Source organism: Halotalea alkalilenta (genome assembly GCF_001648175.1).
Lineage (GTDB): Bacteria > Pseudomonadota > Gammaproteobacteria > Pseudomonadales > Halomonadaceae > Halotalea > Halotalea alkalilenta_A.
Window position 1 is genome coordinate 1,595,801 of sequence record NZ_CP015243.1, and the last position, 112,437, is coordinate 1,708,237.

General features: G+C 63.1%; 105 protein-coding genes, 1 tRNA gene and 3 pseudogenes (1 of these 109 running past the window's edge). 53 read left to right on the top strand and 56 right to left on the bottom strand.

Translation table 11 applies throughout. The annotated features are described in order from the left end of the window. Positions 1–18: 18 nt before the first annotated feature. Both A5892_RS19775 and A5892_RS07000 read right to left on the bottom strand, forming a co-directional pair. Complete coding sequence (locus A5892_RS19775) at positions 19–1,062, bottom strand: restriction endonuclease (RefSeq protein WP_223302813.1); 1,044 nt, start codon at positions 1,060–1,062, stop codon at positions 19–21. Beyond that, positions 1,063–2,046, bottom strand: a complete 984-nt coding sequence (locus A5892_RS07000) for a DNA cytosine methyltransferase (RefSeq protein WP_064122197.1) — start codon at positions 2,044–2,046, stop codon at positions 1,063–1,065. A gap of 391 nt (positions 2,047–2,437) precedes the next feature. On the opposite strand from A5892_RS07000, the gene A5892_RS07005 reads away from it, so the two are divergent. The 5 genes from A5892_RS07005 to A5892_RS07025 all read left to right on the top strand — a co-directional run bounded on the left by A5892_RS07005 (position 2,438) and on the right by A5892_RS07025 (position 7,440). Continuing rightward, on the top strand, positions 2,438–2,755 hold the full coding sequence (locus tag A5892_RS07005) for a JAB domain-containing protein (protein WP_082890315.1): 318 nt from the start codon (positions 2,438–2,440) through the stop codon (positions 2,753–2,755). A 253-nt stretch (positions 2,756–3,008) separates the two neighbouring features. Beyond that, a complete protein-coding gene (locus A5892_RS07010) occupies positions 3,009–4,268 on the top strand; it encodes a tyrosine-type recombinase/integrase (RefSeq protein WP_064122198.1) in 1,260 nt (419 codons plus the stop codon). A 166-nt stretch (positions 4,269–4,434) separates the two neighbouring features. Beyond that, positions 4,435–5,553, top strand: coding sequence for a protein adenylyltransferase Fic (fic, locus tag A5892_RS07015; protein WP_064122199.1), 1,119 nt, complete (start codon positions 4,435–4,437; stop codon positions 5,551–5,553). Positions 5,554–5,618: 65 nt separating this feature from the next. Further along, complete coding sequence (locus A5892_RS07020) at positions 5,619–6,512, top strand: type IV toxin-antitoxin system AbiEi family antitoxin domain-containing protein (RefSeq protein ID WP_223302814.1); 894 nt, start codon at positions 5,619–5,621, stop codon at positions 6,510–6,512. Beyond that, complete coding sequence (locus tag A5892_RS07025) at positions 6,496–7,440, top strand: nucleotidyl transferase AbiEii/AbiGii toxin family protein (RefSeq protein WP_064122201.1); 945 nt, start codon at positions 6,496–6,498, stop codon at positions 7,438–7,440. Before A5892_RS07020 ends, A5892_RS07025 begins: the two co-directional genes overlap by 17 nt. 300 nt (positions 7,441–7,740) lie before the next feature. Here A5892_RS07025 and A5892_RS21060 read toward each other — a convergent pair whose 3' ends face one another. Further along, positions 7,741–8,103 (bottom strand): helix-turn-helix transcriptional regulator, encoded by a 363-nt coding sequence (locus A5892_RS21060; protein ID WP_064122202.1) that lies wholly within the window; start codon positions 8,101–8,103, stop codon positions 7,741–7,743. 412 nt (positions 8,104–8,515) lie between these two features. On the opposite strand from A5892_RS21060, the gene radC reads away from it, so the two are divergent. Beyond that, positions 8,516–9,025 carry a RadC family protein gene (radC, locus tag A5892_RS07040; RefSeq protein ID WP_064122203.1) on the top strand — a complete coding sequence of 170 codons (510 nt, stop codon included), beginning with the start codon at positions 8,516–8,518 and terminating at the stop codon, positions 9,023–9,025. Between the two features lie 213 nt (positions 9,026–9,238). Here the strand turns inward: radC and A5892_RS07045 are convergent, their stop codons facing one another. Genes A5892_RS07045 through A5892_RS07055 form a run of 3 tightly spaced genes read right to left on the bottom strand, consistent with a single transcriptional unit; the run spans position 9,239 to position 12,782 of the window. Then, positions 9,239–11,218, bottom strand: coding sequence for a DUF3732 domain-containing protein (locus tag A5892_RS07045; protein WP_064122204.1), 1,980 nt, complete (start codon positions 11,216–11,218; stop codon positions 9,239–9,241). After that, the gene (locus A5892_RS07050) at positions 11,218–11,727 is read right to left on the bottom strand and encodes a three component ABC system middle component (RefSeq protein WP_064122205.1); all 510 of its coding nucleotides are present in this window, start codon (positions 11,725–11,727) and stop codon (positions 11,218–11,220) included. Before A5892_RS07050 ends, A5892_RS07045 begins: the two co-directional genes overlap by 1 nt. Beyond that, positions 11,724–12,782: an ABC-three component system protein gene (locus A5892_RS07055; protein WP_064122206.1), complete on the bottom strand. Its 1,059-nt coding sequence runs from the start codon at positions 12,780–12,782 to the stop codon at positions 11,724–11,726. Before A5892_RS07055 ends, A5892_RS07050 begins: the two co-directional genes overlap by 4 nt. Before the next feature lie 795 nt (positions 12,783–13,577). Here A5892_RS07055 and A5892_RS07060 point away from each other — a divergent pair. Both A5892_RS07060 and A5892_RS07065 read left to right on the top strand, forming a co-directional pair. Beyond that, on the top strand, positions 13,578–14,405 hold the full coding sequence (locus A5892_RS07060) for a DUF932 domain-containing protein (RefSeq protein WP_064122207.1): 828 nt from the start codon (positions 13,578–13,580) through the stop codon (positions 14,403–14,405). 79 nt (positions 14,406–14,484) lie between these two features. After that, on the top strand, positions 14,485–15,381 hold the full coding sequence (locus tag A5892_RS07065; protein ID WP_441294768.1) for a ParB/RepB/Spo0J family partition protein: 897 nt from the start codon (positions 14,485–14,487) through the stop codon (positions 15,379–15,381). On the opposite strand, the gene A5892_RS21065 is transcribed toward A5892_RS07065, so the two are convergent. Continuing rightward, positions 15,270–15,578 carry a hypothetical protein gene (locus tag A5892_RS21065; protein WP_441294771.1) on the bottom strand — a complete coding sequence of 103 codons (309 nt, stop codon included), beginning with the start codon at positions 15,576–15,578 and terminating at the stop codon, positions 15,270–15,272. The two genes, A5892_RS07065 and A5892_RS21065, sit on opposite strands and share 112 nt — an antisense overlap. Here A5892_RS21065 and A5892_RS07070 point away from each other — a divergent pair. After that, positions 15,501–16,440, top strand: a pseudogene (locus A5892_RS07070) (DUF3363 domain-containing protein). The gene A5892_RS21065 and the pseudogene A5892_RS07070 sit on opposite strands and share 78 nt — an antisense overlap. 72 nt (positions 16,441–16,512) lie before the next feature. Here A5892_RS07070 and A5892_RS07075 read toward each other — a convergent pair. Then, complete coding sequence (locus A5892_RS07075) at positions 16,513–17,448, bottom strand: LysR family transcriptional regulator (RefSeq protein WP_064122208.1); 936 nt, start codon at positions 17,446–17,448, stop codon at positions 16,513–16,515. 98 nt (positions 17,449–17,546) lie between these two features. On the opposite strand from A5892_RS07075, the gene A5892_RS07080 reads away from it, so the two are divergent. Together A5892_RS07080 and A5892_RS07085 are read left to right on the top strand one after the other, a co-directional pair. Further along, the gene (locus A5892_RS07080) at positions 17,547–18,656 is read left to right on the top strand and encodes an alkene reductase (protein ID WP_064122209.1); all 1,110 of its coding nucleotides are present in this window, start codon (positions 17,547–17,549) and stop codon (positions 18,654–18,656) included. A 151-nt stretch (positions 18,657–18,807) separates the two neighbouring features. After that, positions 18,808–19,380 (top strand): LysR family transcriptional regulator, encoded by a 573-nt coding sequence (locus A5892_RS07085; RefSeq protein ID WP_441294769.1) that lies wholly within the window; start codon positions 18,808–18,810, stop codon positions 19,378–19,380. Positions 19,381–19,396: 16 nt separating this feature from the next. Here A5892_RS07085 and A5892_RS19780 read toward each other — a convergent pair whose 3' ends face one another. Further along, entirely contained in the window at positions 19,397–20,311 is a 915-nt protein-coding gene (locus A5892_RS19780; protein ID WP_082890317.1) for a LysR family transcriptional regulator, read from the bottom strand. A gap of 839 nt (positions 20,312–21,150) precedes the next feature. On the opposite strand from A5892_RS19780, the gene A5892_RS07090 reads away from it, so the two are divergent. The 8 genes and pseudogenes from A5892_RS07090 (at position 21,151) to A5892_RS07125 (ending at position 27,177) form a co-directional block, all read left to right on the top strand. Then, positions 21,151–22,326: an MFS transporter gene (locus tag A5892_RS07090; protein ID WP_064122210.1), complete on the top strand. Its 1,176-nt coding sequence runs from the start codon at positions 21,151–21,153 to the stop codon at positions 22,324–22,326. Positions 22,327–22,377: 51 nt separating this feature from the next. Next, the gene (locus A5892_RS07095) at positions 22,378–22,830 is read left to right on the top strand and encodes a universal stress protein (RefSeq protein ID WP_064122211.1); all 453 of its coding nucleotides are present in this window, start codon (positions 22,378–22,380) and stop codon (positions 22,828–22,830) included. A gap of 141 nt (positions 22,831–22,971) precedes the next feature. Then, a complete protein-coding gene (locus tag A5892_RS20995) occupies positions 22,972–23,688 on the top strand; it encodes a class I SAM-dependent methyltransferase (protein WP_411431761.1) in 717 nt (238 codons plus the stop codon). After that, positions 23,592–24,227, top strand: a pseudogene (locus tag A5892_RS20700) (LLM class flavin-dependent oxidoreductase); the annotation flags it as partial. The gene A5892_RS20995 and the pseudogene A5892_RS20700, both read left to right, overlap by 97 nt. A gap of 59 nt (positions 24,228–24,286) precedes the next feature. Then, a pseudogene (locus A5892_RS21070) lies at positions 24,287–24,409 on the top strand (LysR family transcriptional regulator); the annotation flags it as partial. Positions 24,410–24,421: 12 nt separating this feature from the next. Next, entirely contained in the window at positions 24,422–24,637 is a 216-nt protein-coding gene (locus tag A5892_RS21075; RefSeq protein ID WP_441294772.1) for a hypothetical protein, read from the top strand. Between the two features lie 433 nt (positions 24,638–25,070). After that, positions 25,071–26,681: a Fic family protein gene (locus tag A5892_RS07120; RefSeq protein WP_064122213.1), complete on the top strand. Its 1,611-nt coding sequence runs from the start codon at positions 25,071–25,073 to the stop codon at positions 26,679–26,681. A gap of 124 nt (positions 26,682–26,805) precedes the next feature. Beyond that, positions 26,806–27,177 carry a hypothetical protein gene (locus A5892_RS07125; protein WP_223302816.1) on the top strand — a complete coding sequence of 124 codons (372 nt, stop codon included), beginning with the start codon at positions 26,806–26,808 and terminating at the stop codon, positions 27,175–27,177. On the opposite strand, the gene A5892_RS19790 is transcribed toward A5892_RS07125, so the two are convergent. After that, positions 27,164–27,595 carry a DUF6119 family protein gene (locus tag A5892_RS19790; RefSeq protein ID WP_223302817.1) on the bottom strand — a complete coding sequence of 144 codons (432 nt, stop codon included), beginning with the start codon at positions 27,593–27,595 and terminating at the stop codon, positions 27,164–27,166. The genes A5892_RS07125 and A5892_RS19790 overlap by 14 nt on opposite strands. Positions 27,596–27,634: 39 nt before the next feature. After that, positions 27,635–28,534 (bottom strand): LysR family transcriptional regulator, encoded by a 900-nt coding sequence (locus tag A5892_RS19795; RefSeq protein WP_082890319.1) that lies wholly within the window; start codon positions 28,532–28,534, stop codon positions 27,635–27,637. Positions 28,535–28,699: 165 nt separating this feature from the next. Between A5892_RS19795 and A5892_RS07135 the strand changes: the two genes are divergently transcribed. The 3 genes from A5892_RS07135 (at position 28,700) to A5892_RS20955 (ending at position 32,240) form a co-directional block, all read left to right on the top strand. Beyond that, a complete protein-coding gene (locus A5892_RS07135) occupies positions 28,700–29,812 on the top strand; it encodes an asparaginase (RefSeq protein WP_064122215.1) in 1,113 nt (370 codons plus the stop codon). Between the two features lie 1,646 nt (positions 29,813–31,458). Further along, on the top strand, positions 31,459–31,620 hold the full coding sequence (locus tag A5892_RS21000) for a helix-turn-helix domain-containing protein (RefSeq protein WP_223302818.1): 162 nt from the start codon (positions 31,459–31,461) through the stop codon (positions 31,618–31,620). Positions 31,621–31,889: 269 nt separating this feature from the next. Then, positions 31,890–32,240, top strand: coding sequence for a HipA N-terminal domain-containing protein (locus A5892_RS20955; protein WP_223302869.1), 351 nt, complete (start codon positions 31,890–31,892; stop codon positions 32,238–32,240). On the opposite strand, the gene A5892_RS20460 is transcribed toward A5892_RS20955, so the two are convergent. Next, complete coding sequence (locus A5892_RS20460) at positions 32,129–32,446, bottom strand: hypothetical protein (protein WP_064122216.1); 318 nt, start codon at positions 32,444–32,446, stop codon at positions 32,129–32,131. The two genes, A5892_RS20955 and A5892_RS20460, sit on opposite strands and share 112 nt — an antisense overlap. Before the next feature lie 61 nt (positions 32,447–32,507). Then, positions 32,508–33,266 carry an SDR family NAD(P)-dependent oxidoreductase gene (locus A5892_RS07145; RefSeq protein WP_064124357.1) on the bottom strand — a complete coding sequence of 253 codons (759 nt, stop codon included), beginning with the start codon at positions 33,264–33,266 and terminating at the stop codon, positions 32,508–32,510. A gap of 145 nt (positions 33,267–33,411) precedes the next feature. Here A5892_RS07145 and A5892_RS07150 point away from each other — a divergent pair, with 145 nt between their 5' ends. Continuing rightward, the gene (locus A5892_RS07150; protein WP_064122217.1) at positions 33,412–34,284 is read left to right on the top strand and encodes a LysR family transcriptional regulator; all 873 of its coding nucleotides are present in this window, start codon (positions 33,412–33,414) and stop codon (positions 34,282–34,284) included. A gap of 182 nt (positions 34,285–34,466) precedes the next feature. Here the strand turns inward: A5892_RS07150 and A5892_RS07155 are convergent, their stop codons facing one another. Both A5892_RS07155 and A5892_RS07160 read right to left on the bottom strand, forming a co-directional pair. Continuing rightward, positions 34,467–34,880 (bottom strand): ester cyclase, encoded by a 414-nt coding sequence (locus tag A5892_RS07155; RefSeq protein ID WP_064122218.1) that lies wholly within the window; start codon positions 34,878–34,880, stop codon positions 34,467–34,469. 178 nt (positions 34,881–35,058) lie between these two features. Continuing rightward, positions 35,059–35,292, bottom strand: coding sequence for a hypothetical protein (locus A5892_RS07160; RefSeq protein WP_064122219.1), 234 nt, complete (start codon positions 35,290–35,292; stop codon positions 35,059–35,061). Between the two features lie 98 nt (positions 35,293–35,390). On the opposite strand from A5892_RS07160, the gene A5892_RS07165 reads away from it, so the two are divergent. After that, complete coding sequence (locus A5892_RS07165; RefSeq protein ID WP_190295666.1) at positions 35,391–35,999, top strand: TetR/AcrR family transcriptional regulator; 609 nt, start codon at positions 35,391–35,393, stop codon at positions 35,997–35,999. Between the two features lie 67 nt (positions 36,000–36,066). Here the strand turns inward: A5892_RS07165 and A5892_RS07170 are convergent, their stop codons facing one another. The 3 genes from A5892_RS07170 to A5892_RS07180 form a co-directional block, all read right to left on the bottom strand. Continuing rightward, on the bottom strand, positions 36,067–37,074 hold the full coding sequence (locus A5892_RS07170) for a zinc-dependent alcohol dehydrogenase family protein (RefSeq protein WP_064122220.1): 1,008 nt from the start codon (positions 37,072–37,074) through the stop codon (positions 36,067–36,069). Positions 37,075–37,247: 173 nt separating this feature from the next. Further along, a complete protein-coding gene (locus tag A5892_RS07175; RefSeq protein ID WP_064122221.1) occupies positions 37,248–38,231 on the bottom strand; it encodes an aldo/keto reductase in 984 nt (327 codons plus the stop codon). A gap of 178 nt (positions 38,232–38,409) precedes the next feature. Continuing rightward, positions 38,410–40,062: a methyl-accepting chemotaxis protein gene (locus A5892_RS07180; protein ID WP_064122222.1), complete on the bottom strand. Its 1,653-nt coding sequence runs from the start codon at positions 40,060–40,062 to the stop codon at positions 38,410–38,412. 443 nt (positions 40,063–40,505) lie between these two features. Here A5892_RS07180 and A5892_RS07185 point away from each other — a divergent pair, with 443 nt between their 5' ends. The 3 genes from A5892_RS07185 (at position 40,506) to A5892_RS07195 (ending at position 43,788) form a co-directional block, all read left to right on the top strand. After that, on the top strand, positions 40,506–41,432 hold the full coding sequence (locus A5892_RS07185) for a DUF6963 family protein (protein ID WP_064122223.1): 927 nt from the start codon (positions 40,506–40,508) through the stop codon (positions 41,430–41,432). Continuing rightward, positions 41,419–42,078 carry a TetR/AcrR family transcriptional regulator gene (locus A5892_RS07190; RefSeq protein ID WP_064122224.1) on the top strand — a complete coding sequence of 220 codons (660 nt, stop codon included), beginning with the start codon at positions 41,419–41,421 and terminating at the stop codon, positions 42,076–42,078. Before A5892_RS07185 ends, A5892_RS07190 begins: the two co-directional genes overlap by 14 nt. A gap of 114 nt (positions 42,079–42,192) precedes the next feature. Beyond that, positions 42,193–43,788, top strand: coding sequence for an ABC transporter substrate-binding protein (locus A5892_RS07195; protein ID WP_064122225.1), 1,596 nt, complete (start codon positions 42,193–42,195; stop codon positions 43,786–43,788). Between the two features lie 40 nt (positions 43,789–43,828). Here the strand turns inward: A5892_RS07195 and A5892_RS07200 are convergent, their stop codons facing one another. The 5 genes from A5892_RS07200 to A5892_RS07220 all read right to left on the bottom strand — a co-directional run bounded on the left by A5892_RS07200 (position 43,829) and on the right by A5892_RS07220 (position 49,926). After that, on the bottom strand, positions 43,829–45,400 hold the full coding sequence (locus A5892_RS07200) for an FGGY-family carbohydrate kinase (protein ID WP_064122226.1): 1,572 nt from the start codon (positions 45,398–45,400) through the stop codon (positions 43,829–43,831). Positions 45,401–45,411: 11 nt separating this feature from the next. Continuing rightward, positions 45,412–46,329, bottom strand: coding sequence for an ABC transporter permease (locus A5892_RS07205; protein WP_150123506.1), 918 nt, complete (start codon positions 46,327–46,329; stop codon positions 45,412–45,414). 62 nt (positions 46,330–46,391) lie between these two features. Further along, on the bottom strand, positions 46,392–47,381 hold the full coding sequence (locus A5892_RS07210; protein ID WP_064122228.1) for an ABC transporter permease: 990 nt from the start codon (positions 47,379–47,381) through the stop codon (positions 46,392–46,394). Continuing rightward, positions 47,374–48,882, bottom strand: coding sequence for a sugar ABC transporter ATP-binding protein (locus tag A5892_RS07215; RefSeq protein ID WP_064122229.1), 1,509 nt, complete (start codon positions 48,880–48,882; stop codon positions 47,374–47,376). Before A5892_RS07215 ends, A5892_RS07210 begins: the two co-directional genes overlap by 8 nt. A 66-nt stretch (positions 48,883–48,948) precedes the next feature. Further along, complete coding sequence (locus A5892_RS07220) at positions 48,949–49,926, bottom strand: substrate-binding domain-containing protein (RefSeq protein WP_064122230.1); 978 nt, start codon at positions 49,924–49,926, stop codon at positions 48,949–48,951. Between A5892_RS07220 and A5892_RS07225 the strand changes: the two genes are divergently transcribed. Beyond that, positions 49,867–51,084, top strand: a complete 1,218-nt coding sequence (locus tag A5892_RS07225) for a substrate-binding domain-containing protein (RefSeq protein WP_223302819.1) — start codon at positions 49,867–49,869, stop codon at positions 51,082–51,084. The genes A5892_RS07220 and A5892_RS07225 overlap by 60 nt on opposite strands. Before the next feature lie 299 nt (positions 51,085–51,383). Further along, on the top strand, positions 51,384–51,689 hold the full coding sequence (locus A5892_RS07230) for a putative quinol monooxygenase (protein WP_064122232.1): 306 nt from the start codon (positions 51,384–51,386) through the stop codon (positions 51,687–51,689). A 31-nt stretch (positions 51,690–51,720) separates the two neighbouring features. Here the strand turns inward: A5892_RS07230 and A5892_RS07235 are convergent, their stop codons facing one another. From A5892_RS07235 to A5892_RS07305, 15 genes are all read right to left on the bottom strand, one after another. Then, a complete protein-coding gene (locus A5892_RS07235) occupies positions 51,721–52,656 on the bottom strand; it encodes a carbon-nitrogen hydrolase family protein (RefSeq protein WP_064122233.1) in 936 nt (311 codons plus the stop codon). A 143-nt stretch (positions 52,657–52,799) separates the two neighbouring features. Continuing rightward, positions 52,800–53,573, bottom strand: coding sequence for a MetQ/NlpA family ABC transporter substrate-binding protein (locus A5892_RS07240; RefSeq protein WP_064122234.1), 774 nt, complete (start codon positions 53,571–53,573; stop codon positions 52,800–52,802). A 45-nt stretch (positions 53,574–53,618) separates the two neighbouring features. Continuing rightward, positions 53,619–54,956 (bottom strand): LLM class flavin-dependent oxidoreductase, encoded by a 1,338-nt coding sequence (locus A5892_RS07245; RefSeq protein ID WP_064122235.1) that lies wholly within the window; start codon positions 54,954–54,956, stop codon positions 53,619–53,621. Then, positions 54,956–56,164, bottom strand: a complete 1,209-nt coding sequence (locus tag A5892_RS07250) for an SfnB family sulfur acquisition oxidoreductase (RefSeq protein ID WP_064122236.1) — start codon at positions 56,162–56,164, stop codon at positions 54,956–54,958. The genes A5892_RS07245 and A5892_RS07250 overlap by 1 nt, the downstream gene beginning before the upstream one ends. 230 nt (positions 56,165–56,394) lie before the next feature. Next, positions 56,395–57,633, bottom strand: a complete 1,239-nt coding sequence (locus A5892_RS07255) for an SfnB family sulfur acquisition oxidoreductase (protein ID WP_064122237.1) — start codon at positions 57,631–57,633, stop codon at positions 56,395–56,397. A 273-nt stretch (positions 57,634–57,906) separates the two neighbouring features. Beyond that, positions 57,907–58,806: an NAD-dependent epimerase/dehydratase family protein gene (locus tag A5892_RS07260; protein ID WP_064122238.1), complete on the bottom strand. Its 900-nt coding sequence runs from the start codon at positions 58,804–58,806 to the stop codon at positions 57,907–57,909. 120 nt (positions 58,807–58,926) lie between these two features. Continuing rightward, on the bottom strand, positions 58,927–59,772 hold the full coding sequence (locus A5892_RS07265) for an aldo/keto reductase (RefSeq protein WP_064122239.1): 846 nt from the start codon (positions 59,770–59,772) through the stop codon (positions 58,927–58,929). Between the two features lie 121 nt (positions 59,773–59,893). After that, complete coding sequence (locus tag A5892_RS07270) at positions 59,894–60,328, bottom strand: MarR family winged helix-turn-helix transcriptional regulator (protein ID WP_150123507.1); 435 nt, start codon at positions 60,326–60,328, stop codon at positions 59,894–59,896. Positions 60,329–60,593: 265 nt separating this feature from the next. Beyond that, the gene (locus tag A5892_RS07275; RefSeq protein ID WP_064122241.1) at positions 60,594–60,974 is read right to left on the bottom strand and encodes a YbaN family protein; all 381 of its coding nucleotides are present in this window, start codon (positions 60,972–60,974) and stop codon (positions 60,594–60,596) included. Positions 60,975–61,038: 64 nt separating this feature from the next. Beyond that, complete coding sequence (locus tag A5892_RS07280) at positions 61,039–61,653, bottom strand: alpha/beta hydrolase (protein ID WP_064122242.1); 615 nt, start codon at positions 61,651–61,653, stop codon at positions 61,039–61,041. After that, the gene (locus A5892_RS07285) at positions 61,650–62,609 is read right to left on the bottom strand and encodes a glutathione S-transferase family protein (protein WP_082890321.1); all 960 of its coding nucleotides are present in this window, start codon (positions 62,607–62,609) and stop codon (positions 61,650–61,652) included. Before A5892_RS07285 ends, A5892_RS07280 begins: the two co-directional genes overlap by 4 nt. A gap of 41 nt (positions 62,610–62,650) precedes the next feature. Beyond that, positions 62,651–63,457 (bottom strand): VOC family protein, encoded by an 807-nt coding sequence (locus A5892_RS07290; RefSeq protein WP_064122244.1) that lies wholly within the window; start codon positions 63,455–63,457, stop codon positions 62,651–62,653. 31 nt (positions 63,458–63,488) lie between these two features. Then, a complete protein-coding gene (locus A5892_RS07295) occupies positions 63,489–63,902 on the bottom strand; it encodes a DoxX family protein (protein ID WP_064122245.1) in 414 nt (137 codons plus the stop codon). A 127-nt stretch (positions 63,903–64,029) separates the two neighbouring features. Continuing rightward, positions 64,030–64,938 carry a LysR family transcriptional regulator gene (locus tag A5892_RS07300; protein ID WP_064122246.1) on the bottom strand — a complete coding sequence of 303 codons (909 nt, stop codon included), beginning with the start codon at positions 64,936–64,938 and terminating at the stop codon, positions 64,030–64,032. A gap of 13 nt (positions 64,939–64,951) precedes the next feature. Continuing rightward, the gene (locus tag A5892_RS07305; protein ID WP_064122247.1) at positions 64,952–65,584 is read right to left on the bottom strand and encodes a LysE family translocator; all 633 of its coding nucleotides are present in this window, start codon (positions 65,582–65,584) and stop codon (positions 64,952–64,954) included. 196 nt (positions 65,585–65,780) lie between these two features. On the opposite strand from A5892_RS07305, the gene A5892_RS20465 reads away from it, so the two are divergent. Both A5892_RS20465 and A5892_RS07310 read left to right on the top strand, forming a co-directional pair. Continuing rightward, positions 65,781–65,930: a hypothetical protein gene (locus tag A5892_RS20465; protein ID WP_190295667.1), complete on the top strand. Its 150-nt coding sequence runs from the start codon at positions 65,781–65,783 to the stop codon at positions 65,928–65,930. A gap of 116 nt (positions 65,931–66,046) precedes the next feature. Next, positions 66,047–66,922, top strand: a complete 876-nt coding sequence (locus A5892_RS07310) for a DMT family transporter (protein ID WP_064122248.1) — start codon at positions 66,047–66,049, stop codon at positions 66,920–66,922. 128 nt (positions 66,923–67,050) lie between these two features. Here A5892_RS07310 and A5892_RS07315 read toward each other — a convergent pair whose 3' ends face one another. Continuing rightward, positions 67,051–67,767 (bottom strand): YebC/PmpR family DNA-binding transcriptional regulator, encoded by a 717-nt coding sequence (locus tag A5892_RS07315; RefSeq protein ID WP_027350688.1) that lies wholly within the window; start codon positions 67,765–67,767, stop codon positions 67,051–67,053. A 233-nt stretch (positions 67,768–68,000) separates the two neighbouring features. Here A5892_RS07315 and A5892_RS07320 point away from each other — a divergent pair, with 233 nt between their 5' ends. After that, positions 68,001–68,534, top strand: coding sequence for an ankyrin repeat domain-containing protein (locus A5892_RS07320; protein WP_064122249.1), 534 nt, complete (start codon positions 68,001–68,003; stop codon positions 68,532–68,534). Positions 68,535–68,568: 34 nt separating this feature from the next. Continuing rightward, entirely contained in the window at positions 68,569–69,123 is a 555-nt protein-coding gene (locus tag A5892_RS07325) for a DNA polymerase ligase N-terminal domain-containing protein (RefSeq protein ID WP_064122250.1), read from the top strand. 1,041 nt (positions 69,124–70,164) lie between these two features. On the opposite strand, the gene A5892_RS07330 is transcribed toward A5892_RS07325, so the two are convergent. After that, positions 70,165–71,022, bottom strand: a complete 858-nt coding sequence (locus A5892_RS07330) for a LysR family transcriptional regulator (protein WP_064122251.1) — start codon at positions 71,020–71,022, stop codon at positions 70,165–70,167. A gap of 97 nt (positions 71,023–71,119) precedes the next feature. Here A5892_RS07330 and A5892_RS07335 point away from each other — a divergent pair, with 97 nt between their 5' ends. Next, positions 71,120–72,046, top strand: a complete 927-nt coding sequence (locus tag A5892_RS07335) for a DMT family transporter (protein WP_064122252.1) — start codon at positions 71,120–71,122, stop codon at positions 72,044–72,046. A gap of 25 nt (positions 72,047–72,071) precedes the next feature. On the opposite strand, the gene A5892_RS07340 is transcribed toward A5892_RS07335, so the two are convergent. Beyond that, positions 72,072–73,295, bottom strand: a complete 1,224-nt coding sequence (locus A5892_RS07340; RefSeq protein ID WP_064122253.1) for an FAD-dependent oxidoreductase — start codon at positions 73,293–73,295, stop codon at positions 72,072–72,074. A gap of 236 nt (positions 73,296–73,531) precedes the next feature. On the opposite strand from A5892_RS07340, the gene A5892_RS07345 reads away from it, so the two are divergent. Then, a complete protein-coding gene (locus tag A5892_RS07345; protein WP_064122254.1) occupies positions 73,532–74,683 on the top strand; it encodes an MFS transporter in 1,152 nt (383 codons plus the stop codon). Between the two features lie 113 nt (positions 74,684–74,796). On the opposite strand, the gene A5892_RS07350 is transcribed toward A5892_RS07345, so the two are convergent. The 5 genes from A5892_RS07350 to A5892_RS07370 form a co-directional block, all read right to left on the bottom strand. Continuing rightward, positions 74,797–75,051 carry a hypothetical protein gene (locus A5892_RS07350; RefSeq protein ID WP_064122255.1) on the bottom strand — a complete coding sequence of 85 codons (255 nt, stop codon included), beginning with the start codon at positions 75,049–75,051 and terminating at the stop codon, positions 74,797–74,799. Between the two features lie 181 nt (positions 75,052–75,232). Continuing rightward, the gene (locus A5892_RS07355) at positions 75,233–75,463 is read right to left on the bottom strand and encodes a hypothetical protein (RefSeq protein ID WP_064122256.1); all 231 of its coding nucleotides are present in this window, start codon (positions 75,461–75,463) and stop codon (positions 75,233–75,235) included. 189 nt (positions 75,464–75,652) lie between these two features. Then, positions 75,653–75,982 (bottom strand): hypothetical protein, encoded by a 330-nt coding sequence (locus A5892_RS07360; RefSeq protein WP_064122257.1) that lies wholly within the window; start codon positions 75,980–75,982, stop codon positions 75,653–75,655. A gap of 562 nt (positions 75,983–76,544) precedes the next feature. Continuing rightward, a complete protein-coding gene (locus A5892_RS20210) occupies positions 76,545–76,748 on the bottom strand; it encodes a hypothetical protein (RefSeq protein ID WP_150123508.1) in 204 nt (67 codons plus the stop codon). A gap of 750 nt (positions 76,749–77,498) precedes the next feature. Continuing rightward, positions 77,499–77,575, bottom strand: a tRNA-Arg gene (locus A5892_RS07370). A gap of 132 nt (positions 77,576–77,707) precedes the next feature. Here A5892_RS07370 and A5892_RS07375 point away from each other — a divergent pair. From A5892_RS07375 to A5892_RS07385, 3 genes are all read left to right on the top strand, one after another. Further along, a complete protein-coding gene (locus tag A5892_RS07375; RefSeq protein ID WP_064122259.1) occupies positions 77,708–78,469 on the top strand; it encodes a methyltransferase domain-containing protein in 762 nt (253 codons plus the stop codon). 41 nt (positions 78,470–78,510) lie between these two features. Next, a complete protein-coding gene (locus A5892_RS07380) occupies positions 78,511–79,521 on the top strand; it encodes a class I SAM-dependent methyltransferase (RefSeq protein ID WP_064122260.1) in 1,011 nt (336 codons plus the stop codon). A gap of 231 nt (positions 79,522–79,752) precedes the next feature. Continuing rightward, positions 79,753–80,055: a hypothetical protein gene (locus tag A5892_RS07385; protein WP_082890322.1), complete on the top strand. Its 303-nt coding sequence runs from the start codon at positions 79,753–79,755 to the stop codon at positions 80,053–80,055. Positions 80,056–80,080: 25 nt separating this feature from the next. Here A5892_RS07385 and A5892_RS07390 read toward each other — a convergent pair whose 3' ends face one another. Both A5892_RS07390 and greB read right to left on the bottom strand, forming a co-directional pair. Continuing rightward, positions 80,081–80,710, bottom strand: coding sequence for a DUF4136 domain-containing protein (locus A5892_RS07390; RefSeq protein WP_082890323.1), 630 nt, complete (start codon positions 80,708–80,710; stop codon positions 80,081–80,083). 67 nt (positions 80,711–80,777) lie between these two features. Further along, entirely contained in the window at positions 80,778–81,305 is a 528-nt protein-coding gene (gene greB / locus A5892_RS07395; protein WP_082890324.1) for a transcription elongation factor GreB, read from the bottom strand. Between the two features lie 269 nt (positions 81,306–81,574). On the opposite strand from greB, the gene A5892_RS07400 reads away from it, so the two are divergent. The 5 genes from A5892_RS07400 to cysN all read left to right on the top strand — a co-directional run bounded on the left by A5892_RS07400 (position 81,575) and on the right by cysN (position 86,036). After that, positions 81,575–82,231 (top strand): NUDIX domain-containing protein, encoded by a 657-nt coding sequence (locus A5892_RS07400; RefSeq protein ID WP_064122261.1) that lies wholly within the window; start codon positions 81,575–81,577, stop codon positions 82,229–82,231. Further along, positions 82,228–82,689 carry a DUF1249 domain-containing protein gene (locus tag A5892_RS07405; protein WP_064122262.1) on the top strand — a complete coding sequence of 154 codons (462 nt, stop codon included), beginning with the start codon at positions 82,228–82,230 and terminating at the stop codon, positions 82,687–82,689. The genes A5892_RS07400 and A5892_RS07405 overlap by 4 nt, the downstream gene beginning before the upstream one ends. 30 nt (positions 82,690–82,719) lie before the next feature. After that, positions 82,720–83,454, top strand: a complete 735-nt coding sequence (locus tag A5892_RS07410) for a metallophosphoesterase family protein (RefSeq protein WP_064122263.1) — start codon at positions 82,720–82,722, stop codon at positions 83,452–83,454. Between the two features lie 145 nt (positions 83,455–83,599). Next, a complete protein-coding gene (gene cysD, locus A5892_RS07415) occupies positions 83,600–84,544 on the top strand; it encodes a sulfate adenylyltransferase subunit CysD (RefSeq protein WP_027351098.1) in 945 nt (314 codons plus the stop codon). Between the two features lie 55 nt (positions 84,545–84,599). After that, a complete protein-coding gene (cysN, locus tag A5892_RS07420; protein ID WP_064122264.1) occupies positions 84,600–86,036 on the top strand; it encodes a sulfate adenylyltransferase subunit CysN in 1,437 nt (478 codons plus the stop codon). A gap of 116 nt (positions 86,037–86,152) precedes the next feature. Here the strand turns inward: cysN and A5892_RS07425 are convergent, their stop codons facing one another. From A5892_RS07425 to cmoA, 3 genes are all read right to left on the bottom strand, one after another. After that, positions 86,153–87,127, bottom strand: a complete 975-nt coding sequence (locus A5892_RS07425) for a hypothetical protein (RefSeq protein ID WP_064122265.1) — start codon at positions 87,125–87,127, stop codon at positions 86,153–86,155. Between the two features lie 183 nt (positions 87,128–87,310). Continuing rightward, entirely contained in the window at positions 87,311–88,306 is a 996-nt protein-coding gene (cmoB, locus tag A5892_RS07430; protein ID WP_064122266.1) for a tRNA 5-methoxyuridine(34)/uridine 5-oxyacetic acid(34) synthase CmoB, read from the bottom strand. A 17-nt stretch (positions 88,307–88,323) separates the two neighbouring features. Then, positions 88,324–89,073: a carboxy-S-adenosyl-L-methionine synthase CmoA gene (gene cmoA, locus A5892_RS07435; protein WP_064122267.1), complete on the bottom strand. Its 750-nt coding sequence runs from the start codon at positions 89,071–89,073 to the stop codon at positions 88,324–88,326. A 247-nt stretch (positions 89,074–89,320) separates the two neighbouring features. Here cmoA and pgi point away from each other — a divergent pair, with 247 nt between their 5' ends. The 6 genes from pgi to A5892_RS07465 all read left to right on the top strand — a co-directional run bounded on the left by pgi (position 89,321) and on the right by A5892_RS07465 (position 97,659). Further along, positions 89,321–90,958 carry a glucose-6-phosphate isomerase gene (pgi, locus tag A5892_RS07440; RefSeq protein WP_064122268.1) on the top strand — a complete coding sequence of 546 codons (1,638 nt, stop codon included), beginning with the start codon at positions 89,321–89,323 and terminating at the stop codon, positions 90,956–90,958. Between the two features lie 211 nt (positions 90,959–91,169). Then, positions 91,170–91,757 (top strand): YqiA/YcfP family alpha/beta fold hydrolase, encoded by a 588-nt coding sequence (locus A5892_RS07445; protein WP_064124361.1) that lies wholly within the window; start codon positions 91,170–91,172, stop codon positions 91,755–91,757. Between the two features lie 67 nt (positions 91,758–91,824). Beyond that, positions 91,825–93,705 carry a DNA topoisomerase IV subunit B gene (gene parE, locus A5892_RS07450; RefSeq protein WP_064122269.1) on the top strand — a complete coding sequence of 627 codons (1,881 nt, stop codon included), beginning with the start codon at positions 91,825–91,827 and terminating at the stop codon, positions 93,703–93,705. A 48-nt stretch (positions 93,706–93,753) separates the two neighbouring features. After that, on the top strand, positions 93,754–96,027 hold the full coding sequence (gene parC, locus A5892_RS07455) for a DNA topoisomerase IV subunit A (RefSeq protein ID WP_064122270.1): 2,274 nt from the start codon (positions 93,754–93,756) through the stop codon (positions 96,025–96,027). Beyond that, on the top strand, positions 96,024–97,235 hold the full coding sequence (gene serB, locus A5892_RS07460) for a phosphoserine phosphatase SerB (RefSeq protein WP_064122271.1): 1,212 nt from the start codon (positions 96,024–96,026) through the stop codon (positions 97,233–97,235). Before parC ends, serB begins: the two co-directional genes overlap by 4 nt. Continuing rightward, on the top strand, positions 97,216–97,659 hold the full coding sequence (locus A5892_RS07465; RefSeq protein ID WP_064122272.1) for an NUDIX hydrolase: 444 nt from the start codon (positions 97,216–97,218) through the stop codon (positions 97,657–97,659). Before serB ends, A5892_RS07465 begins: the two co-directional genes overlap by 20 nt. 55 nt (positions 97,660–97,714) lie before the next feature. On the opposite strand, the gene A5892_RS07470 is transcribed toward A5892_RS07465, so the two are convergent. Further along, a complete protein-coding gene (locus tag A5892_RS07470) occupies positions 97,715–98,557 on the bottom strand; it encodes an isocitrate lyase/PEP mutase family protein (RefSeq protein WP_064122273.1) in 843 nt (280 codons plus the stop codon). Between the two features lie 569 nt (positions 98,558–99,126). Between A5892_RS07470 and leuA the strand changes: the two genes are divergently transcribed. Continuing rightward, positions 99,127–100,836 carry a 2-isopropylmalate synthase gene (gene leuA, locus A5892_RS07475; protein ID WP_411431762.1) on the top strand — a complete coding sequence of 570 codons (1,710 nt, stop codon included), beginning with the start codon at positions 99,127–99,129 and terminating at the stop codon, positions 100,834–100,836. A gap of 123 nt (positions 100,837–100,959) precedes the next feature. Next, positions 100,960–102,156: an MFS transporter gene (locus A5892_RS07480; RefSeq protein WP_317627714.1), complete on the top strand. Its 1,197-nt coding sequence runs from the start codon at positions 100,960–100,962 to the stop codon at positions 102,154–102,156. 44 nt (positions 102,157–102,200) lie between these two features. Here A5892_RS07480 and gcvA read toward each other — a convergent pair whose 3' ends face one another. Continuing rightward, positions 102,201–103,121 (bottom strand): transcriptional regulator GcvA, encoded by a 921-nt coding sequence (gene gcvA, locus A5892_RS07485; RefSeq protein WP_064122274.1) that lies wholly within the window; start codon positions 103,119–103,121, stop codon positions 102,201–102,203. A gap of 227 nt (positions 103,122–103,348) precedes the next feature. Between gcvA and A5892_RS07490 the strand changes: the two genes are divergently transcribed. Further along, on the top strand, positions 103,349–104,665 hold the full coding sequence (locus A5892_RS07490) for an aspartate aminotransferase family protein (RefSeq protein ID WP_064124364.1): 1,317 nt from the start codon (positions 103,349–103,351) through the stop codon (positions 104,663–104,665). A 133-nt stretch (positions 104,666–104,798) separates the two neighbouring features. After that, complete coding sequence (locus tag A5892_RS07495; RefSeq protein WP_064122275.1) at positions 104,799–105,827, top strand: amino acid ABC transporter substrate-binding protein; 1,029 nt, start codon at positions 104,799–104,801, stop codon at positions 105,825–105,827. Positions 105,828–105,961: 134 nt separating this feature from the next. Here the strand turns inward: A5892_RS07495 and A5892_RS07500 are convergent, their stop codons facing one another. The 3 genes from A5892_RS07500 to epmB all read right to left on the bottom strand — a co-directional run. After that, positions 105,962–108,439, bottom strand: coding sequence for a glucose/quinate/shikimate family membrane-bound PQQ-dependent dehydrogenase (locus A5892_RS07500; RefSeq protein ID WP_064122276.1), 2,478 nt, complete (start codon positions 108,437–108,439; stop codon positions 105,962–105,964). 318 nt (positions 108,440–108,757) lie between these two features. Next, positions 108,758–111,163 carry a glucose/quinate/shikimate family membrane-bound PQQ-dependent dehydrogenase gene (locus A5892_RS07505; protein ID WP_064122277.1) on the bottom strand — a complete coding sequence of 802 codons (2,406 nt, stop codon included), beginning with the start codon at positions 111,161–111,163 and terminating at the stop codon, positions 108,758–108,760. A 304-nt stretch (positions 111,164–111,467) separates the two neighbouring features. After that, a protein-coding gene (gene epmB, locus A5892_RS07510) for an EF-P beta-lysylation protein EpmB (RefSeq protein ID WP_064122278.1) crosses the window boundary here: on the bottom strand, positions 111,468–112,437 show its 3' portion. The gene runs 95 nt beyond the window's last position; the window shows 970 of its 1,065 coding nt (coding positions 96–1,065); its start codon lies off the right edge, out of view; its stop codon occupies positions 111,468–111,470.

Here is a 112,437-nt window from a genome sequence, read left to right on the forward strand (position 1 = left end):
TGCTTGTCTTCCTTCAGCTCAGTGTAAGCTTGAGAGGAAAGAGTAGGAGGTTGTTACAAGTATCCCAAACTGCCTGTGTCGCAGTCTTGATAAAAGTCTGGAGAGCTCTTTGACTCCAACACCTTTTCCCTTAGGATCGTAGCATTTGGCTTCCAATGCAAATTCCACCTCAATGGCGCTTCGACCTGTCCCTATCCGGTACGCATCGACAGCATCCCGCCCACCGTCACGCCATGGCCGGGTGATATCACACTGGCCAATATCTGGCATGAATAGTCGGGCAATCTCCACTGCTGCTGTTTCGAATGCAAACGGATCATTACGGTATTGGTTGTGTACCAGGGACAGGATTTTATGGTCTTCAGTGGAATGGGGAAGTTGCTGTTCTTTGCTGCGTATGTCGATACTGTGTGGCGCATACAGTGGTGAGTATTTTCGTCCTGAGAGCCATTCAAGCCAGGGTTTGGGCGCATAGAGAGATGATACTGCATTTCCATTTTTTACATCATTTAGCCATTGCCGGGTGATGACTACTGGAACGTTGAGTATGGTGAAGATCGATTTGTAGTTCTGGAATCTGACGTTGTTGGGGCTTTTCGTCCGCCAGATGGCAACCAAGTCGTCGTCCGGGCCCAGGGTTTGCGCACCCGGGACGGCCAGTCCAAGAAAACGCAGATCACGATATTGTCCGGTTCCTCCAAAAAGCAGGATAACAGGGAAGTGGTCGAAAGAGATCGAAGAGTGGCGGGCCTCGAAGAGATTGCAGAGAATCTGATTTCCCTGCCTTGGGGTGTCGTGAATACTGCGGACAGTCTTGTTATCCCCATAATACGTGAAAAGACCATTTTCAATATCCAGGTGGTCTGGCCAGTCGGGGTCATTGAAGTTGGATTTCAGCGCCAACAGTTTCAATGTATCTATGCCAGGTCGTTTCCCCAAATGCCTGAAGCCTGCTCCATTGTCCACGCCGAGTAGTCGTGGCAGGGGATCATCTGACGCATTTCCTTTTCGCGAGTCACCATATATGTGGTCTACAATAAGGTCCATCTCGGCCAGATTCATTCAGGAAGCCAGCCCCATTTCTTTGCTTTCGATCAGAATGATTTTCTTGAAGATCATTTCCATGACTGGTGAGCAGACGCCGTTTCCACATAGCTTGATCTTGTCCCGGCGATTGCCGTGTGGGAGTTCGTGTTTGGAGCCCACACCCATGGCTTTCAGCAATTCAGGTGGCTGCAGCATTCGCAGATAGGGGGTATTATCCTTCCAGGTTACAAGGCCGAATCGATCCAGCGTGGTTACGGTACGTAGAGGGATATCGAGTGACTGCCAGCCGCCCCCATAATCAGAACCATAATAAACAATAATGAAGTCTTTTTTCCGGCCAAGTTTCTTGATAGCTCTTTCGGCCCGCTCAATGGTGGCCTGGGCTCTGTTTTCAGCATATAGGGGACGGCTCTTGTACTTTCCTGACCAGTCGATGACGGAGTGGGCCGGCTTGACCTCTCTTTTATGCAGTGAGATTAAATGCTCCCGTGAAATAACTGAACCCTGGCGGTCACATATCAGGAACATCCGTTTGCGGGACTGTGGTACACCAAAGTCCGCTGCGTTCAGGAAGAGATCGTTTACTGTATAGCCGTACGACTCGATGGTACTGACCAGCTCATTGTGGCGGCCCCACTTCTTCATGCGGTTGACGTTTTCCACGATCAGCCAGCGCGGTTCCATCGCCTCAATCCAGGGGATGATGCCAATAGCTGTTTCTTTACTCTGTTCACAGCCAGGTTTGGCTCCCCGTGCAATTGAATGGGAAGTGCATTCCGGGGAGGTCAACAGCACATCAGGGCGATGTTTACCGGCGAAGCCTCTGGGATCAATCTGTTCTATGGGTGAGCACAGAACTTCAGCAGAGGGGAAGTTGCTCTTGTAGGTGGTTGTGGCGATATCCCAGGCGTCCACTGCCAGAATGGGGCGGGCGCCAGCAGTCACGGCTCCCCGTGCACCGAGCCCGCCCCCACAGAATAAGTCCACAAAAGTAATCATATATCGTTGTTTTGTCTTCCATCGAATCAGTGGGTAATAGTACCAGGTTAATAGGCGGTTCGTCTCATTTATCCACCCAAATCAAGCGCTCCGGCGTACCGCCGTCGGGCTCGCGGGCTGCGCCTCGTGTCGAATCGCGGCCATCCGGCTTCGATCCCTGACGTCTCCGGCCCTTGAGAGCCTGTGCGCCCTGCTTGCTAATCTAAGGAGGTGACAGGTGGGGTGGGGCGGTCTTGCTGTTCCCTTCACCGTACCACGGCGTTCTCGCCGTCAAGGGCTGCGCGCGCCTTGCACGCTTGCGGCTGCGGCCGTCTTTGACCCCTGACAGCTTGCGCTACACCGTGCTGGCGCCGGTTTCGGGCAATTCCGCCCAAGCAACCGGAGCACGATCATGTCGCAGCTTTCCCTCTCTCTCATTTCCTCGCTGCTGGTGCGTGACGCACATGGCGGCTATCAGCCGGCAACAGCCGATCAGATCCTGGAGGCGGCGCGTCAAGTCATCGACCAGAAGACCCAGCGGGGTGCCTCCTTCACATCACCGACGGTCGTCAAGGAGTACCTGCGCGCCAAGCTGGGAGGCTTCGAGCATGAAGTCTTCGCCGTGCTGTTCCTGGACGCGCAGCATCGCTTGATCCACTACGCCGAGATGTTCCATGGTGACGGAGCGTCTTCCGAGGGCTATCGCCAGGTATCGATGAAAGTGACGTAACTTTTTGATCTTAAAAAAATAAGTTGCGTTTTCTATCGGTGGCTATCGCCGGCCAGCAGAACGGGTCGGCGACAGAACTGACGGTAAGCCCTCGGAGGTCGGATCCAGACCTTCCTGTTTACTATTGAGACCGAACCGGTCTTTGACGGTAAAAAACTCCTGAGGAAAGCTTGTTTTATGCGGCTTTCCGAGCATCAACGGGTCTCCAGGTCCCTGACGGTAAAAGCCGTCACGAACAGGAGGAACACCCTCGATGCTCACCGACACTGCACTGCGCAATCTCAAGCCTAAGTCCAAGCTCTACAAGGTTTTTGACCGCGATGGCATGTACGTGGCGGTATCGCCCGTTGGTACCATTACCTTCCGCTACGACTACCGTCTCAACGGGCGCCGCGAGACGCTGACGCTCGGACGGTATGGGCCAGCGGGCATGTCGCTGGCCATGGCGCGAGAGCGACTGCTCGACGCCAAGCGCTCGGTCGATCAGGGCATTTCCCCGGCGCTGGAGAAGCAGCGGGCCAAGCGGCGGCTGACGGCCGCCAAGACCTTCGGCCAGATGACGGAACGCTGGCTGGCCGATGCCCGCATGGCCGACAGCACCCGGTCGATGCGCAAGCACATCATCGACCGCGACATCCTGCCGGTCTTCCAGAATCGAAAGCTGAAGGAAGTCACCCCCGACGACCTGCGGGCGTTGTGCAACAAGGTAAAGGCGCGCGGCGCACCGGCCACGGCCATCCACATCCGCGACATCGTCAAGCAGGTCTATGCCTTCGCCATCCTGCATGGCGAACGGCTCGCCAACCCGGCCGACGATGTGAAGGCGGCCTCGATCGCGACCTTCGTTCCCAAGGATCGGGCGCTCTCGCCGGCGGAGATCCGGCTGGCCTTCCACCAGCTGGAGACCATTGCGTCTTATCCGACCATCCGGTTGGCCTTGCGCTTGATCCTGCTCACGATGGTGCGCAAAAGCGAACTGGTCGAGGCCACCTGGAACGAGGTGGATTTCGAGAACGCCACCTGGACGATCCCTAAGGCGCGGATGAAGGGGCGCAAGCCGCATGTGGTCTACCTGTCGCGGCAGGCGATGGACATCTTCGTGGCCCTGCACACCTGCGCGGCAGGCTCACGGTTCGTGCTGCCGTCGCGCTACGACGCCGACAGGTGCATGTCACATGCAACGCTCAACCGTGTGACCCAGCTTATTGCCTCTCGCGCGAAGGAAGCCGGGTTGCCGCTGGAGCCATTCACGGTGCACGACCTGCGGCGCACCGCGTCCACGCTGCTCAACGAGGTGGGCTTCAACGGGGACTGGATCGAGAAGTGCTTGGCGCACGAAGAGGGCAGCAGGTCTTCGCGCTCGGTCTATAACAAGGCCGAGTACGCCGGGCCGCGGCGTCACATGCTCCAGGAGTGGGCCGATATGGTGGAGGCATGGATCGATGGGCGCACGCATATGCCGAAGCTGGTGCCAGAGAACGTGACCGTGCCGGTTCTGAGTCCTGCGCTCTGATGTTTTTAAGCTGTGATTTGGGGACATGTTGAGGTGCTCATGTCGTCAAGAACGACATGAGCACCCTACGTGTCGCTATTCCAATGAAATAAGAACATGATTCGTTGACGTGTCGCCAGCAGCGACATAAGCTGAGAACGTGTCGTCAAAATGGTATTTTTACATCATGAATGATAATGCACTTGCCTGGCATCCAGAGCAGCCTCACAACCAGCTGCCAGGGCTACCCCCGGCGCAGGAACTGGAGACCCGGCCCGTGCTCAAGGCCTGTATCGAGGCGCGTGCCGCGTTGGCCGAACTCAAGCAGGCGGCAGAGTTGATTCCCAATCAGGCGATGCTGATCAATACCATTCCGTTGCTGGAGGCCAAGGACAGCTCGGAAATCGAGAACATCGTCACCACCACCGACCAACTGTTCCAGTACGCGCAAGGCCACGACAACGCCGATCCTGCCACCAAGGAGGCGCTGCGTTACCGCACCGCGCTGCACCAAGGCTTTCAATCGCTCAAGGCGCGACCGTTGTGTACCGCCACCGCCGTGGATGTCTGCCGCACCCTCAAGGGGGTGGACATGGACATTCGCCGCACCCCGGGCACGCAACTCGCCAACGACCGCACGGGGGAGGTGGTCTACACCCCGCCCGAAGGCGAGGCCCGCTTGCGTGACATGCTGGCCAACTGGGAGCGCTTCCTACACAACCAGGTTGACCTGGACCCGCTGATCCGCATGGCCGTGGGCCACTACCAGTTCGAGGCCATTCACCCATTCACCGACGGCAACGGCCGTACCGGCCGCGTGCTCAATATCCTCTACCTTATCCAGGAAGAGCTGCTGAATCTGCCGATCCTGTATCTCAGTCGCCATGTGATTGGCCACAAGGCCGACTACTACCGCCTGCTGCTCAGTGTGACGCGAGATGGCGCCTGGGAACCCTGGCTGCTGTTCATGCTGCAGGCCGTCGCCGATACGTCCAAATGGACCACAGGGAAGATCGCGGCCATTCGCGGGCTGGCCGAACACACCACCGAGTACGTGCGCACACGCCTGCCCAAGATCTACACCCGCGAATTGGTGGATGTCATCTTTGAACAGCCCTATTGCCGCATCGGCAACCTGGTGGAAAAAGGGATTGCCCAACGCCAGGCCGCCTCGCGCTACCTGCACGACTTGGCCAGCCTGGGTGTGCTGCGCGAAATGCAGGTTGGCAAGGAAAAGCTCTTCATACACCCCAAGCTGATGCAATTGATCAGCCGCGACAACAACGACTTCCAGCCTTACGCCTGAAGTGCCGGGAATGGCTTCGGACGGGTAGCCTCGGGTTTGCATTTTTCAATAAAAGATCACTCTGGATGATCTTTTTTTATGTATTTTCAAACTCATGGCCCTTGGCGGAGGTTTATAAAACTGATATTTTGAACACTATGAATGCTCAAAATTCAGGAAAGTTGAACCGTTTGTTGGCAGAACTGGGCGATACCCGCCTGGTGTCCAGCCGCTGGCTGCGCGCGCATGATTACTCCAACAGCCTGGTCGCGCGCTATGTCGGCAGCGGCTGGCTGGTGTCGCCGGCGCGTGGCGTGTATATGCGCGCGGGCGGGCGGCTGCAATGGGATGGGGTGGTCCGCAGCCTGCAGGTTGGGGAGGGCATGCCACTGCATGTCGGTGGGCGATTCGCACTGGCCTTGCAAGGGCACGAGCACTACTTGCGTCTGGGCGATGCCGGAACGATCACGCTTTACGGACCGGTGCCGCCGCCGGGCTGGGTCGGCAAATTGTCGATGGAGCAGCGCTTCGAGTACCAAGGCAAGGGGCCGTTCGACCTACTGGCCGTGCCCGTCACGGCGGAAGTCTCCGAAAAGGCGCTGTCCGGGGTGGGTTTGGCCCTTCACTCCGCTGCGCCTGGCGTCGATGCCCTGGTGTGCTCGACGCCTGAGCGGGCCATGCTGGAGCTGTGCGATGGCGTATCGGATGCGGCGGGGGTCTACGAGGCCGATGCGCTGATGCAGGCCATGACCACGCTGCGCCCGCAGCGGATCGGCCTGCTGCTGCGTCACTGCCGCAGCATCAAGGCCAAGCGGCTGTTCCTGGCCCTGGCCGATCGCCATCGGCATGCATGGCTGGCGCATGTGCCGTTGGATGGCGTTGATCTGGGCCGGGGCAAGCGGGCGCTGGTCCCCGGTGGGCGCCTGCATCCGACCTACCAGATCACCTTGCCGGGAGACCTCGATGAGCACTTGGCTTGATCGATGGGATCGGCGCTATACCGACCGGGTGCGGCTGCTGGTGGAGATCCTGCCGGTGCTGGCCCAGGAGCTGCGCTTCGCGCTCAAGGGCGGCACCGCCATCAACCTGTTCGAGCAGGACCTGCCGCGCCTGTCGGTGGACATCGACCTGGCCTGGCTGCCGGTGCACGACTATGCCGAGGATGCGAAGCTGATCGCCGAAGCACTCGGACGACTGGCCGACGCGATGCGCGCCCGGCCTTTGCAATTGCAGGTGCAAGCTTCAGCGGGCGAAGGCGGGGCGGTCACCCGGCTGGTGGTCAGTCGCCGCCGCGCGCGTGTGCAGATCGAGACGACGCCGGTGATGCGCGGGACGGTCCATCCAGTGCGGACCATGGTCGTGCGGCCACGGGGGGAGGAGGCGTTCGGCTTCGCCGAAGTGCAGGTGCTGGACTTCGCCGATCTGTATGCCGGCAAGCTGGCGGCGGCAATGTCGCGGCAGCATCCGCGCGATCTGTTCGACGTGGGTCTGCTGCTGGAGGATGAGCGGGCGGATGCGCACCTTTGGCGGACCTTTCTCGTGTACCTGACATGCAGTCCTAAGCCAGCATGGGAAATGCTGGCGCCGCGTGTACCTGCGGATTTCGAGGCCACCTTCGAAGCTCACTTCACGGGCATGACGGCTGAGCCCATTGAAGCGACGGCCTTGTTGAAGAGCCGCGAGCGTCTGTTGGCACGAGTGGCGCATTGGCTGGACGAGCCGTCACGCGCCTTTCTGCAATCGGTCGAGGATGAGCAGCCGGATTTCGGATTAATCGGCCTTGCCCATGCGGCTGATCTGCCCGGTGTGCGGCGCAAGCTGCACAACCTAGCGCAGCGCACGGCGGCCAAACGCGCTGCGGATCGTGGGCAGTTGGCGGACGTGCTGGCGCGCATCAAGGCGCGCTGACGCAGCGGGTAATACAAAGGCGATGGGGTGATCGCGATGGTTCACGATTTCACACTGGTCTATGCGCTGAATCCTGGGCTGGATTCGCAGGATGAGGTCCTGCGCCGGCTGGCCGGCAGCGACTGTGCCGACGCCACGGTGGGCTGGGGTCGGCCTGGGCACGTCGCGCTGGCCTTCAGCCGGGAGGCACGAGACCGAGATGTGGCGGTCACGTTTGCTGCGGCTCAGATGGCACAGGTGCTGCCCGGGAACTGGTCAGGGTGGATGTCGGGTAGTCGCCGTGGACGCTAGACGGCGATTTCATCGAACAGGGCGATGCCGACGCAGCCTCACGTCCGGGCCGGGCGATATGTCGGTCTCTGATGATCGCGAGGCTGGCTTGCGGCCTTCTATCCAGGCTTCGACTTCTTCCAGATCCCAGACCACGCAGCGCGGCGTCAGCCGGAAGCGCCGGGGAAACTCGCCGCGCTGCTCCATTTCGTAGATGGTGGTCTCCGCCAAGGGCACGATCTGGTGCAGCTCACGTCGGCGGATCGTGCGGCGAAAGGGGAGCGGCGAGCCCTTCGGGAACTGCGGAAGCTCGGCGTACTGCTCGGTGCCGGGGCGGGGAAGGGAAGCAGTGGGTTGTGCAGAGGTCCTGAGCGGTTCTGAGTCGGCAGCCATCGTCCAGATTCCATGGAGTTCGCAATGAACGTCATGGTGGCTATTGCCAGCGATCACGACAACTTGCTGCAGCAAGGCCGGGCGTAGGAAAGGAACATCCCGGCGTTCCGCCGTCGGGCTCGCGGGCTGTGCCCCCGCGCCCCCGCGCCCCCCCGCCTCTGCGAGTCGCGGCCATTCGGCTTTGATCCCTGATGCCTTCGGGCCTGCGCGCTGCGCTTGCCTTCCACTTCTTCGTTGGAGATGGAGAGGCCGGCTTGCTGTTCCCTTCACCGTATCACGGCGTTCTCGCCGTCAATGACTACGCGTGCTCGCACGCTTGCGGCCTGTCGGCCGTCTGTGATCCCTGACTGCTTGCGCTGCGCCGTGAGGCGCCGGTTCCGGGCAATTCCGCCCGAGCAACCGGAGCACGATCATGTCGCAACTGTCCTTTTCCTTGTTCGATGCTGCTGTACTGGTGCGTGACAACCACGGGCACTATGCGCCGGCCACGGCCCATCAGATTCTGGAGGCTGCGCGCCAGGTCGTCGATCAGAAGATGCAGCGGGGCGCTTCTTTCTCCTCGCCTGTTACGGTCAAGGCGTACCTGCAGGCCAAGCTGGGAGGGCTGGAGTTCGAGGTGTTCGCGGTGATGTTCCTGGACACCCGGCATCGGATGATCGAGTACACGGAGATGTTTCGCGGCACCATCTACAGCGCATCGGTCTATCCGCGCGAGGTAGTCAAGGAAGCGCTCCGGTTCAATGCGGCGGCGGTCATCTTGTCGCACAACCATCCCAGCGGAAATCCCGAGCCCAGTGCGGCCGATCGGGCGCTGACCCAGCGGCTGAAGGATGCGCTGGCGCTGGTGGACGTGCGCACCCTGGATCACGTCATCGTCGTGGGAGCGAGCACGGCATCCTTTGCCGAGCGCGGGCTGATCTGACCTCGGGGGGGGCTTTCCCAAGACGAGATCCGAACAGCACAGACGCCATCATCCTCCTGTAGGCGCGGCGGTCGGCGCTTGTGTGCTGCATGTCGCTGGGGATGACGACGACTTATGGACGTAACGATGGTAGTCCAAGGAGTGGCTCTAATCCATCACCGACAGATTCGATTGCAACGTTCAACGAGACATGCAACCAAGCGCGCAGCTCCGTTACTGCAGACCGTCCCCCGGTTGCGAATACCATGCCGATGGCACCAGGCCTTTACCACGCCACACCTCAACCAGGTGGACGTTTGCAAGTTTACCCCATACCTCTTCGTCCGCATGATCAAGCACAACAATCTGCATGCGGCCATCAGTACGACTGATGACATGATCAAGGAGCGTGAACACCTTCCTCACCGCCGCGACATCTTCATTCTTCCATTCGGGTTCAGCTTCGACCGCGTTAGAGCTCTCTGTCCGACGCGCGGGAAAATAAACCTGACTTGGCTGGTCGTAGATGAGTAGTCCCGGCACTGGATGATGCGGCAACCTGAGGAAGAATCCCTGCAACGCAAGAGTCAGTGCAACATGGTACGCGAGCCAGTTCGCTCCACTGCCAATTTCCCAGAGATAATCATCTCGCGTCCCCCTGATGACCTTGACCGTCAGATCTTGAATCACCAAGCGAATCGGTGCGTCAGGCCATTCGCCATCAAGCTGTGGAATCAGACGACCTGAAATCTCTTGTACGGTATTGATGGCATTCTCAAGTTTCCGCCCGATCTCGTGTTCGGATACCAACTTCGCAAGGGTGTCGACCTGCGCCTTCAACGCCGCAATCTCTTCGCTAAGCGTCGATGACTTGTCTGCAGCTTCATAAAGCCGCAACGCTTCCTGCAGGCGGCCGAGGAAGCGCGAGATTTCCTCGCCGCGGGTCGTAATCCTGCGCGCCTCATCTGACTTTCCTTCCAGAGAACGAATCTCCTGGCGCACCGCCGCAAGTTCACCCAAGACGCCTTCCACAATCTCGCGCTGCCGAAGCGTTTCCCGACCCAGTGACTCTGCGGCGGTGGGTTGGGAGCGCAGTCGCAGTTCGATCCCCTCCAGAACCTCGCATAGTTGGTCAATCCTGGCCCGCGCGGCCTCACTCGGCTCCAAGGTGGCCATCGGCTGTGTCGATGACAGACCGCGAATCCATGAAGAGAGACTCAGACGATCCCGCTGAATGCGAAGGCCGTTGCCGTAGGCATCGGTACTTTCATCCAATCTTCGCAACTCATGCAACCGCCGCCTTGACTGATTGAGGGTTGCCGCCAAGTTGGACTCTGCTGCACGAAGCTCTGCGAGTCGGGTCATGATGACATCCATAGATGCCAGCGTTGGGATTGCCGCTCTGGCATCGCTTTGCAAGGCAGCGCGCAACAGATCAACAGTGGAAGGCCAATCGTCGGGGACAACCGTGTCTGCCGGGAGCAATCCGTATTCAATGGCAAGGCGCACCCACGCAAAACCCTCGCGTTGCCACGCCGATCCCGATTCCTGCCGTGCCCTCAGCTCACTTTCTTTTCGTCTGAGCATACGCTGCACGCGATCGAGTTCATGCCGGGCCTGCAACACCTCTGGACTAACGGCTCCAAGGACGTAGGGAAAGATGGTCTTGAGCTTCTCGCGATGCTCGGTAGTGTCTGCCTTGAAGAACATCACGTCCGGGTTGGCGACGATGTTCTGTGGCTGAAACAAGAAAGCCATCAGGTCGCGGAAGCTGGGGCGAAATTTGAACCGGTCTTCGGTGCCTGGCTCGAACTGGAGATTCGATAAACCGGCCAGCCGATTCAAGAGTGCCTTGACGTTCTCGACGTTCTGATTCTTGGCAAGTACTTCCCGTGGCGGGTCGATCTCTGGTGCTTCAAGAACAAACATCTCACCGGAACTTTTCAACTCGCCAGGCTCCCGACGAGCTAATAGTTTCTGGCCTTCAACCGTATCGACGAGCACACCGAACCACGAGCAGGTCTCGCGAATAACGCCGACCGGGATCGCGCATTTATCCGATCCCAGGCAATAGTCGACGATTGGGATGACCGAAGACTTTCCGGTTTTCGACGCGCCGCTGATGACGTTGACCATTCCCGGCTCAAAATGGACGACTCGCGGCTCGCCACCACCTCGCGGCCACAAGATGACCTGTCGCAGTTGAAAATACATCAGAACTCCACTTTGAGAGTGTGGGCTATCTGCTGATCGGATAAGTCAGCGAACCAGTATCCAATTTTCTCGGATGCCGGACCAATACGCCGAATTCGCTCGGGCAACGACGGTGCTGTCATGTCGTCATGGGGTCCTATCGCCCACATTGTCGCCGTTGTCGGGTCTATGCGAAGCAGTCCCGACTGTTCGGCACGCATGAGCGATTCGAGACTGAGTTGGCGCAACGCTAGCGCGCGCTCATGAACGGCGAAAAGTTCCTCTCGCTGTTCACCCAACTTTGCCGCGAAAAGATGCAGGCCTGAGCTCTTATAGGTGCTCAGCACCATACCCAAGGTCGGAGCATGCAGGACCAGCGGAAGAACCATGAACGCCAGTGGCAACGTGGCCGCTCGGCTGTCACGTTCCTGAAATCCCAATCCAAACTTCCACAATACGTAGGCGCCCAGCGCCTCGTTCTGAACAAGCGCCGCTTCGCTCAGTTGGACCTGTCGCTCAGTTCCGCTCATTCCTGATCATCCTTATCCAAGAGATCCTTGTGCTCGGAATGCCAACCAAGCAGTCGCCGCTCGGCCAGATCGTTGAAACTCCCGTGAGTAAAGTGTCCCGGCAATGCACGGCTATCAAGTGGCAAATCGAGTATCGAGCAGCGGTTGTAGACAGTGCGGCCCTGAATGATCTTCGTCTTGTCTGCGAACACGTCATTGACTTCGCCCTGGATGGCGGCATGTCGCCGCACCAGTGACTCCTCCCAATCATCGAAACTGCCGTCGTAGACAAGCCCTTGCTCTGCCCATGTCGCTTTGTCGCCCGAGGTCCGCATGAAGTCGCTGGCGGCGCGAAGCTGCTGTTCTTCTGTTGCCTCCACCAACTGCAACTGCCTGATGAAGATGGGCCGGTTCTTCAATACTGTCTGCGCATCGCTCGCAGTCAGCGCTGCGGTGAATGTGGGGAGATATCCCGGAAGATTGTTTCTCTGAATGAAGGCGTGAAAATTTCTTCGGAAATCCGCAACGCTGATTTGCGCTGCACCACCTTGGCGGAGGCGTTGATCGGCCCACTCCTTAGCAATCCCGATCGCCGACTGGCAGATGATGTCGATTGACGTCGCCGGAACTGCAGGAGCTAGAAGCGTACGAAGAGGCTCAATCGGATCCACGTCAGCGCTGATGGCCGAGAACCTCGCAACCAGCGCATCGCGGCAGGCTTCAGATGCGCCCAGGAACTTCTCGATATGCGCAGCGCACTTGGGTGGCTGCGCGCGTGCTTTCAGCTTTTTCTCGACATCCTTGACCAGCGCATGCGTGGCCAATGGCTCGCTGGTGGCGTGCATGGTCGAGCTGACTTTCCCCGTTCGTGGGGGTGTCACATAGAGCTGGAACGAGGTCTTGGCAGCATCCACTTTTCCTGATTCGATCAATTCGATCCAATTCGCCAGCGCCTTCCAGAAATCCTCAGACCAATCAGAAAGAGCGTTATGGGACAAAGCGCTTTTGCACTGCTCCAAGAGCAACGTCCCATCGGCATGGTGAACGGCAACGTCATCCAGCAACTCAAGCGACACGCTTGAATCCAATGGGCTGCTAAGGAGGAAGTAACACAGCCGGACAGGCTGCAGTGCAAATCCGAGATACGGTCCCGGTGCACTGTGCTTGACCAGCCCAGTCATGACTTTGGGTTCGCGCGCATATGGCCGCTAATAGCCAGCCAGCGATAAAAAGTAGGATCCATTACGCCTTCTCCATGCCAGTGCTCGCTAACACATTGGGTGTTCACGCTTTGTTACGTAGAGATTAGCAGCAATTTCATGCGGGTATTCCGGCACCAGTCGGGCAAGGGCTATGCATGTCTTTCCGACGCGTGCGTCCCCGGCCAAGGCACATGGCCGGTCGCGCTGTCGTACTACGCATCGAACCCCCTGCGGGGTTTCGCCCCTGACGGGCTTCCATCGTTTCCTCGCTCCGCTCGGCTGACGCCTTCGGCCCGGCTTCCAGCTTCGGGCCTGCGCGCTTCGCTTGCGTGCGGTCGGCACACAGGGATGGCCGTTGCCTTGTCCAGCCGTCTCCCCTGACTTCGTCACCTTACCCGCGACCGTAGCCCGCTCCCGTGTGCCGTCAAGGCGCGCAGGGCCGTGTCCTCGGCTGCACCTGCGGGCCGCACCAACCCTGCGCTTGTCTCCTTGACGGCCCCCGTCCGCGCGCTCCTTTGGCCGCGGGCGATGAACTCAGGAAAGACGGTGGCAACAGGGCCAACCGGGTTCCTCGTGCCGACCGCACCGAACAGCCGAAAGGCTGGGCTCCGAATCTAGGAATCCGGTGTGCGGTTTGAACAGCAAACCCTTTTCGTCAGGAGAAATGCCATGCAACTCGCATCCCGATTCGCTTCCCGTTCCCCGTCGCTGCGCAGCGACTACCCGCTGTCCGACGATCAAATCCGTAGGGTCGCGCCGTCAATCTTCGCAGACGCCCCGCACGAAAGCCGTTCCGAGCGGTACGCCTATATCCCCACCGCCGCCGTACTGACGGAGCTTCGCAAGGAAGGGTTCCAGCCCTTCATGGTGGCGCAGACCCGCGTGCGCAACGAAGACCGCCGCGACTTCACCAAGCACATGATCCGGCTGCGCCATGCCAACCAGATCAACGATGCAGAAGCCAATGAAATCGTCCTGCTGAACTCGCACGACGGCACCAGCAGCTATCAATTGTTGGCTGGCCTGCTGCGCTTTGTCTGCCAGAACGGATTGGTATTCGGCGACACCGTGGCCGATGTGCGCGTACCCCACAAAGGCGATGTGGCTGGACTGGTCATCGAAGGCGCTTACGAAGTCTTGAGCGGCTTCGACCGCGTGCAGGAATCCCGCGATTCCATGCGCGCCATCACCTTGAACGATGGCGAATCCGAAGTGTTCGCCCGCGCCGCGCTGGCCCTCAAGTACGACGACCCCGACAAGCCCGCGCCCATCACGGAATCGCAAATCCTGATGCCGCGCCGCTTTGATGACCGCCGCCCGGACTTGTGGAGCGTGTTCAACCGCACGCAAGAGAACCTGACCCAAGGCGGCCTGCGCGGGCGCAGCGCCAACGGACGCCGCCAGCAAACCCGCCCGGTGCAGGGCATTGACCAAAACATCCGCCTCAACCGTGCGCTTTGGCTGCTGGCCGATGGCATGCGCCAGTTGAAAGCCTGAATCCCCACGCGGCAGGGGCAGGCAGCAGCCCTTGCCGCTTCTCTCGCTGCTGCATCCTTAACCGCAAGGAGTCATCACCATGAACGCCGTACTCAAAACCGAAGCCCTCGCCATCGAACCCGCCGCGCCGCTGGAAGTGGCCGACCCGAGCAAGAACCTGATTTTGGTTCCGCTCTCGCAGTTGCTGCCGCGCCGCTCCAAGCGCAACGCGCGGACGACCTCGCGCATGTCCATCCCCGAACTGGCCGCGAGCATTGCCCGCGTCGGCCCGCTGCAAAACCTCGTCGTCATCCTTGCCGCTGATGGCGAGCATTACGAAGTGGTGGCCGGCGACCGCCGCCTGACCGCCTTGAAGCTGCTGGCGAAGAAGAAGCGCATCCCTGCCGACTACGAAGTGGCGTGCCTGCTGGTGCCCGACGCTTCGGCCCGTACCGTCAGCCTCGCGGAAAACCTGCTGCGCGAGCAGATGCACCCGGCCGACCAGTTCGAGGCGTTCGCCGCACTGGTCAAGGAAGGCCGCCCCATCGAAGACATTGCCGCCGACTTCGGCGTGACCCCGCTGGTGGTGCAGCGCCGTCTCAAACTCGCCAACGTCTTGCCGCGCCTGCTGGCCGACTACCGGGGCGGAGCCGTCACGCTGGAACAGTTGATGGCCCTGACCATCACCGACGACCACGCCGCGCAGGAAAGCGCGTTCTACGGTGCGCCGCAATGGCAGCGTGGCGCGTCCGCGCTGCGCGAACGCCTGACCGAACGCGAAATCGACGCTTCGCATCCGCTGGTGCGCTTTGCCGGGCTGGACGCCTACACGGCGGCGGGCGGCGGCATCCGCCGCGACCTGTTCGCGGAAGGCGATGCCGGAACCTACCTGACCGACGCTGCGCTGCTGGAATCGCTGGTGCGCGGCAAGCTGGATGCGCTGGCCGCGCCGTGGCCGGTGCCATCGTCACCCTCGACCGCAGCGGCGAAGCCGTGATTCATCGCGGGCTGCTGCATGAACGCGAGGTCGGCGAGCATGGTCGGGTGCAGATCGAACGCTTCAACGAACCCCGGCTGCAACGCCAGCGCCTGCAGCTGATCGGCCGCCTGCAACGCTTGCAGCGGCTGGGCCTGGCCGACGAGCTGCATGACCGCGGCTATCTGGTCATCGATGGCGTGGACGGCAAGGCTCACTACGTCGCGTTAAACGCCCGCGACGAGCGGCGAATATCCCATCGGGTCTGTGGTGGAGGTGCGTGGTTCCGCCGAGATGCGGGCGGCCGACAAGAACATCGCCGCGCTGGCGAGCGATGGCCTGTACCGCACCGATCATCACCTTGCGATCGAGCAGGGCCGGGCCAAGGCCGGACGCGATCCGCAGGAGGTTGTCGCAGCCCATGTCCGCCGGCTGGAAGCCCTGCGCCGAGCCGGCATTGTGGAGCGCGTGGCCGAGGGACTATGGAAGGTGCCGGACGACCTGGCCGAACGTGGCCGCCAGTACGACGCGCAGCGCCTTGGCGGCGTGGCCGTGGAGCTGAAATCGCACCTGCCGATCGAGCGGCAGGCGCGGGTGATCGGCGTGATCTGGCTGGATCAGCAGTTGATCGGCGGCGGCCGTAGGCTGGACGACCTGGGCTTTGGCGACGAAACCAAGCAGGCCCTGCAACAGCGCGCCGACTTCCTCGCCGAGCAGGGGCTGGCCGAGCGGCGCGGGCAGCGCGTGATCCTGATGCGCAACCTGTTGGGGACGCTGCGCAACCGGGAGCTGGCGCAGGCCGCGAAGGACATTGCCGCTGAAACCGGCCTGGAGCATCGGCCAGTGGCCGACGGGCAGCGTGTGGCCGGCACCTATCGGCGCTCGGTCATACTTGCCAGCGGCCGCTACGCGATGCTCGATGACGGCATGGGATTCAGCCTGGTGCCGTGGCGGCCGGTGATCGAGCAGCGGCTGGGTCAGCAAATCACGGCAGTGGTGAGCGGCGTGAGCGTGTCATGGGCGATCGGACGACAGCGGGGCCCGTCCTCGGATTGTAAGCGAGCGCAAATCCAGCTTTGAGCGATAGATAGAAGTTATGCGCACCCGACGCCGGCAGCACCATTGAGGTCGAAGACCACACTCTAACTGGACTTAAGACAATGACCCGACTGAATGTTCTTGCTGAACCGCATTCGCTATATCTACAAGGCGCTGCGTCATCCATTGCATCGCTGGATCGGCCCCACTGCGAGCAGGCCAAGCGATTATCACGTCAAACGGTAAAACCATGACCGGCGGTTCAAACAATCGAAGCCTGGGGTATTCGGCATACCCCTCGGCGATGCATGTTGGCACTGTCATGACCAAATCAGTGCGGGCAACTACCGCCGGCACGGCGATGAAATGGGGCAAAGTCAGCACAACTCGACGGCTGCGGCCCAGTGCCGCCAACGCCGTATCTACAGCTCCTGGCACATGCCCTCTGTTGGATACAAGTGCATGCTCTTCACCCAGGAATGCTTCCAACGTTATTTCGCCCATCCCTAAACGCGGATGGTCAGCGCGTACCAACGATAGGTAATTTTCGGAAAACAGGATCTGGCTATGGCGGTAGCCACGCAGGCTGTAGCTGTCGCTGATTGCCAAGTCCGCTTCACGCGCAGCGAAACGTTCTTCCATGCGTTGATCAAAAGGCAGTATTTCTAGGACGATCCCCGGCGCGCTCCGCCGTAACTCGGTTGCCAGTCTGGTAAGCACCACCAAAGCAGCGTAGTCATTGGCCAAGATGCGGAAATGACGCGTACTCGTTGCGGGATCGAACAGATTTGACTGCATGAAAACGCGGCCGATTTCGTCGACCAGAGCCGAAACGCAAGGTCTGAGTTCGTCGGCACGCACCGTACGCAGCATGGCGTTGCCACGCCGCACCAGCAGTGGGTCATCAAGCACGCGTCGTAGCCGGGCCAAAGCTGCGCTGGTCGCCGGCTGACTCAGTCCCAGGCGCTGAGCAGCTCCCGAAACGCTACCTTCGGTGAGGAGTGCGTCGAGGGCTTTCAACAGGTTGAAGTCGAGGCTTGATATATCCATTGAGTGAATTCCGGAAATAGATGTCATTTATTTGATTTATAAGACATCTCGCCCCATCATCGCAACAGACCCTAGACTTAAATATCGAGAATTTTGCGATGAACCCGTCCGACCCATCACCAGTCTCCGAACTGTTCCTCCCCTATTCACTGGGGCACACACATCTATCCAACCGCATCGTGATGGCGCCGATGACCCGTTCCCGGGCTGTGAGCAATGCGCCGGATGACAGCACAGTGACCTACTACGCACAACGTGCGTCCGCTGGACTCATCATTACCGAGGGGACGGTGGTGTCCCCTCAGGGACGGGGGTTTCTTTGGACTCCGGGTATTTACTCAAAAGATCAGATTGATGGCTGGAAGAAGGTGACCCACGCTGTCCATGAAGCGGGAGGAAAGATATTCGTGCAGCTGTGGCACGTGGGGCGGATGTCTCATGAGACGCTACAGGAGAATAACCAGGCACCGGTCACCTCCGTGGAATCACAGATCTTGAACTGGAAGGTCTTTGCATATGACGAGAAGGGCATTCCCGCGCAACTTGTCCCGAGCCGAGCGCGCGCGCTCGCGACCAGAGAAATACACGACATAACCGGTGACTTCGTGAGTGCAGCGAAGAACGCTATTTCCGCTGGCTTCGATGGAGTGGAAATACATGCTGCGAACGGCTACCTCTTCGACCAGTTCATCAATGGCGGCCTGAATACACGTAAGGATGAGTATGGAGGAAAGAGCATAGCCAATCGTCTGCGTTTCGTGTTGGAAGCCGTAGATGCTATAATCGAGGCCATTGGCAGTGATCGGGTCGGCGTCCGAATCTCCCCTTATGGACGCAATAACGATATGCCGCCATTCGATGATGAGCGGGAGACATTCTTGGCGCTAACTAGAGCGTTGGCGACGCGCGAAATTCTATACTTGCATATCAATGAAGGCGGCGAAGGAGAAAATATTCAGGAGCATATCCGCGAACTGTTTCAAGGGTCACTTATTCTTTGTGGGCAGTACACCCGAGAACGTGCGCAGGCGGCTTTGGCTTCCGGTCGGGCCGACCTAATAGCCTTTGGGCGGCCTTTTATTGGCAACCCCGATCTCGTTGATCGCATGCGTAATGATTGGCCAGTTGTGGTGGCCGATCGCGCCACTTATTACAGTGGTGGTGACGCTGGGTACATAGATTTCCCTCCATATGTAAGCTGCAAATAGAAGTACTGCTAACTTAACTTCTAAATGATCGCTGGCAAGGTCTGCGCCAAAGCATGGCGTTCTTCCTGGAAAGACTTTTGATGGAAGACGAGGATGGAATTACGTCACTTACGCAGCTTCCTGGCCGTCGCCGAAGAACTGCACTTCGCCCGTGCGGCTGCATATCGAGCAATCGCCGCTGTCTCGCGCCATCAAGGAGTTGGGGGAAGAACTGGGCGTGGTGCTGTTCGCCCGCACCACGCGCAGCACCCGGTTGACGCGCGCGGGCGCGCTTTTTCAGGAACACGTGCCGCACGTGTTCGCCGCCTTGCAGCAGGCTAAGGACAACGTGAAGGCGGCGGCCAACGGCTTCCATGGCCAGTTGTGCGTCGCATTGTCCGACGGCATTACGCCGTCGCGTCTTCCCACCCTGCTGGCGCTGTGCCGGCAGGAGGAGCCGGAAGTCGAAATTCGCTTGTTCGAGATGCCGCTATCGCTGCAGATTAAGGGGCTGCACGACGACCTGTGCGACGTTGCCTTCGCCCAGTCCGATGAGGTTGGAGACGGCATCGTGGCTGAAACGATTTGGAGCGACCCGTTGATGTTGGCGGTGCAGGCCCGGCATGACTTGCTTCGGTACAAGCGGATTCCGTCGGTTTCGCGCGCCTCAACCACTACGCAGTCTGTACCACCATCGCGGAGGCCCAAGAAAAACAAATCAACGTTCGCACCACCTTACGGATAAGCCGATGCAGTCGGTACTACGTGTGATCGCAAAGCCGTTCTGTAAGAAAGTCGACAAAGGCGCGGACACGGGCAGGAATGTTTGATCTACCGACGAAAACAGCATGAACCTCTTCGGCATCACCGGGATTGAATTCCTGCAAGATCGGAACCAGCCTGCCGGCTTTTATTTTAGGGCCTACGAGAAATTCACCTAGCCGCACGATGCCCATTCCAAGTGTGGCAAGTTGCCCAAGCGTTTCTCCGCTGCTTGCTTCGATAGTGCCCTTTATGGGAAGCCATTCGATGCTCCCATTGATAAGAAATGGCCATGAAGTCTCGGCCCTACGAAAATTGAAACTCAAGCAATTATGGGAAAGTAGATCTTCCGGCCTGGTCGGCGTGCCGAATCGCGCAAGGTAATCAGGTGAAGCAGCGACCACGCGCCTGACCTCGCCCAGTTTACGAGCGGTCAAACTGCTGTCAGGCAATTTACCGAACCGCACAGCGACATCCGCTTCACCCCCTGCAATGTCAGCGATCGTTTCACTCAAAGAAATGTCGACCAAAATATGTGGATAGAGCGCAGCGAATTCCGGTAGCAATGGGACGACATGCAGTCGTCCATGGGAAAGCGAAGCGCTGACCCGCAATCGCCCTCGTGGGGCGCCTTGATCCGCGATCTGTTGCTCAGAATCATCCAAATCCTTCAGGATTCTTCGGGCGGCCTGCAGGTAAGCTTGCCCTTCAGCGGTGAGCGTCAGAGATCGAGTGCTTCTCAGGAGTAGACGCACCCCTAGTCTGGTCTCTGTGCGATCGATCGTTCTACTGATAGCAGACGGACTGAGATTAAGCACGCGTCCCGCGTTGGAAAAACTGCCATGGTCCACGACGGCCGCGAAAACGACCAACTCGCGAGCACGGTCTGTATCAATATTATTTTCTGCGTTCAATGCAATTGTCCTTCAGTGTTCTGCACGATTCATGATCGAGCTCGGTAATTGATCATCAGGTTGGGCGCAATCCATTACCCACAATCAGCGCAAAAATTTTGTGCCGATGATAGCCCGTTCGTGCCGCTGCTGCAGCCAAAGCAGGCTTTGGGGCTTAACCCATCAAGACGCCCAATTAATGCGTTGAATGCAAAGCGCTAGGGCCTAGCAGCGCCCTACATGTTTGGGTCAGGCATCCTTCCTCACATGAATTGAAAATCGCGCGCCGCACATGGATGGGTCCCTTTGGGGCGCTAAGGCCACGTTCGCCAATAGCACAATCTGGCAGATCAGCGCGTGCGCTTGCCGTTTGAGACCGTCCTTGTCCCGGTAGCGGATCTCCACTATGGGTCCCGATAGCCATGCCTCGCGGCCGGCAAGTCGGGTCCTGCGCCAGGCGATCAATCAACCGAGTTGCCAGCGTTCTCGTTCGATGGGAGCTATGGAGCCCTGCGATAACCCCGAATACCTACAGGCAACCTCGACAGGATCCCATCGTAGGTAAGGGGTGATCTTCTGATCCCTCCGATAGCCGCGTTGGGCCGGGCAGAGGCCGACCGTCAAAAAGCGTCGACCGCATTTTCGGCCCCATTGGTGGATCGGCGAAGCGTTGGGTTCTGAGTGGTAACAAGCGATATTTGCTCTCCACGCAAAGGTGCTTGACCTTGGCAAGGGGTTATCAGGCACATTCAGGGTCTATATGATTCACGTAATTCGTGATTTTAACGTAAATGTGGCTTTTCCTGACTGGGCACTGCTCCGTCAGACAACGCTTTTCTTTACATGATATGAGGTGTGTAGTGAAACCCAACTGGGGTCTTTTGGCGCTGGCAATCGGCGCTTTCGCGATAGGCGTAACCGAATTTGGGCCTATGGGATTGCTGCCCGTTATCGCCAGTGATTTGAATGTATCGATCCCGGCTGCGGGCATGGTTGTCAGTGCCTACGCATTTGGCGTCATGGTTGCGGCACCGCTCGTAACGCTAAGCACAAGTCGAGTTTCGCGCAGAGCGTTGCTGATGGCGATGTCCGCAATATTCATCCTCGGCAGTACTTGGTCTGCAGTATCAACTAGCTACGAGATGCTGATTCTGTCGCGGGTTTTTACATCTATTAATCATGGTGCTTTTTTTGGCGTCGGCTCTATAGTCGCCGCTGGCCTGGCTCCTCCAGGGCGTCGCGCGGCGGCCGTCGCAACGATGTTTATGGGGCTGACGCTTGCCAATATCATTGGCGTGCCAGCGGCTACCTGGGCAGGCGAACATCTGGGGTGGCGCGCGGTCTTCTGGGCAATTGCAGCTATCGGCGTGGTGCAGCTAATCGGGGTTCGCGTGGCGCTGCCTGATATTCCGGGCAGCAAGACGACCAATGTTCGGTCAGAACTTCGAGTCTTGATGCAGAAAAATGTCCTAACGCCACTGTTATTGACCGTTATGAGCAATAGCGCCGTATTCACCGTGCTCACTTATATCGCTCCTATCTTCCAGGCCGAAGCAGCCGCCTCGGTCAACGTGGTCATGGTCATGTTGTTGATCGCCGGGATTGGAATGACCGTTGGCAGCTGGCTCGGAGGAAAATTCGCAGATTTGTCGGTGGATAGAACAATCACCGGATCACTGCTCATCAACGTGCTCATGCTGGGTGCCTTTGCTGTGTTCATGTCGAACATCTATGTGAGTGCGGTCATCATCTTTGCTTGGGGCGCGGCGAGTTTTGCTCTTATTCCGCCCATTCAAGTGCGCATCATGTCGGCGGCGAGCGGAGCCCCGAGCCTGGCTTCCGCCGTCAATATTGGCGCATTTAATCTCGGCAACGCGATCGGCGCAGTGGTGGGCGGATGGGTCATCGGTGCCAACCTGGGCTATCCAGCCGTTGCCTCTACCGGCGCTGCGATCGCGATTATCAGCTTGATCATTGCAGTGCTCTCGCGCGGTGATAACTCATCGGTCGATGCGGGCCAATTCATAGGCCACTAAGAGACGCTTCGACCTATGAGGCGAAGAACGCCTATATCTAAGGAAATTCTCATGTACAAGCATATTCTTCTTTCGACCGACGGTTCAGAAGTGGCCCAGAAGGGTATCGAACAGGGTCTATTACTGGCGCAGGGGCTCGGCGCCAAGGTAACGATAATTACCGTCACTGAGAAACTCCATACCTATGCAGGGCCGGCCGGAGGCGCTGGGTGGGTCCCCGCACCCGATGAAATGGCCGAATATGAGGCCGGCCGAAAGAAGGCAGCCGAGAAGGTTATTGTCGACGCAAAGGAGGCAGCCGACCGACTCGGGATCCAAGCGCAGACATTGCATATTCCAGATGCGCTACCAGCCGAGACTATTGTGGCGACTGCACAGGAGCGCGGTTGTGACCTGATCGCTATGTCATCACATGGTCGCCGTGGCCTTGATCGTCTGCTGCTGGGAAGCCAGACCTCGGAAGTCCTCGCCCACAGCCCCGTAGCCGTCTTGGTTGTTCGCTAGGCCGGCTATGCACATCTGGAAATCGGCGGGTCATTGATGAGGTGCTCCTCGCGCACGAGGGAGGATATTCTCGCAATCAAAAGTCCATGCACTCAAGCAGCGGAAATATTGATGACTGGCCAAATAACATTGGATAAATCCATGAAAAACAGCACGAATTTGGAGCATTCGGCTTTTTTTGATGCGACGTCTTTGTCCCAGCGTTTTGTTGCCGATCTACTCGAAAAAGCTGACATCCGCATCAACGGCGACCGTCCCTGGGATATCCGCTTCAATGCCCATGGGGTAATCGAGCGGGCACTCGCGCGTGGCAATCTGGGGCTGGGCGAGAGCTACATGAGCGATGACTGGGACGCCGAGCGACTCGATGAATTTTTTCATCATTTGCTTCGCGCACGTCTGCCCGATCACATCAAGCCCCGCAAGCTTCTCTTCCATCACCTGCGCACGCGGATGTTCAATCGGCAGACAGCCAAGCGTGCTTTCGAGGTTGGAAAGGTCCACTATGACCTAGGCAATCACTTCTTTGCGGCCATGCTCGACAAGCGTATGACCTATACGTGTGGTTATTGGAAGAACGCCGATAACCTGGACCAAGCCCAGGAAGCCAAGCTGGATATTGTCTGCCGCAAACTCGAATTGGAACCCGGCATGCGAGTGCTCGACATTGGTTGCGGCTGGGGCAGCTTCATGGCGTATGCAGCCGAACACTATGCTCTGAGGGTAACACTGTCGCCGACCCCCTTGAGAAAACGGCGGACTTGGCAGCGCATGCCGAGGCACTCGGATTTACGCGCTACTGGATCGCCGAGCACCACGGCCTGGCCGGAGTCGCTTCATCCGCCACTGCGGTCTTGATCAGCCATATCGCCGCCGCGACGAGAACAATCCGCGTGGGTGCAGGCGGAATCATGCTTCCCAATCACGCACCGCTCGTTGTGGCTGAGTAATTCGGAACGCTGGACGCACTCTATCCGGGTCGAATCGATCTCGGTCTTGGCCGTGCACCAGGCGGTGACGGACGCGTTATCCGCGCGCTACGCCGTACGCTGGAGAGCGACCCGAACACGTTCCCGTCGGACGTGGCCGAGCTTCGGAGTTACTTCGCCGATGACGGACAAACCGGGGTTGTAGCGATGCCCGGGGCGGGCGCGAAACCACAGATTTGGATACTGGGTTCCAGCCTTAACGGCGCAATGCTGGCAGCGGCTCTCGGGCTGCGCTTCGCGTTCGCCTCCCATTTCGCACCGGATGTACTGGATCAGGCGCTGTCGACTTATCGCCGCGAATTTCGTCCCTCTGCGCTGCTCGCCGACCCCTATGCCGCAGCGGGGTTGAATGTCTATGCTGCCGATAGCGACGAGGAGGCTGAGCTGATCGCGTCATCGCAGCAGCAGTTTTCGGTCGAGCCTTCTCGTCCGTGCTGGCTCAATTCGAGAGTTAAGCAGGCAATGCGATGGAATTGCGACATTTACGATGTTTTCTGGCAGTTGCTGAAGAACTCCACTTTGCTCGGGCCGCGGAGCGGCTTCACATTGAACAGTCGCCGCTTTCGCGTGCCATTAAGGAACTGGAAGAAGAACTGGGCGTGATGCTGTTCGCCCGTACTACGCGCAGCACACGGCTGACTCGCGCAGGCGCACTTTTCCTGGAGTACGTTCTGCGCATCTTCGCCGCCTTGCAGCAGGTACGTGACAGCGTCAAGGCTGCTGCCAACGGCTTTCGTGGTCAGTTGCGCATCGCTTTGTCCGACGGCATTACGCCATCGCGCATGGCGAAGAAGTTGCCAACTCGGCCGATGGCGTAAAGGCGGCCCGATCGCGCCCTTCATTCCTAAGGACCGGGCGTTGTCGACAGCCGAGGTCCGGGTGGCCTTCCATCAGTTGGAGTCCATCGCGTCCTATCCGACCATCCGGCTGGCCTTGCGCCTGATTCTGCTGACGCTGGTGCGCAAGAGCCAACTGATCCAGGCCACCTGGGATGAGGTCAACAATGGGTGGACATGGTGGAGGCGTGGATCGATCGGCGCTCGCATGTGCCGAAGCGCGTGCCTGAGCAGGGGAGGAGGGTGGTGTGTACTTCCCCAATGGCGCGGACATCAGTCCATCGTGGCATAATCGTTTTTGTGCAAAATTGAGTCAATATAACTAATTTTGTTCATTCATAATCGTTGTTCGCCAGGATGCTGCCTGCAAAACTATTTTTGAGCATCGACATCCCTCTTTACTCGGGAGCCCATCATGAATGACTTGCCTGCAGATCCTATCGGTGCCGCCTGGCTAGCTCAGGCCTATGGGGTGCTGCCATTGGGGCGGTTGCCTGTGATGAGCCGGATGGGGGGGCGACGCGCAACCCAGGTTAACGAGGGTTTCCGTTTGGAGACCTATACGGAACCCATGCGACCGGCTGCCGAGCCCGCTGCGCATCTGCAGTTCCACCTGCGGCATGAGGTGCCCCACCTGGAGTTTCTGGCCCGTCTTTTCGAGCGGACGGGGCCGGACTTCGTCCAGGCCTGGGTTGCGGGCGAACCCACCGGTCAGTACGCGCGCCGTGCCGCGTTTCTGTATGAGTGGCTGACGGGGCATGTTCTGGAGGTGCCCGAGCGGCTGGGCGGCAACTACGTCGATGCCATCGACGAGGCGAAATTGGTCGCGGCATCCAGCGACTGGGTGACCAAGGTTCCGCGCTGGCGGGTGAACGACAACCTGGCAGGCACACGCGAATTCTGCCCCATCGTGGTCAAGACCGACGCAGTAGAGACGGCAGCTGCACTGGCAGTGTCGCGCCTGTTCGGCGAACTCACGGACGAGTTCGGCGAGGACCTGCTGCAGCGTGCGGCGGTCTGGATGACCTTGCGCGAGAGCAAGGCCAGCTTCGCCATCGAAGGCGAGGCCGACCGTGTGGGGCGGGTACAGCGTTTCGCCGATGTCATGGCACGACGCACAGGACAAGGCGAAGTACCGCTGAGCGATGCCGCATTGGCAGCCCTGCAACAGGAAATATTGGGCGATCGGACCACGATCGCGCACTTCGGGATTCGGCAGTCGCCTGTGTTCGTTGGCGAAATGGTTCGCTACCAGGAGGTCGTGCACTACGTGGCGCCTGCGGCCGACGAAGTCGACGCGATGCTCGAGGGGCTGCGAGTGTTTCTCGACAGGACCGAGGGGCAGTCGCCGGTGATGCGCAGCGCCGTTGCGGCGTTCGGCTTCGTCTATATCCATCCGCTGGCCGATGGCAATGGCCGCGTGCATCGATTCCTAGTCAACGACATCCTGCGGCGCGACGGCGTGATTCCGGACCCCGTGATCCTGCCGATCTCGGCGGTCATCACTGATGACGCGGGCGAGCGGCGTGGTTACGATCGGGTGCTGGACCAGGTGTCCAAGCCTCTGATGCAGGCCGTGCGCGACCACCTCGCTTTCGGGTCCACGCAAACCGCCTATCCGGACGGCGTGTCGTCGAATTTCGTCTTTCAAGGTGGCGACCAAGCCAGACCACTGTGGCGTTATCCGGAACTCGGGCCACACGTAGTCTTCCTGGCCAACATCGTCAGCCGGACTCTGACCGAGCAGATGCGCGAGGAGTCGCGCTATCTGCGCAGTCATGCGCGGGCGCGGGCGGCATTGAAGGAAGTGGTCGAGATGCCTGATCACCAAGCTGACCGGGTTCTGCGTTCGATCGAGCAGAACCGTGGCGAGCTGAGCAACGTGCTAGCCAAAGAAGTGCCCATTCTTGCACGGCCCGGGGTATGGGCCGAGATCGTCGATGCTGTCTTTCAGGCTTTGGGAGAGGAACGAGCAGATATGGCAGTGATCGACCGATATCGCCTCGGTAAACCTGTGGGGCGCTGATGTAGAGCGAGCCTGCATTGGTTGTTGTCATCTGGCAACTATGGATTTTCATTCCAGCATCGGCGTTTGAACGAAACGGAGAGCACGCGCTTATCTGTGCGCTCCCGAATCAGGATCGAGCAGAATGATGAAATACACCTTCATCCTGAAATACCAGCTTGCCGACCATGACTGCAATCCCGTTGCATTGGTCGAGCGCTTGGGTGAGGCCGGCTTCGACGATGCTCTGGTCGGTATCGGACAGCCGGGCCGTCTGGCGCAGGAGTTAACCTGCGAGGCGTCGGATGCGGATGAAGCGGTTCGCAGCGCATTGGCCTGCGTGCGCCGCACCGTGCCCTCAGCCCGGCTGATCGAGGTCGCGCCGGATCTGGTTGGGCTGACCGATGTGGCGAAGGAGGGCGGCGGCTTTCGCGTTCAGTGTCCAAGGAGCTGGAAGCCTTGGTTGGATGAGAGGCGCTCTCGGCCAGAAGCGGACGCTCACCTTACTCGTCATTAACTTCTTCCGCGCCAAGCTCACCAGCGGGTTTAGCAATGATCTCCAGCTCAATTGGGATATCGAGCTGATCCAGTCGATCTGCAGCTGCCTGCAGGCTGACCTTGCTGAAGAATGGGAGATCCAAGCTTCTATCTTTGTAGGGCTTACGCATTATTCCGTACACAACGGTGTACTCAGTACGGGCCACTTTTCCATTAATTGTGGGCAGTAGCGATAGAGAGCTTGCTCGCCGCTGCCTGACGGCTTTCCGAAGACTCTTTCTAAACTCTGCATCGCTGACCAGTGCTGCGGCGCTGACGATTCCCTGTGCCCAAAGATGGCTGATGGGCCCGGAGGAATGACCATTATCGGCTGTGATCAATGAGCCCCGTAAATTCAATTGCCAAAACCATGGCAGTGACAACACTCGATGGGACATGATCAGCCCGCGCATTCAGACGGGTGAAGGCCTCTGAATTCAGATTTGCCAAGTAGATTGAAAATCAAACGTTTTAATACTCGTGATTAAATCTTTAATCAAAAAATTTTCATTGGCCTTCAAAAATGCAACACAGGTAAGCGCTAACGCCTGAAGGTCAGAAATTGGCGTGAAGGCAAGTGCACCTGACCGCGAATGCTTCAAAGACGCTGGAATAATTGCGTTTCCCACCCCCATTTCGACGTAGGAAAGGATTGTAGGAATGATACTTCGGTAAGAGTATTTTGGCACTAATCCACGTTCATAGAAAAGGCGAGAGAGCAGGTCGTTAAAATAAGGGGAAATTTTATTGTCATATTCGATCAGTGGGCTTTGGATAGTATCGTTTAGGCTTACTGAGTGTGCGCTCGTCTTATCACTATTTGCTCTCCGACAAAAAAGTAGTGGCTCGGTATACAGCGTTTCTTGTTGCACATCAGGATCTGTGCTGACTGGCCGCATAATCGCAATGTCTAGCTTCCGCTCACGAAGTGATGCCACCATCTCTACGGAATTGAGCTCGAACAGTTCCAGATCGATGTCTGGCCTTGAGCTACGGAAATGGTGGATAGCGCCCGCTAGGGAGGAGCAGGCAGCGGTTGGCGTAAATCCGACTTTTAGAAAGCCCCCCTCACCATTCGCAACCTGCCTGACGCATCGCACCATATGGTCGGTATCTGTCTGTAGCTGTTTAGTCATTCGCAAAAGTAACTCACCCGCTGGGGTAAGAAAAACTGCTCGGGTGCTCCGCACGAACAATTGCACCTTCAAAACAGACTCCAGCCGCTTTATCTGCTGAGTGAGCGCAGGCTGGCTGATGAATAGGCTTACGGCTGCTTTTCGGAAATGAAGGTGCTCAGCCACTGCTACGAAGCATTCCAAGAGGCGGAAATCGATCATATTGATCACCTGTGCAAAATAGTTCGATCAAAAAATACGAATAGATCTTATCAATCATGGCCTGTAGGATCAATTTTGCCTGCCAGCTTTGTAACGATCCAAACACACTTCTTAGCCGTGGTCCGCTCTTGGCGGGTCTCTGGCTGCCTTTAGGATAAGATAATAATGAATCAGAAAGTTCTATCTAATTACGCTCGTTGCCAAGGCGCAGTAAAGCAAGCCGCAGTCGGAATGACCTTGGCATTGATACTTTCTCTGGTGCCTTTCAGCGCCAATGCTGATACAGCTGAGAAGCCGCACGTAGTGGTTGTAGGAACAGGCGGCACAATCGCTGGGTCAGGCACGTTGGCCACCGACACGTCGACCTACAAAACTGCTTCGGTGGCGGTCGATAAGATTCTCGAACAAGTGCCGGAGGCTGCAAGATTTGCCAACGTCACATCCGAGCAGCTGTTTCAAATTGGCAGCAAGAGCATGAACGAAGAGTACATGATCAAGCTAGCCAAACGAGTCGAAGCGTTGTCGGAAGACCCTAGCGTCGATGGTATTGTGGTTACCCACGGCACAGACACATTGGAAGAAACAGCGTATTTCTTGAATCTGACCGTTCATACTAACAAGCCAATCGTCTTCGCGGCATCAATGCGCCCATCCACCGCTATTAGCGCCGATGGGCCTCTCAACCTGCTCGATGCCGTCGTCATTGCCGCATCCCCCGATGCGAAAGATAAGGGTGTTTTGGTATCGCTCAACGATGAAATCCATAGTGCCCGCGATGTCAGCAAAACAAACTCATTCAAAACTGATACTTTCAAATCCCCGTATGGTCCTCTCGGCTACGTAGTAGAAGGCAAACCCTTTTTCTACCGTAATATTGCCAGACCTAACACGGTGAATTCTCAGTTTGATATCAAAAGCATTGATAAGCTGCCGCGCGTAGATATCACGTACCAATACACGAACAGCGACATGACGGCCTTCGACGCTTTTGTGAAGGCCGGCGCCAAGGCTATCGTAATCGCCGGAACAGGTAATGGAAACGTCTCTGATGCTCTGCTACCTGACCTTCAGAAGCTATCCAGTGAAACCATCTTGGTTCGCAGCTCTCGTACCGGTACTGGGTCGCTCTATCGCGGTGCTTCCTACGATGGGGATACCAAGAATGGCTTTATTGCTGTGGACGATCAACCACCAGTTAAAGCACGTCTTCTGACAGCATTGGCTTTGACCCAAACCAATGACCCAGAAGCTGTTCGGGAAATCCTCAACAAATACTAAGATTGATCAAGTCAAATTCAAGATTTTTTGACCTGCTAGCATTTCCCTCGCCAAATTCCGGCAGGTATCTGGCGAGGTTCTAGCCCTTTCAAGGGCCTGCTAGGTCGTATCCTAATCCGGCTAGGCGCTCACTTACGGCCACCCATTCATTGCCGTCTAGACTTCTTTACCTCCTTCTGTCGTGACATCTCAAGACTCTTGTAGACTGATTGCTATCGACCTATTGAGGCAGAGTACCGAAGGAACTGGAAGTCGGAGGTCGCACGATTTGTCCGTCGGGTGCGTAGTAATCCTGATCGACGCCGTTTAGCAAGCGACTGAGCCGATGGAAATGCGTGCCGGTACCAAGACCGCGCAGTCCGGACTTCTCGCCTTAAGTCATCTGCATGCGCGCGCTCATTCCAAGGATCGGAAGTAGGCTATTCACTGTTCGCTATTGTGACTTCCCTAAACGTTGACGGTTATTCACCAGGTCATCCGCTTCGAAAGTGAACGGTTCGTCGATTTTAGCCATCCTAAAGAATCTAGAGGCCAGCAGAGCGCTTACTTTGTTCAGCACCCCCTGTTCCCTTTCGCCAGTTAGTTGTGGAAAGAATGTCGATACCACTGCGGCGGCCAGAGAGCGCATTTCCGACGAGGATTTGGTCGTACTCCCAATGCCAGCGCCCCTTGGTAGGAAAGAATGTTGGTTGGTCGTCTTCAAGCAAGTAATTCCAGTTACTGCTTTCCCACATCCATTGAGATGGTTTCATTAGGTAGGGCATTGCAGCATCAGGCCGCACCGTCACCTCATGATTCCGGCCACTATCCCAGATCGTCAATGGACGTCGCTTCAGAAAGCTTAGGGCTCTCTGTCTCAATTGGTAGACTGCCAATCCATTGTTAATTTCACTCTGTAACTGCGCCTGGCTCGATCACTCAGCTACGCCCAAAATGATCCTCCCTAGGTCGAGGTTCCGGCTATGCAATGGCTGCAGATCTAAATAGAGACGACCTATTAAGGGGACAGAGATACGTTCTGCACAGCCTAGCTCCAGAATCAGTGGAACAATACTGGCTTCCGACTCGTCGGCGATCTGTGTCAACAGACGTAGCTCTCCGTTCAAGCCCGATCCAACTCGCTGAGCCGCCTCCAGATAGTCTTGATCGCCAAAGCACAGGACAAGAAGTGGGCGTTTTTCCAAAGCTTTATCAATGGCGCTTTCGACTAGTTCGCCCAATGGCACGTTGTCACGATCCCAGAAAATATCGTGATTCCAATCTAGGCTAGAAATAATACCTTGGCGAACCCACTCTTTTTTCTGAACTTCTGAGCCCTAGGCGTACGAGATGAAGATAGAGTCGCCGTTCTCTGCTGTTGCCATCTGTTCTATCCGCCGGACCGTCGGCTCGTGCTGCCAAGTTACCGTCTCGCTGGCCTGGCTATTATGAGGTGAGTATCAATGAAGCTCATCTTAAAGGGAATGATCAAAGCAGATGAGCCACTGATATAGCAGGCCATCGAGGCTTCGAGCGGATACCTCGAAGCTGTATGCCAGATACTTGGCGAATATCTGATATCCAGCTGTTGCGCGTTTAGCTGAATTCCAGGTATCCAATAGGCCTTCGTTATCACATCGCTGGTCACTGCCGTCCAACTTGGCACGGTGCTTAAGGTTGCACGCAAGTCGCAGGGGCTGACCCAATCGGCGCTGGCTGCTCTTATTGGCCTGAGCCAGTCGCGGGTCTCTCATTTAACTCAATGCCCACGAGCTGAGCGTGGAGTAACTCTTAGCCTGGTGCGCTGCGCTCGCTGGGTCTGGAGTTGACCATTGGAACCTGTGGCAGCCCTGTGGGGTCGTCTGCCGCGCAAACGGATTGGTGAATGGGGCGTCGATCGCACAGCCGCGGTCTGTCCATCTGTACCAACGGTGTTCGCGCTGGACGATGGACGATTCCCGCTCGCAGAGAGATGGAACTGCAGTACGCCGTGGATTGGGTGGGTGTCGACATCGGCCAACCGCTGTCGTTGTCGCTGCCGTTCAATTGGCTGAACCTGCCGCTCAAGGGCGAGAAGGTCGCCAACTAATTCGACAACCTGCTTCCGGACAGCGATGCCATCCGCCGCCGCGTGGCCGAGCGATTCAGGACGGATTCGATCGACCCGTTCGATCTGCTGACAGCCATCGGACGCGATTGCGTTGGCGCCGTACAGATCCTGGAGGAGAACGAGGAACCGGAGGGCTTCGACCGTGTTGAGGCCTTGCCCTTATCCGAGAAGGATTGCACCAAAAGCTTTGGGCGGTCGCTGGCGAGCAGTAGACGCAAGGCAGCCGCTCAGGTGAGTGGTGAACCGACACTTGGTGAAAGGGTCTGGACTTCGACGTGCTTGATCTGCGTCATGTCGAAGCCGACCATGTCTTGCGTGAAACCCGGGCTCGCCATGTAGTCGCAGATCGCCTGCTCGGGATTGGCACCCTCTGCGAAGCGAAGCAGCGCCACGATTTCGCGCGGACGTTCCGCTACTGTAAAGAAGCCTTCAGTGGCTATATTCAGGGCCGCCAGACTGGCGACATGGGCATGCCAGATATCAAGGTAAGCGATGGTGGCATCGTCAGAAGCCAGAAAGTAGCGGCGCAGATGATAGGTAGCCATTTTATGATCCTCGACATTTCGATAGGTTTTGAACGAATGCGCGGGAGTGCCCGCTGGCATTTCAGGATCCGGCGTGGAGGTTCTTCCATACCGCGCCGTAAGCCCCAAGCTCGCTGAAGCCGCCATCCGCGGCGAGGTCGATGCCGGTGAGGAAGCTGGCGGCGTCGCTGGCGAGGAACAGGGCCACTTCGGCCATTTCCTGGGGCCGCGCCGCGCGGCCCAATGGCGTCAAGTCAACCAATTGGCGAAACAGCGCACTGTCGGGATCCATCATCGGTGTCGCTACGACGCCGGGATGGAGCGCGTTGACGCGGATGTTGGCTGGCGCGAACTCGATGGCCGCTGCCTTGGTCAGGCCGCGCACGCCCCATTTGGACGTAGAGTAGCCGGCAACCGGATGACCCATGATGCCCGCGGTGGAGCCCAGGTTGACGATACTGCCGCCGCCGGTGCGCTTCATCAGCGGTGCGCATGCCTGGATGCCGAGAAGCTGCCCCGTCAGGTTGACGTTCAGCATGCGATCCCATTCTTCCCGCGTCGTATCGGTAAGCGCGTGGCGAACGTTGGTGCCTGCGTTGTTGATGAGAATGTCGAGCCGGCCTGCTTGGGCCTCGATCTCGTCAACGACCCTTTGCCACGCCTGGGCATCGGTGACGTCCAGGTACAGGAAGCTGGCTTGCCCCGTTGCGCCGATCTCTGCGGCCAGTGCCTGGCCTAGGAACACGCGGGCCCCCTCCTGAACGAACAGCCGCGCCTCTGCCGCACCCTGTCCACGCGCGCCGCCCGTTATCAACGCCACTTTGTGCTCAAGCCGGCCCATGTCCTTTCTCCCCATGCAGTTCGTCGTACCTGCTGGCCATCGGCGCGGATGCGCCGTGAAACTCAGCGGTCAGCACAATATATTTACGTGTCCTCGGTTTGATTAGAGGCACTGTGGTGCTGATATTTCCAATCAGGAGTGTGGAATGGACAGGTTAGAGAGCATGGCGGTGTTTGCACGCGTAGCGGAAGTGGGCAGCTTCAGCGCTGCGGCGAAGGTCTGCGACTTGTCCGCCACTATGGTTGCCAAACACGTGCAGCACTTGGAGAAGCGTCTTGGCGCCAAGCTGATACACCGCACCACCCGCCGACAGAGCCTGACGGAGGTGGGGCAGGCCTTTCTCGCCGACTGCCTGGACGTGCTCGCCCGTGTCGAAGCCGCGGAAGACGAGGCCAGGGAGCGGAACAGCCAGCCCACCGGGCGCCTGCGGATCAGCGCTACCGTGTCGTTCGGCACGCATGTCGTGACGCCGCTCGTCCACGACTACCTCCGCCGCTACCCCAGTGTGGAAGTCGATCTACGACTGACCGATCGGGTGGTCGATCTGGTCGAAGAAGGCATCGATGTCGCATTCCGGTTCGGCGACCTGCCAGATAGCGGATTGGTCGCCCGGTCGTTGCGTCCCCGCTTCCGGCTCGCATGCGCGTCACCCGAGTATCTGGCGCAGCATGGGGTTCCGGCCACACCGGCCGATTTGGCACGACACGCTTGTCTTCTGTTCCGGGATGGCGCGCCGCGCAATCGATGGCAGTTCGCCAACACACCGCCTATTCAAGTGTCAGGTCGCTTCGTCGCCGACAGCGGCACGGCGTTGCTGTCGGCGGCTCGGGGCGGCTTGGGCGTGGCGCTGTTGGCGGACTTTGAAATCGCCGATGACATCACGACGGGACGGCTGGTCCAGTTGCTGTCCGATACCGCAACCCAGGCGTGGCCTCTGTCGCTCGTTCACTTGGCCGACCGACGCATGACGGCCAAGCTGCGTAGCTTCGTCGCGCTGGCGCTCGAGAGGCTGGCATGACGGCGCACGCGGCACGTGTTAGGCCGTAAAGACTAGCCAGACTTACCTGTCGTGATCATTTCAGCCAGCCTGTCGAGAGGGGTATTTGCGTGAATGGTATCTTGGAATTACGCCAAAGCAGCCGGTTTCCCCCAGGAAAGCGGGTCGGTTTGGTGCTCATACCCGGGCGACGAGCCTGAAAATCACGGCTTCACCAGGCTGGAAAGCACCTCCGACAATGTGTTGATTCCCCAGTGCTCGGCGTATTTCCCATCCTGTACGCGAACGATGTCGATGACGTCGATGGCGACGTTTCTACCCGTCGCTGGAATCCCCAATAGCGTGCCCGAGTGAATGCCGCTGATCGTCTTGCGTGTCGTCACCTTGTCCCCCTCGGCGATCTGGTCGTGGATCGTCACCCTCAGGTTCGAGAGGGCGGGCCGCAGGACGTTCTGGAAGGTGTTCCACATGCCTTCCGGCCCCTTCGGCATTTGCGGCGGCGCTGCGTGGTTGATGAAATCCGCGGCCATCAGCGAGGCGAACGCTTCGGCATTTCCCTCTTGAATGACTTCGAGATTGAAGCGACGCACCACTTGCTTGTTTTTCTCGGTGGACATGCATTCCTCGCTTAAAGGCTGGTTGGAAAGGAGCACTTGCTAACGGGCTGGACAGAGCGCCGTCTGGCGAGCCTGCCATTTCGCTCTAAGGGGGCCCGGCCCTAGGCCCCGCACGTACCTGATTCGAGATACAGGATGGCCTTTGATGCCGTGCGCATCCTGCGCCTGCTGCGTGTCGCTACTCAAGCTTCATGATCGTCCCGCCAGCCTGATTAAGGCGGGCGAGATAGGCGGTGGGGTCGAGCACCACGGCCTCGGCACCGCCGACCTCGGCTGCGACTTCCTCGGCCTTGGCAATATCGCGGCCGCCGATCAGTAGCGCTACGTTGGGGTGAGCGGCACGCAGGAAGCGTGCCGTCCAGCGACCGATGACGCCGGAGCCGCCGATGAGCAGAATGGGATCAGGTGACATGGCTGAGTCTCCTTATGTCGGGCCAAAAACCTACTGTTGGTAGTTTTAGTTTACCAATGGTAGGTTGTGCAACAGGAATCGATGAAGTGAAAAGTGTGATGAGAGATGCGACGGAGGGTGGGGTGGTTTCGCGTAGGCTTTCCAGGACGCAGCGGCGGCGTCAGCTGCTCGATACGGCGCTGCTGATCGTCCGTGAGGAGGGGGTGGATCGGCTGACGCTCGGGCATCTGGCCGCGCGTGCCGGCGTCTCCAAGCCGGTCGCTTACGATCACTTCGGTACCCGGTCGGGGCTGCTGATCGAGCTCTACAAGTCGGTGGACATAGAGCAGGTCAACGCACTGCGCAGCGCCTTGACCACCGGCGAGCGCAGCCTTGAAGAAACCGTCGAGGTGCTCGCGGCGACCTATATCCATTGCTCTGTCGATACCAGTGGAGAAAGGCATGCGCTGGGCGCGGCGCTGACGGGCAGCGAGGAAAAAGGCGCGGTGTACCAGGAGTTGCTCGACGGCTACGTCGTGCTGTTCGCCGCGGTGTTGAAGCCGCACAGCACGCTGTCGCCGGCCGAGTTGGAGCGGCGCTGCGTCGGCTTGGTCGGCGCGGGTGAGGCGCTGTCGGCGGCGATGGTGCGAGGCAGCTGCAGCGAGGCCGAGGCCGCCGAGGCGTTCGCCTCGCTGATCCAGGGCGCGGTGCGCGCGCCCGTGGGTTGACCTTCATCATCGCCGAACCGAAAACCGCGTAATCGAACTGCTGCCGGCGGGATGCGGGGAGGGGCGGTTACCACTGCACGCCGATCTTGCCGAAGTGGCGGCCGCTTTCTTCATGGCGGAAGGCGTCGGCCAAGGCTTCCAGCTCGAAACGGCGGTCGATCAGCGGGCGAATGCCGGTGGTGTCGAGCGCGCGGACGAAATCCTGCTGTTCGCGGCGGCTGCCGACGATGATGCCCTGGAGCTTGGCCTGCTTGGCCATCAGCACGCCGGTCGGCACCTCGCCGCCGAGGCCGGTCAACACGCCGATCAGCGATATGTGGCCGCCGACCCGGACCGCATCGAGCGACTGCGCCAGGGTGCCGGGGCCGCCGACTTCGATCACATGGTCGACGCCGCGTCCGCCGGTCCAGTCCCGCACGCTGCGGCCCCAGTCCGGGTTGGTGCGGTAGTTGAGGGTGCAGGCCGCGCCGAGCTCTCGCAGGCGCTCAAGCTTCGCATCCGAGGAGGAGGTGGCGATCACGGTCGCGCCCATGGCGCGGGCGATCTGCAGCGCCCAGATCGAAACCCCGCCGGTGCCCAGCACCAGCACACTGTCACCCGCTTTCAACCCGCCCTCGGTGACCAGCGCGCGCCAGGCGGTGAGCCCGGCGGTGGTGATCGTTGCCGCCTCCACCGGGTCGTAGCCCTTTGGCGCATGGGTGAAGGAGTTGGCCGGCAGTACCACCGTGCCCTGCGCGAAGCCGTCGATGCCGTCGCCCGGCACGCGGGAGAAATTGCCGATCGTGGCGCTGCCGTCCTGCCAGTCGGGGAAGAAGCAGGAGACGACCTGGTCGCCGGGCGCGAACTCGCTCACCCCTGGCCCGACCGCCTCGACCGTGCCGGCGCCGTCGGCCATCGGTATGCGCCCATCCGCGGCCGGCATCTGTCCGGTGCAGACCAGGTAGTCGTGGAAGTTGAGCGAGCTGCCGTGCAGCGTGACCCGGATCTCGCCGGGGCCGGGCTCACCGGGATCGGCGAGATCCGTCGGCACCAGTCGATCCAATCCGCCGGGCGCCTTCAGTGTGATCGCTTTCATATGCTCATGTCCTTGCAGGTCGTTGCGCAGCGAAGGCGTCGCACCTGTCCGGCAGGGCGGATGCCTTCGCGGGGGATAGCGCGGTTGTGTGTCGGGCCTTGCGCGCTCCAGCGGATGCGCGCAAGGCCCCGCCAGGCACTCGCGGGTGCGTGGTGCCGCGGCATCGCATTCTCCTAATCGTGCCCGGTCACGGCGTGGGGCTCGTAGTGTGCCTCCAACTGCTCGATCTCGTCCCGCGTCAGCGCGAACTCGACCGCCGCTACCGCGTCGTCCAGCTGCCCGGCCTTGGTCGCGCCGGCGATCGGGGCCGAGACGCCCGGTTGGGCCAGCACCCAGGCGAGGGCCACCTGCGCCATGCCGACCCCGCGCGCCGCGGCGATGGTTTCGACTGCGTCGATCACCCGGCCGTCGGCCGCTTCGGTCGCGGCATAGAGCGAGGCGCCGAATACGTCGCTTCCGCTGCGCGCCGTTTCTCCGCCCCTGGGTCGTGCCAGCCTGCCGCGCGCCAGCGGGCTCCAGGGTATCAGCCCGACGCCCTGGTCGGCGCACAGCGGGATCATCTCCCGCTCCTCTTCGCGATAGAGCAGGTTGAGATAGTTCTGCATCGTCGCGAACGGCGTCCAGCCGTTGGCGCGCGCCACCTCCTGCGCCTTGGCGAACTGCCATGCGAACATCGAGGAGGCACCGATGTAGCGCGCCTTGCCGGCCTTCACCACCTCATGCAGCGCCTCCATCGTCTCCTCGATCGGCGTGGCATAGTCCCAGCGGTGGATCTGGTAGAGGTCGACATGGTCGAGGCCCAGCCGGGTCAGGCTGGCATCGATCTCGGTCATGATCGCTTTGCGTGACAGGCCCTCGCGGTTGGGGCCGTCGCCGGAGACCGAATTACGTACCTTGGTCGCCACCACCGCTTCATCGCGGCGGGTGAATTCCTTCAGCAGCTTGCCGACGATGATTTCAGAGCTGCCGGCCGAATAGACGTTGGCGGTGTCGAAGAAGTTGATCCCTGCTTCTACCGCGCGGCGGAAGATCGGGCGGCTGGCGTCCTCGCCCAGCGTCCAGGGATGACCGCCGGCATCGGGCTCGCCGAACGACATGCAGCCGAGGCACAGGCGCGAGACGTCCAGGCCGGTGCGGCCGAGTTTGGTGTATTGCATCGGGTCTCCTCAAAACGGCAGCCAGCGCATCGAGCGATGCGTCGTCCGTTCATCGGCAATTAAGATAGTGCCCCCATCGCGGGGGCACAACTCGAAGAGCAGTCATCGAGGGTGGCGGCGCCGTGCACGCCGCACCATCGATGCCGAGGATGTTGTCGGCTGTCGCGTGGACGCTTCCCTATCGGGCACCCGACGGGCCAAGGGCTGGCAGTGCGGTCGCGTCAGCGAGAAGGGGCAGGGCCGGTGGTTCGGTGCTCGCCGAGTGGTCGAGCTTGAAGAAAGCGACCATGCGGGCCTGTTCGGTGGCTTGCTCCTGCAGGGCGACGGCCGCCGAGGCGGACTCCTCGACCAGCGCGGCATTTTGCTGGGTGGCCGCGTCGATCTGTCCGATGGCCTGATTGATCTGGCCGATGCCATCGCTCTGTTCACGGCTGGCCTGTGCGATTTGATTGATCACCTCGGCGACGCCGCCGGTGTTGTGCACCATCTTCTGCATCAGGCTCTCCGCTCGTCCCGCGAGCGCGTGGCCCTCCTCGATCTGGCTCACCGATTCGAGGATCAGTTCCCTGATCTCTCTGGCGGCGGTGGCGCTCTTCTGGGCCAGGGTGCGGACCTCCTCGGCGACCACCGCGAAGCCGCGGCCCTGTTCTCCCGCGCGGGCCGCTTCGACAGCGGCATTCAAGGCCAGTATGTTGGTCTGGAAGGCGATCGACTCGATCACCCCGGTGATGTCCGACATCCTCTTCGATGCATCGCTGATGTGCTGCATCTGCTGGCTGACCGCCTGCATCATCTCTTCGTTCTGGCGCACGATGGCGCCGCCTTCGGTGACCAGGTCGTCGGCATGGCGGGAGTTCTCCGCCGTGTTGCTGACGGTGGAGGCCAGCTGTTCCATCGCCGAGGCCGTTTGCTCCAGGGCGCTGGCCTGCTGTTCCGTGCGTGTCGAAAGATCCATGTTGCCTTGGGCGATCTGGCTGGAACTGGCGGCGATGCTGTCGGCGGAGCTTCTGATATGACCGATCAGCCGGATCAGGTTGTCCTGCATGTCGGCCATGTAGAACAGCACGCTGCCCTTGGCGACGATGCCCGCGTTCGGCAGCGGGCTGAGATCGCCTTGGGCGATTCGCTGGGCGACCTGGCTCAGTGCCCCGGGCTCGGCGCCGAGCGCGCGCGTCAGGCTGCGGGTGAGGACAAGCGCTATGGCCAGGGCGATCGCCAGCGCCGCGAAGCAGATGAAGACGACCAGGTTTCGCTGATTCGTATAGCGTTCGCCCGCCTCGGCGACCAGCGCCTGCGCCCGGTCACTGGTGTACTGCGCATAGGCATCGGTCGCTGAGATCAGCGCGGCGAGGAGCGGGCGGCACTGCTCGTTCATCATCTCGATGGCCTCCGCATAGCGGCGGGCGAGCGCGGCCTCGACGATGTTCATCGCCACGGGACCGTAGCGGGTTTCCACCTGATCCATCTGCGCCACCAGCTCTCTCGCCTCGGGGCTCGAATCCACGGCGTGCTCGGTCATCTGCTTGAGCTCGGCCAGCAGCGCCTGGACATCGGCGTGCGCCCGCTCCACGGCGATTCTTTCTTCTTCCAGGTCCTCGTCGGTGGTGACCAGAACCAGGTTGCGTGCGGCGATCGCCCGCCGGTCGACGGCCGCGCGCACCTGCTCCGCGAGGCTGGCCCTGGCGTCTATTCCGTCGACGTACTGGGCGAAGCGACTATTGCTCGCACTGAGCGCGGCGATCGAGACCATCGCGACCAGGAAGACGATCAAGACGAGTAGGCCGAACGCCGCCATGAGTTTGCTGCGTACGGTGAGTCCTTCGAATTTCATCGGTTTCTCTTGAAGATACTGATTGGCCGGACGGCGGCTAGTAGCGGCCATCGGACCTTGCACCGTCGGTGCCTGACGGCGGGGCTGGCCGCGGGAGCGGCCTGGTGGCGGCAATCGCCTAATGTTGGGGCATGACGGGTTGGACGCTGTTCCCTGCCTCTCTTCGAAGCTTGAAAAGCGTTTTTTATTATTCCGTCCATTTTCCAATTATCCCGATGGAGGGGATCGGCCATACGAAAGAAAAGACCCTAAAGTTCATGTTGTTTAATCGATGGCCGCTGAGAGAGGGTGTTCGCTTTTCTCAACCCTAGGGCTCGGTCTGCCCGCTGCCATTGACAACCCCGCCGTCCTGGAGCGTAATCGCCATGTGACCATCTGGTCACATGGCATCTTTCGATGCCTTTTCTTGGTCAACCTTGCCGCTACTTTGCGGGGATCTCGCTATGACGATCGGAGTCGCCGCCAGCGGTGCCTGCGCGGGTGCCGCGGTACGGGCCGCGGTGCTTGGGGCGGAGCTTTTCGGGCGCGGTGCGATAGGCGGATTCGCCGTGTTCGCGGTGTTGGATGAGGCGGGGAGGCTGGATTATCGCGTCACTCAGCGCGGTGGCATCGGGGCGCTGGCGCTGCCGGATGCCTGGATGACGGCGAAGGTAGCGGCGGTGATATCCAGCGGTCCGGACCGGCCGGAGCCGTTGACCCAGTTCCTCGTCGGTGCGGCGGGGGTGGGCCTGGTCACGGGCCATCGGATGCCGAACAGTCTTGGCGGCGACGGCGTGGCATTGAATCAGGCGGTACTCGAGCGTATCGCCTCGGGGGAGCCGCCGCCATCGGCGGTGGACCAAGTGCTCGCAGCGAGCCCTGAGCTGGACGCGGGGCTGATCGCGATCGGTGCTGATGGCCAGTTGGGATGGGGCGATAGCGCGAGGGTGCTGCGGCGCGACGATCGGGGAAGCTTCCAGCGCGATGATGGGGCGAGCCGGCTGGCGCTGGCGCATAACTCGATCTTCTCCTCGCGGCCGCTGGCCGAGGCGCTGGGCGAGCTCGCCTGGGCTGCGCTCCACGGCAGGGAAGGGCGGCTGCGTGCGCTGCGACTGAACGCTGCGGTACCGGTTCGGCCGGCCCCGCGCGATGCGGTGCACATCGATTCGCAGGGGCGGGTCGAGCTGATCGAGAGTGCCAACCCGGAGCTTTCGCGGGCGCAGCGCCGGGGCACCGCTATCTACCTCGGCAGCCAAGTGTTGTGCCAAGGGCGGCCGATCGGCTGGGTCGAGACCGAACTGGTCGCCGAACTCGCCGAGGGTATCGCTACGCCGCTGCCGGGCAGTGTGCCATCCACCTTCTTGACGAGTGTTGCCGATGTCGTCTCGTGAACGTACCGAGCGCCAGATCCTCGAGGCGCTCGAGGCGCAGATCCGCGACAGCGGTATGAACGGCGTCGGTATCAATGCGGTAGCCAAGCGCGCTGGGGTGAGCAAGGAGCTGATCTATCGCTACTTCGACGGTATGCCGGGGCTGCTCCTGGCCTGGATGCGCGAGCAGGATTTCTGGACCAGCCGTGGCGACCTGCTCGGCAGCGATGAGTCCAGCGCGCGAACGCCGGCAGCGCTGATCCTCGCCATGCTGCGCGGTCAGGTGGAGGCGCTGTCGAAGAGCGACACCCTGCGCGAGGTACGGCGCTGGGAGCTGGTCGAGCGCAACGAGGTCTCCGCGCCGCTGGCCGACCGGCGTGAGCGCGCGGCGCGCTCATTCATCGACCGGATGGATGGGTTGACCGACGAGGGCGACGTACCGGCGATGGTGGGCATCATGCTGGCGGGCGTGCTCTATCTGATGCTGCGGGCCAAGACCGAGAGCCATTTCCTCGGCGTACCGCTGCGCGGCGAGGAGGGCTGGGCCCGCTATGACGCCGCGTTGGAGCGGCTAATCGCCGCCTTGCCGCCGCCGCTGCTGGAGTCGTCGCTGCGTGAGCTCGAGACGCTGCGCGACGGGCGCGGGGCAGGCGATCGGCCGGCGTGAGCAGAGGCTCGCCGCGGCAGAGGTTTCAAGGTCATTCGTTTCATTCAAGCAAAGGCGCCGGAGCACGGCGTCAGGATCAGCAGTCGTCATGCGTTTTCAATAAGGATAACAATCATGCGATCGACGAAGTGGACCTCACCCGCAGTGAAGGGTTGGATACTGGCCGCGGCGCTGGGCGGTGCGATGTTCGCCGGCCACGCTGCCCAGGCGCAGACGGTGACCGCGGTGATGCAGTCGGGGCTCAGGGTGATGGACCCGATCACCACCACCGCTTTCATGAGCCGTGACCACGGCTACATGATCTACGACACCCTGCTGGGGATGGACGAGCACTTCCAGGTCCGGCCGCAGATGGCCGACTGGCAGGTCAGCGACGACGCGCTGGTCTACACCTTCACCCTGCGCGATGGCTTGCAGTGGCACGATGGCCAGCCGGTCACCGCCAACGACTGCATCGCCTCGATCAAGCGCTGGGCCTCGGTGGACGCCACCGGCCAGGTGCTGATGACCATGGTGGCGGGGATCGAAGCCCTGGACGATCGGCGCTTCGAGGTCCGGCTCGAGGAGCCCACCACCCTGCTGCTCGAGGGCTTGGCCAAACTGAGCTCGCGACCGGCCTTCATGATGCCCGAGCGCATCGCCGATACTCCGGCCTCGACGCAGATCACCGAGTATATCGGCTCCGGTCCGTTCAAGTTCGTCACCGCTGAGTTCCAGCCCGGGGCCAAGGCGGTCTACGAGAAGAATCCCGACTACGTGCCGCGTGATGAGCCATCGAGCTGGACCGCCGGTGGCAAGGTGGTGAAGGTGGATCGCGTCGAGTGGCTGGCGATGCCCGACCAGATGACTGCGATCAACGCCTTGCAGAGCGGTGATGTCGACTTCATCCAGCAGGTGCCGTTCGATCTGCTGCCGCTGCTCGAACGGCAGGAGGGGACCGAGGTCGAGGTGCTCGATCAGCTCGGGGCCTGGAGCTACTTCCGCTTCAACCATCTCTACCCGCCGTTTGACGATGCGCGACTGCGCCAGGCGGCGATGTATGCGGTGAGCCAGCAGGACGTGCTCGATTCGCTGGTCGGCAATCCCGACTACTACCGCACCTGCGCCGCGGTGTTCGGCTGCGGCAATCCCAACGAGAACGACTATGGCGCCGAGATGGTGATCCCGGCCAACCTCGACCGGGCGCGCGCGCTGCTGGAGGAGGCCCATTACGATGGCACCCCGGTGGTGCTGCTGCAGCCGACCGATCTCGCCATGCTCGCGCCCCAGCCGGTAGTGATCGCCTCCGCCCTTCGCGCCGCGGGTTTCAACGTCGATATGCGTCCGATGGACTGGCAGAGCGTAGTGATGCAGCAGAGCAACCAGAATCCGCCGGCGCAGGGCGGCTGGAACCTATTTTCCACCTTTAGCATTCTCGCTACCAGCGGCGATCCGTTCGGCAATACCACCATCGCCGCCAACGGCCGCGAAGCCTGGGCCGGCTGGCCCGACGTGCCGGAGATAGAAGCGCTGCGTTTGGACTACGCCCGCTCCACCGACGCGGCCGAGCGCAAGCAGATCACCGCCGAGATCCAGCGGCTTGCGATCGACCAGGGCGTGGTCGCCCCGCTCGGCCAGTTCCAGATCCCCGCCGCCTACAGTGACCGACTGAGCGACGTGCCTCATGCCCCGGTCACGATATTCTGGGGTATGGGCAAATCGGAAGAGTAGGTCACAACTGCGCATGGCCACTTATCCAATGGCGGCCTACCTATTGGCGATGCCCGCTCTCCAGCCGGCCGTCGAATAGTTCGCAGAAGGCGCGGTAGCGCGCTTCGTGAAGCGCGCGCGTTGCCGGATCGGGTTCGAGTACGTGCTCACCAGGGGCAAGATCGCGGGCGACGGCGAGCAGGTCGCCGCCGCGCGTCGGTGCCATGGCGGCCACGGCCGCTCCCAGCAACACGGGTTCTGGTGCTTCGGAGAGCACTACTCGGCATCCGGTGCCATCGGCATAGAGCTTGCGTAGCAGCGGCGAGCGGTTGTGTCCGCCACTCAAGTGAAGGGTGTCGATGGCATAGCCATAGTGGTTCATACGTTCGATGATCGCGCGGGTGCCGTAAACCAGTGCGGTTGCCGCAGCCCAATACACCTTGATGAAACTCTCCCGCGGTGACTCCAGGGTGAGGCCGACGATGGCACCGCGTATCTGCGGGTCGGCCAGTGGCGAGCGGTTACCGATGAAGTCCGGGCGCAGGTGAATGTCGGGGGCGGGGTCGCCGCTTTCCAGACGTTCCAGCAGTAGCTCCGAGAGCGCGCCGTGCGGGTCGTCGCCGAACTCACTGCCGGCGCTGAACAGCGCAACGATATGATCGAGCAGCGCGCCAGAGAGGCTCTGACCGCCTTCGTTGGCGACGAAGCCTTCGCACAGCGCGCCGGGATAGGGGCCCCATACGCCCGGTATTTCGCAACGCTCGGGATGGGCGCCGATATGACAGGTCGAGGTGCCAGCGATGATCGCCAAGCGGTGCGCCGCATCGCGATCGAGGCTGCGCCCCAGGGTGCCCATCGCACCGGCGTAGGCGTCGATCATACCCACCGCGAACAGGCACCCGGTCGAGAGGCCGAGATCCGCAGCGGCCCGCTCGCTCAGATGGCCCAGCGGTTCGCCCACGGCTGCGGCATCTTCGCCGAGCCCGGCGCGCTCGATCACGTCGGCCATGTCGACACGCGCGAGGAAGTCTTGGTCCCAGCCGTGGCCCGGACGCGGGTCGAAGGTCCATTTGCACGCCAGCATGCACACCGAACGCCGGTCGATCCCGGTGCAGTGGTAGCCGAGCCAGTCACCTAGGTCGGCGGCATAGCCGATCCGTGCGTAGAGCTCCGGCCGCTGGCGTTTGAGCCACATCAGCTTGGGTATTTGCATCTCTGGCGACATCACGCCGCCGAGGTTGTCGAGCGGTGCACCGCCGGTAGCGGTGCACTCGGCCGCCTCCTTCGTCGCGCGATGGTCCATCCATACGATGATGTTCCACATCTCATCGCCCGCGGAAAGCGTCAGCGGCGCCCGCGCATGATCCAACAGCACCAGCGAGCAGGTCGCACTCACCGACATACTGGCCACGGCGGCGGGCTCGACGCCCGCTTGTGCCACGGCGCGGCGGGTCGAGTCGCAGATTGCCCGCCAGATGTCGGTGGTGCTCTGTTCGACATGATGGTCGAAGGGACGGTGCTGGGCGATCGGCGCCTTGGCTTCGCCGAGAAGTACGCCATGGTCGTCGAAGACGCCCACGCGGGCGCTGCCGGTGCCGATGTCGACGCTGAGAAAGCAAGTTGGTCGGGTCATGTTCGAGCTGCTCACGATCGTTTGAGGAAGGGCATGCGCAGCGTCATGACGACGATCAGAAACGCACCCCAGACGGCGATGGCGAGATGCTGGCTGGCACCCATCAGGTTCATGCCAGAAGCGATCACCTGGAGACTCATCAAGCCAAGCACCAGAGGCAATACGCGCCCGAAGCCACCGAACGGGTTGGCGCCGGCAAGGAAGCAGGCGAGCACCGTTATCAGTAGATAGCTCTCCCCGTGGCCCACCCGCACTGAGTTGAAACGCGCCAGCATCACCATGCCGGCGATCGCCGCCAGCAGCCCCGAGATCGTGTAGAGCGTGATCAGCACGCGGCGTACGTTGACGCCCGAATACTCGGTGGCGCGCAGATTGGAGCCGACCATGTGGATCGAAAAACCAGTGCGGGTGAACTGCATGAAATAGGCCAGCGCGGCCGCGGCGAGTAGAAAGACCAGAATGGGAACCGGGATGCCCATCACGCTGCCGCCGCCAATCCATTGAAAGCTTGCCGGCATGCCGGAAATGCCGCCGCCTCGGGTGAGGAATTCTCCCAGCCCTTGGAGGAAGATCATCACGCCGAGGGAGACGAGGATCGGGTGCGCGCCGACCCGGGCGACGATGACACCGATCAGAAAACCCGCCGCGGCGCCTACGGCGAGTCCGGCGCCGACGCTCACGACGAGGCCTAGCGCCCCGGCATCACCGAGCGCATTCTGAACCAGCCAGGCCGTCGTCAGCCCGGCGATATTGGCGGTGAAGGTGACCGCCAGATTGAGTCCGCCTGAGATGATCGGCAGCAGCATCGCCAGTGACAACAGACCCAGCTCGGGAAGCTGCACGGCCATCGATCGGATGTTGGCACCGCTCAGAAAGCCCGGCGCCATCACGGTGAAGAAGCCGAAACTCGCGGCCAGCAGCAGCGCCATGACGCCGATCTCGAGCGTGTCGGTACTCAGGCGTAGGCTCCGGCGGGCGGATGATGCGATGGTCATGAGCGGGCCTCCCTGGCCATTGCGCGCTGGGGCAGCAGTTTGTCGAGATTGCTACAGGTGATCGCGGCGAGAATGATGAAGCCGACGATCATGCGGAAGGCGTAGGGTGTCACGCCGAGCAGGTTGAGCCCGTTCTGTACCACGGCGAGCAACAGCACCCCTAGCAGTGCGCCAGTGACAGAACCGCGGCCGCCGCCCAGCGTCGCGCCCCCCAGCACCACCGCGGCGAGAATCGGCAGCTCTTGGCCGATCAGCGCGTTGGGCACGACTTCCTGCACGATATGCGCCTGCATCAGTCCGGCGACCCCGGCGCACATGCCCAGCCAGCCGTAGGCAAAGGCGTGGATCAGGCCGACTCGGACGCCGGAGCGCCTGGCCGCCTCGGGACTGGAGCCGAAGCCATAGATGGCGCGACCGAAACCGGTGCGGGTGAGAATGAAGCCGGTGGTCAGGCTGATCACCACCATCACGGCGACCGGTAGATAGAGCGTGGCGCTACCGCGAGTGGCGGGCAGGTCGATCAGCGGTACCGCGTAATAGAGCCAGTCGGGAACGTCATAGATCGATACGCCGCCGGTGAAGACCATCAGCAGGCCGAAGTAGAGATTGAAGGTGGCGATGGTGACGATGATCGAAACGATGCGAAAACGGTAGATCAGCAAAGCGTTGAACAGCCCGAGCAGGGTGCCTATGGCCATCGACAGCGCGATGCCGAACAACCAGTTGCCGCCGCCGAGTGATATGAGCAGCGTCATCGCCGCGTACTGCACTACCGAGGCCGCGACGGCGAAGGAGATATCGATGCCACCGGCTATCAGCACCACCACCAGTCCGGCGGCGAAGATCATATTCACCGATTGGTTGTTGAGCAGGTCGAACAGGTTTTGAACCGTCAGAAAGTTTTCCGTGGTCAAGCTCAGCACGACACCAAGCCCCAGGATGAGGAGTGCCAGCACGCCTTCGGTACCGAGGTGAAACTTACGCATTGATGATCTCCTCGAGCGACTCCTCAGTGGTGTCCGCCGGTATGAGCTCCTGGCTCACCCGGCCCTCGTGCAGCACGATGACCCGGTCGGCGTTCATCCAGATCTCACCGGCCTCATCGGAAATCAGGATGATCGCCATGCCATCGTCGGCCAGCTGCCGGATGATCTCGAAAATGCCGGCCTTGGCGCCGATGTCCACGCCCACGGTCGGGCAATCGAGGATCAATACTTTGGGGTTGGTCGCCAGCCACTTGGCGATTACCACCCGCTGCTGATTGCCACCGGAGAGCGACGACACCGCAAGCTCCGCGTCGCTGACTTTCGTCCCCAGGCGGCGAATCCATTCGGCGGTGAGCGCTCGAACCCGCGAAGGGGAAAGAAAGCCTCTGGGCTTTTCCAGTTCGCCGAGCACGGTAACGGCGGTGTTCATGTTGATCGACTGGCTTTGCACCAGTCCCAGATTGAGGCGGTCTTCGGAGACATAGGCGATACCGTGGCGGATCGCATCCCGATTGGAGCGTAGCGTCAGCCGCTTGCCGTGCATGCGCATCTCGCCTGCGGTGGGCTGGGTCATCCCGAAGATGACATGTGCGAGTTCCGTGCGCCCTGCGCCGAGCAGCCCGGTGAGGCCAAGGATTTCACCGCGGTTGAGGGTCAGCGAGACGTCTTCGAACTCGCCGCGGCGGCTCAGGCCCCGGAGCTCCAGCACCGGCTCGCCAGAGGGAGCGGTCTGTCGCGGGACGAGATTCAGCTCCTGCCCCGTCATCAGCTGCGAGAGCCGCGCCTGGGTCATTCCTTCGGTGGGGTAGGTGCCTACCAGCTTACCGTTACGCAGTACGGTGACCCGCTGACAGACCGCCAGAACCTCGGCCAGGCGGTGGCTTACGAAGACGATGGAGATACCCTGGGCGGAGAGCGCCCGGGTGAGGTCGAGCAAGGTGCGGACCTCATTGCGGGTCAGCGAGGCAGTGGGCTCGTCCATGAAAATGATTCGCGCGCCGGCGCGTATTACGCGGGCGATCGCCACCAGCTGGCGCCGGGCGATGGAGAGCTCCTCGACCCGCGTGTCGGGGTCGAGTTCGACCCCAAGGCGTTCGATGACCTCGCGCGCCTGCTGGCGGGCGGCGCGATAGGAAAGCGGGCGCATCGGATTCGCCACATAGTCGTCGAAGACGATGTTCTCGGCCACGCTCAGGTGGGCGAAAAGCGCCAGATCCTGCCAGATCACGTGAATGCCCCGGGCCCGGGCCTCCCGGGGGGTAATGTGGCTGATGGTCGTGTCGTCGCCTGCGTCGGTACCGTCGCCGAAAGAGAATACCGCCCCCGCCTCGGGTGTATAGACGCCGTTGAGGATCTTGATCAGGGTACTCTTGCCGCAGCCGTTCTCGCCGGCGAGGCAAAGCACCTCGCCGCGACGCAGTTCGAACGAGACATCGTCCAGCACGCGACTATGGCCGAAGATTTTATTGACGTGGTCCGCCCGTAATGCGAGGTCGCCCATCGTTCTCTCCCAAAAAGAAGGCAAGACGAAGAAAAGTCACGTGCGGTGAAGGAGCGCGTGGTCGAATCAGAGGCCGAGTTCGGCCAGCTCGTCGATCGTCTCCTCGTTCAGCGCCAGCGGCTTCGAGGCGAAGATGGTGTGGCCGTCGAGTTCGATGGTGCCCAGTACCGGCAGATCGTCGCCGTCGGCGATTTCCCCGCCTTCGTAGAGCCGGTTGCCGAGGGCGACGAATGCCTTGCCCGCTTCCAGCGGATTCCATTGAAAACCGCCGGTGATCACGCCTTCATGGACGAGCCGGCGCCCCTGGCCTGGGGAGAAGAGGCCCATCACTTTGATCTCGCCGGCCATGCCGCGCTCCCGTACCGCGCGAGCGGCACCGATGGTGCCCTGGCTGCCGAAGGACATGATGCCGGCCAGGTCGGAGTGCGCGCGGATCAAATCGAGCGTGGTGTTACGGCTGTCGTCGACGCTTTCGGCCACACCGAAGCGGCTGGAGGCTTGCCTCATCTCCGGGCAGTGCTCGGAAAGCCAGTTCACGGCTGCATCGGCCCAGGCATTGTGCGCAGGTACGCTGAGGCCGCCGACATAGACCGCGTACGAGCCTTCGCAACCGGTGGTGTCAGCGAGCAGTTTGGCGTGTTCCTCGCCTAGCTGCTGGGCTGAAATCATCTCGAAGTCGTAGTCGACGTTTTCCGATTCCGGACTCTCGTGAGTCAGCACGATGATCCCTTGGTCGCGGGCTTTCTTGAGTACCGGTTCGAGCACCTGGCGGTCGTTGGGTACGACACCGATCACATCGACTCCGCGAGCGATCAAATCCTCGATCGCGCGCACCTGCAAAGCTGGGTCGGCACTGGTCGGGCCGATCATGTAGGCATTGATGCCGAGCGCCTCGCCCTGTTCTCTGATGCCCTGTTCCATGGCATTGAACCATGGGATACCGCCGACCTTTGCGACCACGGCGACGGTCGGTTTGTCCTGGGCGTGAGCGGTGGCGCCGAACGTTGCGGCGAGCGCGGCGACTATCAAGATCGAGCGTTTCATCATGTCCCCCTGAGTACCGGTGATTGGCGGTGGTGGTGTAGCCGACCACGGCGTTGGCGGTGTTGCACAATCGGTTGTGCATTTTTGTTTTTCTTCTCCCTGCGATGCAATGCTACTTTTGCCTCGTACTCTGAGGAGGTGTTCGTGTCCGACGACAATTCGAAACGGCTGACGATCTACGATCTGGCCCAACTCGCGCAGTCTTCCCCGAGTACCGTCAGCGCTGTGCTGAACGGCACTTGGCAGCAGCGCCGTATCAGTCACAAACTCGCCGATCGCATCCTTGCGCTTGCGCATGCCGAGGGGTACTCGATCAACATGCAGGCGAGGGCGCTGCGGCGTGAACGCTCGGGTATCGTCGGCATGATCGTGCCGATGTACGACAACCGCTATTTCAGTTCGATTGCCCAGGATTTCGAAGCCGAGGCGAGGCGTCGCGGCCTGTTCACCATCGTCTCGTGCACCAACCGCGATCCGGAACAAGAGCGCGAAGCGGCGCGAATGATGCTCGCCTATCGCGTGGAGCATCTGGTCTGCACCGGGGCGACCGCACCCGACGCGATCGCTGAGATGTGCGCCGCGGCCGGCGTTCCCTGTCTGAACCTCGACCTGCCGGGAACACGGGCACCCTCGGTCATTTCCGCCAACCGTGAAGGGGCGCTTCGGCTGACGCTGGCGATTCTCGATCGCTTGGCAGCCGCAGGACAGCCAGAGCAACCTGTCCTTTTCATCGGCGGGCGTAGCGAAGACCACAATACTCGGGAGCGAGTGATGGGTTTTCGGCAGGCCAGGCGTTCGCGCGGCCTCGATACCAGCGAGACGGACGTGTTGGTTTGCGGCTACGAAGCGGACCGGGCGCAGGTGGCGTTCCAGGACTACGTGGAGCGCCTCGGTGGTCCGCCTGGTGCACTCTTCATCAATTCGACGATTTCGCTGGAGGGGATCGTCCGATGGCTTCGCCTGCGAGGTTACGACCTCGATGCCATCGTCCTCGGATGTTTCGACTGGGACCCTCTCGCGGCGGCTTTTCACCCGCGCCTGATGATGGCGCGCCAAGACGTTCCGGCGATGATCGAGCGGGTTTTCGAGTTGATCGATGAGCCGGCCAAGGCCCGCAACCGCCTGGTGGAGGTCTTGCCGAAGCTGATTGGCGTCTGATCCTTTGGCGGCCAGGCGCTAAGGTGGATGGCGCACATTCCCCAAGGCTTGCCGCAGCCGGATTGGCGAGGGGCCCGCGTTGCCGGTGGGCGCATGCTCCCTGCGTGACCATGCCGGCGCCGGGTGCTCCGGCGTGCCGCAGCCATCGAATCGGCGGCTGGGCCTTGGGGGAGGAGATGACCCAAGAGGTAATGGATCTTCGCTGGGAAGTCTCTATCGTGATCGATATGGACACTCACGCCATCGCGGTCGGCGAGCTGGTTCTCGAATGGCACCGCCCCTGAAGAAGGAGATCCCTGATGAGCGTCACCTACCTGATCGAGTTCACCGTCAAGCCGATGCAGCGCGAGCGTTTCCTCACCCTGCTCAATGGCGTGCTCGATGCGATGCGTGAGGAGGCGAACTTTCGCAACGCCACCCTCCATCGTGACCCCGAGGATCCCTACCACTTTTTGCTTCACGAGACCTGGGCCGATCACCAGGACGTGCTCGACGTTCAGCTCAACCGGCCTTATCGCAGTGAGTGGCACGAGGCGCTGCCCGAGCTGCTGGAGCGGCCCCGTCAGGTATCGATGTGGTCGACGGTGCGGGTCGACCGCGCCTGATATTCATTCGAGCGGGCATTCGAGCGGGTGGTCAATCGTCGCCCCGGTCATTGAAGACGACCGAACGCTTGTCGCGCTCGTCGACGCTGAGCCTGAATACATCGGGGCGCGCGTAGTGGCCGACGACATCGAGATCATAACGGGCGCGAACCAGCTCGTCGGTATCGATCTGTGCGGTGATCAGGCCCGGCTGGTCGAACAGCGGGCCCGCGAGCACGTCGCCGAGCGGCCCGACGATCAACGAGCCGCCGCGGATCAGCGCCCGCTCAGGGTCCCAGCCCTCGACCGTGGTTTGCAGCTCGTTCGGCGAGGGCTGGACCTGGCAGGCGCTGACCACGAAGCAGCGCCCTTCGTGGGCGATATGGCGCATCGAGCACTGCCATATCTCGCGTTCGTCCACCGTCGGTGCGCACCAGATCTGCACGCCCTTGGCGTACATCGCCATGCGCAGCAGCGGCATGTGGTTCTCCCAGCAGATCGCCGCGCCCAGCCGGCCGGCGCGGGATTCGACCGTCGCCAGCGTCGAGCCGTCTCCCTGACCCCAGATCAAGCGTTCGGTGCCGGTCGGCATCAGCTTGCGATGCTTGGCGACCAGCCCCTGCTCGGGGTCGAAGAACAGCGCGGTGCAGTAGAGCGTGGCGCCGTCGCGCTCGATCGCGCCGACCACCAGGCTCGCCCCGGTGCGATGAGAGAGTGCGGCGAGTATTTCGGTCTCGGCGCCGGGTACGTCGATCGCGTTGGCGTGGTAGGCGGCGAATGCCTCGCGTCCCTCCGGCAGCCGGTAGCCGAGCCGGGTGCCGAAGATCTCGCCCTTCGGATAGCCGCCGAGCAGGGCTTCCGGCATCACCACCAGGCTGGCGCCGGCGGCGATGATCTGCGCTTCGAAGGCGAGGATCCGCTGCAGGGTATCCTGCTTGCCGGCGGGGGAGGCGCCGAGCTGGAGGGCGCAGACGGTGGTGCGGGACATGGGGAGTACCTCGAGGCTAGGGAAAGGCTGGGAATGCAGGGTATTAGAAACGCGCTCCCGCGCGCGATCAATCACCACTGAGCACCGCCCGCCGTCGGTTCAAGCATCCCTGAAGCCACCGTCAGCCCGTAGCCCTTGTCCGGCTAGAAAGCGGGCACGGCGGCGCCCTTGAATTCCTCTTCGATGAATGCACGGATTCGATCGGAGTGGTAGGCGCGGATCAGCTGCGCGACCCAAGGCTCGTCGCGGTCGGCTTCCCTGACCACCAGCAGGTTGGCGTGTGGGCTGTCGAGGCCCTCCCTGGCGAGCGCGTCACTGGCTGGGTCGATGCCGGCCTTGAGGGCATAGGAGGTATTGATCGCGGCGGCGTCCAGGTCGTCGAGCGAGCGGGTCAGCTGGGCGGCGTCCAGCGCCACGAAGCGCAGCGCGCGGGGATTTTGGGCCACATCCTGTTCGGTGATTGGCCCCCCGGTTGGGTTCAGGGTGATCAGGCCGGCGTGTTCGAGCAGGCGCAGGGAGCGGTCGACGTTGGCTGGATCGTTGGGCAGGCCGATGCTGGCTCCCTGGGGCAGTGCGTCCAGGGTTTCGACCCGGTGGGAGTAGATCCCCATCGGGAACAGTACGGTCTTGGCTACCGCGATCAGCGGGTAGCCGCGAGCCTGCTTTTGCGCGTCGAGAAAGGCCTGGGTCTGGTAGCTGTTGGCATCGATGCTGCCGTCGTCCAGCGCGGCATTGGGCATGATGAAATCGGAGAAGCTGACCAGCTCTATATCGAGTCCCTCGTCCCTGGCCACTTCGCGGACCTGCTCCATGATCGTCTCGTGCGGTCCGCTGGTCTGGCCGACCCTGAGCGATTCGTTGGCCTGGGCGGCGTTGCCGACAGTGGCCAGCACTATGGCGATCGCGATTCTGATCATCGTTTGACCCTCGTCAAATCGACCTGTTCGAGGCCGGCTGTGGTGTCATCGCGCGCGGAAATAGCGACGCTGGGAGAGAAGTTTTTCGCGAAAGGTGCCTTCGGCGTAAGCGGTTTTGTAGATACCGCGGCTTTGCAGCTCCGGCAACACCAGGTCGACGAATTCCTCGAAGCATTCGGGCACCACGGTATGTACCAGGTTGAAGCCATCGACATCGGCCTCGACCATCCATGACTGCATCTCGTCTGCGACCTCGCTTGGCGTACCGACGAAGGCGCCGTTTCGGTTGCCGAGCTTCATCTGCTCAAGCAGCCGTCGCACCGTCCAAGGCTCGCCCTGGTGCTTGCGAGTGAAGGCCGCCAGCGCCGACTGATTGGCTTCGCTCTTGCGCTCGGTGATCGGCTCGTCCAGGTCGAAGCGCGAGAAGTCCACCCCCGTGGAGCTAGCGAAGTGGGTAAGCCCGCCCTCTGGCGAAGCGTAGCGGCAGTACTCCGCGTACTTCTCCTCGGCCTCACGGCTGGTCGCACCGACCACCACGGTGAGGCCGGCCAGGATCCTCACATCCTCGCGGCGCCTGCCTTGGGCGGCGAGTTCGCGGGTGATCCGCTCGACCGTCTGCTTGACCGCCTCCTTCGACAGTCCCATCACGAAGATGCATTCAGCGTGCTGGGCGGCGAAACGGGCACCGCGAGGGCTGCTGCCGGCCTGGAAGATCACCGGCGATCGCTGTGGCGATGGTTCGCTCAGGTGAATGCCTTCGACACGATAGTAGCGGCCGCGGTAGTCGATCGGCCGGACCTTGGCTGGGTCGGTGAATATCCCGCTTTCCCGATCGTAGCGCACCGCGTCGCTGTCCCAGCTTTGCTCCCACAGTCGATGGACGATCTCCATGTACTCGTCGGCACGGTCGTAGCGCTGGTCGTGGGCCATTTGGCGTTCGTAGCCCATCGCCCGCGCCGCGCTGTCGAGATAGCCGGTTACCACGTTCCAGCCGATGCGTCCTTCAGTCAGGTGGTCGAGGGTGGAAAAGCGTCTGGCGAGTAGATAAGGAGCTTCGTAGCTCAGATTGACCGTCACCCCGAAGCCGAGGTGGCGGGTCGTCTGGGCCATGCCCGGGACCAGCAGCAACGGATCGTTGACCGGTACCTGTACAGCGCCGGCGAGCGCCGCCTCGGCATTACCGGCGTAGACGTCGTAGGTGCCGACGATGTCGGCGAGGAACAGCCCATCGAACAGACCGCGTTCGAGCGTGCCGGCAAGCGTGTTCCACCAGTCTTGGCGCAAGTACTCCCGCGAGCGGTCGCGGGGATGGCGCCACAGTCCGTGGCAGATATGGCCGACGCAGTTCATGTGGAAAGCGTTGAGCAGCAATTGCCGGGCCATCACAATGCTCCATGCCGCGGGGGAAGCCGGTCGTTGAGTACGTAGTCGCCGATCGCGTGATATTTCCAGCGCACCGGGTCGTGGAGGGTATGGGTACGGGCGTTGCGCCAGTGCCGATCGAGGCCCAGTTCGGTCAGCGCGGCGCGGGAGCCGGATAGTTCGAACAGTTTGCTGCCCGCAGCCAGTGCGATGTCGGTGGCCAGCACTTTGGCCTCGGCCACTGCGATAGAGGCCTGCGCTACTGAGCGTTCGGTCGGCTCGCGCCGAGCGACGTCGACGATTCGAGCGGCGCGTTCGAGCATCGCCTCGGCGGCTTCGAGGTCGATCGACAGCTCGCCCAGTTCTCGCAGCAGCAGCGGGTCTTTGGCCGCGCTCGGCGCACCGCTGTCGATCCACGGGCGTGCGTGGCTGCGCACGAACTGCTGGGTGTCGGACAGTGCGCCGCGGGCGATGCCGACGTCCACTGCGGTGTGAATCAGCTGCGCGAACGCTCCCAGCGCGGTCGGGCGCTCGAAGGCGGCCTGCATTGGCACCACCGCCGTGTTCGGCACGAATACCCGGTCGAACACCACCGAGCCGCTTCCGGTGGTGCGCTGGCCGAAGCCGCTCCAGTCGTCGATACGCTCCAGCCCCGGCGCGTTGGCATCGACGATCGCCAGTTGGACCTTCTCGTCCGGGCCGATCGCCGAGGTCGGGATCCAGCGGGCGAACAGCGAACCGGTCGCGTAGAACTTGCGACCGCTGATCAAGTAGCCTCCCTCGCAGGGAGTAAGCCGCACCGTACGAGTACTCGAATGCTGCGTGCCCAACTCGGCCAGGGCATTGCCGAAGCGTTCGCCAGCGAGTGCCTCGGCGAAGAAACGGCGCTGCTGTTCCTCGCTGCCGTTGAGCCGGAGAATCTCAAGCGCATAGAAATGGTTCTGCGGGATCTGCCCCAGCGAGCCGTCCGCTGCGCTGATCCGGGCGGTTACCTCGGCCAGCGTCGCGGCGCTGACCTCGGCACCGCCGAACCGGCGCGGCACGGTGATGCTCCACAGACCCGAGTCGACGAAGCGTTTGAGTTCAGGATGAGGCAGGCGGCGTTCGAGGTCGCGTAGCGCCGCTTCACGGCGGAAGTCATCGGCGAGCCGGTCGGCGGCGCGCAGCGCTGCCGCGTCGCTGTCGATGCACTGTGGTGTCGAAGGAAGAGGCGTTTCGAGCTCGGGCACGACGTGCTCCTGGAGGACGGTGTCAGAAGGCGGGGATGACTGCGCCCGCGTCGGTTTTCCGGACGAAGCGGCGCACGAGGGACGATTCTGGAAGCCGTTGGCGTCTAGGCCGTGACGCCGCTGGGCGATCTTGGCCTGCGCTTCGAGTATCTGCGCGCGGGCCGCTGGTGACGCCGACAGCGCCAGTGCCGGTCGAGGCCAGGCGTGAAGAGCGATCGCACGTCCGTTGCTCAGATCCACGCATGGAGAGGGGGATGGACGCCGTTGAGTTCATAGTTGGCGATGATGTGGTATTTCCACCGCACCGGATCGTGAAGGGTATGGGTGCGCGCGTTGCGCCAGTGCCGATCGAGGTTGAATTCCGCCAGGGTCGCGCGGGAGCCTGCGAGTTCGAACAGCTTTTCCGCGCAGTGCAGGCTGGCGCGCGTCGACAGCACCTTGGCCTTCGCCACCAGCACCGAGGCTTGCGCCACGCCGTCGTCATCCAGTGGCGCATCGGCAAGCCGATCGAGCAGGCGTGCCGCGCGATGGAGCACCGCGTCGGCGGCGTCCACACGGATGCGCAGGTCACCGAATTCGCGGATCGTCAGCGGGTCCTCGCTGGCCTTGGTTACGCCACTGTCCACCCATGCGCGCGAGCGCTCGCGCACGAAGGCACTGGTGTCCTCCAGCGCGCCACGGGCGATACCGGCATCGATCGCCGCCTGGAGCAGCTGGGCGAACGGGCCACGCAGCGTAGCGCTGCCGTCCTTGGGCCAGGCGGGGAAGATGTCCTCATCCTCGACCGGAGTGCGGCGAAAGTGCACCGAACCACTGGCGGTGGTGCGCTGGCCTATCCCCGACCAGTCGTCGACGATGCTGATCCCCGGCGCCTCGCGGCGCACGATCAGAGAGACCACTTCACCGTCCGGTAGACGCGCTTGAGTGGGGATCCAGTGGGCGAACATGGCACCGGTGGAGTAGAACTTATCGCCGCTCAGTGCCCAGCGTGTGCCGTCGCGCTCAAGCCGCGCACGTATGTCGAGCACGTCGCGGCTGTGTCGTTCGGGGCCTGCGTTGCCGATGCGCTGTCCCTCGAGCACGGCGGTGTAGATGCGCCGGCGCTGAGGCTCGCTGGCCAAGTGGCTCAGGCGGTAGAGGGTGCCGAAATGATTCTGCGGGATCTGGCCTATCGCTGGATCCGCTTGGCTGATCAATCGGAACACCTCGGCGACGGTGGCGAAGCGTACGCCGGCACCGCCGTACGCCTTGGGAATCAGGATCCCACCCAGGCCGCTTTGGCTGAAAAGCTCCAGCTCTTCCCACGGCAGCCGGCGCTCGCGGTCGCGCAGCGCCGCCTCGCGCGCGAAAACATCGGCCAGCCGCCGCGCGGTCTCTATCGCCTCTTCATCGCTTTCGATCCGGTGCGCGGGAATTTGTGGTGGTATCGCTTTGCGCGCGACCATTTTGGAGGGTATTTCTCTAGGCATGATCTTTCACCACCAGGTAACGGATCCCGACGCAAGGGTTGGCGCCTAACGGAATAGAGGGATTGTCATCAATGGTGGCTAGCCTACAGAGTGAGTTTAGGCGAATGAAATAGACAAGCCTCATGTTGAAATGCACAGGAGAGGGATAACGTCAGTCTTTTCGGGGCATATCCCACTGGTGGATCCGAGGATGGAGCCCTCCCGGCGATGGTCTTGCCTGGCGCTTGTGTGGCGGATGGCCAGCCGCCGCTCTCCGGCGGATGACCCGCCGGCTCAAAGCGGCATTTCGTGCTCGATCCACTCGGTGACCGAAGCGTGCACCGGCGTCCAGCCCAGCTCCAGGCGAGCACGTTTGGCGCGGACGCGGCTGTTGGAGCCGAGGGAGTACTGCGCACGGCCGCGGCCCCAGCGCGGTGTCGCTTGCTCCACGCTCCATGACTGCACCGGACCGGTACCCAGGCGACGAGCGATGGCGGCACCGATCTCGGCGTAGGAGGCCTCGCCGTTCTCGACGAAGTAGAAAGCGCCCGCCGGGGCTTTTTCCAGCGCCAGCAGATAAAGCTCGGCCACGTCGTCGATATGCACGTTCGACCAGCGGTTGATGCCCTGGCCGACTATCCGGACTATGCCGCTTTCGCGGGCCTGGTCTACCAGTGGCGGGATCTGCACACTGTGCGGGTTAATCCCGCGTCCGGTGCCGTAGATCATGGCGTCGCACAGTACCACCGAGCGGATACCGCGATCCTTGGCCGCGAGGACCAGCAGATCGATCGCATGGCGCGGCTGCTTTCGCGGCTCGACGATGAGAGGGGTATCTTCGTCGAAGATGCGCTCGGAGAGCCGGTTACCGCCTACATCATCGCCGACCACGCCGGAGCCGCTGGTGTGCAGCAGCGGCTTGCCTGAACCTTTGAGCCCCTCGATCAGCGCCTCGACTGCCGCGCGGTGGTCGCTGTCGGCTGCGTTGATCACACCGTCGGCGCGATGGGCTTCGCGTACCAAAAGCTGATGATCGTCCAGGCTGCCGAGCACTGGTTCGATGCCCGCAGCGCGCAGCCGCTCGGCTTTTTCTTCGCTGCGGACCAGTCCGCGGACGCTGTACCCCGCGTCGATCAAGCGATGGGCGACCGATCCACCGATGAAGCCGGTTACACCAGTGATGAATACGTTCATTGCACGAACCTCGCTGAGTGGATGGCGCTATCGCCAGCCGTGATGGGGCCGCTCGAGGCGAAAAACGCTCGGGGTAGGTAGAACTGGAGGGCCGCCCTCGTCGTGATGTCCGGGTCGGCCTCAGAACTCCTCGTAGCTTGCCGGGTCCTGGTCGAAGGTGCGTCCGTCCGGGCTTGCCAGAGTGGCGATCAGGGCCATGTCCTCACTGGATAGCTCGAAGTCGAACAGCGAAAGATTCTCGCGCTGTCGCTCGGTGGAGGCTGCCTTGGGCAGAGGGAGCGCTCCGAGCTGGTAGTGCCAGCGCAGGATCACCTGGGGAATGCTCTTGCCGAGGCGTTCGGCGATCGACCCGATCACTGGCTCCTGGAGCAGTTGGTTGGCGCGCCCGAGCGGGCTCCACGACTGGGTGACGATGCCATGCTCCGCGTCCCAGGCGCGCTGCTCGTCCTGCGGGAAATAGGGATGCAGTTCGATCTGGTTGACGCTGGGAATGACACCGGTTTCATCGATCAGCCGCTGCAAATGCTCGGGAAGGAAGTTGCATACCCCGATCGAGCGTACGAGGCCGAGCTTTTTCACCTCGATCATGGCTTGCCAGGCCTCGACGTAGAGGCCCTGGCTCGGGTTGGGCCAGTGGATCAGGTAGAGGTCGAAGTAGTCGAGGCCGGCGCGGTAGAGCGACTCCTCGACGGTAGTGACCGCCTGGTCGAAGGCGTGGTGGCGCCCCGGCAGCTTGGAAACCACCCGCAGCTCGTCACGCGGCACGCCGGCGCGATCCACCGCCCGGCCTACCGCGCCTTCGTTCTCATAGTTGAAGGCGGAGTCGAGCAGCCGGTAGCCGTTGTGGATCGCCCTGGTCATCCCTTCCACGCCCGATGAACCGTTCAGCTTGTAGGTGCCGAAGCCGATGGCGGGCAGCGTAGTGCCATCGTTGAGGGTGATTTGCGGGATGTCGTCAGCAGTCATCTTGGAGACCTCACACGTCGATGGATATAGTCATACCTTTGTTGCTGACGTGCCAGGTTTCAAGTCGAGTGGATGATTTCGTTTGCGCTCGGCTTCACCACGTGCCTCGTCCGGGCACGCGTCAGCTTCGATCGTAAAGGCGTTTTCTCAGCTGGATCAGCTCCTTGCGCAACTCATCCAGATGGAGACCGCCGCACTCGAGCGTTTGGCCGAGTTCCTCGGGGATGTCCTTGGCCATCGCTTGCAGTTCGCGTCCCTTGTCGGTCAGCGAGATCAGCACCTGGCGCTCGTCCTCGCCCGAGCGTCGCCGGGCCAGAAGCGCCTGGCATTCCAAGCGCTTGAGCAGCGGGGTGAGGGTCGCCGAATTGAGGAACAGCTGCTCACCGATCTCCGATACCGTCAGGCCATCGCGTTGCCATAGCACCAGCATGACCAGGTACTGCGAGTAGGTCAGGCCAAGCGGCTCGAGCAGCCGCCGGTAGGCTTTGTTCATCGCCAGCATGGTCGAATGCAGCGCGAAGCAGAACTGCTGGTCCAACTTCAATGTCGAGCTCATCGAAGCTCCCCTGAGCGATACCGGATCGGGCATGAGTGGCGCTCATATACCATCACATTCTCAGCGCGTGTGGTTCGAGCGAGTGGTTGTTGTAAGAATGTTGAGGGTTGCTGAGCGGAAATGCAATCTGCGCTATTAGATCGCGTGCTATTTATTTTTGCGGCAACCCTTGGTTCGAGCTGGGCCCGGGTGGCCGCGCGATCGTCCGCTTGCTCGATTGCTTCCCGCATCCGGATGTTGGCGAAAGCTGGCAATCACGGATCTCCTATGCCGAAGGGCGACTGAGCAGGTAGCTCGAGACCGCGAGCAGAATCGCTCCGACCGCGAGCACTACCAGCAGGGGAGCGCCGCCGAACCACATCAGTACCAGGCTCGCCGCCATCGATACCACGGCGATCAGCTTGGCATAGCGCGGGATGGCGCCACGCTCTCGCCAGTCGCGCAGCAGCGGGCCGAAGGTCGGATGCTGGCGCAGCCAGGCATCGAGGCGGGGCGAACCGCGCTCGAACGCCCAGGCGGCGACCAGCAGAAAGGGAACGGTAGGCATTACTGGCAGGAAAGCGCCGATGATCGCAAGGCCAAGGGCGCACAGGCCGAAGATCTTGTAGCCGAGCGAGGCGAGCCGGCGTGGGCGAGCGGGGGGCATGCGATGTTCCATGTCGAAACGACCAGAGCTGGTTCTAAGCCCCACGCTACACCGCTTGCCGCTTTCAGGCGAGACGCTGCGCGAAACGCGTGGCGAGAAAGTCGGTCGCGAGCTGCACACCCTGCTGGGTGATGGTGTGGGCGACGCCGGGCAGCCGATGGCTCTCGACCTCGACGCCAAGCCCACCAAGCCGCTCGGCGGCGCGCTGGCTCTCGATCGCGGGAATCACCGGGTCGGCCTCGCCGTGGACCAGCAGCAGCGAGGTCGAAAGCGCCGGAGCGAGCGGTTCGGGCGTCGCCAGCCGTCCGGCGAATGCGACCACCGCGCCGACTGGCCAGCGCCCGGAGGCGATGGCATCCAGCGCCATGATCGACCCTTGGGAGAAACCGATCAGCGCGACCTGGTCGAGCCGTGAGGCGAAACCGTGGGACTCGATCAGCTCACCCACCACCCGGTCGAAGTCGTCGCGCGCTCGTTCGACCCGCAGTGAACGGTCGCGCTCGGTGACGCCGTCGAGGCTGAACCATTGATATCCCGGGCCGTGGCCGAACGGCTGCGGTGCGTTCGGACTTTCGCTGGCGGTATCCGGCAGCGCCCGGGCGAGCAGCTCACCGAAGGGGGCGAGATCGCGCCCGTCGCTGCCGACGCCGTGCAGGCAGATGATCAGTCGTTGGCTCATGTTCTCTCCCGGTTGGGTTCGATGAAGTCGAGTTCGGGTCCAAGCGGCACGATGCCGTTGGGGTTGAGCGCCTTGATCGAATAGTAGCCGCGCTTGATATGGTCGATGTCGACGGTCTCGCTGACGCCGGGCACCCGATAGACCCGCTCGAGATAGGCGCTGAGCCTGGGATAGTCGGCAATCCGCCTGAGGTTGCACTTGAACAGGCCGTAATAGGCGGCGTCGAAGCGCACCAGGGTGACGAAGAGGCGCACATCGCTCTCGGTCAGCCGCTCGCCGAACAAAAACGCAGGCGTATCCGCCAGTTTGGACTCGATGGTGTCGAGGGCAGCGAACACGCCGGCGCAGGCCTCTTCATAGGCGCCCTGGGTGGTGGCGAAGCCGGCACGGTAGACACCGTTGTTGAACCGCGGATAGAGCCAGTCGTTGAACTCATCGATACGCTTGCGCAGTGCTTGCGGATAGAGGTCGAGACTGTCGTCCGCGAGGGCGCCGAAGCCATCGTTGAGCATCCGCAGGATGTCGCTGGATTCGTTGTTGACGATCGTCTGGCGCTGCTTGTCCCACAGCACCGGGACCGTCGCGCGTCCGGTGTAGCGGGCGTTGGCTCGAGTGTAGAGCGTATGCAGGTAGCTCGCGCCGTTAACCGGGTCAGGGGAGGCGAAGTGCCAGCCCTGGTCGGTCAGTTCGGGTTCGACGATGGTCACCGGCAGGATCGCCTCGAGCCCCTTGAGCTTGCGCGCGATCAAGGTCCGCGATGCCCAAGGGCAGATCAGCGCGGCATAGAGATGGTAGCGCCCCGGCTCGGCGGTGAAACCGCCCTCTCCGGTGGGGCCAGGCGCGCCGTCCGGGGTGATCCAATGGCGAAAGCCTGAGACCTGGCGGACGAAGCCACCTTTCTCGTCGGTGGCTTGGACCGGATGCCAGTCCCGGGTCCACTTTCCATCCACTAGCATGTCCATTCTCCTCTGGGCTGAGCCTGGCCTCTCTGGGCGGTTCAGCGGCTGTTCGTGACCAGGGCGATCTCGTTGCCCCACGGGTCGAGCAGGGTCTGCTTGGGCGCGAGCCGCTCCAGCGCCGCAGGCGTTGCGGCCAGCACGATCTCACTGAGGCCGGTCGATGGCTGCGTGCGGCTCGGTGCGCCGCGGCTGTTCCAGACGTTGGTGGCGATATGGTGATGGTAGCCGCCGGTCGAGAAGAAGCTGCCTCCCGGATAGCGGCAGGTCAGGTCGAAGCCCATCCGCTGGATGTAGAAATCCTCGGCGGCGGCGATCTCGCCGACCTGGAGATGGACATGGCCGACGATGGTGCCGATCGGAGCGCCGCGCCATTCGCCGGTGGCGCTGGCGAGCAGGCCTTCCAGATCGAGCGCTTCTGTCGTCATCTCCACCAGGCCGTCTTTCCAATGCCAGCTCGAGCGCGGCCGGTCGGTGTAGATCTCGATGCCATTGCCTTCCGGGTCCTGCAGGTAGATCGCTTCGCTGACCAAGTGGTCGGACGCGCCGCTCACCGCTATGCGCTGATCGACCGCGCGCTGGGCCCAGGCACCAAGGTCGGCCCGGTTCGGCAGCAGGAAGGCGGTATGGAACAGCCCCGCTTCGCGTGGTGACCAGCGCCGCGCCGCACGATCCTCGCGCAGGTGCAGCAGTGTTCGGTCTCCGGCACCGAGCCAGTGCTCGGTGCCATCGCCCTTCAGAAGCTCGAGTCCGACCATCTGCTGGTAATACTCACTGACCTTGTCGAGGTCGTTGACCACCAGCGTGACTCGTTCGATTGCAAGAGGCGCTTGGGATACATCGCTCATCGTTTCTCTCCAGGGTCAGTGTTCGGGGGTATTAGCGTGCTTTGCCGAACGGAGTGGGGCGCAGCGCGTGGGCACCATCGCCGGCCAGGGCCACAGCGAGCAGACCAATGATCCACAGTGCGGGGAATTCCCAGCCGCCGCCCGTATTGGTGAAGAAAAAGCCTGCCGCGCCGTGGACGGTGAAGATCGACCCGAGCAGTACCGGGATCACCGCCAGCGCGGCGAGACGCGGCCAGATGCCGAGGATCAGTGCCAGGGCGCCTGCGATCTCCCACACGATGGTGACGTAGGCGAGCGACGCGGGCAGGCCCAGCGAGGCGAAGTAGCCAGCGGTGCCGGCCGGGGTGAAGACGAACAGCTTGAGTCCGGCGTGGGCCAGGAACAGGATGCCGAGCGCCAAGCGAAGCAGCAGCACGGCATAGGGGGCAGTGCGTGAGTCGATCATTTTAGTGTCCTCGATGAAGTATGGGGTGGCGATGCGCCGCCTCATCGAGGACAAGATTGTTCCTTTTCTTTTTGTGACGCTATCCGTTGCATTGGAAGATTATAATTTCTGATATAGAAATTATTCGCTACCAGCCGCGATCCCACGCGGGGGGATCGGGAAAGCGTTCGACCAGGAAGTCGATCAGCACCCGTACCTTCGAGGCCAAGTGGCGGCCCGGCGGATAGAGCGCGAAGATGCCATGCGGTGGGCCTTCGTGCTCGGCGAGCAGCGGCGTCACCCGATGATCACGCAGCGCTGCCCCGGCGATGAAGCTCGGCACCCTGGCGATACCGAGGCCATATTCGGCCGCACGCAGGCTCGCTTCGGCGTTGGAGAAACGCAGCCGGCCTTTGACCGCCACCGTCAGTGGTGCGCCGTCGAGACGGAAGCGCCAGGCGTAGGGATCGCGAAAGTTGGTGTCGATGATGCAGTCGTGATCGGTCAGCTCGGCAGGCATCACAGGCGTGCCGTGGGTCTTGAGATAGTCCGGGGAAGCCACCACCACCACGCGTGCGGTGCAGAGTCGGCGTGCGATCAGGCTGCTGTCCGCCGGGGTACCGATCCGCAGCGTTGCGTCGAAGCCTTCGTCCACCAGGCTGACCACGCGGTCGGAGAAGTTCACCTCGAGCTGGATCTCGGGATAGGTGAGGGCGAACTCATTGAGCACCGAGGTGAGCTGAACCACCCCGAACGAGAGCGGGGCGGAGATTCTCAGCCTGCCGGAGGGCGTGGCCGCGGCGTTTTTCACCGAGGCGTCGAGGTCGTCGAATTCCTCGAGCAGCGCGCGAATCCGCTCGAAGTAGGCCTGGCCGACCTCGGTGGGGGAGAGCGCACGGGTGGTACGCTTGATCAGCTGCACGCCGAGCTCGCTTTCAAGCCGCGAGATCAGCTTCGACGCCTTGGCCGAGCTGATCCCGAGTCGTTCCGCTGCCTTGGAGAAGCTCCCGGTCTCGAGCACGGCGACCAGCATCCGGTCGCACTCCAGTCGTTCCATCAGCGTGCTCCTCTCAGCGCCGTTCTTCGAGCGCCATGCGCACCGCGAGGCCCCCCAGTACGCCTGCCATCAGGTAGCGCTGGAACGCTTGCCAGCCCGGGCGCGCGGCGAGAAAACCCGCGATCGATCCCGCCAGCAGTACGATCAGCGCATTGACCGTGAGACTGACCGCGATCTGCACGCCGCCGAGCGCGAGCGATTGCGCCAGCACGCTGCCGTGGGCCGGGGTGATGAACTGGGGCAGCAAGGCGAGATACAGCACCGCCACCTTCGGATTCAGCAGGTTGGTCAAAAGCCCCATGATGAAAAGCCGGGCGGGACGCTCGCGAGGAAGCTCGACCACCTCGAACGGCGAACGTCCACGCGGACCGAGCGCCTGGTAGGCGAGATAGAGCAAGTAGAGCGCACCGCCGATGCGCAGCACGTCATAGGCGTAAGGGACGGCGAACAGCAGTGCGGTGAGCCCGAGTACCGCGCTGAGCAGGTAGAAAGCGAAACCCAATGCCACGCCGCCGAGTGATATCAGGCCCGCGCGGCGGCCTTGGCAGATCGATCGGGATATCAGGTAGATCATGTTCGGTCCTGGCGTCAGGACCATTCCCAGCGCGATCAGAGTGAAGGTGAACAGCATGGTGGGATCCGGCATGTCGGCATCTCGGCGCGAAGGGGGAGGGCTTCGACTGTATCAGCAGTCGCGACGCCAAGGCAGGGGGCTCGAACGCGGATTCCGCGCTTTCGTTCCAGCTAAAGATTCCGCCGCATCCGACTAGTCAGCCTGACCAGGAGTTTGTTAGATTGGCCCTGACTCGCCTGCACCGGGCGAGCTGACCGGATTCATTTCCATGACCACTCACGCGCAGCTCGATCTTGCCAATACATCGTCGTTCATCGTCGGTGTGGTGCGCTGCGCGGCGAATCCTCCCCCCGTTTCATCCGTCGCGCCTCCCGGCGTGATTGCCGTCGCGCCGCCGTGCGCGATCGTGCTGGGCTGATTCTCTCGCCCGTTCAAACGCTCCCGCTGTTCGCCAGTCTCGCCATCAAGGCTTGGACCGCGTCGCGCCCATGAGGGCTGCGGGAGTTCGTTCGATCATTGACGGATGAACCGATCATGACTGCTTCTTCTTTCTCTCGCTCGGCGTGGGCCGCTCGCGGTGCCATGGTGTTGTTCGTGCTGCTGTGGGGCAGTGCGGCGATCTTCACTCACTGGGGGCTCGAGCACGCCTCCGCGCTGGTGCTACTGATTCTGCGCTTCGTTCTCGCACTCTTCGCGCTTGGCCTGATGTGCCTCAAACGGCGTGCCTGGCTGCCGCCCAAGGGCCTGCGACTGCGCGTTGCGATCGTCGGTGCGATGCTGGTCGGCGGCTACTCTATCTGTTACTTCCAGGCGATGGCCGAAGGGGTCACCCCTGGTGTGCTCGCCACCCTGCTCGGGGTGCAGCCGATCCTCACCCTGCTGGCGATGGAGCGTCGATTCTCCCCGCGGCGGCTGGGTGGGCTGCTGGTAGCGTTTGGCGGTCTTGCGCTGGTGGTGCTGGGAGGGACGAGCGAGGCGAGACTGCCGTGGACCGGCACGCTGTTCGCCTTCGGTGCGCTGGGTTGCATGAGCCTTGGGGCGATCCTGCAAAAGGGCATCGATCTATCACCGCTCGAGGTGTTGCCGCTGCAGTACCTGGTCGGGCTGGCGCTCTGCCTGCTCGCGCTGCCGCTGCAGCCCGCGCGGCTCGAATTGACGCTCGGGTTCGTAGTGCCGCTGCTGTGGTTGGGGCTTGCGATCTCGGTAGCCGCGCAGCTCTTGTTCTACCGGATGATTCGCAGCGGCGATCTGGTCGACGTCACCAGCCTGTTCTACCTGGTGCCGGTGGTGACCGCGGCGCTCGACTACTGGCTGCTCGGCCACCCGCTCTCGGCTTCGAGCCTGGTGGGACTAGCGGCGATCCTGTGCGGGTTGATGCTGGTGTTCCGGCCCGGTCGGCAAGAGAGGTAGGAGATTGAAAAGAAAATGCCCCCGCGTGTGATGCGGGGGCTTATGCGTTGCGCTCGCCAGCGGGTGATCTTCAGGCCGTCGCCGCCCTCATCGGTCGTGCCGGCGGTGGTAGGGCGAAGCCACCGGGATCAAATCTCTGCGTTGTGATAGACGTTCTGGACGTCGTCGAGGTCGTTGAGCATGTCGAGCAGTTTTTCGAACATCGCCACGTCGTCGCCTTCGATCCTGGTGGTGGTCTGCGGCACGAACTGGATCTCCTCGACCTCGAAGTCGAGCTCGCCGAAGGCGTCGGTCAACGCCTGCTTCGCCTTGAAGAACTCGGTGGTCGGTGCGAATACGGTGATCCGGCCGTCCTCCTCCTCGATGTCGGTGACGTCGACATCGGCCATCATCAAGGCTTCGAGCACTGCCTCCTCTTCATGGCCATTGAAGGCGAAGATCGCGCAGTGGTCGAACATGTGGCTGACCGTGCCCTGGGTGCCAAGCTTGCTCTTGGTCTTGGTGAAGCAGCCGCGCACGTCGCCGAAGGTGCGGTTCGGATTGTCGGTCAGGCACTCGACGATCACCATGCAGTTGCCTGGGCCGAAGCCTTCGTAGCGCGCTGGGGAGAAGTCCTCGCCGCCGGCGCCCTTGGCTTTGTCGATCGCCTTTTCGATCACGTGCGACGGAACCTGATCCTTCTTCGCTCGATCGATCAGGCTGCGCAGCGACAGATTGCCGGCCGGATCGACGCCCCCTTGCTTGGCGCAGACGTAGATCTCGCGACCGTACTTGCTATAGACCTTGGTCTTCGCCGCGGCCGTCTTGGCCATCGATTCCTTACGGTTCTGGAAAGCCCTTCCCATGTCATCGTCCCAAGAGATTGTCAACGAGGGGCGATTCTACTCGACCCTGCGTGGCGGTGGCAGGCCCTATCGCATCACGCTTGCTCGCGCGCGCAGGGCCCATAAGACGATCTTCGCCACGCCTGCACTCATTTGACTTTCATATGAAGCGGATAGCGAGCTTGCAATGCCACGCCGCGACGCTGGCGGCTATGCTTTGGTTACCGACCGACGGCTCAGGAGATGAGAGCACCATGTCCGAAGGCAACCACGGAGCACCCAACGGCGGCGCGGATATCGATCAAGCGGCGATAGAGCTTGCGAGCCAAGTGTTCGACGCCGCCCGGCGCGGTGACGTCGAGCGGCTGAAAGCCTGGTTCGCGCAGGGGCTGCCGCCCAACCTGAGCAACCAGAAGGGCGACAGCCTCTTGATGCTGGCGAGCTACCACGGTCAGCTCGAAGCGGTGAAGCTGCTGCTCGAACGGGGAGCCGATCCGGACCGGCACAACGACAATGGCCAGAATCCTCTCGCCGGGGCTGCGTTCAAGGGCAATCGAGCGATGGCCGAGCTGCTGCTCGATGCCGGCGCCGGGGTCGACGCCGCTGCGCCGGATGGCAAGACCGCGCTGATGTTCGCGGCGATGTTCGACCATCTCGACCTCGTCGAACTGCTGCTGGCCCGCGGCGCCGATCCTTCGGCGCGTGAGTCCCGCGGCATGACCGCCGGTGAGCTCGCCCGTGCGATGGGTGCGGCGAACGCCGCGGCTCGGTTGGATGTCCCAGTGTGAGGCCGGGGCGCAGCACTCCTCTGCGAGGGGTGAAATGAGCCGATGCGATGAGCATGATTCCAGCGGCGAGACGCCTGAAGGGGCTGCGTGCTACGTCGTTCATCACCATGCCGCCAGCCATGATCACTTCGATCTGCGCCTGGAGCTCGACGGCGTGCTCAAGAGCTGGGCGCTACCCAAGGGACCGAGCCTGTCGCCGGGGGAGAAGCGCCTGGCGATCGAAGTCGCCGACCACGCGCTCGACTATGCCGGGTTCGAAGGCGTGATCCCCACGGGCCGGTATGGCGCTGGCACGGTGATGCTGTGGGACCGTGGCCGCTGGTGGGCGACGCATCCACCGACGCCGGATCAGCTGGACATCGCGCTGCGTGGCGAGAAGCTTCACGGCGCCTGGACGCTCAAGCGGATGAGCGGCAAGCGCAATGCCGACGGCAAGCAGTGGCTGATGATTCGCCGGCACGGCGACGATCAGGCGGTACTCGCGCCTGAGGATCGCAGCGTGCTCAGCGGTCGCAGCATGGACGAGATCGCCGAGCAGGGCGGGAAGAGGGCGCAGCCGGATCTCTTCACGGACGATGACAGGGCCTAGCGGCGCTGGGGATCGGAGGTTGGCGTCAAGGCGTGGTTCGACTGCTGTCGTCCCTCGCCGGCTATCCGAGCATCCAGAGCGAGTGCAGCGAGTCGAGGGACACGAACGTTCGTGGTGAGCCGGGCTTTCGCTGACTTGGGCAATCTTGCAAGACACCATGGAGGCCCGAGTCGAACCACGGTCTCATCGCCGCCGCCCGATCCCTCGACTGGCGCCCCTCATTGCCGAGCGGGTACTCGACCTTGGCGCATATGGGCGCCGCTCGGGACGAACGGGGGTATCCGTCCGTTCGTGGTGAGCCGGGCCTTCGCCGACTTGGGCAATCTTGCAAGCCTCCATGGAGGCCCGAGTCGAACCACGGTCTCATCGCCGCCGCCCGATCCCTCGACTGGCGCCCCTCATTGCCGAGCCGGTGCTCGATCTTGGCGCATATGGGCGCCGCTCGGGACGAACGGGGGTATCCGTCCGTTCGTGGTGAGCCGGGCCTCGCTGACTTGGACAATCTTGCAGGACCTCATGGAGGCCCGAGTCGAACCACGGCCTCATCGCCGCCGCCCGATCCCTCGACTGGCGCCCCTCATTGCCGAGCGGGTGCTCGATCTTGGCGCATATGGGCGCCGCTCGGGACGAACGGGGGTATCCGTCCGTTCGTGGTGAGCCGGGCCTCGCTGACTTGGACAATCTTGCAGGACCTCATGGAGGCCCGAGTCGAACCACGGCCTCATCGCCGCCGCCCGATCTCTCGACTGGCTCCCCTCATTGCCGAGCGGGTACTCGATCTTGGCGCGTATGGGCGCCGCTCGGGACGAACGGGGGTATCCGTCCGTTCGTGGTGAGCCGGGCCTTCGCTGACTTGGACAATCTTGCAGGACCTCATGGAGGCCTGAGTCGAACCACGGCCTCATCGCCGCCGCCCGATCCCTCGACTGGCGCCCCTCATTGCCGAGCGGGTACTCGATCTTGGCGCGTATGGGCGCCGCTCGGTTGGGAGTCCCTTGCGCTTTCGAGTCGAAGGGAGCGAAAGGGATTCGAATGCAATCCTCACAGCCTGAAGTGGCGCGCGATCGTCTCCTCGAGCGCGCCGAGCGCGGGGTTTGCCTGCTCGGGCGCGCGTTCGAGGATCACCCTGAACGTGGGCATCGATGGCAGCCAGTCGAGCTCGACCATTCGAGGGGGCAGGCGAGTGCGGTCGAGCAGCGTGATGGCGAGGCCGGCCTCGACACTGGCTTCTATCGCTTGGCTCGAAGGGCTGGTCAGAACTTCGCGCCATTCGATTCCCGCATGCTCCAGCGTGGTCAGCATCGCCTCCCGGTAGGGGCATTGATCGGCATGCAGCGCCAATGGCAAGGGGGCGCGGACGGTGTCGCCGAGCGCTGCGCCGGTCGCCCAGACTGGGGTGGTGTGGGTCAGGCAGCGAGGCGCGGGCGATGTCGTCTGCTCGCGCGCGGCTTCGACGCTCACCGCCATGTCGAGTCTGGCACTGCGCAGCTGCCGTCGCAGCGTGAGGCTGGGGGCGGTGATGATCTCCAGGCGGACGCGAGGGTGAGTGGCGTTGAAGTGCGGGATCACTTCGCGCAGCAGGTGAACGGCGTATTCGTCCGGCACGCCGAGGCGGATCAGACCCTCCAGCGGCGGGGCCAGCAGGTCGTCGACCAAGCGGTCGTGACCTTCGAGTAAGGCGGCGCTGCGCGCCAGCAATGTTTCTCCCAGCGGGGTCAGCGAGACGGACTGGTTGTCGCGCGCAAGCAGACGCCCGCCGCACAGGCGCTCGAGCCGGTGGATGTGAGCGCTGATCGCCGCCGGGCTCTTGTGCAGCTGCTCGGCGGCGGCGCGGAAGCGGCCGAGTCTGACCACGGTATGGAAGCTGCGTAGCAGTTCGATGTCGAGGATGGTGGGCATGGTCTTGTTTTCCTGAACTACTCGTACCGGTAATATTGATTTATTGAGCGCCTGCGCTTGGCTACCGTCAAGTTCCGCTGATCGATGGAGCCTTGCCATGGGATGCTCAAGCGGTCGCTCTTCTGCGCGACCCGTTGCCCTCTTTCTCACCCGTCGAGCGTTGCCGCTGGTGCTGCTGGAAGCGCTATTGGCGATAGCTTGGAGCTCGGGCTTCGTCGGTATCCGCTACTCGGTCGATCAAGCACCGGTGCTGGTGGTGGTGTTCTGGCGCTGTCTGCTGGTCGGCCTGCTGCTGCTGCCCTGGTCGATCGCAGAGCTGCGCCGGGCAGGGGCGAGGACCCTGGCCCGTCATGTGGGAATCGGCCTGTTGGCGATGGCCGGCTATCTCGCCGGCGTCGCCAAGGGCATCGAGCACGGCGTGCCCGCAGGGCTGGCCGCGCTGATCGCCGATCTGCTGCCACTTGGTGTCGCGCTGCTGTCGCTGCTGCTGCTTCAGCGGGGCCAGCCGCTGCTCGGTTGGCTGGGCCTCGCCCTCGGCCTGGGTGGCATGATGATCGTCACTCAGGGTGCGCTGGCGCTGGGTGGGGCTCCGCTATGGGCCTATGCGCTACCCTTCGCCGGAATGCTCTCCTTCGCCCTGGCCACGCTCTGGCAGCAGCGCAGCGCTTCGGCAGCTCCGCTTGGCCTGTGCGCCAATCTTTGCCTGCAGTGCTTGGTCTGCGTCCCGGTGTTCGGACTGTGGGCTGCGAGCGAGACCACCCTGGTGCCGCCGCTTCGGGCTGGCTTCATGATCAGCCTCGCCTGGACCGCGGTGCTCTCGACGCTTGGGGGCTATGGCCTCTATTGGCTCTGCCTGAGCCGCTCCAACCCGATTCGTACCGCAAGCGTGCTCTATCTCAGTCCGCCGATCACGATGCTCTGGGCGTGGGCGATGTTCGGCGAACCGCTGGCGTGGTCGATGGCGGTGGGGATGGTGGTCACGCTGGTTGGGGTATGGCTGGTAGCGCGAGCGGGCGCCCGCTGAGCGGGCCATGGCAGGATGGAGCCCGCTAGCTTGATGTTCGCCGCGGGTGCTCGGGACGAAAGCCCAGGCCGATCAGCCGTCCGGCGAGATGGGCGAGCAGCGGCAGCCGGACGATGGCGAGGATGAAGCCGGGCGGGCCCTTGCGCTGGCGGGAATCTTCGTCGCCGCGGGGCTTACGCTTCATCATCAGTTGGAGCTTCTGGGTCGCACGGGTGGGAAAGCGGCGGCGGTGCTCGACCGCGGCGAGGTCGCGGGGGCCGAGGCGGCCCTCACGCAGCGGTTCGGCGAGGCGGTTGGCCGTAGCCACCGCGTCCTGGATCGCCAGATTCACGCCGACCCCGCCGATCGGTGACATCGCATGCGCGGCGTCGCCGATGCATAAAAGGCCCGGCCGCCACCAGCGCTTGAGCCGGTCGACCCTGACGCTGAGCAGGTGGACGTCTTCCCAGCCGCTCAGCTCTTCGATCCGCGAGGCGGGCAGCGGCAGCGCCTGGGCGAGCTGGGCGCGAAAGGCCTCGAGCCCCGCCGCCTTGAGCGATTCGAAGCTGCCCTTGCGCACCACGTAGCCGCACTGCCAGAACTCGCCGCGGTCGATCATCACCGCGCCCTGGCGAGGGCCGGCATGGCCCATGACCTGGGGCGGGTCTTCCGGCTGGTGGCTGAACCTCATCCACAGCACATCGCTCGGTGAGCCGAAGCTCTCCACCTCGAGCGCCGCCAGCTGGCGCACTCGGGAGTGGCGCCCATCGGCGCCGACCACCAGCCGCGCCTCGATCTCGAGCTGCCCCTTTGGCGTTCGCGCGATCAGCCCGAGAACCTCGCCGTCGCGCTCGATCAATTCTTCCACCTCGGTATCCATCAACAGCCGGAAGTTCGGATAGCGGCTCGCTTCCCGGTGGATGAAGTCGAGAAACTCCCACTGTGGCATGAACGCGATGAAGCGGCAGACGGTCGGCAGCCGGGTGAAATCGGCGATGCTCACCTGGCGTCCGCCGATCTCTGCATGCAGCCGCTCGGCGCGGGTATGGGGCAGGGCGAGCAGGCCCTCGAGCAGGCCGAGCTCGTGGAGCACCTCCAGCGTCGAGGGGTGCACGGTGTCGCCGCGAAAGTCGCGCAGGAAGTCAGCGTGCTTTTCGACCACCGTGACCGACACACCGGCGCGTGCCAGCAGCAGGCCGAGCATCAGCCCAGCCGGGCCCGCACCGCTGATCACACAGTCGCTGGATTCGTGCGGCACTGGGTCGTTCATCGGCTGCTTCCTTCGCGGGTGGCGTGCTGGTGGCCCATGCTACTGCGCCTGCGTTCGCCTCTCCAGCGAAGGGGGAAGGCATGGCGGATATCTCGATGGCACAGGATTGCTCGTCAGTGTACCGCTTGAGGTTGCCGAGTATGCCCGGCGGCGCGAAGGCGGCTCGGCTACGCTGTAGGACGCCGACCGGTGCGGGATGCGATGCGAGCATCGAGGACTTTCCAAGGAGCTATCGAATGGCGGCAACCGACGCGCTGGAACGCCTCGTGCCAGGCAGGGCAGAGCAGTACTCGACTCGAGTTGCGTTTTTCATCACTGGCCTGGCTACCGCCGCTTGGGCACCGCTGGTGCCGTTCGCCAAGCTGCGCGCTGGGCTGAATGAAGGCACGCTGGGGCTGCTGCTGCTCTGCCTGGGGTTGGGCTCGATCATCGCCATGCCGCTGGCCGGCGCACTGGCGACCCGCTTCGGCTGCCGCCGGATGCTGGTCTGTGCGACGCTCGTGGTCTGCGCCAGCCTGCCCTGGCTTGCGGCGCTTTCGAGCCTGCCTTGGCTGATGCTTGCGCTGTTCGCCTTTGGCGCTGGAGTCGGCTCGCTCGACTGCGTGATCAACGTCCAGGCGGTGATCGTCGAGCGCGCGAGCGCAAAAACGTTGATGTCCGGTTTCCACGGTCTGTTCAGCCTCGGCGGCATCGCCGGTGCCGGCGGTGTGAGCCTGATGCTGAGCCTCGGCATGTCGCCCTGGGGCACGACGCTGGTGATCGGGGCGATCAGCCTTTTGGCGGTCTATTGCGCGGCGCCCTACCTGCTCCCCTATGGGGCCGCCAGTGAAGGGCCGGCGTTCGCGATTCCCCGCGGCATCGTGCTGTTCATCGGCCTGCTTTGCTTCATCGTGTTCCTCACCGAGGGCGCGATGCTCGACTGGAGCGCGGTGTTCTTGAGCGCGGACAAAGGCATGTCGCCCGCCCACGCCGGCCTCGGCTACGCGGTATTCGCGCTGGCCATGACCATCGCGCGGCTGGGCGGCGATGTCGTGGTGGCGCGGCTCGGTCGTCGCCTGGTGGTCGCTTGCGGCGGGCTCTGCGCCTCTGCCGGGCTGGCGCTGATCACCCTGGCACCGGGCTGGGAGCTGGCCTTGTTCGCTCACCTGCTGGTCGGGTTCGGCTGCGCCAATATCGTGCCGGTGATGTACAGCCTGGTGGGCAAGCAGCGGGTGATGCCGGAGAGCGTCGCGATTCCCGCGATCACCACCGTCGGCTATGCCGGTATCCTGCTCGGTCCGGCCTTGATCGGCTTTGCGGCCCATGCCGCCAGCCTAGCCGCTGCCCTTCTCGCCGTCGCCGTGGCGCTGCTCGGTGTCGCCATCAGCGCCCGGTTGCTCAAGGGGTGAGGTCCGGTAGCGGTCATCTCGAGCGAGATCGATCGGATAAAAAAACGCCCAAATCAATGGGCGCTGGAACGGATGATACTGAGTTGAATGCTCCATCCTTGGAGACCTCCGCGCTACTTCTCGACGGACATCCCGGTCATCAGCCGCTGGGATGGAGAATATGTGCGATCCCTGTCGTTCTCTGTGTTTTGCTCGCCATCCTTGGCGAATTCTCCGGATCGGGCTGAGTCATCACTTCTCTCCCCACCATCGAACGAAGGTTCGCGTGGGGTCGGCACCGTGCGTAACGGCTGCTGGATTTGTTTCTGCGCATCGGCGAATAAAGAGATCTGCTCGTTGCGAAAATAAGTCGAACTAGATGGGTTCATGATGAACCTCGAAAAATGAGGCAGCCATAGCACTGCTGGTGCGATACAAGGCAGAACCTAATACATGCTGGCTAGGTTCTTCGTCTTCTGCACCCTGTCAGGGTGCGCTTTTTATCAAAGCGGCGCAATGCAGTTGGGATAATGTTTATAGCTGAATACAATACATTGATTTAGATCAAATTCATTTTTTCATGCTGGTTTCATCCAGCGCGCTGTAGGAGCGCTCGCCATCTTTCTCCGTTTCATTAGGGATCGAGACTTTCGCTTTGGTCTTCTTTTTTTTCCTGACGTGTTCGGAGAAGGTTTTTTTGATCATGGCGAGGGCCTGCATGAGAAGTGAATTCAGCTCGCTGAATCGATCGAGCGCGGTTTGGTAGGAATCGTATCGGGCAAAGAGTGCGAGACGACTCATGCATTTCCTGGCTGTCCCAGTCGAATAAATCCTATTTTGAATTCATGGGTTACGCGCTAGCACGCAAAATTATGTACACGGCGAAACAGCGAAAAAAGAGCTGACCATATTGCGCCTCGTGGCAGGGAGGACGCAAGGCGGGAGGCGGGATGGAAAACGAATTTTCACCCATCTTCAGCGCTGAGGGTGTCAGCTCTGGTGCCCGATCAGATAGCAGTTGGCTATCCTGCCGTTTCCATCGCGCTCGAGTGAGAAGGAAGTCGACCCTGCGCCCATCTCGGCGCTGGTGAAGACCGAACCATCCGAATATTCGCTCTCCACCGACTTCATGACACCGTAGTAATCAACGTCCCTGTCGACCAATTCAGGCTTGACGCCGTCTTCGTAGCGGATACGGCCATCCATCGAGACATCCACCTCTCCATAGCCGCCACACTCGAGCGCCACTGTTCGTGGCAGGTCATCGTCTGCATAGCAACCGGACAGCAACACACTGAGGATCATCGCGGCTCTTTTCATCTCTTCTCCTGGCTAATTCCACGAGGGCTCCCGACCATCAGCGCTGCGGTCGCAGGCCGTGACTTCGCTCTTTTGGCCCCAGTCTTGGAATCCCTCATGGGTCTCCATACGTTCCAAGTCAGGCTAGCGTCCTCTGGCACAGCCTGCCAGGCCGAAGCCCCTTTTCGGATCACGCTGCACTCGGTAGCAACGGATGGGAACGGCCGCGTTGTCTACCGATCATCAACGCGACCTTTTGCCGCGTGGCTCGCGACACGCCAACTGGATAGCGTAGAAGTCGTGCAGGTCGACTCGTATGAATGGCCAAGAGATCATCTCGTACGAGGCTTGTCGCGCGCGGCCACGGTTCGCACGCTGTATAGCTCGGCCTGCACCCTCATCAGATTGCCGCCATGGTTCGAGATGCTCCCATCACGCTGAGCATGCGTAGCCGGTCGAAGGGAATTGCGCCCCACCGCCCATGGTCATGTCGGTGCCAGCAAGTGATGCCCTCGCCACAGGTCGCTGGGAGCCAGCCTTGCCCGATGTGGACCGCATCGGCCTTTGAGATGGTGAGTCCGATTCACTCGCGAGCGAAGGAACAATTCGCCTGGAGGCCGTCTCGATCGAGCGAGAAAGACAGCTGGCCCATCTGGGCGCTGGTGAAGACGGCGCCGTCGGAATAGGTGTTCTCCACCGATTTCATGTCGCCGTAGTAGCGTACGTCCCGGCTCACGATCGTCACCGTGGAACCATCCTCGTACTCAAGGCCTTTGGCCTCTGACACGACTATTTCCCCGTATCGGCCGCAATCCAGCGTCAGGCTATTGGGAAGGTCGTCATCATTCATGCAGCCAGCAAGCAGCATGGCCGATAGTGCAATTACCCCCATTCGCATGAACCAACCTCCCAACCAGCAAGATGCAAGTCGCGCCCGGATAGATCGGCTTTACCAGGAAGGCGTCGTTCGTTCAGGCCCGCGGGCATCGAGGGCTGAACGTTCATCGGGCACAGGTGAGCCCTGCCGCCGAGAGCTAGGAGAGGGGCGACGGCAGGGCTCGTCTGGCTGCCGTAAGCCTGAAGATGGCATAAGCCAGGGCCTTAGGCTACGGCAGTCCTGGGATCGCTCCCTTAGCATCTGCTTACCGCGAGCGAACCATCCGCTCGCCAGTGATGCGCCCAATGAACGAGCCCCACTGCCGGGTGACCCGGCAGTGGGGCTCTGCTGGCGGCTGTGGGTCCAGCGTGAATGGATGCCAGCGACGCCATTGTATCCCAGCCTAGCTTAGCGGCGGGTTAGCACTGCGATCCGGAAATCGCAGCCGAGCGCCAGCATCACCGGAAACTCCGCCGAACGCCGAGAATGGCTTAATTGAATCAATGGGTTGTATCTTTTCGAAGGTGGCTTTCGAAAGAGGTATTCGGGTTTTGAAGAGAGATCCAAGCGGGGTCGTGCACATTTTGAGCACACAACCAAGAGGAGAGATTTTTCGCCTTCGCTAGGGACGAATAAATCCCAGCGAATTCATTGGCTTATTGGTGCCCCCAGCACGATTCGAACGTGCGACCTTCCCCTTAGGAGGGGGACGCTCTATCCAGCTGAGCTATGAGGGCGAGGCGGTGATGGGCCGCTGCGGCGCACGATTATAGGGGTTCGATCGGGCGAGGAAAAGGCGTGGCTGGGCAAGTCGTGGGGTGGGGGGTAGAATCCGCGCCCTGACAAGGGCTGACCGATGGGGCTTGGCGATGCGCGAAGATCGGCATTTCGTCGGCGAGATGGCGGCGAAGTTCGAGCGTAGCCTCTATGGGGCGTCGCGGGGCCAGCTGCGTTTGGCGCTGCTGCAGGATACGGTGGCGCGTGAGTTGCCGCTGTCCGCTGAGCCGCTTTTGGATGCGGGCGGTGGGCTTGGGCAGATGGCCGAGTGGGCGGCGCGGCGCGGCCATGCGGTGACGCTGGTGGAGCCGGCGCAGGAGATGCTCTTGCGGGCGCGCGAGCGCTTGGCGGGTCTCGACGTGCGCTGCCTGCAGGGGGATTTGCAATCGCTCGAGCGGCTTGCGCCCGGGCCTTGGCCGCGTATCTTCTGCCATGCGGTGCTCGAGTGGCTGGCCAAGCCGCGCGCAGGGCTCGAGGCGCTGTCTGCGCAGCTGGCACCGGGGGGCTGGATGTCGCTGATGGTGTTCAATCGCGATGCGCTGCGGTTCTCCAACGTGATCAAGGGCAACCTCGAGCGGGTGCTGGAGGACCGCCTCGCCGGCGATGGTCGCCGCACCCGGCTGACACCGATCTCGCCATTGGGTCACGATGAGGTAATCGATTGGCTCGATGCGTTGGGTCTCGAGGTCCACGGGGTCACCGGGATCCGGGTATTCCACGACTACTTGCGCAGCCGCTATCCGAGCGAGGAGGAGCTCGTCCTCCTGCGTCGGCTCGAGTTCGCTTACTGCCGCGCCGAGCCCTACTGGCGCCTCGGGCGCTACCTTCATTACAGCGTGCATCGCCCTGCCTGAATCCTGGGCGCGCATTCCATTCCTATCGTTGCGGAGTTTCCATGAGTGCCATCGCCCCCGTCTGCCAACTGCTAGAGCGCCATGATCCTGCCCGCTATCGCGGCTGGTGGCGCGTCGCGCCGCCGCTCGAGACCAACCTGGTCCGAGCTGGCCGCGAGGCGTTCTGGAGCTCGAACGAGGCGGTCGGCGCTGCGTTTGCCGCGCGCGACCAGCGGGTCCACATCGGCATCGACGCGCCTGAGGAAAAGGGCGAAGGGGCGCTGCTGTTCTGGCCGAAGAGCCATGCGCTCGGTATCTGGTGGCTCGAGACCCTGTGCCGCTGGCTGGCGCCGGGGACGCCGATCGAGATCGTCGGCGAGCACCAGGGCGGGGTCAAGCGCGTGCCCAAGGTGCTCGAGGCGCACGCCATGCCGTGCGAGCGGATCGACAATGCCCGTCGCTGCTCGCTGTTCTCAAGCCGTACGGTGGCGATGCCTGAAGGCGGTGACGGGTGGAGCGAGTTCGAGGCGCTGGGGCTGCGGCTCGCGAGCCATCCTGGGGTGTTCGGCCATGGCAAGCTCGATGCCGGGACCGAGATGCTGCTCGAGCGGCTCGGCGAAGAGTACGCTAAGCGCGCGCCTGCCACGGCGCTCGACGTCGGCTGCGGCGATGGGGTGATCAGCGCTTGGCTGGCCCGTGCGGGCAGCCGGGTTTCGGCGCTCGATGTCGATCACTTCGCGGTCGTGGCGACCCGGCGCAGCCTGGCGCTCAATGGGTTGCCGGGTGAGGTGGCCGCCCATGACATGCTCCAGGGGGTGGAAGGGCGCTTCGATGCGATCGTCTCCAACCCGCCATTCCATCAGGCCCGCGATATCGACTTCGGCCCCGCTCGGCGATTGATCGAGATGGCGCCGTCTCATCTGAACCCCGGCGGGCGGCTCTACATCGTCGCCAACGTCTTCCTGCCTTATCGCGCGCCGCTGGAGGCCAGCTTCGAGCGGGTCGACACCCTGGTCGAGGATGGGCGCTTTCGGGTCTATCGCGCCGAACGCCCGCGGCCGAAGCGTCGCTGATCGTCGTCTCGCTCGCCCCGTGTAGCTGTGGCTGTGCGTCGCAGCCGAGGTGCCGGGGCGGAATTCGCTGAACTCGACGTCGATCGGGCGGTCACTTGTGGGAGGCTGGTCACCGCGCAGGCCAAGCCTGCGTATCTTGGAGTGGCTACGCCGGTTCGCCGCACCGCTCGCCGATCACCGCCATGCTATGAGGTCAGGATGAGATCAGTAGGACAACGTGTAGGACAACGCATGCTACCCGCGCTTTTTTTCACCGCCCTGCTCGCCGGCTGCGCGAGTGCGCCGGGCGGTGGGCAGGAGGGTGGGAGAGCGCCGAGTAGCGATGCCGGCGCACCGACGCTTGGCACCCCCGAGTGGCAGACCTGGGTGGATCGCAAGATAGGCTCGGGAGATGGTCAAGGGCATGGACCCGACGTGGGTTCCTCCGAATGGTGCTCGACGATCGACTTCCGGCTGTTCGGCGGCGCTTCCGGCCTGCCGCCGTGCTCGCCGCTCTGGAACCAGCGCGTCCATCACATGCTCACCGGCGAATGAGCCGGGCATGAGCGAGTATCCGCCGCTAGCGTGGTACCGGCGGATACTCGGTCAGCACGTCAGCGAGCAGCTCCGCGATCGCTTGAGCACGCTGGTCGGGGTTGTCTAGCCGGCCCAGCCCCTTTTCGGTGCGCCCGCGCCAGATAAGCTGACCATCGCGGCCGTCATACATGTCGATCTGCAGCAGGGTCGAGCTGTAGTAGCTCACCTGCGAGCGATAGTAGGCCGGACCGCCCCAAGGTCCACCCCAGGGGCCATAGCGGCCGCGGGCGCCGTAGGGACCCCAGCCACCGTAGTAGTAGTCGTAGAGCGTTTCGGTCTGCACCGGGCGCTTGATCTCGGCCACCGAGGCCTGGATGCGCATGTCGGGCTGGGTGCCAGCGGCTGCCGGCAGCAGTCCTTTGGCCGGCAGCTGCTGCTGGAGCGCCTGGTCGATCCGCTGGCGGGTGAGATCGCTGCGCGTCAGCGGATTGTCGGGGGTGAAAGTGACCGCCGGATCCATCCAGCTCCAGCTATGGTAGCTGGCGAAGTTGCGGTTGGGATCGAAGTCGCGCTGTGTCGCCACGCTGCTGCACGCGCCGAGCACCAGCAGCATGGCGAATACGCTGGCGCCACGCAGCGTGCGCTTTATGAGGGAGTGCATGACGGTGTTCATGACGTGGCCCTCCAGGCCTGTACGGCTATATCTAGTGTAGACCCGGTGGCGGAGGCTACGTTCGATGTCAATGATAGTCGATCTCGATTATTACATACCTGCGTACGCCACCCGGGGTTTCGACCTCGATCTCGTCATCCAGGCGCTTGCCGAGCAGGGCGCGAGCGAGCGGGGCGTCGATGCTGATCCAACGCTGTTTGCCGTCGGTCTCGTCCGGTCCGACGATGCGCAGACGCAGCGCCTCGCCCTGGTCGTCCTCGAGGCAGACGTAGGCGGCGAAGAACACCCGCTCGTGGTCGTCCGGTTTGCGTTCGACCACGGTGAGCTCATCGAGGCGCTTGCCGAGGTAGCGAATCCTCGCGATGGTCTTGTTCAGCTCGCGCTTGTTGTAGGTGTAGTCAGCGTTCTCGCTGCGATCGCCTTGGGCTGCGGCCTCGGCGACCTTGCGCGAGAGCTCGGGGCGGCGTTCGCTCCTCAAGTGCTCGTAGAGTCCTCGCATGCGTTCGAAGCCCGAGCGGGTGATGAGATTGCTCTTGTGTTCTTGGCGGGGATCCTTGGCCGGATCGCGCCAGCGGGTCATGTTGCGGCCTTTCATTCAGGCTCCTGGTCGATGCGGGACGCAAAGTCGCCGCGCTGATTCACGCTGATCGACGCCTCGCTTGAATTTGTTCGGCGAAACCATCATGTTGACAGCACACCCCGCAGGTTCTCGATCGTCGCTCAGCCGGGACGATCCGCCGAAAGCCCCGCTAGTATCGCATTCGCCACACGGCCCGCAAGCGCGAGCGCTCGCACCGTGGGGATGACGTTTATCCGTGTGGCCGGTTCACCAGCAGCGGGTCTCACATTGGCAGGGAGGAGAGCATGGATTCAGCAGACAGCCCCGAGCAGCGCGGCCAAGGCGAGGTCGAATTCGGCGCCGACGACGTCCGATCCCAGTCAAGCGAGCTGCTCTACCAGGGGTTCTTCCGCTTCGAAAAGCGTCATTTCGTGCACCGTCGCTTCGACGGCGGCTGGAGCGACGAGGTGGTTCGCGAGGTGCACGTTCGCTATGACGCGGTCGGCGTGCTGCTCTACGATCCCGCGCAGGACTGCGTGGTGATGGTGGAGCAGGTGCGCGCGGGAGTGGTCGGCCGCCCCGATGCGCCGACGCCGTGGCTGATCGAGCCGGTCGCCGGGCTGATCGACTCCGATGAGTGCCCCGAGCAGGTCGCTCGTCGCGAGACCATGGAGGAGGCCGGCTGCACCGTGGACGAGCTGATCCCGCTCTATGCCTACTACCCGAGCCCGGGTGCCTCCACCGAGCGTATCCAGCTCTACTGCGCGCTGATCGACAGCCGCGGCGTCGGCGGGGTGTACGGGCTTGCCGATGAGCAGGAAGACATCCGCGTTCACGTGATCGCGTTCCGCGACGCCTGGTTGCAGGTCGAGTCGGGAGGCATCGACAATGCGATGGCCTTGATCGCACTTCAATGGCTGGCGCGGGAGCGCGCCACGCTTCGCGCTAGGAGCAATCGATGAATCAATCGACCAACAACAAGACCGCATACGTCACCGATCTGAAGAGCTTGCAGGCGGAATGCACCAGCAACTTCCTGCGCCTGGTGCGTCTGCTCGGCGACTCGGCTGCCGGCGAGCGGATCGATATCTCACTGGGGCGCGACGACCGTTCGTTCGGCTGCCTGCACCTCGAGATCGAGTCGCGCGCACCCTATACCACTGTGCTGCGCGTAAGCCAGAGCGGCGTGCTCGAGGCGCTGATCGATTCGCCGCGGATGCGCGTGCATCTCTACCACGACGTACGCATGGCGGAAGTCACAGATTTCCAGCGCAAGCGCCATTTCCAGGGCCGCTATCGCTACCCCAACGCGCAGATGCACCAGCCCGATGAGAAACTGCAGCTCAACCGCTTCCTCGGTGAGTGGCTCGACCACGCGATCGCCCATGGCCACACCGCCGACGTATCGCCACTGGGTTGAACTGGGCAGCCCCGGCGCCAGGAGCGATCGATGCGGCTGATCCAGCTCAGTGACATCCATCTTTGCGCCGATCCCGCGGCGCGGGTGCGCGGCGAGTCGCCGAACCGCCGCTTCGAGGCTGCGATGGCGGCGATCGGGCGCGAGCGCTTCGACCATCTGCTGCTCGCAGGCGACGTCAGCGACGATGGCTCGGCATCCAGCTACCGCCGGGTGATCGATGCCTGTGACGCCTTGGGGCGTTCGTGGAGCTGGATTCCCGGCAACCATGACGATCCGGCGACGATGGCGCGGCTGCGCCCGCTCGATGCGCCCGTGATGCTGGGCCGTTGGCGGTTGCTGCCGTTGGACAGCTGGGTGGCCGGAAGCGACGGCGGCGAGCTCGGGGCGGCCCAGCTCGCTCGCCTGGCCCAGTCGCTCGATCAGGCGTCCGGGCCGACGCTCGTCGCCCTCCACCATCCACCGATCGAACCGCCGGCGCGCTGGATGGGGGCGATCGAACTGTCTGATCGCGACGCCTTCTGGGCGACCCTCGATGCCGCCCGGCGTCCACCGCGCGGCGTGCTCGCCGGTCACATTCACATGGCGCTCGAGCAGCGTCGAGGAGACGTCCGGGTGCTGACCTCGCCGGGCTGCGTCGACCAGTTTCGTCGTGACGCGGACGAGTTCAGCGTCGATCGCGAGACGCTCCCGGGCTACTTGCGCCTGACCCTCGGTGATGATCAGTTCGACGTCGAGGTGGTGCGCTTCCCCGTCGACGCTCGCTGACGCCCCGGATCGATAGCGTTATAACTCGATCGCTCAAATACAGACATGCTGATTCTTTGACGTTATTAGCCGTGCCTATTAGGGTGGGGCGCATTTCCCCGTCCGTTCGTGGATGGCGGCTTTCCTCTTATTCGCGAGGTCCTGCATGACAGTCGATACGCATCCCACCGCTCAGGCGACCCCATCGCCCGAGCGGCTTACCCATCTCAAGCAGCTCGAAGCGGAATCGATCCACATCATCCGCGAGGTGGCGGCCGAGTTCCGCAACCCGGTGATGCTCTACTCGATCGGCAAGGACTCCTCGGTGATGCTGCACCTCGCACGCAAGGCGTTCTACCCGGGGCCGCCGCCGTTCCCGCTGATGCATGTCGACACCACCTGGAAGTTTCGCGAGATGATCGAGTTCCGCGACCGCATGGCCGCGGACTCGGGCATGGAGCTGATCGTCCACGTCAACGAAGAGGGGCGCGCGGCGGGGATCAACCCCTTCGACCACGGCAGCGCCAAGTACACCGACGTAATGAAGACCCAGTCGCTCAAGCAGGCGCTGAGCGAGCATAAGTTCGACGCGGCCTTCGGTGGCGCGCGGCGCGACGAAGAGGCCAGCCGGGCCAAGGAGCGCGTCTACTCGTTCCGCGACCGTCACCATCGCTGGGACCCGAAGAACCAGCGTCCCGAGCTCTGGAACCTCTACAACGGCAGGATTGACAAAGGCGAGTCGATTCGTGTCTTCCCGCTCTCCAACTGGACCGAGCTCGATATCTGGCAATACATCTATCTCGAGTCGATCCCGATCGTGCCGCTTTATTTCGCCGCGCCCCGGCCGGTGGTTGAGCGCGATGGCATGCTGATCAAGGTCGACGACGATCGCATGCCGCTGGAACCGGGCGAGGTACCGGAAGAGAAATGGGTGCGTTTTCGCACGCTGGGCTGCTATCCGCTCACCGGAGCGGTGGAGTCCCACGCCTCGACGCTGCCGGAGATCATCCAGGAGATGCTGTTGACCCGCACCTCCGAGCGTTCGGGGCGGGCGATCGATCACGACCAGGCGGGCTCGATGGAGCGCAAGAAGCGTGAAGGCTATTTCTGAGGCGGCCGCGTCGCCGTCCCGCTCCCTTTGATTCGAGCTTTTTGAGGATTTCCACATGGCACACCAATCCGAGCTGATCGCCTCCGACATCGATCGCTACCTGCGCGAGCACGAGCGCAAGGACCTGCTGCGCTTCATCACCTGCGGCAGCGTGGATGACGGCAAGTCGACCCTGATCGGGCGGCTCTTGCACGACTCCAAGATGATCTTCGAAGACCAGCTCGCGGCGATCACCCGCGACTCCAAGAGCCGCGGCACCACCGGCGACAGGGTCGACCTGGCGCTGCTGGTCGACGGCCTGCAGTCCGAGCGCGAACAGGGCATCACCATCGACGTCGCCTATCGGTTCTTCTCCACCGACCGGCGCAAGTTCATCATTGCCGATACCCCGGGACACGAGCAGTACACCCGGAACATGGCCACCGGCGCCTCCACCGCGGCGCTCGCGGTGATCCTGATCGATGCGCGCTACGGGGTGCAGACCCAGACCCGCCGCCATAGCTTCATCTGCGACCTGCTCGGCATTCGCCGCCTGGTGATCGCGATCAACAAGATGGACTTGGTCGAGTTCAGCCAGGCGCGCTTCGAGGAGATCAAGCGTGACTATCTCGCCTTCGCCGAGAACCTCGATGGTCCCGAGCTGAGCTTCATCCCGATGTCGGCGCTCGAGGGCGACAACGTGGTCGGTCGCAGCGTCCATACCCCCTGGTACTACGAGGACCTCGAAGCCAAGCCGCTGCTCGAGCTGCTCGAGACGGTCGATATCGAGCGCGACAAGAACTTCGACGACCTGCGCTTCCCGGTACAGTACGTCAATCGCCCCAACCTCGATTTTCGCGGCTATGCGGGAACGCTCGCCGCAGGCGTGCTGCGCCCCGGGCAGCAGGTTCGCGCGCTGCCCTCGCAGCGGGTATCGACGGTCGAGCGCGTGGTCACTTTCGATGGCGACCTCGACGCCGCCTATCCGGGCCAGGCGGTCACCGTGACGCTCGCGGACGAGATCGACGTCTCGCGCGGCGACTGGCTGGTGGGAATCGACGATCAGGTTGCCGAAAGCGATACCTTCGATGCCGACCTGGTCTGGATGAGCGAGCAGCCGCTGGTCCCCGGGCGTCAGTACGACTTCAAGCTCGCCACCCGCGAGGCCAGTGGCCAGATTGGCGAGATCCTCTACGGTATCGACGTCAATAGCCTCGATCATTACGCCACCGGGCAGCTGGCGCTCAACGACATCGCCAGGGTCCAGGTCGCGTTGACCCAGTCGTTGCCGCTCGATCGCTATCGGGTGAGCCCGGGTACCGGCAGCTTCATCGTCATCGACCGGCTGAGCAACGTGACCGTCGGTGCGGGCATGATTCGCGAGGCTCGCGAGCCCGGCGAGGCATCGCGCGAGGTCGATTGGCAAGGCTTCGAGCTCGAGCTCAATGCCCTGGTGCGTCGCTATTTCCCGCACTGGGAAGCCAAGGACCTGAGCGAACTGCTCAAGCGCTGAGCCAGCGGGTTCAAGTCACTGGCCTGAATGAAAAAGCCGGATCGCCTTGGCGATCCGGCTTTTTTTCCTGCGGCAGTGCGTTTTGCGATGCGCAGGCAGCGCACGCCTAGCCACTCCTAGCCGAACAGGCTCATCGCGCTGGGGGTGCTGACCGGCAATCGGGAGGGCGCGGCGTCGGCAAGCTGCGCGATCATTCGCCCGCTGCGCCCGAAGGCCTCGAGCCGGCACTGGATACCATCGGCGCTCGGCTGGCTGATCAGCCAGGTCTCGGCGATCGCGCTGCGCTCCAGGCTCAGGCATGCGCCGCCGCCGAGCGCTTCGATGTGATCCGCACGCTCGCCGACGTGGCCATACAGCGCCGCGTGGCTGTGCACGCCCCCTGCGTTGGCGACGCTCAGGCGCAGCGAGCGACGCGCGCGGGCCGCGCGTTCGAGGGTGGAGACGAAGCAGCGCGGCGTCATTCGTTGGGCATAGCGGTTCTCCACCGCCCGGTAGGCATCGATTCGGCGCAGGTGGTGGCGGCGCAGCAGCGCGGAGAACTCGGTTTCATCGCGCATTGCTTTCCATTCATCGACCAACCGTGGCAGCTGCTCGGACGGCGCCGGCGCGACCTCCACCAGGTCGGTGAAGGCGGGCGCTCGCTCCCACTGCAGTCGAGCCAGCCGGCTCCAGCCTTCTCCGCGCGGCTCCTCCGGGGCGCTGCTGATCCGATGCAGCATACGCCCGTAGCGGTCGAAGACTTCGATCGCTGGTTCTGCGTCCTCGCTCAGGCAGGCCCAATACCAGTGCGGCAGCAGCATGCGCAGGGAAAGCGCTGCGTTCTCGAGACCCGCGATGCGCAGCCGTGGGCTTTTACTCTTCAGCCGCGCGTGGGGCGAGGTGGTGGTGATCTCGAGCGCGCCGAGCGAGGGCAGGCGCATCACCAGGTCGCAGGGCGTGAGCGCGAGACCAGTGACGCCGTGGCCGAGGCGTGCCGCCTGGACCTGCCCCTGGCTGACGCCGAGCTGGCCGGCGAGCTTGTGGATGCTGAAATCGGGCACCCGCGAACGGGCTTCGAAGAACGCCTCACGAATGAAGGGAGCTTGGCTCATGTCGACACCTCGCGAGCGGCTTGAGGCTCCGCGCCTTCGGTCTGAAGGCGCGGAGCAAAAATACGGTAGGAGTGAAAACGAGAATATTTGCTATTAGTGCGGCGAGCAATCACCACCGTCGTCTGCTGAAGAATGAATTTATATCAGCATCTGTATTTTGATTGTTCGTGGCTATATTGGGGCTCATTGCCTGCGCTGGGCGATCAGCACTGCCCGGCGCGGCGCGGGGTGACCCTCCAGGGTCAGCCGGCGGTCGTCGGGGTCGAGGAAGTCGGCGAGTGATTGAAAACGCATCCAGTCGGTGCTGCGCTGCTCTTCGAGCGAGGTGTCGCTTTCGTCGACCACGCGCACGTTCTCGAAGCCGCAGCGCTCAAGCCAGTGGGCCAGCGCCTTGGACGAGGGCAGGAAGTAGACGTTGGGCATGCTGGCATAGCGCTCGCCCGGCACCAGCACGCGCTCGGCATCGCCTTCGACCACCAAGGTCTCGAGCACCAGCTCGCCGCCCGGGCGCAGCGCCTCGCGCAGCTGGTGGAGATGATCGAGCGGGGAGCGGCGATGGTAGAGCACGCCCATCGAGAACACCGTGTCGAAGGTCTCGAGACGCTCGGGCAGCGCCTCGATGCCGACCGGAAGGAAATGGGTGCGTCCGCCGTCGGCGTCGCCGACGAAATGGCGCACCGCCTGGAACTGGAAGAAAAATCGCGGCGAGGGATCGATCACCAGCACGAAGGCCGCCCCGGCGCCGGCCATCCGCCAGCCGTGGTAGCCGCTGCCGCCGCCGACGTCGAGCACCCGGCGCCCGCGCAGGTCTTGCAGGTGTGGCGCGATGCGCTGCCACTTCCAGTCGGAGCGCCATTCGGTATCGATCTCGATGCCGCCGAGCGAGAACGGCCCTTTGCGCCACGGCATCAGCTGGCGCAGCAGGTTCTCGCAGCGCGCGCGATCCGCGCCTGAGAGCTCGAGGTCGACCTCCACCCGGTCGGTGTCCAGCCTCACCCGGCGCTCGGCCGGCAGTACCGGCAGCTTCTCCACCGCGCGCTGCCAGCCGGGCAGGTCGCCGTGGCGCTTGCGATCGAGTCCGGCGGCGAGCTGCTCGGGCAGGCGTGCCAGCCAGCGTTCGAGGCCCTGATCGACGAATGCATGGAAGAGGTCGTGGTGGTGGGGGTCGTAGGTCGACAACGTGTGGCTTCCCGAGCTTAGCTGGCCTTGAGGGCGAGGATCGAGGCGAAGTTGAGATACTGGAACCAGGTGAAATGGCGGGCGAAGCCGGCTTCTTCCAAGCGCTGGTGATGGATCTCGAGGGTGTCGGTCAACATCACCTCTTCCAGGGCGCTGCGCTTCTGGCTGATCTCGAGCTGGGAATAGCCATTGGCGCGCTTGAAGTCGTGGTGCAGATCGAAGATCTCACGCTCGACCGCTTCGGGCTCGAAGCGGACCTTCTCCGACAGCACCAGCACTCCGCCCGGCTCGAGCGCGTCGAAGAGCCGCTCTAGCAGCTCTGCGCGACGCTCTGGCGGCAGGAATTGAAGGGTGAAGTTGAGCACGATCATCCCCGCGGTTCGATACTCGAGCGCGAGAATGTCGCCCTCGATCAGCTCGACGTCGTCGAGCCTCGCCGCCGGGCAGTGCGCGGCGAGGTTGGCCCGGGCTCGTGCCACCATCGCAGGCGAGAGGTCCACCGCGGTGAGAGTGAACGGGCGCTCGGCGAGGCGTTCGCAGATCGCAAGGCTCGCCGCGCCGTGGGAACAGCCGAGATCGTAGATGTGGGCGCCGGGGCGCAGGTGGCGTTCGGCGAACAGGGCGCACATCGCGGTGATCTGGGCATAGCCCGGCACCGAGCGGTTGATCATGTCGGGGAAGCAGCGGGCGACGCGCTCGTCGAAGGAGAAGCGCGAGATGCGCTCCTGCGGCGTGGCGTAGATATGATCCTGCTGGGCGTCTTTCATTGAGCTTGACCGAAACTTTCGTAAGATGACGAGCTAGCGGAACCATGGCCTCGTCGCTGAGCGCCATTCTACGCCGTCGATGCCGCTGGTTACACGGCGGCAGGCGACTTGTAGCGACGCGACGAGCTATCCTGCCGCACACTGGCTTATGCTTACGGAAGATTCAAAGGTTCGCCGAACCCGAGCGGCCGCGCTCGCGCGGGCGCGGCGGCCGCCCCACCGTCCACCCCGGGAGAGAGCACGCAAGATGTCGATCACACAGACCCCCGCATGGAAGGCCCTCGAATCGCACCTCGAGGGCGGTATGCGCGACGTCCACCTCAAGACCTTGTTCGCCGAGGGCGAGCGGTTCACCGACTTCTCCCGCCAAGCGGCCGGCATCACCCTCGATCTGTCCAAGCAGCGCATGCGTCGCGAGACCCTCGACAAACTGCTCGCGCTGGCCGAGGAGGCCGGGGTCAAGGAAGCGATCCAGCAGCTCACTCGCGGTGATGCGATCAACCTCACCGAAGGCCGCCCGGCGCTGCATACCGCGCTGCGCCTGCCCGCCGACGCCGAGCTCGAGCTCGATGGCCGCGACGTGGTCGCCGATGTGCATGCTTCGCTGGCGAAAATGCGCACGCTGGTCGAACGGCTGCACGCGGGGCAGTGGAAGGGGGCCACCGGCAAGGTGATCACCGATGTGGTCAACCTTGGCGTCGGCGGCTCCGATCTCGGTCCGCTGATGGTCTCGAGCGCGCTGCGCGGCTATCGGGTGGAGGTCGACAACCCGGTCGCGGTCCATTTCGCCTCGACCATCGATGGCACCCAGCTCGCCGACGTGCTGCCGAAGCTCGACCCCGAGACCACCATCTTCATCTACTCGTCGAAGTCGTTCGGCACCATCGATACCAAGGCCAACGCCGATACCGCGCTGGTCTGGCTGAACCGGGGCACCGGTGTGGAGGAGGCCGCGCTCAAGGCGCAGCACTTCATCGGCGTCTCGACCAAGCCCGAGAAGATGGCCGAGTGGGGCTTCGCCGAAGAGCACCGGGTGCTGTTCTGGGACTGGGTCGGCGGGCGCTACTCGCTATGGAGCGGGATCGGGCTCGGCATCGCGATCGAGGTCGGGATGGACAACTTCCAGCGCCTGCTCGCCGGTGCCCACCAGATGGACGAGCACTTCCGCCATGCTCCGCTGGCCGACAACCTGCCGGTGCTGTTCGCCCTCGCCGGGATCTGGAACGTCAATTTCCTCGATATCCGCTCTCTCGCGGTGCTGCCCTACGACGGCCGGCTCAAGTATCTGCCCGGCTACTTCCAGCAGCTCGAGATGGAGTCCAACGGCAAGTCGGTGACCAACGCCGGCGCCCCGGTCGATTATTCCACCTGCCCGGTGCTCTGGGGCGAGGTCGGGCCGAACGGCCAGCATGCCTTCTACCAGCTGCTCCACCAGGGTACCCAAGCGGTCGCCTGTGACTTCATCGCGCCGATCAACCGCTATGATGAGATCGAGAACGACGCTCTGCGTGAGAGCTTCAAGACCCAGCATCGCTTGGCGCTGGCCAACTGCTTCGCCCAGTCGAGGGTGCTGATGCTCGGCGATGAAGCGATCAAGAGCGAGCAGACGCCGCCTCCCTACAAGCGCTACGCCGGCAACCAGCCCTCGTCGACGATCCTGCTCGACTCGATCACCCCGGAGAGCGTCGGCGCCCTGGTCGCGCTCTACGAGCACAAGGTGTTCGTCCAGGGGGTGATCTGGGACATCGACTCGTTCGATCAGTGGGGCGTCGAGCTCGGCAAGAAGATCGCCACCGAGACCGAGGCGATCCTGCTCAGCGGTGAGGGGCTCGATCAGCTCGACGACTCCTCGCGTCACTTGGTCGAGCGGGTGCGTCGCGGCTAGTCTGGCCGGCAGACGCTCGTCTCCCCGGCGCGTTCGAGCGACGGGGAGGCGGGGGTGAGAGAGAAATGATGCTGTCTATGCATACAGTTTTTGCGCTATGCTGGGTCGCCTCTCTGGCGAGGGTGTGTCGCTGAGCGTCGATCGCGCCGGCGCCAGAGTGGGCAATGCCTTACGTCGTCGCCTCGTGGAGCGGCGCGAGCGGAGAAAGCGAGTGTCCGTCGACAACGTCCTCTACCTGCACGGCTTCAATAGCCATCCTGATTCCCCCAAGGCTCGACAGACCTGTGACGCCTGTGCGCGGTTGGCGTCGCGTCCGCGCTTCGTCGCGCCGGTGTTGCCCAACCGTCCGGCGGACGCTTTCGCGGTGGCGCTCGAGGCGTTCGACTCCCTCAAGGGACCGACGCTGGTGATCGGCAGTTCGATGGGGGGCTTTCTCGCCACCTGTCTGGCCGAGCGCCGCCGGATCGCGCTGCTCGGCCTGATCAATCCGGCCGTGCACCCCGTTCGCCTGGCGCGCGGCATGGTCGATGTCGAGCAGGTCAATCCCATCACCGGTGCGCGTTCGCGGGTCGAACCCTGCTACGTCGATCAGCTGCTCGAGCTCGATCCACCCAGGCCGCGCGAGCCCTCGCGTTTCACCGTGCTGCTCGGCGGCTGCGACGAGGTGCTCGATCACCGCGAGGCGCTGCGTTTCTACCGCGGCGCGCGGGTGCTGGTGGTGCCAGGAGACAATCATGCGCTCGGCGCCTATCCGCGCCTGCTGCCCGGGCTGTTAGCCCGCGCCGGCCTGATCGGATAGGATTCCGAGCAACCCGTGACGCCGCAGGGCGTCGCCCCAGTTCATCATTCGCGATTATCCAGCCCTAATGAGTCAATACAGCGCCAGCTCCATCGAGGTCCTTTCCGGTCTCGACCCGGTGCGCAAACGCCCGGGGATGTACACCGACACCAGCCGTCCCAACCACCTGGTCCAGGAGGTGGTCGACAACAGCGTCGACGAGGCGCTGGCCGGCCACGCCCGCTCGATCGTCGTAAGGCTGCGCGAGGACGGCGGGGTCGAGGTCGAGGACGACGGCCGGGGCATGCCGATCGACATCCACCCCGAGCACGGGGTCAGCGGGGTCGAGCTGATCCTTACCCGGCTGCATGCGGGGGGCAAGTTCTCCAATTCGAGCTATCGCTTCTCCGGCGGCCTGCACGGGGTCGGGGTGTCGGTGGTCAATGCGCTGTCGACCCGGCTCGAGGTCGAAGTCAGCCGCGACGGCGCGCGCCACGCGATCGCCTTCGCCAATGGCGACAAGGCCGAGGAGCTGCATCAAGTCGGCAGCGTCGCCAAGCGGGTCACCGGTACCCTGGTGCGCTTCTGGCCGGATACCAGCTACTTCGATAGCGCCAAGGTCTCGGTCTCCCGGCTGCGCCACTTGCTGCGCGCCAAGGCGGTACTCTGCCCCGGGCTCAAGATGACGCTGGTCGACACCGACGGCACCGAGAGCGTATGGCAGTACGAGGACGGCCTGCGCGACTATCTGGTCCAGGCGCTCGACGGCTTCGAACTGCTGCCGAACGAACCCGTCCTCGGCCACGGCAAGGATGACGAGCACCACGTCGATTGGGCGGTGCAGTGGCTGCCCGAGGGCGGCGAGGCGCTGCAGGAGTCGTACGTCAACCTGATCCCGACGCCGCTTGGCGGCACCCACGTCAACGGTTTGCGCAGCGGGCTGGTCGAGGCGCTGAAGGAGTTCTGCGACTACCGCAGCCTGGTGCCCAAGGGCGTCAAGCTGACCGGTGACGACCTGTGGGAGCGGATATCCTTCGTGCTCTCGGTGAAGATGCACGACCCGCAGTTCGCCGGGCAGACCAAGGAGCGGCTCTCCTCGCGGGCGGTCGCCGGGGTGGTGTCGGCATCGGTGAAGGACGCCTTCTCGCTGTGGCTCAACACCCACACTATGGAAGCCGAGCAGCTCGCCGAGCTCGCGATCAGCGCCGCCCAGCGCCGCTTGCGTGCGGCGAAGAAGGTGGTGCGCAAGAAGATCACCCAGGGCCCCGCGCTGCCCGGCAAGCTGGCCGACTGCTCGAGCCAGGACCCGGCGGCGAGCGAGCTCTTCCTGGTCGAGGGCGACTCCGCCGGCGGCAGCGCCAAGCAGGCGCGGGATCGCGAGACCCAGGCGATCCTGCCGCTGCGCGGCAAGATCCTCAATACCTGGGAAGTGGATTCCAACGAGGTGCTCAACTCCCAGGAGATCCATGACATCGCCGTTGCCCTCGGCCTCGACCCGGGCAGCAGCGATCTCTCCAAGCTGCGCTACCACAAGGTCTGCGTGCTTGCCGACGCCGACTCCGACGGACTGCACATCGCCACGCTCCTGTGCGCGCTGTTCGTTCGCCACTTCCCGAGCCTCGTCGATGCCGGCCACGTGTTCATCGCGATGCCGCCGCTCTATCGCATCGACCTCGGCAAGGAGGTCCACTATGCGCTGGACGAGAGCGAGAAGGCGCAGATCCTCAAGCAGCTCGCCAGCAAGCGCGGCACCCCGAACGTGCAGCGCTTCAAGGGGCTGGGCGAGATGAATCCGATCCAGCTGCGCGAGACCACCATGGCGGCGGATACCCGGCGCCTGGTGCAGCTCACCCGCGACGCAGGGGATGGCACCCTCGATCTGCTCGACATGCTGCTGGCGAAGAAGCGTGCCGGCGACCGGCGCAACTGGCTCGAGCGCTACGGCGATCTCGCCGAGGTGGAGGCATGAGGTTGATCAAGTCCAGGCAAGCCGTAGCAGTGAAGGAAGTCCGATCCAATGGCCGATAATTCCGATTTCGAAGCACCCGTCGCCGTGGGCGAGGGCGATGTCGAGCGCCTGCCGCTCAAGCGCTACACCGAGAAGGCGTATCTCGACTACTCGATGTACGTGATCCTCGATCGCGCGCTGCCCAATATCGGCGATGGCCTCAAGCCGGTGCAGCGGCGCATCATCTATGCGATGCGCGAACTGTCGCTGACCGCCAACGCCAAGCACAAGAAGTCGGCACGCACCGTCGGCGACGTGCTGGGCAAGTTCCACCCTCATGGCGACAGCGCTTGCTATGAAGCGATGGTGCTGATGGCGCAGCCGTTCAGCTATCGCTACCCGCTGGTCGACGGCCAGGGTAACTGGGGCAGCCCCGACGACCCCAAATCGTTCGCCGCGATGCGCTATACCGAGGCGCGGCTGTCGCGCTTCTCCGAGGTGCTGCTCGGCGAGCTCGGGCAGGGCACGGTCGACTGGGTACCCAACTTCGACGGCACCCTCGACGAGCCGGCGGTGCTTCCCTCGCGGCTACCGCACGTGCTGCTCAACGGCGGCTCCGGCATCGCCGTCGGCATGGCCACCGACATCCCGCCCCACAACGTCCGTGAGCTGGTCGAGGCGACCATCCACCGGCTGCGCAATCCGCAGGCGACGGTCACCGATCTCTGTCGCTACCTGCCGGCGCCCGACTTTCCCACCGCCGCCGAGATCGTCACTCCTCGCGATGATCTCGCCAAGCTCTACCAGAGCGGGCGCGGCTCGGTGAAGATGCGCGCGCGCTACCGGAGCGAGGAGGGCGACGTGGTGATCACGGCGCTGCCCTACCAGGTCTCCGGCGCCAAGGTGCTCGAGCAGATCGCCGCGCAGATGCAGGCCAAGAAGCTGCCGATGGTCGCCGACCTGCGCGACGAGTCGACCCACGAAGAACCGACGCGGCTGGTGATCGTGCCGCGCTCCAACCGGGTCGACGTCGAGGCGCTGATGGCGCATCTGTTCGCCACCACCGATCTCGAGAAGAGCCACCGGGTCAACATGAACCTGATCGGCCTCGACGGGCGCCCGCGGGTGATGGCGCTCGACGAGCTGCTCGGCGAGTGGCTCGAATTCCGCCGCACCACGGTGCGCCGGCGTCTCGAGTACCGGCTCGGCAAGGTGGTCGATCGGCTGCACATCCTCGAAGGCTTGCTGGTCGCCTACCTCAATATCGACGAGGTGATCCGGATCATCCGCGAGGAGGACGAGCCGAAGCAGGCGCTGATGGCGGCCTTCGCGCTGAGCGAGCGCCAGGCCGAGGCGATCCTCGAGCTGCGGCTGCGTCACCTGGCCAAGCTGGAGGAGTTCAAGCTCCGGGGCGAGCAGGAAGAGCTCGAGGCCGAGCGCAAGCGGCTCGAGGCTCTGCTCGGCAGCGAGTCGAAGCTCACCGACCTGATCGAGCGGGAGCTGCGCGAGGATGCCGAGAAATTCGGCGACGAGCGTAGAAGCCCCTTGGTCGAGCGCGAGGAGGCCCGTGCGCTCTCCGAAGTCGAGCTGCTCGGTGCCGATCCGATCACCGTGGTGCTCTCCAGCCGTGGCTGGATCAGAAGCGCCAAGGGCCACGACATCGACCCGACCTCGCTCTCCTACAAGGCCGGCGACGATTATCTCTGCAGCGTGCGCGGCAAGACCAACCAGAGCCTGATCCTGCTCGACGACAGCGGGCGCAGCTACACCCTCAGCGCCCACCAGCTGCCCTCCGCCCGCGGCCAGGGCGAGCCGGTCACCGGCAAGGTCAATCCGCCGGCCGGCGCGCAGATGGTGGCGATGATGCTCGACGTACCCGAGGCGCGCTATCTGCTCGCAAGCGATGGCGGCTACGGCTTCGTCACCGCGCTCGAGTCGCTGGTCGGACGCTCGCGCGCCGGCAAGGCGGTGCTCACCCTGCCCAAGGGCTGCGCCGTGCTTGCACCGCAGCGGGTCGAGCCGGACATGCGTATCGCGCTGGTCTCGAACGTTGGGCGGCTATTGGTCTTCGATGTCGGCCAGCTGCCCGAGCTGAACAAGGGCAAGGGCAACAAGATGATCGACATCCCCGGCGCGCGCGCCGCCTCGCGCGAGGAGTTCGTCCGCGACCTGGTGGTGCTGCCGCAGGGCGCCTCGCTGGTGATCCACGCCGGCCGGCGTAAACTGACGCTCAAGCCCGCCGACATCGAGCACTATCTTGGCGAGCGCGGGCGGCGCGGAAGCAAGCTGCCCCAAGGGTTGCAGCGCGTCAGCAGGCTTGAAGTCGAGGAGGTGCGTGGATGACCCTGCGTTTTCTGATCCATGCCGCCGGTGCCGCCCGGCCGGGCCAGCTCGCGACCCTTGGGCTCGCGTTGGCTCGCGCCGACGCGAGGCTGCTCGACGTCGAGCAGCGGGTCACCTTCGGCAGCGTCGATTTCGACCTGCTGGTGGAGATCGAGGGCGATGCGTCTCGTGAGGCGCTCGAGGGCGAGCTTAGCGACGCGAGCGACCAGAGCGGGCTGGAGGTCACCCTGTTCTCAGTCGAGCGCGGGGATCACACCCGCTGGCGGGAGACCGGCGCCCAGCCGCGACTGGTGCTCTCGCTGATGGGGCCGCGACTGCCCGCGCTGGTGGTGGCTGAGGTCGGTCGGCTAATCGGTGCGCACGGGCTTACGATCGAGCGGATCGAGCGGCTCTCCGGCCCTGGCGATCTTGGCGACGAGCCCGGCACCTTGGGTGCCTGTCTCGAGTTTCGTCTGCGCGGCGAAACCGATATCGACGCCCTGCGCCGCGCGGCGCAGGGCGTGGGCGAAACCCACGGCGTCGACATCGCCCTGCAGGCGGACGACGTCTGGCGTCGCCACCGTCGGTTGGTCTGCTTCGACATGGACTCGACGCTGATCAAGGCCGAGGTGATCGACGAGCTGGCACGCCGCCACGGCGTGTATGAGGAGGTCGCCGAGATCACCGAGCGGGCGATGCGCGGCGAGCTCGACTTCCAGCAGAGCTTCCGGCAGCGGATGAGCAAGCTCAACGGGCTCGATGAGTCAGCGCTCGCCGAAATCGCCGATGCGCTGCCGTTGATGGACGGCGTCGAGCGGCTGATGAGCGAACTCAAGCGGCTTGGCTATCGCACCGCCATTCTCTCCGGCGGATTCACCTACTTCGCACGCCGCTTGCAGGAAAGGCTCGGCTTCGACGAAGTGCATGCCAACGAGCTGGTGGTCCGTGACGGCAAGGTCACCGGCGAGGTGAGCGAGCCGATCATCGATGCCGAGCGCAAGGCATGGCTCTTGCGCCAGATCGCCGCACGAGAGGGGCTCGACATGGCCCAGACCGTGGCCGTGGGTGACGGCGCCAACGACCTCAAGATGCTCGCCGCGGCCGGGCTCGGGGTCGCCTTCCACGCCAAGCCGCTGGTTCGAGAGCAGGCTCGCCAGTCGGTTTCGACCCTTGGCCTCGACGCGCTGCTCTATCTGCTCGGCTATCGGCATGGCGAGCTCAACGCCTGAATCCGCCGTTCCCGCCGCCCGGCCCAGGGTGGCGGTCGCCGCCGTGGTGATGCGCGGTACGCAGGTGCTGCTGGTCGGCAGCTGCCGCTCCGGCGTCGAAGGTTACTGGGGCTTTCCCGGCGGCAAGCTGGAGTTTGGCGAGACCCTGTTCCAGGCGGCCGAACGCGAACTCCTCGAGGAAACCGGCGTCGAGGCCGTCGCACGCGAGGTTCTCACCGCGGTCGATGTGCTGGTGGGTGGGGCCGTGCGCCCGCGCGCCCACTTCGTGCTGATCGCAACGCTTTGCGATTACCTGAGTGGTGAACCGGTCGCCGCCGACGATGCCGAATCGGCAGGCTGGTTTCCATTCGAGCGGCTCGATTCTCTCCCCTTGCATCCGGACGTTTCCGCGATCGTCGAACTCGCCAGGCAGCGGTCGAGCTGAGCCTCGCCCGAGCGCTGCGTCCGTTTCCCGCTCCCTGTCGCATCCCGGCGATGGGCTATTGCGGGCTACTTGCTCGAGGCTCGCCATCGCCGCTGATCAGCTGCGCGATCTCGGCGAAATCCATCGCCCGCTGCGAGAAACTGAAGGTGCCATCGGCGTTGATCTCTCGAGCCGCGCCTACCAGTGCGCCAAACGCGAGCCGCGCGAGCGATGAGCCGAGACTGATGCGCTTGACCCCAGCGTCCGCCAGCTCCGCGACGCTGAACGTCTCTCCAGGCATGCCCATCACCACGTTGACCGGCTTGGTCAGCGCCTGGCAGATTGTCCGGATCATGCCCAGGTCGGTGAGTCCCGGTGCGTACAGCACGTCGGCGCCGGCGGCTTCGAACGCTTGCAGCCTCCTGATGGTGTCGTCCAGATCGGTACGGCCCCATAGGAAGTTCTCGCAGCGCGCGGTCAGGACGAAATCGTGCGCCAGAGCGTTGCGGGCTTCCGCCGCGGCCTGGATTCGTTCGACCGCCAGCCCGAAGTCATGGATCGGATCGTCTCGCCGGCCGGTGTAGTCCTCGAGCGAACCCCCGGCAAGGCCGATACCGGCGGCGGCTCGGATCGTTTCGGCGGCACTCGCCGGAGTGTCTGCGAAGCCCTTCTCGAGATCGGCGGAAACGGGCAGGGGAGTCGCCGCCACGATGGTTCGGCAGTGGTCCAGGGTATCCGCCATGGAGACTTGCCCTTCCGCTACGCCGAGTGAAAGCGCCATGCCGGCGCTGGTCGTGGCGAGGGCGCGAAAACCGAGTGCGGCGAGAATACGCGCGGAACCCGTGTCCCATGGATTGGGAATGACGAACGCGCCTGGCTGCTCGTGCAGCCGTCTGAAAGTCGTGCCGCTATCGCTCATTCGTCATCCCCTTTTCGATATATGTGTTTTTATACAGCTTTCGGGATTCTAGCCCGATCCGGGCAGTCATGCAGCCATGCCAAGATCCGGGATGGCGATAGCCTGCCAGGCAGTGCAGAGCGCGATAGAAAGTGATCCAGTGCGCCCTGCGCGCGCCGGGCGGCGAGGCCTGGTAGGGCGTGCTCCAGCAGGGTAGGTGGTCGACGTGGGGTAATTGACCAGCACGCCGGTACGTGTTTAGTTGGACGGCATGAAAACTTCATTGCCATTCGCCTTGCTTCGACTTACCTCGCCCGCACGCTGAAGGCGTGCAGGTGCCGCCCGTGTGGTGGAAAAAGCGGTGGGGAGATCGCAGAGCGAGGCTGGGCAATGAGTGCAGAACGATCGAACGAAGCAGTACAGCCGGATCGATGCGAGGCCAGCGGTCGTCGCGTCCAGGCATCATTTCCTACGCGCCAGCGGGCCATGTCCGCTGGCGCGTATCTTTTTCGTCACCTTTTCATTGGTAATTTTCATTTGCAGCAAGTCAATCCCCGGCGCCCGCGGGCGCCGCGAACTGGAGTGGTGAAATGAACGAGAGTCGCTTCCAGCCGGCCATGGGCAAGTACCGACCTTTCGATATCGTCGCGCTCGACGACCGCCAATGGCCGGGCAAGCGTATCGAGCGGGCACCGATCTGGGCCAGCGTCGACCTGCGCGACGGCAACCAGTCGCTGATCGATCCGATGGATGGCGAGCGCAAGTGGCGCTTCTTCGAACTGCTGGTGTCGCTAGGATTCAAACAGATCGAGGTAGGGTTCCCATCGGCCTCGCAGACCGACTTCGATTTCCTTCGTGAGCTGATCGAAGGCCAGAGGGTGCCGAACGACGTCACGCTCCAGGTGCTCACTCCCGCGCGTGCGCCGCTGATCCGGCGCACCTTCGAGGCGCTTTCGGGCGCCAAGCGGGCGATCGTGCATCTCTACAACGCCACCTCGCCGCTTTTTCGCGAGACGGTGCTGGGGCTCGATCGGGATGGCTGCAAGCGCCTCGCGGTCGAGCATACCGCGCTGGTGCGTCGCCTGATGGAGGAGCACCCCGGCACCGACTGGACCTTCCAGTACTCGCCCGAGCACTTCACCACCACCGAACTCGACTTCTCGCTCGAGGTCTGCGAAGCGGTGCTCGATACCTTCGGTGCCAGCCCGGAACGCAGGGTGATCCTCAACCTGCCGGCCACCGTCGAGGTCGCGACCGCCAACGTCTATGCCGACCAGGTCGAGTGGTTCTGCCGTCATCTGCGCGTGCGCGAACGCGCAATCATCAGCCTGCACCCGCACAACGATCGCGGCACCGGGATCGCCGCCGCCGAGCTCGGCCTGATGGCCGGCGCCGACCGGATCGAGGGCACACTGTTCGGCAACGGCGAGCGCACCGGTAACGTCGACATCGTCACCCTGGCGATGAATCTGTTCATCCAAGGCATCGACCCCGAGCTCGATCTCTCCAACCTCACCCCGGTGATGCGCGAGGTCGAACACTGCAACCAATTGCCGGTGCATCCGCGTCATCCCTACGTCGGTGACCTGGTGTTCACCGCCTTCTCGGGCTCGCACCAGGATGCGATCAAGAAGGGCATGGCGAGCCACCGCGCATCGCTTGCCAGCGGCGGCACGCCGCTTTGGGATGTGCCTTACCTGCCGGTCGACCCGCTCGATGTCGGGCGCAACTACGAGGCTGTGATCCGGGTCAACAGCCAGTCGGGCAAGGGCGGGATCTCCTACTTGCTCGAGCAGGACCACGGCATCGCGTTGCCACGGCGGCTGGCGATCGAGTTCAGCCAGGTGGTGCAGGAGATCGCCGACCGCACCGGGCGAGAGATCACTTCCCAGATGATCCATCGCGCCTTTCTCGACGAGTACCGGCTCGATGCGCCCTATCGACTGCTGCGCCAGCGGATCGAGGAACGCGACGGCGAGGTTGCGATCGCCGCCGAGATCGAGGGACCGCAAGGGGGGCTTTCGGTTTCTGGGCGCGGTAACGGCCCGCTCTCGGCGCTGGTGCACGGGCTGCGCGGCCAGGGCTTCGATATCGACGTGATCGACTACCACGAAAACTCCCGCGGGCAGGGGGCCGACGCCGAAGCGATCGCCTTCGTCGAGCTGCGTGCCGCGGGGCGTCCGGTGTTCGGCGTCGGGCTCCATGTCAACACCACCACCGCGACGCTGATCGCCGCGCTTTCTGCGCTCTCGCGCGCCATGCGACAGGATGAAGTGGAAGGCGTGGCACTGAGTGTCTGAACCTTCAGGCTTGATCGAAACTTAGCGTGGGGCTAGATTCGAACGATGGATCCAAGCGCGCGGGGGGCATCGTCTCCCGCGCGCTTCGTGTTTCTTCCATCCTTCTTCCCTGTCGAGGTCCAAGTGGCGCGCATCTCCTCCGAGCAGTTGAATTCCGGGGTACCTCTTTCATCCAGCCGCACTGCCCTGGCCATCCTGGCGTTGGCCGTGGGCGGCTTTGGGATCGGTACCGGCGAGTTCTCGATCATGGGGCTGCTGCCTGAGCTCGCCGCCGGTCTCGGCATCGACGAGACCCGCGCGGGAGGGCTGATCAGCGCCTATGCCCTCGGCGTCGTGGTTGGTGCGCCGCTGATCGCGGTGGGTGCTGCGCGCTGGCCACGCCGCTGGCTGCTGCTTGCGCTGATGGGGCTCTATGCGGCTGGCAACTTCGCAAGCGCCCTGGTCCCAGGCTTCCTGCCGATGCTGCTGGTGCGCTTCGTCAGCGGTTTGCCCCATGGCGCCTACTTCGGCGTAGCCGCTCTGGTCGCCGCCTCGCTGGTCGAGCCTCATCGGCGTGGACGAGCGGTTGGCCGGGTGATGCTCGGCCTCACCGTGGCGACGCTGATCGGCAATCCGATCGCGGTGTGGCTTGGTCAACTGCTCGGCTGGCGCAGCGCCTTCGCCGCGGTCGGCATGATCAGCCTGCTCACTGTGGCGCTGCTGGTGGTCTTTCTCCCCGATGATCGCACCGCCGCGAGCAGCTCGCCGCTTCAGGAGCTCGGTGCGCTGCGCAATCCCGACATCTGGTTGACCCTAGGCATCGGAGCGATCGGCTTCGGCGGCATGTTCTGCGTGCTCAGCTACATTGCGCCGACGCTGACCCAAGTGAGCGGACTCTCGCCCGGCTGGGTGCCGGTGGCGCTGGCGGCGTTCGGACTGGGCACCATCATCGGCAGCCAGGTCGGCGGCTGGCTCGCCGATCGCGGGACGCTTTCCACCATCGGCTGGATCCTGCTCTGGAGCCTGGCGGTGATGCTGCTCTTCCCGTTCGCCGCGCGCTCGGCTTGGAGCATCCTGCCGGCGACGCTGCTGGTCGGTACCATCGTCGCCATGGTGCCGGCGCTGCAGATCCGGCTGATGGACGTCGCCGCCGACGCCCAGACCCTGGCCGCATCGCTCAATCATTCGGCATTCAACGTTGGCAACGCGCTCGGCGCTTGGCTCGGCGGGATCGCCGCAGCCTATGCCGACGACTGGGCCGTGACTGGATGGGTGGGGGCGCTGCTGGCGATTGGCGGGCTGGTGCTGTTCGTCATCGTTCGCCAGCGCGAGCGCGGCTAGCCATGCTGAAATGCTACTTATTCATGCGATCGAATCGAGCGGATCTAACTATCCCCGTGGGCTTTTATCTCTTTTTCCAGCCAGGCCGTGAACGCCGCTATCATTGACGTATTTTTGGCTTTGGGTGATTTGATCAAGAAATAAGTGGTGGCCTTGATGCTATGTTGGTCATCTTCAAAAGGGGCTATCAATTCACCGCTTTCAAGCTCCTTTCTTGCCAGGAATTCACTCTCGAGTACGACGCCCAATCCATTGACGGCCGCTTCGATGGCCATCATCGAGCGGTCGAGCCAGAGTCCATTGTCGCCGACGATGTTCTGATGACCTATTGCGCGAAAATACTCGGTCCAAGTCAGCGCATTAGCTGAGTGGATGAGTGTTACTCGGCTCAAGTCAGAGATCGTTTTCAGCCCTTTTTGCTCCGCTAATGCCGGGCTGCACAATGGACGAAGACGTTCCTCGATCAAAGGCTGCGCTTTGTTCTGTGACGTGTGCGCAGGCCAGTAGGGGATGGCGACGTCGAATTGACCCAAATCGAGCTCATCCTGGCTCGAAAGTGTCGATATGCGAATACCGATACCGGGGTGGCTGTTCAGGAAGCCAGGTAGGCGAGGCTGTAGCCATTTCACCGCGAAACTCGGGCCCGTCGCAATGACGAAGCTTTTATCTTGGGACTGGGGCGATACGAGATGCGTGGCCGCCGAAATTATCCCGAACGCATGTTCTATTTCCCGCGCATAGGTCTTGCCCTCTGCGGTCAACAGCGTGCGACCCGCCAGGCGTTCGAAGAGTTTGACGCCTAGAAAGTCTTCGAGTTGATGAATCTGGTGGCTGATCGCCGAGGGGGTGACCGACAGCTCTTGCGCCCCTTGCGCAAAGCTACCGAGCCGGGAGGCTGCCTCGAATGCTCGCAGCGATTTTAGCGAGGGCAATCTTGCGCGATTGGGATCGATGGTTGAGCTCATTTCATGGGGGAGTGAGTTCTATGCGTTGGCGTCTGTTCGATCATGCTCGCTAGCATTATGCCCAGCACCAGAAAGCCCGGGCAAGCGGCTAGCCAGGCGAATCGGCCACCTTGGCTTGGCGGCCGATGAACCGACCTCCCGGGCTCGATGCGCGCATCGCGAGGCCGATCGTTGTGCCGCAATGGCGCGAGCGCGGTGGCTTGGATAAGGACAACGAGGAACGAGGCATGAGTGAAGAGCTTCTGAAAGCATCGAAGAAATTCCTGGTGAGATATGGCGGGGATGCCTTCCCAAATCTGTTCAGATCCGCCAAGGGAACCATCGTCACCGACAGCGGCGGGCGAGAGTATCTCGATTTCACCTCTGGCCAGATGTGCGCCACCATCGGCCACAACCATCCTGCAATCGTTGAAGCCGTGCATCGAGCGGGAGAGAGGGCTTTTCACCTTTTCAGCGGAATGATTCCCGAGGCCGTCGCCGAACTTGCCCAATCGCTGGCTGAGGATTGGCTACCGGGTAAGCTTGAACGCAGCATTTTCGTCAATACCGGTTCAGAGGCGACGGAAGTCGCGCTGCGAATGGCGAAGATGTACACCGGGGGCTACGAGGTGCTGGCCTTGGGCGGCTCATGGCATGGCATTACCGGCGGTGCGGGCACGGTTTCGTTCGCCAGCGATCGCCGAGGCTACGGCGTGCCCACGCCAGGCGTCTACATCATTCCCGAGCCCAACCCCTACCGTCCTTACATACCGGCGGCAACGTTCGAAGAGTCGGCACTGCTCAATCTCGAGCTCGCGCTCAAGATGTTCGATATGCAGTCCGCGGGCAAGGGAGCGGCGATCATCGTCGAACCCATCATCAGCGCGGGCGGGGTTCTGGTGCCGCCGCGAGCGTTCATGCAGGCATTGCGCAAAGCCGCGGATGACCGGGGCATGCTGCTGATTTTCGATGAGGCGCAGACCGCGTTCGGCCGCATCGGCACCAAGACGGGGGCGGAGTTCTTCGATGTCGTCCCGGACATCATGGCCATGTCGAAGACGCTGGGTGGGGGGCTGCCCCTGGCGGCCGTGGCCACTACGGCCGACATCGAAGATGACCTGCATGCCAAGCATTTCACCTATTACACCAGTCATGTCTCCGATCCATTGACCGCGGAAGTAGGGCTCGCGGTGCTCAAGGTCATCGCCCAGGAGGGCCTGATTGCACGCGCCAATGAAATGGGCGGCTATCTGCGCAGGCAGCTCGAAGGCTTGCAGCAGCGTTATGAGGCCATCGGTGACATTCGTGGCGCCGGTCTGCTGCTCGGGGTGGAGCTGGTCCGCGATCGCGAGTCGCGCTTACCGGCGCATGAACTGGGTGCGCTGACGACGGCTAGATGTTTCGAAAAAGGACTCAGCATGAACATTCGCCGACGTCCGGAACGTGGCTCGGTATGGCGCATCGCGCCGCCGCTGACGGTGTCGATCGACGAGATTGATCGAGCGATCGACATCCTCGACAGCGCGCTCGCCGAGAGCCTCGATGAGCTGGCAAGGAGGAAGTAGCGCCGCGGCAAATCAATCGCATGGCTGCCTGGGGGCGTATGGAGAACTCGACCTCCCGGTGGCCATGGGGGCCAGCATTTCGAGTGAGCGCAATCCACAAGATCAATAACCGTCTGCCATGGAGGAGCTGAAAATGAACAATAAAAGTCGGTTTTTGCTGGGCGCCGTTGTCTGCCTGTCCACGCTCGCCGGTGCGCTCGCCCACGCCGGCACCCTGCAGAGTGTCGAAGCACGCGGGGCCTTGCGCTGCGGTGTGAGCCAAGGGCTTGCAGGGTTCAGCGCGCCCAATGCCCAAGGGCAGTGGGAGGGGATCGACGTCGAGCTTTGCAAGGGCATAGCCGTGGCGATCTTCAACGATCCGAGCAAGGTGATCTACTCCGCGCTGACCGCGAGCGAGCGCTTCACTGCGCTTCAGTCCGGCGAGGTCGACCTGCTGTCGCGCAACACTACCTGGAGTGCCACCCGCGACAACTCCCTCGGCCTCACTTTTCCCGGCGGGGTGACGTTCTACGACGGTCAGGCATTCATGGTGAAAAGGGAGCTTGGCATCGAGCATATCGCCGACCTGGACGGGGCGACGGTCTGTGTGACGACCGGCACCTTGACCGAGACCAATCTCGCCGACTACTTCGACAGCCACGGTCTGCGCTATCAGGCCATCTCATTCGATGAACCCAGCCAAAGCGCCGGCGGATTCGACAGCGGCCGATGCGACGTACTGACTTCCGACTCGTCCCAGCTCGCGGCGCTGCGCCTTCAGCTCAGCGATCCTGACAGCGCGGTGATTCTGCCGGAGATGATCTCCAAGGAGCCATTGGCACCTATGGTGCGCCGGGACGACGAGAGCTGGGGCAAGCTGGTGAGCTGGACGCTCTACGCGATGCTCAACGCCGAGGAGTTGGGGGTAACCAGTGAAAACGCCGGGCGGATGCGCGACGATCCTCCCAGTCCCGATGTCGCCAGGCTGTTGGGCCGCGACGGCAACGTCGGCGAGCAGCTCGGGCTCGACAACGAGTGGGCCTTCAACGTCATCAGTACGGTGGGTAACTATGCAGAGATCTATCAGCGCACGGTCGGTGACCGCTCGGCATTGAATATCCCTCGCGGTATCAATGCATTGTGGAACGCGGGCGGCATCCAGTATGCGCCGCCGATACGCTGACGCGAGGCGTAGCGAAAGGCTGGGGCGCGACTGGCCCCGTTGCAAAGCTCGGTCAGCGATTTACGCGGCGAGGGGGAGGTCCCCTCGCCGCGTTCGCTTGACTGGCGGGCGACGGTCGGTCGCCCGCCCCGGGGTCACGGCGTTTCGGGCAGCGCGTAGGCGATCACGTAGTCGCCCATTTTGGTGCCGAAGGAGCCATGGCCGCCGACGCTGACCAGCACGTACTGGCGGCCATCCGCGCCGCGATAGCTCATCGGCGTGGCCTGGCCGCCGGCCGGCAGGCGCGCTTTCCACAGCTCCTTGCCGGTGGTGATGTCGTAGGCGCGCAGGTACTGATCCAGCGTACCGCTGAGGAAGCTCACCCCGCCGGCGGTGGTCATCGGTCCGCCCATCGCCGGTACGCCGAGGTTGAACGGCAGCGGCACGATCGGCGAGCTATCGCGGGAGGTGCCGTTGGGACGCTTCCATACCACCTTGGACTCGGCCAGGTCGACGCCGGCCACGTCACCCCAGGAGGGTGCCTGGCAGGGGAAGCCGAGGCGCGAGAGGAAGGGCCTCATCTCCACCGCATAGGGCGCGCCGAGGTTGAGCAACAGGCCATTGCCCTCGGAGGCCTGGGCGCTGTCGGCCGGTACCTCGGCGCGCGGCACCAGCCGCGAGGTGAAGGCCATGTAGTTCGGGCTGGTAAAAATCGCCTGGCGAGCCGGGTCGACGGCGACTCCGCCCCAGTTGAACACCCCGACGTTGCCGGGATAGACGATCGAGCCTTCGAGCGACGGCGGCGTGTACTGGCCTTCGTAGCGCAGCGACTTGAACGCGATCCGGCACATCAGCTGGTCGAACGGCGTAGCGCCCCACATCGAGGCCTCGGTCAACTCGGGCGGCAGCAGGTTGAGCCGTGAGCGCGGTTGGGTCGGCGCGGTATGGTCGCCCTCGATCGCGCCCTGGGGAGCGGCGATCTCGTCGACCGGGATGATCGGCTCGCCGTTGCGACGGTCGAAGACGTAGAGGCTGCCCTGCTTGGTCGGCTGGATCACCGCCGGACGTATGCCGTCGGGGGTCGCCACGTCGGTGAGTATCGGCTGGGCCGGTACGTCCATGTCCCACAGGTCGTGGTGGGTCAGCTGCTGGTGCCAGCGCACTTGGCCGGTGGCGAGATCCAGCGCGACCAGGCCCGCACTGTAGCGTTCGGCCCCCTCGCTGCGCTCGGCGCCGTACTGGTCGGGCATCTGGTTGCCGACCGGCAGATAGACCAGTCCCAGTCGTTCGTCGGCGCTGATCATCGACCAGACGTTGGGCGAGTTGCGGGTATAGCGCTCACCGTCGGCCAGCGGGGTAGTGGCGTCGGGATTACCGCTGTCCCAGTTCCACACCAGGTGGCCGTCGCGCACGTCGTAGGCGCGGACCACGCCTGAAGGCTCGTCGGTCGATTCGTTGTCGGTGACGTGGCCACCGATGATCACCAGATCGCGCGTCACCACGGGAGGCGAGGTGGCGTAGTAGCCACCGGGGGTGAATGCTCCCAGGCCGCGGGTCAGATCGACCTCGCCATGCTCACCGAAGGCCTCGCAGCGCTCGCCGCTGTCGGCGTCGAGCGAGATCAGCCGGCCGTCGGCGGTAGGCAGGAAGATCTGCCGCGGGCACTGATTGGCGGTCTCGCTCGAGCTCTCGGCGAAGAGCCTGGCGGTATCTTCGGCCGCGCTGCTGCGCTGGGCATCGACGCGAGCGATGGGCCGGGCATCGACTGGGCGGGCGGCGGGGTAGTCGGCCTGGTCATGGTAGGCGACGCCGCGGCAGGTCATGTGCGCCCAACCGGAGAAGTTCTCCGCGCCCTGCAGGCTGAGCTCTGGGTCGAAACGCCATTTGGTCGCCCCGCTGGCCGGGTCGAGTGCCAGCACCTGGCTGTGCGGGGTGCACAGATAGAGCGTGTCGTTGACCTTGAGCGGGGTGTTCTCGCTGGTCAGCTCGCCGGGATCGCCGGACCCTGGCAGGTCGCCGGTCTGGATCCGCCAGGCCTCCTCGAGCCGAGTGACGTTTTCAGGCGTGATGTCGCCCAGCGATGAGTAGTGGGTACCTGCGTTGGTAGCGCCATAGGCGGGCCAGTCGTCGCCGGCGGCGTGGGCGGGGTCGACCCGCTGCGGCGCGCGCTCGGCGATCTCGCCATGCTGAGTGCCGGGGGCGGTGAACTGGCTCGCCAGCGCCGTGGCGCCGGCGAGTACCACGGCCACGCTCAGCGCCGCGGTGGAGAGCGGTGCGCTTTGCTGGGCGACCAGGGGGCGGCGCACCCAGGGCAGTAGCAGCAGGATACCGAAGACGAACCACAGCGACAGCCGTGGTACCAACTGCCACCAGTCGAGACCGACCTCCCACAGCGCCCAGAGGTTGCTGGCGAACAGGGTGAGGGCATAGAGCCACAGCGTGGCCCGTCGCTTGGCGATGGCCAGCGCACCGCTCAGCGTGATGCCGATGCCTGCGAGCAGGTAGTACCAGGAGCCGCCGAGCGTGACCAGCCGGATGCCGCCCGCCAGCATGGCGAGCCCCATCAGCAGCAGCAGCACGCCCACGGCGATCAGAGGCAAGTGGGTCGCCCGGCCCTTGTGACTGTCGAGCATGGCGTTCGACTCCTTGGAAAAGTTGATTCAATGACGATGAGATGCATTCTTACCACGTGCATGGACCCAATGGTCCCCGTGGGTCGGCTCCGATGAGGATAGTGGACGTCGAGGGGAGGGAGGAGAGGGGCCATGAACTTAGGTGCAGCTGAATTATACGCAGGGGAAATAGGTTGACAATCAATCGTGTTGCAAAATTACGAGATTTTTTGCCTTGACTTGGTAGGAAAATTACAACTTCCGGCGCGGGGCTGGAAAAGCAGACGAAAAAAGCCCCGGCGATGCGCCGGGGCTCGGGACGATCGCCTCAGCGAGGCTTCACTGCTCCAGCGCGTAGCCGATCACATAGTCGCCGAGTCTGGTGCCGAAGGTACCGTGTCCGCCCGCGGTGACGACCACGTACTGGCGGCCATCGTTGCCCTGGAAGGTCATCGGCGTCGCTTGGCCGCCGGCCGGCAGGCGGGACTTCCAAAGCTCCTCACCGGTGGTGATGTCGTAGGCGCGCAGGTACTGATCGAGCGTCCCGCTGAGGAAGCTGACGCCGCCCGCGGTGGTGATCGGGCCGCCGAGCGCGGGTACGCCGACACCGAGCGGCATCGGAATCGCTGCGCTGTCGCGAGCGGTGCCGTTGCGATGCATCCACTTGACCGAGCTGTCGCTCAGATCGACACCGGCGACGTTGCCCCAGGAGGGCGCCTGGCAAGGCAGGCCGAGCACCGACAGCAGCGGACCGAGCTCGACGGCGTAAGGGGCGCCCTGGTTGAGCTGGAGGCCTTGTTCACCGGCGGCCTGAACGGCGTCGGCGGGCAGATCGCGCTTGTCGACCAGACGCGAGACGAAGGCCAGATAGTTGGGACTGGTGAATATCGCCTGGCGCTCGGGGTCGATCGCGATGCCGCTCCAGTTGAACACGCCGACGTTGCCCGGATAGACGATCGAGCCCTCGAGCGACGGCGGGGTGTATTGCCCCTCGTAGCGCAGCGAGTTGAACTGGATCCGGCACATCATCTGGTCCAGCGGGGTGGCGCCCCACATCGAGGCCTCGGTCAACTCGGGCGGCAGCAGGTTGAGCCGCGAGCGCGGCTGGGTGGCCGCGGTCCAGTCGCCTTCGATTGCACCCTGCGGGGCGGGGACCTCGTCGATCGGCACGATCGGTTCGCCGTTGCTGCGGTCGAGCACGTAGAGGCTGCCCTGCTTGGTCGGCTGGATCACCGCCTGGCGCACGCCGTCGGCGGTGGCGAGATCGATCAGCACCGGCTGGGCCGGCGTATCCATGTCCCAGAGATCATGGTGGACGAACTGGTAGTGCCAGCGGATCTGGCCGGTGGAGAGATCGAGCGCGACCAGGCCCGCACTGTAGCGTTCGTCGTTTTCGCTGCGATCGGCACCGTACTGGTCGGGGGTGGCGTTGCCCATCGGCAGGTAGACCAGCCCGAGCGATTCATCGACGCTGATTGGCGCCCATACATTGGGAGAGTTGCGGGTATAGACCTCATCCTCGGCCAGCGGCTCGGTCCGCTCAGGGTTGCCGCTGTCCCAGTTCCATACCAGCTCGCCGCTGCGTGCGTCGAACGCCCGGATCACGCCGGACGGCTCGTCGGTCGAGGCGTTGTCGGTGACGTGGCCGCCGAGGATCACCAGGTCGCGGGTCACGGTGGGAGGCGAGGTGGAGTAGTAGCCGCCCGGCGCGAAGTCGCCGATGTTGCGGGTCAGGTCGACCTCGCCGCCGTCGCCGAAACTCGCGCAGCGCTCGCCGGTGTCGGCATTGAGCGCGATCAGGCGTGCATCCGCGGTGGGCAGGTAGAGCCTGCGCGGGCAGGTCACGTCGGTCTGGTCGAGCATCGCAGGTGTCTCTTCGCCGCCGCTGGCGTCGCCCTGCTGGACAGCCACGTCATAGTAGGCGAGCCCTCGGCAGGTCATGTGCGCCCAGCCGGAGAAGTCCTCGGCGCCCATGGTGCTGATCTCGGGGTCGAAGCTCCACTTGGTCTCGCCGGTTTCGGGTACCAGCGCCTTGACCCGGCTGTGCGAAGTGCAGATGTAGAGGCTGTCGTTGACCTTGAGCGGAGTGTTCTGGTTGGTGATCTCCGGCGGCGAGTTCGCATCGGCGAGATCGCCCGTGCGGATGCGCCATACCTCCTTGAGCGAGCCGATGTTCTCAGGGGTGATCTGGTCGAGGCCTGAATAGTGGGTACCGGCATTGGTGCCGCCGTAGGCGATCCAGTCCTCGCCCGAGACCTGGGCCGGGTTGACCGGGCCGGCCGCGCGAGCGGTCTCCAATCGACCCTTGGTCGCCTGCGGGTCGTCGAACTGGCTCAGGATCGCGACCAGTGCGGCGATCGCCACCGAGGCCAGCAGCGCCAGGCTGCCGCCGCGCTGGCCGCGCGCCAGCGGCCGGCGCCACCAGGGCAGCAGCAGGACGATGCCGATCGAGCAGATCAGCGCTACCCGTGGCACCAGCTGCCACCAGTCGAGGCCCACTTCCCATAGTGCCCACGCAGTGGTGGATAGCAGCACCAGGGCGAACAGCCACAGCGCCGATGGGCGCCGCGCGATGATCAGGATACCGGCAAGGCCGAGTGCCGCGCCGCTGATCAGGTAGTACCAGGAGCCGCCGAGGGTGGCGAGATAGCCACCGCCGGCGAGCATGCAGAGCCCCAGCAGCAGCACCAGCAAACCGAGTAGCAGCGCTGGCAGTCTTGGCCCCGGCGAAGACGAAGAGGTCATATCGGTGTTCCCCTGATGATACGAATGGGCATCGGCGGTGAACGAGCGTCGGGTCCACCGCCCTGGATGGCAGCCACTTTTTTTCTTTACCGCTGGATGGCTCTGACCGCGAGAGGTCGCGGATTGTAAAGGCCTGTAGCGGTGGTGGTAAGTTTACTAACTTTTTTAAAGCTGAATGTCGCTGCGCCAATCGTCGCAGCGGACCCTCTGGCTGATCCTCAGCATAGTAGGCAAGTGGAAGGTTGCAGCCAGTCGAGGCGGTCGAATCGTTAGGGCTTCGGGGCGAGGGATACGCTCGCCGGGCTCAGCTCGACCCAGGCTGCGCCGAGCGCTGCGGCAGCGGGGTCTTCGAGCGCTCGCCCGGTACCTCGCGCACCAGGCGCGGCATCAGGAAGCCGGCGAGCCGCGCGCGCAGGCGCTCGACCAGTTCGACCGCCTCTCCATCGGGGACATCGAAGTGAGCGGCGCCGGCCACCGGGTCGAGGACGTGCAGGTAGTAAGGCAGCACGCCGGCGGCGAACAGCGTCTCGGAGAGTTCGGCCAGGGTGTCGACGTCGTCATTGACCCCGCGCAGCAGCACGCTCTGGTTGAGCAGCGTCGCACCGGCCTCGCGCAGGCGCGCGCAGGCGTGGCGCACCGCCGGGTCGATCTCGTTGGCGTGGTTGACGTGCAGCACCACGACCTTCTGCAGCCGACTCGCCGCCAGCCAGCCGAGCAGGCCAGGGTCGACGCGGTCGGGGATCACCACCGGCAGGCGGGTATGGATCCGCAAGCGCTGCAGGTGGGCGATGCCGCCGAGCCGCTCGACCAGCCAGCCGAGCCGCTCGTCGCTGGACGCGAGCGGGTCGCCACCGGAGAGGATCACCTCATTGATTTCGGGGCGGCTGCGCAGGTAGTCGAGCACCGCCTCCCATTCGCGTCTCGAGGGGGTGTTGTCGGCGTAGGGGAAGTGGCGGCGAAAGCAGTAGCGGCAGTTGACCGCGCAGGCGCCGCTCACGATCAGCAGCACCCGATTGGCGTACTTGTGGATCAGGCCGGGGAGCGGGCGGTGCTCCGCCTCTTCGAGCGGGTCGGAGACGAAGCCCTCCACCGCATCGGTCTCGCGATCGATCGGCAGCACTTGGCGCAGCAGCGGATCGAATGGATCGCCACGGCGCATTCGCGCCAGGTAGGCATGCGGCACCCGTATCTTGAACAGCCGGTGGCCCGCCTGCGCCCCGGGCAGCCAGGCCGCGTCCAGGCCGAGTGCCTCGCACAGCACCTCGGGGTCGCGG

What these genes read in the sequence shown, in the direction of transcription:
- A5892_RS19775 (WP_223302813.1), bottom strand. Translation starts at nt 1,062, where the DNA reads ATGAATCTGGCCGAGATGGACCTTATTGTAGACCACATATATGGTGAC.
- A5892_RS07000 (WP_064122197.1), bottom strand. Translation starts at nt 2,046, where the DNA reads ATGATTACTTTTGTGGACTTATTCTGTGGGGGCGGGCTCGGTGCACGG.
- A5892_RS07005 (WP_082890315.1), top strand. Translation starts at nt 2,438, where the DNA reads ATGTCGCAGCTTTCCCTCTCTCTCATTTCCTCGCTGCTGGTGCGTGAC.
- A5892_RS07010 (WP_064122198.1), top strand. Translation starts at nt 3,009, where the DNA reads ATGCTCACCGACACTGCACTGCGCAATCTCAAGCCTAAGTCCAAGCTC.
- fic (WP_064122199.1), top strand. Translation starts at nt 4,435, where the DNA reads ATGAATGATAATGCACTTGCCTGGCATCCAGAGCAGCCTCACAACCAG.
- A5892_RS07020 (WP_223302814.1), top strand. Translation starts at nt 5,619, where the DNA reads ATGATCTTTTTTTATGTATTTTCAAACTCATGGCCCTTGGCGGAGGTT.
- A5892_RS07025 (WP_064122201.1), top strand. Translation starts at nt 6,496, where the DNA reads ATGAGCACTTGGCTTGATCGATGGGATCGGCGCTATACCGACCGGGTG.
- A5892_RS21060 (WP_064122202.1), bottom strand. Translation starts at nt 8,103, where the DNA reads ATGGCTGCCGACTCAGAACCGCTCAGGACCTCTGCACAACCCACTGCT.
- radC (WP_064122203.1), top strand. Translation starts at nt 8,516, where the DNA reads ATGTCGCAACTGTCCTTTTCCTTGTTCGATGCTGCTGTACTGGTGCGT.
- A5892_RS07045 (WP_064122204.1), bottom strand. Translation starts at nt 11,218, where the DNA reads ATGTATTTTCAACTGCGACAGGTCATCTTGTGGCCGCGAGGTGGTGGC.
- A5892_RS07050 (WP_064122205.1), bottom strand. Translation starts at nt 11,727, where the DNA reads ATGAGCGGAACTGAGCGACAGGTCCAACTGAGCGAAGCGGCGCTTGTT.
- A5892_RS07060 (WP_064122207.1), top strand. Translation starts at nt 13,578, where the DNA reads ATGCAACTCGCATCCCGATTCGCTTCCCGTTCCCCGTCGCTGCGCAGC.
- A5892_RS07065 (WP_441294768.1), top strand. Translation starts at nt 14,485, where the DNA reads ATGAACGCCGTACTCAAAACCGAAGCCCTCGCCATCGAACCCGCCGCG.
- A5892_RS07075 (WP_064122208.1), bottom strand. Translation starts at nt 17,448, where the DNA reads ATGGATATATCAAGCCTCGACTTCAACCTGTTGAAAGCCCTCGACGCA.
- A5892_RS07080 (WP_064122209.1), top strand. Translation starts at nt 17,547, where the DNA reads ATGAACCCGTCCGACCCATCACCAGTCTCCGAACTGTTCCTCCCCTAT.
- A5892_RS07095 (WP_064122211.1), top strand. Translation starts at nt 22,378, where the DNA reads ATGTACAAGCATATTCTTCTTTCGACCGACGGTTCAGAAGTGGCCCAG.
- A5892_RS20995 (WP_411431761.1), top strand. Translation starts at nt 22,972, where the DNA reads ATGAAAAACAGCACGAATTTGGAGCATTCGGCTTTTTTTGATGCGACG.
- A5892_RS21075 (WP_441294772.1), top strand. Translation starts at nt 24,422, where the DNA reads ATGCTGTTCGCCCGTACTACGCGCAGCACACGGCTGACTCGCGCAGGC.
- A5892_RS07120 (WP_064122213.1), top strand. Translation starts at nt 25,071, where the DNA reads ATGAATGACTTGCCTGCAGATCCTATCGGTGCCGCCTGGCTAGCTCAG.
- A5892_RS07125 (WP_223302816.1), top strand. Translation starts at nt 26,806, where the DNA reads ATGATGAAATACACCTTCATCCTGAAATACCAGCTTGCCGACCATGAC.
- A5892_RS19790 (WP_223302817.1), bottom strand. Translation starts at nt 27,595, where the DNA reads ATGTCCCATCGAGTGTTGTCACTGCCATGGTTTTGGCAATTGAATTTA.
- A5892_RS19795 (WP_082890319.1), bottom strand. Translation starts at nt 28,534, where the DNA reads ATGATCGATTTCCGCCTCTTGGAATGCTTCGTAGCAGTGGCTGAGCAC.
- A5892_RS07135 (WP_064122215.1), top strand. Translation starts at nt 28,700, where the DNA reads ATGAATCAGAAAGTTCTATCTAATTACGCTCGTTGCCAAGGCGCAGTA.
- A5892_RS20460 (WP_064122216.1), bottom strand. Translation starts at nt 32,446, where the DNA reads ATGGCTACCTATCATCTGCGCCGCTACTTTCTGGCTTCTGACGATGCC.
- A5892_RS07145 (WP_064124357.1), bottom strand. Translation starts at nt 33,266, where the DNA reads ATGGGCCGGCTTGAGCACAAAGTGGCGTTGATAACGGGCGGCGCGCGT.
- A5892_RS07150 (WP_064122217.1), top strand. Translation starts at nt 33,412, where the DNA reads ATGGACAGGTTAGAGAGCATGGCGGTGTTTGCACGCGTAGCGGAAGTG.
- A5892_RS07155 (WP_064122218.1), bottom strand. Translation starts at nt 34,880, where the DNA reads ATGTCCACCGAGAAAAACAAGCAAGTGGTGCGTCGCTTCAATCTCGAA.
- A5892_RS07160 (WP_064122219.1), bottom strand. Translation starts at nt 35,292, where the DNA reads ATGTCACCTGATCCCATTCTGCTCATCGGCGGCTCCGGCGTCATCGGT.
- A5892_RS07165 (WP_190295666.1), top strand. Translation starts at nt 35,391, where the DNA reads ATGAGAGATGCGACGGAGGGTGGGGTGGTTTCGCGTAGGCTTTCCAGG.
- A5892_RS07170 (WP_064122220.1), bottom strand. Translation starts at nt 37,074, where the DNA reads ATGAAAGCGATCACACTGAAGGCGCCCGGCGGATTGGATCGACTGGTG.
- A5892_RS07175 (WP_064122221.1), bottom strand. Translation starts at nt 38,231, where the DNA reads ATGCAATACACCAAACTCGGCCGCACCGGCCTGGACGTCTCGCGCCTG.
- A5892_RS07180 (WP_064122222.1), bottom strand. Translation starts at nt 40,062, where the DNA reads ATGAAATTCGAAGGACTCACCGTACGCAGCAAACTCATGGCGGCGTTC.
- A5892_RS07185 (WP_064122223.1), top strand. Translation starts at nt 40,506, where the DNA reads ATGACGATCGGAGTCGCCGCCAGCGGTGCCTGCGCGGGTGCCGCGGTA.
- A5892_RS07190 (WP_064122224.1), top strand. Translation starts at nt 41,419, where the DNA reads ATGTCGTCTCGTGAACGTACCGAGCGCCAGATCCTCGAGGCGCTCGAG.
- A5892_RS07195 (WP_064122225.1), top strand. Translation starts at nt 42,193, where the DNA reads ATGCGATCGACGAAGTGGACCTCACCCGCAGTGAAGGGTTGGATACTG.
- A5892_RS07200 (WP_064122226.1), bottom strand. Translation starts at nt 45,400, where the DNA reads ATGACCCGACCAACTTGCTTTCTCAGCGTCGACATCGGCACCGGCAGC.
- A5892_RS07205 (WP_150123506.1), bottom strand. Translation starts at nt 46,329, where the DNA reads ATGGCGCTGCTGCTGGCCGCGAGTTTCGGCTTCTTCACCGTGATGGCG.
- A5892_RS07210 (WP_064122228.1), bottom strand. Translation starts at nt 47,381, where the DNA reads ATGCGTAAGTTTCACCTCGGTACCGAAGGCGTGCTGGCACTCCTCATC.
- A5892_RS07215 (WP_064122229.1), bottom strand. Translation starts at nt 48,882, where the DNA reads ATGGGCGACCTCGCATTACGGGCGGACCACGTCAATAAAATCTTCGGC.
- A5892_RS07220 (WP_064122230.1), bottom strand. Translation starts at nt 49,926, where the DNA reads ATGAAACGCTCGATCTTGATAGTCGCCGCGCTCGCCGCAACGTTCGGC.
- A5892_RS07230 (WP_064122232.1), top strand. Translation starts at nt 51,384, where the DNA reads ATGAGCGTCACCTACCTGATCGAGTTCACCGTCAAGCCGATGCAGCGC.
- A5892_RS07235 (WP_064122233.1), bottom strand. Translation starts at nt 52,656, where the DNA reads ATGTCCCGCACCACCGTCTGCGCCCTCCAGCTCGGCGCCTCCCCCGCC.
- A5892_RS07240 (WP_064122234.1), bottom strand. Translation starts at nt 53,573, where the DNA reads ATGATCAGAATCGCGATCGCCATAGTGCTGGCCACTGTCGGCAACGCC.
- A5892_RS07245 (WP_064122235.1), bottom strand. Translation starts at nt 54,956, where the DNA reads ATGGCCCGGCAATTGCTGCTCAACGCTTTCCACATGAACTGCGTCGGC.
- A5892_RS07255 (WP_064122237.1), bottom strand. Translation starts at nt 57,633, where the DNA reads ATGCCTAGAGAAATACCCTCCAAAATGGTCGCGCGCAAAGCGATACCA.
- A5892_RS07260 (WP_064122238.1), bottom strand. Translation starts at nt 58,806, where the DNA reads ATGAACGTATTCATCACTGGTGTAACCGGCTTCATCGGTGGATCGGTC.
- A5892_RS07265 (WP_064122239.1), bottom strand. Translation starts at nt 59,772, where the DNA reads ATGACTGCTGACGACATCCCGCAAATCACCCTCAACGATGGCACTACG.
- A5892_RS07270 (WP_150123507.1), bottom strand. Translation starts at nt 60,328, where the DNA reads ATGAGCTCGACATTGAAGTTGGACCAGCAGTTCTGCTTCGCGCTGCAT.
- A5892_RS07275 (WP_064122241.1), bottom strand. Translation starts at nt 60,974, where the DNA reads ATGCCCCCCGCTCGCCCACGCCGGCTCGCCTCGCTCGGCTACAAGATC.
- A5892_RS07280 (WP_064122242.1), bottom strand. Translation starts at nt 61,653, where the DNA reads ATGAGCCAACGACTGATCATCTGCCTGCACGGCGTCGGCAGCGACGGG.
- A5892_RS07285 (WP_082890321.1), bottom strand. Translation starts at nt 62,609, where the DNA reads ATGCTAGTGGATGGAAAGTGGACCCGGGACTGGCATCCGGTCCAAGCC.
- A5892_RS07290 (WP_064122244.1), bottom strand. Translation starts at nt 63,457, where the DNA reads ATGAGCGATGTATCCCAAGCGCCTCTTGCAATCGAACGAGTCACGCTG.
- A5892_RS07295 (WP_064122245.1), bottom strand. Translation starts at nt 63,902, where the DNA reads ATGATCGACTCACGCACTGCCCCCTATGCCGTGCTGCTGCTTCGCTTG.
- A5892_RS07300 (WP_064122246.1), bottom strand. Translation starts at nt 64,938, where the DNA reads ATGGAACGACTGGAGTGCGACCGGATGCTGGTCGCCGTGCTCGAGACC.
- A5892_RS07305 (WP_064122247.1), bottom strand. Translation starts at nt 65,584, where the DNA reads ATGCCGGATCCCACCATGCTGTTCACCTTCACTCTGATCGCGCTGGGA.
- A5892_RS20465 (WP_190295667.1), top strand. Translation starts at nt 65,781, where the DNA reads ATGACCACTCACGCGCAGCTCGATCTTGCCAATACATCGTCGTTCATC.
- A5892_RS07310 (WP_064122248.1), top strand. Translation starts at nt 66,047, where the DNA reads ATGACTGCTTCTTCTTTCTCTCGCTCGGCGTGGGCCGCTCGCGGTGCC.
- A5892_RS07315 (WP_027350688.1), bottom strand. Translation starts at nt 67,767, where the DNA reads ATGGGAAGGGCTTTCCAGAACCGTAAGGAATCGATGGCCAAGACGGCC.
- A5892_RS07320 (WP_064122249.1), top strand. Translation starts at nt 68,001, where the DNA reads ATGTCCGAAGGCAACCACGGAGCACCCAACGGCGGCGCGGATATCGAT.
- A5892_RS07325 (WP_064122250.1), top strand. Translation starts at nt 68,569, where the DNA reads ATGAGCCGATGCGATGAGCATGATTCCAGCGGCGAGACGCCTGAAGGG.
- A5892_RS07330 (WP_064122251.1), bottom strand. Translation starts at nt 71,022, where the DNA reads ATGCCCACCATCCTCGACATCGAACTGCTACGCAGCTTCCATACCGTG.
- A5892_RS07335 (WP_064122252.1), top strand. Translation starts at nt 71,120, where the DNA reads ATGGGATGCTCAAGCGGTCGCTCTTCTGCGCGACCCGTTGCCCTCTTT.
- A5892_RS07340 (WP_064122253.1), bottom strand. Translation starts at nt 73,295, where the DNA reads ATGAACGACCCAGTGCCGCACGAATCCAGCGACTGTGTGATCAGCGGT.
- A5892_RS07345 (WP_064122254.1), top strand. Translation starts at nt 73,532, where the DNA reads ATGGCGGCAACCGACGCGCTGGAACGCCTCGTGCCAGGCAGGGCAGAG.
- A5892_RS07350 (WP_064122255.1), bottom strand. Translation starts at nt 75,051, where the DNA reads ATGAACCCATCTAGTTCGACTTATTTTCGCAACGAGCAGATCTCTTTA.
- A5892_RS07355 (WP_064122256.1), bottom strand. Translation starts at nt 75,463, where the DNA reads ATGAGTCGTCTCGCACTCTTTGCCCGATACGATTCCTACCAAACCGCG.
- A5892_RS07360 (WP_064122257.1), bottom strand. Translation starts at nt 75,982, where the DNA reads ATGAAAAGAGCCGCGATGATCCTCAGTGTGTTGCTGTCCGGTTGCTAT.
- A5892_RS07375 (WP_064122259.1), top strand. Translation starts at nt 77,708, where the DNA reads ATGCGCGAAGATCGGCATTTCGTCGGCGAGATGGCGGCGAAGTTCGAG.
- A5892_RS07380 (WP_064122260.1), top strand. Translation starts at nt 78,511, where the DNA reads ATGAGTGCCATCGCCCCCGTCTGCCAACTGCTAGAGCGCCATGATCCT.
- A5892_RS07385 (WP_082890322.1), top strand. Translation starts at nt 79,753, where the DNA reads ATGCTACCCGCGCTTTTTTTCACCGCCCTGCTCGCCGGCTGCGCGAGT.
- A5892_RS07390 (WP_082890323.1), bottom strand. Translation starts at nt 80,710, where the DNA reads ATGAACACCGTCATGCACTCCCTCATAAAGCGCACGCTGCGTGGCGCC.
- greB (WP_082890324.1), bottom strand. Translation starts at nt 81,305, where the DNA reads ATGAAAGGCCGCAACATGACCCGCTGGCGCGATCCGGCCAAGGATCCC.
- A5892_RS07400 (WP_064122261.1), top strand. Translation starts at nt 81,575, where the DNA reads ATGGATTCAGCAGACAGCCCCGAGCAGCGCGGCCAAGGCGAGGTCGAA.
- A5892_RS07405 (WP_064122262.1), top strand. Translation starts at nt 82,228, where the DNA reads ATGAATCAATCGACCAACAACAAGACCGCATACGTCACCGATCTGAAG.
- A5892_RS07410 (WP_064122263.1), top strand. Translation starts at nt 82,720, where the DNA reads ATGCGGCTGATCCAGCTCAGTGACATCCATCTTTGCGCCGATCCCGCG.
- cysD (WP_027351098.1), top strand. Translation starts at nt 83,600, where the DNA reads ATGACAGTCGATACGCATCCCACCGCTCAGGCGACCCCATCGCCCGAG.
- cysN (WP_064122264.1), top strand. Translation starts at nt 84,600, where the DNA reads ATGGCACACCAATCCGAGCTGATCGCCTCCGACATCGATCGCTACCTG.
- A5892_RS07425 (WP_064122265.1), bottom strand. Translation starts at nt 87,127, where the DNA reads ATGAGCCAAGCTCCCTTCATTCGTGAGGCGTTCTTCGAAGCCCGTTCG.
- cmoA (WP_064122267.1), bottom strand. Translation starts at nt 89,073, where the DNA reads ATGAAAGACGCCCAGCAGGATCATATCTACGCCACGCCGCAGGAGCGC.
- pgi (WP_064122268.1), top strand. Translation starts at nt 89,321, where the DNA reads ATGTCGATCACACAGACCCCCGCATGGAAGGCCCTCGAATCGCACCTC.
- parE (WP_064122269.1), top strand. Translation starts at nt 91,825, where the DNA reads ATGAGTCAATACAGCGCCAGCTCCATCGAGGTCCTTTCCGGTCTCGAC.
- parC (WP_064122270.1), top strand. Translation starts at nt 93,754, where the DNA reads ATGGCCGATAATTCCGATTTCGAAGCACCCGTCGCCGTGGGCGAGGGC.
- serB (WP_064122271.1), top strand. Translation starts at nt 96,024, where the DNA reads ATGACCCTGCGTTTTCTGATCCATGCCGCCGGTGCCGCCCGGCCGGGC.
- A5892_RS07465 (WP_064122272.1), top strand. Translation starts at nt 97,216, where the DNA reads ATGGCGAGCTCAACGCCTGAATCCGCCGTTCCCGCCGCCCGGCCCAGG.
- A5892_RS07470 (WP_064122273.1), bottom strand. Translation starts at nt 98,557, where the DNA reads ATGAGCGATAGCGGCACGACTTTCAGACGGCTGCACGAGCAGCCAGGC.
- leuA (WP_411431762.1), top strand. Translation starts at nt 99,127, where the DNA reads ATGAACGAGAGTCGCTTCCAGCCGGCCATGGGCAAGTACCGACCTTTC.
- gcvA (WP_064122274.1), bottom strand. Translation starts at nt 103,121, where the DNA reads ATGAGCTCAACCATCGATCCCAATCGCGCAAGATTGCCCTCGCTAAAA.
- A5892_RS07490 (WP_064124364.1), top strand. Translation starts at nt 103,349, where the DNA reads ATGAGTGAAGAGCTTCTGAAAGCATCGAAGAAATTCCTGGTGAGATAT.
- A5892_RS07495 (WP_064122275.1), top strand. Translation starts at nt 104,799, where the DNA reads ATGAACAATAAAAGTCGGTTTTTGCTGGGCGCCGTTGTCTGCCTGTCC.
- A5892_RS07500 (WP_064122276.1), bottom strand. Translation starts at nt 108,439, where the DNA reads ATGCTCGACAGTCACAAGGGCCGGGCGACCCACTTGCCTCTGATCGCC.
- A5892_RS07505 (WP_064122277.1), bottom strand. Translation starts at nt 111,163, where the DNA reads ATGACCTCTTCGTCTTCGCCGGGGCCAAGACTGCCAGCGCTGCTACTC.